This window comes from Thermomonospora sp. CIF 1, from assembly GCF_001896795.1.
In the GTDB taxonomy this organism is placed as follows: Bacteria; Actinomycetota; Actinomycetes; order Streptosporangiales; family Streptosporangiaceae; genus Thermomonospora; species Thermomonospora curvata.
Map to the genome: position 1 here is coordinate 56,805 of NZ_MOYN02000003.1, position 112,870 is coordinate 169,674.

General features: G+C 71.8%; 105 protein-coding genes, 2 pseudogenes, 1 CRISPR repeat array and 2 riboswitches (2 of these 110 only partly in view). Of the genes and pseudogenes, 55 read left to right on the forward strand and 52 right to left on the reverse strand.

Annotated features, from left to right (window positions below; translation table 11 throughout):
• Together BUE48_RS01260 and BUE48_RS01265 are read right to left on the reverse strand one after the other, a co-directional pair.
• Positions 1-1,057: the 5' portion of a fatty acid desaturase family protein gene (locus tag BUE48_RS01260; RefSeq protein ID WP_286988418.1), read on the reverse strand. The gene continues 149 nt to the left of window position 1, outside the view; 1,057 of the gene's 1,206 nt are visible here — the first part of the coding sequence; the start codon lies at positions 1,055-1,057; its stop codon lies off the left edge, out of view.
• 16 nt (positions 1,058-1,073) lie between these two features.
• The gene (locus BUE48_RS01265; RefSeq protein WP_286988420.1) at positions 1,074-2,156 is read right to left on the reverse strand and encodes a ferredoxin reductase; all 1,083 of its coding nucleotides are present in this window, start codon (positions 2,154-2,156) and stop codon (positions 1,074-1,076) included.
• 383 nt (positions 2,157-2,539) lie between these two features.
• Between BUE48_RS01265 and BUE48_RS01270 the strand changes: the two genes are divergently transcribed.
• Positions 2,540-2,833 (forward strand): hypothetical protein, encoded by a 294-nt coding sequence (locus tag BUE48_RS01270; RefSeq protein ID WP_012850642.1) that lies wholly within the window; start codon positions 2,540-2,542, stop codon positions 2,831-2,833.
• A 7-nt stretch (positions 2,834-2,840) separates the two neighbouring features.
• Here BUE48_RS01270 and BUE48_RS01275 read toward each other — a convergent pair whose 3' ends face one another.
• Positions 2,841-3,314 (reverse strand): nitroreductase family deazaflavin-dependent oxidoreductase, encoded by a 474-nt coding sequence (locus BUE48_RS01275; RefSeq protein ID WP_012850643.1) that lies wholly within the window; start codon positions 3,312-3,314, stop codon positions 2,841-2,843.
• A gap of 191 nt (positions 3,315-3,505) precedes the next feature.
• Here BUE48_RS01275 and BUE48_RS01280 point away from each other — a divergent pair, with 191 nt between their 5' ends.
• On the forward strand, positions 3,506-4,765 hold the full coding sequence (locus BUE48_RS01280; protein WP_286988423.1) for an endonuclease Q family protein: 1,260 nt from the start codon (positions 3,506-3,508) through the stop codon (positions 4,763-4,765).
• A gap of 59 nt (positions 4,766-4,824) precedes the next feature.
• Here BUE48_RS01280 and BUE48_RS01285 read toward each other — a convergent pair whose 3' ends face one another.
• Positions 4,825-6,282, reverse strand: coding sequence for a carboxylesterase/lipase family protein (locus BUE48_RS01285; RefSeq protein ID WP_217265435.1), 1,458 nt, complete (start codon positions 6,280-6,282; stop codon positions 4,825-4,827).
• A 1,313-nt stretch (positions 6,283-7,595) separates the two neighbouring features.
• Between BUE48_RS01285 and BUE48_RS01290 the strand changes: the two genes are divergently transcribed.
• The 4 genes from BUE48_RS01290 to BUE48_RS01305 all read left to right on the forward strand — a co-directional run bounded on the left by BUE48_RS01290 (position 7,596) and on the right by BUE48_RS01305 (position 11,557).
• A complete protein-coding gene (locus tag BUE48_RS01290) occupies positions 7,596-7,772 on the forward strand; it encodes a hypothetical protein (protein ID WP_012850645.1) in 177 nt (58 codons plus the stop codon).
• 80 nt (positions 7,773-7,852) lie between these two features.
• On the forward strand, positions 7,853-8,440 hold the full coding sequence (locus BUE48_RS01295; RefSeq protein ID WP_012850646.1) for a gamma-glutamylcyclotransferase family protein: 588 nt from the start codon (positions 7,853-7,855) through the stop codon (positions 8,438-8,440).
• Between the two features lie 91 nt (positions 8,441-8,531).
• Complete coding sequence (locus BUE48_RS01300) at positions 8,532-10,643, forward strand: RNA degradosome polyphosphate kinase (protein ID WP_286988428.1); 2,112 nt, start codon at positions 8,532-8,534, stop codon at positions 10,641-10,643.
• A 2-nt stretch (positions 10,644-10,645) separates the two neighbouring features.
• Positions 10,646-11,557, forward strand: coding sequence for an NUDIX hydrolase (locus BUE48_RS01305; protein ID WP_286988430.1), 912 nt, complete (start codon positions 10,646-10,648; stop codon positions 11,555-11,557).
• Positions 11,558-11,562: 5 nt separating this feature from the next.
• Here the strand turns inward: BUE48_RS01305 and BUE48_RS01310 are convergent, their stop codons facing one another.
• Entirely contained in the window at positions 11,563-13,374 is a 1,812-nt protein-coding gene (locus BUE48_RS01310; RefSeq protein WP_286988431.1) for a CYTH and CHAD domain-containing protein, read from the reverse strand.
• On the opposite strand from BUE48_RS01310, the gene BUE48_RS01315 reads away from it, so the two are divergent.
• Together BUE48_RS01315 and BUE48_RS01320 are read left to right on the forward strand one after the other, a co-directional pair.
• Complete coding sequence (locus BUE48_RS01315; RefSeq protein ID WP_286988433.1) at positions 13,258-14,328, forward strand: sigma-70 family RNA polymerase sigma factor; 1,071 nt, start codon at positions 13,258-13,260, stop codon at positions 14,326-14,328. The genes BUE48_RS01310 and BUE48_RS01315 overlap by 117 nt on opposite strands.
• A gap of 59 nt (positions 14,329-14,387) precedes the next feature.
• Positions 14,388-14,888, forward strand: a complete 501-nt coding sequence (locus BUE48_RS01320) for a GyrI-like domain-containing protein (protein WP_012850651.1) — start codon at positions 14,388-14,390, stop codon at positions 14,886-14,888.
• A gap of 241 nt (positions 14,889-15,129) precedes the next feature.
• Here BUE48_RS01320 and BUE48_RS01325 read toward each other — a convergent pair whose 3' ends face one another.
• Both BUE48_RS01325 and BUE48_RS01330 read right to left on the reverse strand, forming a co-directional pair.
• Positions 15,130-16,365 carry a helix-turn-helix domain-containing protein gene (locus BUE48_RS01325; protein ID WP_012850652.1) on the reverse strand — a complete coding sequence of 412 codons (1,236 nt, stop codon included), beginning with the start codon at positions 16,363-16,365 and terminating at the stop codon, positions 15,130-15,132.
• 149 nt (positions 16,366-16,514) lie between these two features.
• Positions 16,515-17,015 (reverse strand): GNAT family N-acetyltransferase, encoded by a 501-nt coding sequence (locus BUE48_RS01330; protein WP_041439168.1) that lies wholly within the window; start codon positions 17,013-17,015, stop codon positions 16,515-16,517.
• A 101-nt stretch (positions 17,016-17,116) separates the two neighbouring features.
• On the opposite strand from BUE48_RS01330, the gene BUE48_RS01335 reads away from it, so the two are divergent.
• From BUE48_RS01335 to BUE48_RS01345, 3 genes are all read left to right on the forward strand, one after another.
• Positions 17,117-17,425: a hypothetical protein gene (locus BUE48_RS01335; RefSeq protein WP_041439170.1), complete on the forward strand. Its 309-nt coding sequence runs from the start codon at positions 17,117-17,119 to the stop codon at positions 17,423-17,425.
• A complete protein-coding gene (locus BUE48_RS01340) occupies positions 17,419-17,700 on the forward strand; it encodes a WhiB family transcriptional regulator (protein WP_286988435.1) in 282 nt (93 codons plus the stop codon). The genes BUE48_RS01335 and BUE48_RS01340 overlap by 7 nt, the downstream gene beginning before the upstream one ends.
• A 119-nt stretch (positions 17,701-17,819) precedes the next feature.
• On the forward strand, positions 17,820-18,431 hold the full coding sequence (locus BUE48_RS01345) for a rhomboid family intramembrane serine protease (protein WP_041439173.1): 612 nt from the start codon (positions 17,820-17,822) through the stop codon (positions 18,429-18,431).
• A 16-nt stretch (positions 18,432-18,447) separates the two neighbouring features.
• Here BUE48_RS01345 and BUE48_RS01350 read toward each other — a convergent pair whose 3' ends face one another.
• From BUE48_RS01350 to BUE48_RS01360, 3 genes are all read right to left on the reverse strand, one after another.
• Positions 18,448-19,203, reverse strand: a complete 756-nt coding sequence (locus tag BUE48_RS01350; RefSeq protein WP_012850656.1) for an SDR family oxidoreductase — start codon at positions 19,201-19,203, stop codon at positions 18,448-18,450.
• Positions 19,204-19,269: 66 nt separating this feature from the next.
• Entirely contained in the window at positions 19,270-20,742 is a 1,473-nt protein-coding gene (locus tag BUE48_RS01355; RefSeq protein ID WP_286988437.1) for a hypothetical protein, read from the reverse strand.
• A gap of 163 nt (positions 20,743-20,905) precedes the next feature.
• Positions 20,906-21,694 (reverse strand): sporulation protein, encoded by a 789-nt coding sequence (locus tag BUE48_RS01360; protein ID WP_012850658.1) that lies wholly within the window; start codon positions 21,692-21,694, stop codon positions 20,906-20,908.
• A gap of 548 nt (positions 21,695-22,242) precedes the next feature.
• Here BUE48_RS01360 and BUE48_RS01365 point away from each other — a divergent pair.
• The 4 genes from BUE48_RS01365 (at position 22,243) to BUE48_RS01380 (ending at position 25,991) form a co-directional block, all read left to right on the forward strand.
• Positions 22,243-24,075 carry an acyl-CoA dehydrogenase gene (locus BUE48_RS01365; protein ID WP_012850659.1) on the forward strand — a complete coding sequence of 611 codons (1,833 nt, stop codon included), beginning with the start codon at positions 22,243-22,245 and terminating at the stop codon, positions 24,073-24,075.
• Between the two features lie 233 nt (positions 24,076-24,308).
• On the forward strand, positions 24,309-24,782 hold the full coding sequence (locus BUE48_RS01370) for a hypothetical protein (protein ID WP_286988438.1): 474 nt from the start codon (positions 24,309-24,311) through the stop codon (positions 24,780-24,782).
• On the forward strand, positions 24,766-25,491 hold the full coding sequence (locus BUE48_RS01375) for a hypothetical protein (RefSeq protein ID WP_012850661.1): 726 nt from the start codon (positions 24,766-24,768) through the stop codon (positions 25,489-25,491). Before BUE48_RS01370 ends, BUE48_RS01375 begins: the two co-directional genes overlap by 17 nt.
• Positions 25,492-25,544: 53 nt before the next feature.
• Entirely contained in the window at positions 25,545-25,991 is a 447-nt protein-coding gene (locus BUE48_RS01380; protein WP_012850662.1) for a roadblock/LC7 domain-containing protein, read from the forward strand.
• Positions 25,992-26,202: 211 nt separating this feature from the next.
• Here the strand turns inward: BUE48_RS01380 and BUE48_RS01385 are convergent, their stop codons facing one another.
• A complete protein-coding gene (locus tag BUE48_RS01385; protein WP_342610169.1) occupies positions 26,203-27,219 on the reverse strand; it encodes a DUF4388 domain-containing protein in 1,017 nt (338 codons plus the stop codon).
• Between the two features lie 252 nt (positions 27,220-27,471).
• Between BUE48_RS01385 and BUE48_RS01390 the strand changes: the two genes are divergently transcribed.
• A complete protein-coding gene (locus BUE48_RS01390; protein ID WP_012850664.1) occupies positions 27,472-27,885 on the forward strand; it encodes a roadblock/LC7 domain-containing protein in 414 nt (137 codons plus the stop codon).
• Between the two features lie 36 nt (positions 27,886-27,921).
• Here the strand turns inward: BUE48_RS01390 and BUE48_RS01395 are convergent, their stop codons facing one another.
• From BUE48_RS01395 to BUE48_RS01405, 3 genes are all read right to left on the reverse strand, one after another.
• On the reverse strand, positions 27,922-28,371 hold the full coding sequence (locus tag BUE48_RS01395) for a winged helix-turn-helix transcriptional regulator (RefSeq protein ID WP_286988440.1): 450 nt from the start codon (positions 28,369-28,371) through the stop codon (positions 27,922-27,924).
• A gap of 82 nt (positions 28,372-28,453) precedes the next feature.
• On the reverse strand, positions 28,454-29,857 hold the full coding sequence (locus BUE48_RS01400) for an MFS transporter (RefSeq protein WP_012850666.1): 1,404 nt from the start codon (positions 29,855-29,857) through the stop codon (positions 28,454-28,456).
• Between the two features lie 199 nt (positions 29,858-30,056).
• The gene (locus BUE48_RS01405; RefSeq protein ID WP_012850667.1) at positions 30,057-30,290 is read right to left on the reverse strand and encodes a hypothetical protein; all 234 of its coding nucleotides are present in this window, start codon (positions 30,288-30,290) and stop codon (positions 30,057-30,059) included.
• Between the two features lie 262 nt (positions 30,291-30,552).
• On the opposite strand from BUE48_RS01405, the gene BUE48_RS01410 reads away from it, so the two are divergent.
• Positions 30,553-30,831 (forward strand): isoamylase early set domain-containing protein, encoded by a 279-nt coding sequence (locus BUE48_RS01410; protein ID WP_012850668.1) that lies wholly within the window; start codon positions 30,553-30,555, stop codon positions 30,829-30,831.
• Between the two features lie 35 nt (positions 30,832-30,866).
• On the opposite strand, the gene BUE48_RS01415 is transcribed toward BUE48_RS01410, so the two are convergent.
• The 3 genes from BUE48_RS01415 to BUE48_RS01425 form a co-directional block, all read right to left on the reverse strand.
• Positions 30,867-31,826: a trypsin-like serine peptidase gene (locus BUE48_RS01415; RefSeq protein WP_286988442.1), complete on the reverse strand. Its 960-nt coding sequence runs from the start codon at positions 31,824-31,826 to the stop codon at positions 30,867-30,869.
• Positions 31,827-31,965: 139 nt separating this feature from the next.
• Positions 31,966-33,249: an RNA polymerase sigma factor gene (locus BUE48_RS01420; protein WP_286988444.1), complete on the reverse strand. Its 1,284-nt coding sequence runs from the start codon at positions 33,247-33,249 to the stop codon at positions 31,966-31,968.
• Between the two features lie 159 nt (positions 33,250-33,408).
• The gene (locus BUE48_RS01425; RefSeq protein ID WP_012850671.1) at positions 33,409-33,759 is read right to left on the reverse strand and encodes a YciI family protein; all 351 of its coding nucleotides are present in this window, start codon (positions 33,757-33,759) and stop codon (positions 33,409-33,411) included.
• A 317-nt stretch (positions 33,760-34,076) separates the two neighbouring features.
• On the opposite strand from BUE48_RS01425, the gene BUE48_RS01430 reads away from it, so the two are divergent.
• Together BUE48_RS01430 and BUE48_RS01435 are read left to right on the forward strand one after the other, a co-directional pair.
• Positions 34,077-35,411, forward strand: a complete 1,335-nt coding sequence (locus tag BUE48_RS01430) for a serine/threonine-protein kinase (RefSeq protein WP_286988446.1) — start codon at positions 34,077-34,079, stop codon at positions 35,409-35,411.
• A gap of 151 nt (positions 35,412-35,562) precedes the next feature.
• Positions 35,563-35,967: a DUF7144 family membrane protein gene (locus BUE48_RS01435; RefSeq protein ID WP_012850673.1), complete on the forward strand. Its 405-nt coding sequence runs from the start codon at positions 35,563-35,565 to the stop codon at positions 35,965-35,967.
• A gap of 9 nt (positions 35,968-35,976) precedes the next feature.
• Here the strand turns inward: BUE48_RS01435 and BUE48_RS01440 are convergent, their stop codons facing one another.
• A complete protein-coding gene (locus tag BUE48_RS01440) occupies positions 35,977-36,987 on the reverse strand; it encodes an Acg family FMN-binding oxidoreductase (RefSeq protein WP_012850674.1) in 1,011 nt (336 codons plus the stop codon).
• Positions 36,988-37,172: 185 nt separating this feature from the next.
• Positions 37,173-38,000, reverse strand: a complete 828-nt coding sequence (locus tag BUE48_RS01445; protein ID WP_012850675.1) for an SAM-dependent methyltransferase — start codon at positions 37,998-38,000, stop codon at positions 37,173-37,175.
• A 209-nt stretch (positions 38,001-38,209) separates the two neighbouring features.
• Here BUE48_RS01445 and BUE48_RS01450 point away from each other — a divergent pair, with 209 nt between their 5' ends.
• A complete protein-coding gene (locus BUE48_RS01450; RefSeq protein ID WP_286988450.1) occupies positions 38,210-39,295 on the forward strand; it encodes a quinone-dependent dihydroorotate dehydrogenase in 1,086 nt (361 codons plus the stop codon).
• Here the strand turns inward: BUE48_RS01450 and BUE48_RS01455 are convergent.
• The 4 genes from BUE48_RS01455 to BUE48_RS01470 form a co-directional block, all read right to left on the reverse strand.
• Positions 39,292-40,746, reverse strand: coding sequence for a DUF7059 domain-containing protein (locus BUE48_RS01455; protein ID WP_286988451.1), 1,455 nt, complete (start codon positions 40,744-40,746; stop codon positions 39,292-39,294). The two genes, BUE48_RS01450 and BUE48_RS01455, sit on opposite strands and share 4 nt — an antisense overlap.
• Positions 40,747-40,801: 55 nt before the next feature.
• Positions 40,802-41,653 carry an N-acetylmuramoyl-L-alanine amidase gene (locus tag BUE48_RS01460; protein WP_012850678.1) on the reverse strand — a complete coding sequence of 284 codons (852 nt, stop codon included), beginning with the start codon at positions 41,651-41,653 and terminating at the stop codon, positions 40,802-40,804.
• Between the two features lie 389 nt (positions 41,654-42,042).
• Positions 42,043-43,374, reverse strand: coding sequence for a hypothetical protein (locus BUE48_RS01465; protein WP_286988452.1), 1,332 nt, complete (start codon positions 43,372-43,374; stop codon positions 42,043-42,045).
• Between the two features lie 111 nt (positions 43,375-43,485).
• Positions 43,486-44,496, reverse strand: a complete 1,011-nt coding sequence (locus tag BUE48_RS01470; protein ID WP_012850680.1) for a LacI family DNA-binding transcriptional regulator — start codon at positions 44,494-44,496, stop codon at positions 43,486-43,488.
• Positions 44,497-45,213: 717 nt separating this feature from the next.
• Between BUE48_RS01470 and BUE48_RS01475 the strand changes: the two genes are divergently transcribed.
• Entirely contained in the window at positions 45,214-45,906 is a 693-nt protein-coding gene (locus BUE48_RS01475) for a TetR/AcrR family transcriptional regulator (RefSeq protein ID WP_012850681.1), read from the forward strand.
• Between the two features lie 567 nt (positions 45,907-46,473).
• On the opposite strand, the gene bldC is transcribed toward BUE48_RS01475, so the two are convergent.
• Together bldC and BUE48_RS01485 are read right to left on the reverse strand one after the other, a co-directional pair.
• A complete protein-coding gene (gene bldC, locus BUE48_RS01480; protein WP_012850682.1) occupies positions 46,474-46,677 on the reverse strand; it encodes a developmental transcriptional regulator BldC in 204 nt (67 codons plus the stop codon).
• Between the two features lie 238 nt (positions 46,678-46,915).
• Complete coding sequence (locus BUE48_RS01485) at positions 46,916-47,929, reverse strand: DUF8083 family protein (protein WP_012850683.1); 1,014 nt, start codon at positions 47,927-47,929, stop codon at positions 46,916-46,918.
• A gap of 196 nt (positions 47,930-48,125) precedes the next feature.
• On the opposite strand from BUE48_RS01485, the gene BUE48_RS01490 reads away from it, so the two are divergent.
• Both BUE48_RS01490 and BUE48_RS01495 read left to right on the forward strand, forming a co-directional pair.
• Positions 48,126-49,214 carry a Glu/Leu/Phe/Val family dehydrogenase gene (locus tag BUE48_RS01490; RefSeq protein ID WP_286988465.1) on the forward strand — a complete coding sequence of 363 codons (1,089 nt, stop codon included), beginning with the start codon at positions 48,126-48,128 and terminating at the stop codon, positions 49,212-49,214.
• 339 nt (positions 49,215-49,553) lie between these two features.
• Complete coding sequence (locus BUE48_RS01495) at positions 49,554-49,769, forward strand: DUF3073 domain-containing protein (protein WP_012850685.1); 216 nt, start codon at positions 49,554-49,556, stop codon at positions 49,767-49,769.
• Positions 49,770-49,894: 125 nt separating this feature from the next.
• On the opposite strand, the gene BUE48_RS01500 is transcribed toward BUE48_RS01495, so the two are convergent.
• The 3 genes from BUE48_RS01500 to purF form a co-directional block, all read right to left on the reverse strand.
• Positions 49,895-50,581, reverse strand: a complete 687-nt coding sequence (locus tag BUE48_RS01500; RefSeq protein ID WP_281055099.1) for a SanA/YdcF family protein — start codon at positions 50,579-50,581, stop codon at positions 49,895-49,897.
• 134 nt (positions 50,582-50,715) lie between these two features.
• Positions 50,716-51,759 carry a phosphoribosylformylglycinamidine cyclo-ligase gene (gene purM / locus BUE48_RS01505; RefSeq protein ID WP_286988466.1) on the reverse strand — a complete coding sequence of 348 codons (1,044 nt, stop codon included), beginning with the start codon at positions 51,757-51,759 and terminating at the stop codon, positions 50,716-50,718.
• Positions 51,756-53,252, reverse strand: coding sequence for an amidophosphoribosyltransferase (gene purF / locus BUE48_RS01510; protein WP_012850688.1), 1,497 nt, complete (start codon positions 53,250-53,252; stop codon positions 51,756-51,758). Before purF ends, purM begins: the two co-directional genes overlap by 4 nt.
• A gap of 200 nt (positions 53,253-53,452) precedes the next feature.
• Between purF and BUE48_RS01515 the strand changes: the two genes are divergently transcribed.
• Positions 53,453-53,830, forward strand: a complete 378-nt coding sequence (locus BUE48_RS01515; RefSeq protein WP_012850689.1) for a DUF4190 domain-containing protein — start codon at positions 53,453-53,455, stop codon at positions 53,828-53,830.
• An 11-nt stretch (positions 53,831-53,841) separates the two neighbouring features.
• On the opposite strand, the gene BUE48_RS01520 is transcribed toward BUE48_RS01515, so the two are convergent.
• Positions 53,842-54,282, reverse strand: coding sequence for a sterol carrier family protein (locus tag BUE48_RS01520; protein ID WP_012850690.1), 441 nt, complete (start codon positions 54,280-54,282; stop codon positions 53,842-53,844).
• 159 nt (positions 54,283-54,441) lie between these two features.
• On the opposite strand from BUE48_RS01520, the gene BUE48_RS01525 reads away from it, so the two are divergent.
• The 3 genes from BUE48_RS01525 to BUE48_RS01535 all read left to right on the forward strand — a co-directional run bounded on the left by BUE48_RS01525 (position 54,442) and on the right by BUE48_RS01535 (position 58,678).
• Positions 54,442-56,082 (forward strand): serine/threonine protein kinase, encoded by a 1,641-nt coding sequence (locus tag BUE48_RS01525; protein WP_286988469.1) that lies wholly within the window; start codon positions 54,442-54,444, stop codon positions 56,080-56,082.
• Between the two features lie 131 nt (positions 56,083-56,213).
• Positions 56,214-57,401 (forward strand): S8 family peptidase, encoded by a 1,188-nt coding sequence (locus BUE48_RS01530; RefSeq protein ID WP_286988471.1) that lies wholly within the window; start codon positions 56,214-56,216, stop codon positions 57,399-57,401.
• A 177-nt stretch (positions 57,402-57,578) separates the two neighbouring features.
• A riboswitch (cyclic di-AMP (ydaO/yuaA leader) is annotated at positions 57,579-57,721 on the forward strand.
• Between the two features lie 3 nt (positions 57,722-57,724).
• The gene (locus BUE48_RS01535) at positions 57,725-58,678 is read left to right on the forward strand and encodes a coiled-coil domain-containing protein (RefSeq protein ID WP_012850693.1); all 954 of its coding nucleotides are present in this window, start codon (positions 57,725-57,727) and stop codon (positions 58,676-58,678) included.
• Between the two features lie 387 nt (positions 58,679-59,065).
• On the opposite strand, the gene BUE48_RS01540 is transcribed toward BUE48_RS01535, so the two are convergent.
• From BUE48_RS01540 to BUE48_RS01550, 3 genes are all read right to left on the reverse strand, one after another.
• A complete protein-coding gene (locus BUE48_RS01540) occupies positions 59,066-59,206 on the reverse strand; it encodes a hypothetical protein (protein ID WP_286988472.1) in 141 nt (46 codons plus the stop codon).
• 120 nt (positions 59,207-59,326) lie between these two features.
• A complete protein-coding gene (locus BUE48_RS01545) occupies positions 59,327-59,503 on the reverse strand; it encodes a hypothetical protein (RefSeq protein ID WP_245536952.1) in 177 nt (58 codons plus the stop codon).
• Between the two features lie 92 nt (positions 59,504-59,595).
• The gene (locus tag BUE48_RS01550) at positions 59,596-59,919 is read right to left on the reverse strand and encodes a hypothetical protein (protein ID WP_012850696.1); all 324 of its coding nucleotides are present in this window, start codon (positions 59,917-59,919) and stop codon (positions 59,596-59,598) included.
• Between the two features lie 514 nt (positions 59,920-60,433).
• Here BUE48_RS01550 and BUE48_RS01555 point away from each other — a divergent pair.
• Positions 60,434-61,702, forward strand: a complete 1,269-nt coding sequence (locus BUE48_RS01555) for an NsdA family TPR-like regulatory protein (protein WP_041439184.1) — start codon at positions 60,434-60,436, stop codon at positions 61,700-61,702.
• On the opposite strand, the gene BUE48_RS01560 is transcribed toward BUE48_RS01555, so the two are convergent.
• Complete coding sequence (locus BUE48_RS01560) at positions 61,683-62,342, reverse strand: HAD family hydrolase (protein WP_041440545.1); 660 nt, start codon at positions 62,340-62,342, stop codon at positions 61,683-61,685. The two genes, BUE48_RS01555 and BUE48_RS01560, sit on opposite strands and share 20 nt — an antisense overlap.
• 309 nt (positions 62,343-62,651) lie before the next feature.
• On the opposite strand from BUE48_RS01560, the pseudogene BUE48_RS24430 reads away from it, so the two are divergent.
• A pseudogene (locus BUE48_RS24430) lies at positions 62,652-63,089 on the forward strand (type II toxin-antitoxin system death-on-curing family toxin); the annotation flags it as partial.
• 348 nt (positions 63,090-63,437) lie between these two features.
• Positions 63,438-63,732: a CRISPR direct-repeat array (repeat unit 31 nt; unit sequence GGTTGCGATCCCTCTGAGGGGTGATGAGGGC).
• A gap of 650 nt (positions 63,733-64,382) precedes the next feature.
• On the opposite strand, the gene purL reads toward BUE48_RS24430, so the two are convergent.
• From purL to purS, 4 genes are all read right to left on the reverse strand, one after another.
• On the reverse strand, positions 64,383-66,659 hold the full coding sequence (gene purL, locus BUE48_RS01565; protein ID WP_012850699.1) for a phosphoribosylformylglycinamidine synthase subunit PurL: 2,277 nt from the start codon (positions 66,657-66,659) through the stop codon (positions 64,383-64,385).
• Positions 66,660-67,527: 868 nt separating this feature from the next.
• Complete coding sequence (purQ, locus tag BUE48_RS01570) at positions 67,528-68,220, reverse strand: phosphoribosylformylglycinamidine synthase subunit PurQ (protein WP_286988474.1); 693 nt, start codon at positions 68,218-68,220, stop codon at positions 67,528-67,530.
• Between the two features lie 79 nt (positions 68,221-68,299).
• A complete protein-coding gene (locus BUE48_RS01575) occupies positions 68,300-68,743 on the reverse strand; it encodes an ATP-binding protein (RefSeq protein WP_012850701.1) in 444 nt (147 codons plus the stop codon).
• Between the two features lie 157 nt (positions 68,744-68,900).
• Positions 68,901-69,149: a phosphoribosylformylglycinamidine synthase subunit PurS gene (gene purS, locus BUE48_RS01580; protein ID WP_286988476.1), complete on the reverse strand. Its 249-nt coding sequence runs from the start codon at positions 69,147-69,149 to the stop codon at positions 68,901-68,903.
• A gap of 173 nt (positions 69,150-69,322) precedes the next feature.
• Here purS and BUE48_RS01585 point away from each other — a divergent pair, with 173 nt between their 5' ends.
• From BUE48_RS01585 to BUE48_RS01595, 3 genes are all read left to right on the forward strand, one after another.
• The gene (locus BUE48_RS01585; RefSeq protein ID WP_012850703.1) at positions 69,323-70,942 is read left to right on the forward strand and encodes a hypothetical protein; all 1,620 of its coding nucleotides are present in this window, start codon (positions 69,323-69,325) and stop codon (positions 70,940-70,942) included.
• Positions 70,943-71,549: 607 nt separating this feature from the next.
• Entirely contained in the window at positions 71,550-72,455 is a 906-nt protein-coding gene (locus BUE48_RS01590) for an SDR family NAD(P)-dependent oxidoreductase (RefSeq protein ID WP_286988478.1), read from the forward strand.
• On the forward strand, positions 72,452-73,012 hold the full coding sequence (locus BUE48_RS01595) for a carboxymuconolactone decarboxylase family protein (RefSeq protein ID WP_012850705.1): 561 nt from the start codon (positions 72,452-72,454) through the stop codon (positions 73,010-73,012). The genes BUE48_RS01590 and BUE48_RS01595 overlap by 4 nt, the downstream gene beginning before the upstream one ends.
• Before the next feature lie 130 nt (positions 73,013-73,142).
• On the opposite strand, the gene BUE48_RS01600 is transcribed toward BUE48_RS01595, so the two are convergent.
• Positions 73,143-73,763 carry a TetR/AcrR family transcriptional regulator gene (locus BUE48_RS01600; RefSeq protein WP_012850706.1) on the reverse strand — a complete coding sequence of 207 codons (621 nt, stop codon included), beginning with the start codon at positions 73,761-73,763 and terminating at the stop codon, positions 73,143-73,145.
• 429 nt (positions 73,764-74,192) lie between these two features.
• On the opposite strand from BUE48_RS01600, the gene BUE48_RS01605 reads away from it, so the two are divergent.
• On the forward strand, positions 74,193-75,464 hold the full coding sequence (locus BUE48_RS01605; RefSeq protein ID WP_286988481.1) for a lipase family protein: 1,272 nt from the start codon (positions 74,193-74,195) through the stop codon (positions 75,462-75,464).
• Between the two features lie 113 nt (positions 75,465-75,577).
• Positions 75,578-76,018 (forward strand): protein-tyrosine phosphatase family protein, encoded by a 441-nt coding sequence (locus BUE48_RS01610; RefSeq protein WP_286988483.1) that lies wholly within the window; start codon positions 75,578-75,580, stop codon positions 76,016-76,018.
• Between the two features lie 435 nt (positions 76,019-76,453).
• Here the strand turns inward: BUE48_RS01610 and BUE48_RS01615 are convergent, their stop codons facing one another.
• The 6 genes from BUE48_RS01615 to BUE48_RS01635 form a co-directional block, all read right to left on the reverse strand.
• Positions 76,454-76,873 (reverse strand): hypothetical protein, encoded by a 420-nt coding sequence (locus BUE48_RS01615; protein ID WP_012850709.1) that lies wholly within the window; start codon positions 76,871-76,873, stop codon positions 76,454-76,456.
• Positions 76,867-77,508: an Imm7 family immunity protein gene (locus tag BUE48_RS24435; RefSeq protein ID WP_353745265.1), complete on the reverse strand. Its 642-nt coding sequence runs from the start codon at positions 77,506-77,508 to the stop codon at positions 76,867-76,869. Before BUE48_RS24435 ends, BUE48_RS01615 begins: the two co-directional genes overlap by 7 nt.
• A gap of 161 nt (positions 77,509-77,669) precedes the next feature.
• A complete protein-coding gene (locus BUE48_RS01620; protein WP_286988486.1) occupies positions 77,670-78,512 on the reverse strand; it encodes an SDR family oxidoreductase in 843 nt (280 codons plus the stop codon).
• Positions 78,513-78,840: 328 nt separating this feature from the next.
• On the reverse strand, positions 78,841-79,323 hold the full coding sequence (locus BUE48_RS01625) for a GNAT family N-acetyltransferase (protein WP_286988488.1): 483 nt from the start codon (positions 79,321-79,323) through the stop codon (positions 78,841-78,843).
• 143 nt (positions 79,324-79,466) lie between these two features.
• Entirely contained in the window at positions 79,467-80,078 is a 612-nt protein-coding gene (locus tag BUE48_RS01630) for an SIMPL domain-containing protein (protein WP_286988489.1), read from the reverse strand.
• Between the two features lie 128 nt (positions 80,079-80,206).
• Positions 80,207-81,661, reverse strand: a complete 1,455-nt coding sequence (locus tag BUE48_RS01635; RefSeq protein ID WP_041440552.1) for an aldehyde dehydrogenase family protein — start codon at positions 81,659-81,661, stop codon at positions 80,207-80,209.
• Positions 81,662-81,891: 230 nt separating this feature from the next.
• Here BUE48_RS01635 and pdhA point away from each other — a divergent pair, with 230 nt between their 5' ends.
• The 5 genes from pdhA to BUE48_RS01660 all read left to right on the forward strand — a co-directional run bounded on the left by pdhA (position 81,892) and on the right by BUE48_RS01660 (position 87,166).
• Complete coding sequence (gene pdhA, locus BUE48_RS01640; protein ID WP_012850714.1) at positions 81,892-83,034, forward strand: pyruvate dehydrogenase (acetyl-transferring) E1 component subunit alpha; 1,143 nt, start codon at positions 81,892-81,894, stop codon at positions 83,032-83,034.
• Positions 83,031-84,038 (forward strand): alpha-ketoacid dehydrogenase subunit beta, encoded by a 1,008-nt coding sequence (locus tag BUE48_RS01645; RefSeq protein WP_012850715.1) that lies wholly within the window; start codon positions 83,031-83,033, stop codon positions 84,036-84,038. Before pdhA ends, BUE48_RS01645 begins: the two co-directional genes overlap by 4 nt.
• Positions 84,039-84,043: 5 nt before the next feature.
• Positions 84,044-85,615, forward strand: coding sequence for a dihydrolipoamide acetyltransferase family protein (locus tag BUE48_RS01650; RefSeq protein ID WP_286988493.1), 1,572 nt, complete (start codon positions 84,044-84,046; stop codon positions 85,613-85,615).
• Between the two features lie 88 nt (positions 85,616-85,703).
• On the forward strand, positions 85,704-86,333 hold the full coding sequence (locus BUE48_RS01655; RefSeq protein WP_012850717.1) for a TetR/AcrR family transcriptional regulator: 630 nt from the start codon (positions 85,704-85,706) through the stop codon (positions 86,331-86,333).
• Positions 86,330-87,166 carry an enoyl-CoA hydratase/isomerase family protein gene (locus BUE48_RS01660; RefSeq protein WP_012850718.1) on the forward strand — a complete coding sequence of 279 codons (837 nt, stop codon included), beginning with the start codon at positions 86,330-86,332 and terminating at the stop codon, positions 87,164-87,166. Before BUE48_RS01655 ends, BUE48_RS01660 begins: the two co-directional genes overlap by 4 nt.
• Before the next feature lie 17 nt (positions 87,167-87,183).
• On the opposite strand, the gene BUE48_RS01665 is transcribed toward BUE48_RS01660, so the two are convergent.
• Positions 87,184-87,684 carry a TspO/MBR family protein gene (locus BUE48_RS01665; protein WP_148232887.1) on the reverse strand — a complete coding sequence of 167 codons (501 nt, stop codon included), beginning with the start codon at positions 87,682-87,684 and terminating at the stop codon, positions 87,184-87,186.
• Positions 87,685-87,962: 278 nt separating this feature from the next.
• Between BUE48_RS01665 and BUE48_RS01670 the strand changes: the two genes are divergently transcribed.
• The 8 genes from BUE48_RS01670 to BUE48_RS01705 all read left to right on the forward strand — a co-directional run bounded on the left by BUE48_RS01670 (position 87,963) and on the right by BUE48_RS01705 (position 96,207).
• Complete coding sequence (locus BUE48_RS01670; RefSeq protein WP_012850720.1) at positions 87,963-90,185, forward strand: carbon starvation CstA family protein; 2,223 nt, start codon at positions 87,963-87,965, stop codon at positions 90,183-90,185.
• Positions 90,182-90,511 carry a YbdD/YjiX family protein gene (locus tag BUE48_RS01675; protein ID WP_286988497.1) on the forward strand — a complete coding sequence of 110 codons (330 nt, stop codon included), beginning with the start codon at positions 90,182-90,184 and terminating at the stop codon, positions 90,509-90,511. The genes BUE48_RS01670 and BUE48_RS01675 overlap by 4 nt, the downstream gene beginning before the upstream one ends.
• Positions 90,512-90,691: 180 nt before the next feature.
• Positions 90,692-91,492 carry an SAM-dependent methyltransferase gene (locus BUE48_RS01680; protein ID WP_012850722.1) on the forward strand — a complete coding sequence of 267 codons (801 nt, stop codon included), beginning with the start codon at positions 90,692-90,694 and terminating at the stop codon, positions 91,490-91,492.
• Between the two features lie 107 nt (positions 91,493-91,599).
• Entirely contained in the window at positions 91,600-92,799 is a 1,200-nt protein-coding gene (locus BUE48_RS01685; protein ID WP_286988499.1) for a helix-turn-helix domain-containing protein, read from the forward strand.
• 273 nt (positions 92,800-93,072) lie between these two features.
• The gene (locus BUE48_RS01690) at positions 93,073-94,266 is read left to right on the forward strand and encodes a helix-turn-helix domain-containing protein (protein WP_286988501.1); all 1,194 of its coding nucleotides are present in this window, start codon (positions 93,073-93,075) and stop codon (positions 94,264-94,266) included.
• Positions 94,267-94,720: 454 nt separating this feature from the next.
• Complete coding sequence (locus BUE48_RS01695; protein ID WP_286988503.1) at positions 94,721-94,996, forward strand: hypothetical protein; 276 nt, start codon at positions 94,721-94,723, stop codon at positions 94,994-94,996.
• Entirely contained in the window at positions 94,993-95,214 is a 222-nt protein-coding gene (locus tag BUE48_RS01700; RefSeq protein WP_012850726.1) for a hypothetical protein, read from the forward strand. The genes BUE48_RS01695 and BUE48_RS01700 overlap by 4 nt, the downstream gene beginning before the upstream one ends.
• Before the next feature lie 60 nt (positions 95,215-95,274).
• A complete protein-coding gene (locus tag BUE48_RS01705; RefSeq protein WP_286988504.1) occupies positions 95,275-96,207 on the forward strand; it encodes an MBL fold metallo-hydrolase in 933 nt (310 codons plus the stop codon).
• A 115-nt stretch (positions 96,208-96,322) separates the two neighbouring features.
• Here the strand turns inward: BUE48_RS01705 and BUE48_RS01710 are convergent, their stop codons facing one another.
• Genes BUE48_RS01710 through BUE48_RS01720 form a run of 3 tightly spaced genes read right to left on the reverse strand, consistent with a single transcriptional unit; the run spans position 96,323 to position 99,703 of the window.
• The gene (locus BUE48_RS01710; protein WP_012850728.1) at positions 96,323-97,321 is read right to left on the reverse strand and encodes an ABC transporter ATP-binding protein; all 999 of its coding nucleotides are present in this window, start codon (positions 97,319-97,321) and stop codon (positions 96,323-96,325) included.
• Between the two features lie 4 nt (positions 97,322-97,325).
• Positions 97,326-98,393: a FecCD family ABC transporter permease gene (locus BUE48_RS01715; RefSeq protein ID WP_012850729.1), complete on the reverse strand. Its 1,068-nt coding sequence runs from the start codon at positions 98,391-98,393 to the stop codon at positions 97,326-97,328.
• Entirely contained in the window at positions 98,390-99,703 is a 1,314-nt protein-coding gene (locus BUE48_RS01720) for an ABC transporter substrate-binding protein (RefSeq protein WP_286988505.1), read from the reverse strand. Before BUE48_RS01720 ends, BUE48_RS01715 begins: the two co-directional genes overlap by 4 nt.
• 136 nt (positions 99,704-99,839) lie before the next feature.
• Positions 99,840-100,024: riboswitch (cobalamin riboswitch) on the reverse strand.
• 262 nt (positions 100,025-100,286) lie between these two features.
• On the opposite strand from BUE48_RS01720, the gene BUE48_RS01725 reads away from it, so the two are divergent.
• Complete coding sequence (locus BUE48_RS01725; RefSeq protein WP_286988507.1) at positions 100,287-101,138, forward strand: SAM-dependent methyltransferase; 852 nt, start codon at positions 100,287-100,289, stop codon at positions 101,136-101,138.
• 93 nt (positions 101,139-101,231) lie between these two features.
• Here the strand turns inward: BUE48_RS01725 and BUE48_RS01730 are convergent, their stop codons facing one another.
• The 3 genes and pseudogenes from BUE48_RS01730 to BUE48_RS01740 form a co-directional block, all read right to left on the reverse strand.
• Positions 101,232-101,822 carry a TetR/AcrR family transcriptional regulator gene (locus BUE48_RS01730; protein ID WP_012850732.1) on the reverse strand — a complete coding sequence of 197 codons (591 nt, stop codon included), beginning with the start codon at positions 101,820-101,822 and terminating at the stop codon, positions 101,232-101,234.
• Positions 101,823-101,843: 21 nt separating this feature from the next.
• A pseudogene (locus BUE48_RS01735) lies at positions 101,844-102,555 on the reverse strand (ABC transporter ATP-binding protein).
• Complete coding sequence (locus BUE48_RS01740) at positions 102,552-103,658, reverse strand: ABC transporter permease (protein WP_286988509.1); 1,107 nt, start codon at positions 103,656-103,658, stop codon at positions 102,552-102,554. The pseudogene BUE48_RS01735 and the gene BUE48_RS01740 overlap by 4 nt, the downstream one beginning before the upstream one ends.
• A 96-nt stretch (positions 103,659-103,754) precedes the next feature.
• On the opposite strand from BUE48_RS01740, the gene BUE48_RS01745 reads away from it, so the two are divergent.
• The 6 genes from BUE48_RS01745 (at position 103,755) to cydC (ending at position 111,472) form a co-directional block, all read left to right on the forward strand.
• Positions 103,755-104,801: a DUF2804 domain-containing protein gene (locus BUE48_RS01745; RefSeq protein WP_012850735.1), complete on the forward strand. Its 1,047-nt coding sequence runs from the start codon at positions 103,755-103,757 to the stop codon at positions 104,799-104,801.
• A gap of 287 nt (positions 104,802-105,088) precedes the next feature.
• Positions 105,089-106,477, forward strand: a complete 1,389-nt coding sequence (locus BUE48_RS01750) for a cytochrome ubiquinol oxidase subunit I (RefSeq protein ID WP_012850736.1) — start codon at positions 105,089-105,091, stop codon at positions 106,475-106,477.
• Between the two features lie 18 nt (positions 106,478-106,495).
• A complete protein-coding gene (gene cydB, locus BUE48_RS01755; protein ID WP_286988512.1) occupies positions 106,496-107,587 on the forward strand; it encodes a cytochrome d ubiquinol oxidase subunit II in 1,092 nt (363 codons plus the stop codon).
• Positions 107,584-109,245: a thiol reductant ABC exporter subunit CydD gene (gene cydD / locus BUE48_RS01760; RefSeq protein WP_286988514.1), complete on the forward strand. Its 1,662-nt coding sequence runs from the start codon at positions 107,584-107,586 to the stop codon at positions 109,243-109,245. Before cydB ends, cydD begins: the two co-directional genes overlap by 4 nt.
• Positions 109,246-109,345: 100 nt before the next feature.
• Positions 109,346-109,579 (forward strand): hypothetical protein, encoded by a 234-nt coding sequence (locus tag BUE48_RS01765; RefSeq protein ID WP_286988516.1) that lies wholly within the window; start codon positions 109,346-109,348, stop codon positions 109,577-109,579.
• A 117-nt stretch (positions 109,580-109,696) separates the two neighbouring features.
• A complete protein-coding gene (cydC, locus tag BUE48_RS01770) occupies positions 109,697-111,472 on the forward strand; it encodes a thiol reductant ABC exporter subunit CydC (RefSeq protein ID WP_286988518.1) in 1,776 nt (591 codons plus the stop codon).
• 118 nt (positions 111,473-111,590) lie between these two features.
• On the opposite strand, the gene BUE48_RS01775 is transcribed toward cydC, so the two are convergent.
• Positions 111,591-112,157, reverse strand: a complete 567-nt coding sequence (locus BUE48_RS01775; protein WP_286988520.1) for a DUF6939 family protein — start codon at positions 112,155-112,157, stop codon at positions 111,591-111,593.
• 229 nt (positions 112,158-112,386) lie between these two features.
• Between BUE48_RS01775 and BUE48_RS01780 the strand changes: the two genes are divergently transcribed.
• A protein-coding gene (locus BUE48_RS01780; protein ID WP_012850742.1) for a FecCD family ABC transporter permease crosses the window boundary here: on the forward strand, positions 112,387-112,870 show its 5' end (the start). 578 nt of this gene lie beyond the right edge of the window; 484 of the gene's 1,062 nt are visible here — the first part of the coding sequence; it begins with the start codon at positions 112,387-112,389; its stop codon lies off the right edge, out of view.

Genomic DNA, 112,870 nt, shown 5'->3' on the forward strand with positions numbered 1-112,870 from the left:
AGCCGCCGGGAAGGGACAGGCGGAGGATGCGTTTCCAGACCGAGCATGTCTGCTTGATCAAGGGGCGGGAGTTGTAGGGGAGGCCGAAGCGGGCGCACAGGGCGCGGACGCGGGGGGCGATCTGGGCGTAGCGGTTGCTGGGCAGGTCGGGGAACAGGTGGTGTTCGATCTGGTGGCTCAGGTTGCCGCTCATCAGGTGCAGCAGGGGGCCGCCGTCGAAGTTGCAGGAGCCCAGCAGCTGGCGGAGGTACCACTGGGCTCTGGTCTCGTTTTCGATCTCCTCTTCGGTGAAGACCTCGGCGCCCTCGGGGAAGTGGCCGCAGAAGATGACGATGTGCGCCCACACGTTGCGGGCCATGTTCGCCGTCAGGTTGCCCAGCAGGGTGGGCAGCATGCCCGGGCCCGCCAGCAGGGGGAAGGCCACATAGTCCTTGAGGATCTGGCGGCCGGCCTTGGCGGCGACGGCGCGCAGTTGCCGCAGGGCCTCGCGGGCGTCCTTTTCTCCCTTTGCGACGCGTTCCAGCTCGGCGTCGTAGATCGCGATGCCGTACTCGAAGAAGAGGGCGAGCAGCGCGTTGTAGAACGGCTGGGCCAGGTAGATCGGGTGCCACTGCTGCGCCGGGTGGACCCGCAGGGCCGAATAACCGATGTCGCGGTCCTTGCCGAGCACGTTCGTCCAGGTGTGGTGGACGACGTTGTGGGAGTGCTTCCACTGGGCGGCGGGGGTGGCGTTGTCCCACTCCCAGGTCGTCGAGTGGATCTTCGGGTCGCGCATCCAGTCCCACTGGCCGTGCAGGACGTTGTGCCCGATCTCCATGTTCTCCAGGATCTTGGCGACGGCCAGGGCCGTGGTCCCGGCGAGCCAGGCCGGGGGCAGCCAGGAGACCAGCAGCAGCGCCCGGCCGGTCACCTCCAGCCGGCGCTGCAGGGCGATGACGCCGCGGATGTAGGCGGCGTCATCCTCCCCGAGGTCGGCGAGGACCTCCTGGCGGATCTTCTCCAGCTCCCGGCCGAACTCCTCGAGGTCGGCGCGGCTGAGCGATGCCGCGGTCGGCATGGTCGTCTCCTCGCTCTCACAGTTCGATCTCCACGGGGCCGGCGGCGGCCGACACGCAGGTTTGAATGAGATCGCCCGCTTCGCCGTGGACGCGGCCGGTGCGCAGGTCGCGCACCCGGCCGGAGGCCAGCGGCACCAGGCAGCTGCGGCAGATGCCCATCCGGCAGCCGCTGGGCATGAGCACCCCGGCGTTCTCCCCGACCGTCAGCAGCGGCGTGCCGCCGTCGGCGCGGGCCTCCCGGCCGCTTTTGGTGAAGCGGACCCGTCCGCCCTCGCCGCCTTCTGCGACCGGCTCGGGGCGGAAGCGTTCGATGTGCAGGCGCTCGGCGGGGCCGGTCCAGTGCGTCGTGACCTCTTCGAGCAGCCCGGGCGGCCCGCACGCCCACACCGCGCGTTCGGTCCAGTCCGGGCACAGCTCGGGCAGTTCCGCGAGCTTGAGGCGGCCTTCGATCCGGGTGTGCCGCTCATGCAGCCGCAGGTTCGGCAAACGCGCCGCCAGTTCCCGCAGCTCCCGCCCGAAGATGACCTCCTGCGGCGTGGGCGCCGAGTGCACCAGCATCACGTCCGGACTGTCGGGGCGGGCCAGGAGGGCGTGCAGCATCGGCCGCACCGGTGTGATCCCGCTGCCGGCCGTCAGGAACAGCACGCGCGGCGGCGGCGGTTCGGGCAGGACGAACTCGCCTTCCGGGCGGCCTAAGCCCAGGATCGTCCCGGGCGGTGTGCGCCGCACCAGATGTCCGGAGACCAGGCCGTCCGGAATCGCCTTGACGGTGATCGTGACGCACCCGCCGGGCCGTGTGGGCGGGGAGGACAGCGAGTAGGTGCGCCAGTGCCGCACCCCGTCGATGTCGACGCCGACCCTGACCCACTGGCCGGGCTTGTGCGGGACCCAGTGGCGGCCCGGGCGGATCACCAGCGTCGCCGCGTCCGCGGTCTCCGGGTGCACGGCCTCGACCCGGCCGCATGTCTCCTTGGCGGACCACAGCGGGTTCACCAGCGCCAGGTAGTCGTCGGGCGTCAGCGGCGTGGTCAGCCACCGCGCGGTGCCCGCCAGCCACCGCCGGACGTTCCAGCGGCCGGCCGTACGCGGAGTGGTCATGGAACCCCCGCCCCCCAACGACGCCTTCCGGTACGGATGACACCCGATCGATTACTTAGTGTAACTGTCTGGGGTGTTCCCGAAACGGGGTGGTCCTACCGGGGCAGTTCTGCCCGTTGTCACGGGGAGCGGAGCTGCGTATCCCGGCCTTGAGCGCCTCCTGGGGACGGAGGTTCCGGTCTGCGTCCTGGTGGGCGTCTCGATCTGGAAGGCTTTGCGTCACCTCCTGCGGCGGTGCACGCAGGCAAGAGACCCCGCCCAGGTTTCGACGCCGGAGAGTCGGGCATGCCGCGTGGTCCGACATCGGTGTGCGTGAGGGCGGGGCCTGCCCTTCGTCAGGCGGTCCGGCGGGAGACCGCGCCCTGCGAAAGGGCGGAGGAGACATGCGTGCTGCCGGTCCCGAGGTATGGATCGCGACGGCGGACGGCCGGGATGTGGTCCGGGCGGACGCGATCGTCGTCGTGCGCCTGGACGGCGGGAGGGTGACGGCTCAGCTGCGGGACGAGGCCAGGCAGGCGGTGACGCTGATCGACGGGACGACCGGGGTGCGCCCGCCGCCCGACTTCCACCGCCGGCTCGTCCGGCTGGTCGCCGAACTGGCCGACGCCAGCGGCGCCCAGCTGGTGCGGACGGTGTGCGACGAGGGCGGATGGCGGTGGGTGGCCGAGCCGCTGTGAGGCGGGATCACTGCGGGACGAGCCGGATCACCGGGTACCGCCGCTCGGACTTGCTCTGGTACTTGGCGATGCGGGGCTGGGCGGCGGCGATGCGCTCCCATGCCCGCTCGCGCTCGGCGCCCTCCAGGACGTGCGGCCGCACCGGGACGGCGTCGCGGCCGGGCAGCTCGACCGACGCCCGCTCGGGGTGCGCCATCAGGTTGACGAACCAGTCGGGGTTCAGGCTCCCGCCGCCGGAGGCGACGATCAGCCGGGCGTCCTCGCCGTCGGGGAAGTAGGCCACCGGAGTCTGGCGCGGCAGTCCGCTGCGGCGGCCCACCGTGTGCAGGATCAGCACGTCCATGCCCATGAAGTGGCCGCGGCCGCGCCGGATCTTGCGGATCATGCGGGCGTTCATCCGCTGCTGCATCCACCGTGAGAACGCCCCCGGAGTGCCCTTCTTGCGCTTTTCCCGGCCGCCGGCCTGCTGAGTCTGTGCCATGGTCGCCTCCGGTCGGTCTTGTTCGTCGTGGTCTGGTGCGGGTTCCGCGCCGACGGGGCCGGTGCGGGGAACCCCCACGACGATCACGGTAGGTGCGGCCCGGGGACCGGCGCTTCTTGATTCCTGACCGATTCGGACGCCCCGCCGGCGCTCCCGTATCCGGGCGGGCGGCGAGGGGAGGAGCCTGACAGTTGCGTTTTCACGCCGATCTGCACGTCCACTCCAAGTACTCCAGGGCGTGCAGCAAGAACAGCGACCTGGAGCCGCTGGCCTGGTGGGCGCGGCGCAAGGGCTGCACGGTGGTGGGCACCGGGGACTTCACCCATCCGGCCTGGCTCGCCCGGCTGCAAGAGTGCCTGGTGCCGGCGGAGCCCGGGCTGTTTCGGCTGCGCCCGGAGCCGGACCGGGCGGCTGCGGCCGGGCTGCCGCCGAATCTGGCCGAGGCCCCGGTGCGGTTCATGCTGTCGGCGGAGGTCTGCACCGTCTACCGGCGGGCGGGACGCACCCGCAAGATCCACCACCTGTTGTACGTGCCCGGCCTGGCGGAGGCGCGGGAGCTGGGCCGCAGGCTCGGCCGGTTCGGCGACCTGAGCTCCGACGGCCGTCCCGTGCTCGCCCTGGACTCCCGCGACCTGCTGGAGAACGTGCTGGCGTGCGGCGGTCACCTGGTGCCGGCCCACGTCTGGACGCCGTGGTTCGGGGTGTTCGGCGCCAAGTCCGGGTTCGACGCGCTCGAGGACTGCTACCTGGACCTGACCGGTCACATCGCCGCGCTGGAGACCGGGCTGTCCAGCGACCCGGAGATGAACCGGCGGGTGTCCGCGCTCGACCGCTACCGCATGGTCAGCTACTCCGACGCGCACTCCCCGCCCATGCTCTGCCGCGAGACCACGGTGTTCGACACCGAGCTGGACTACTTCGCGATCGAACGGGCGCTGCGGACCGGCGCGGGATATGCCGGGACGGTCGAGTTCTTCCCCGAGGAGGGCAAGTACCACCTGGACGGGCACCGGGCCTGCGGGGTGCGGATGACGCCGCGCGAGCGGCGCGAGCACGGCGGGATCTGCCCGGTGTGCGGCAAGCGCCTGACGGTGGGGGTGCTCAGCCGCGTCGAGGAGCTGGCCGACCGGCCCGAGGGCGTTCCACCGGAGGGGGAGGCGGGGTTCCGGCGGCTCGTCCCGCTGCCGGAGATCGTCGGCGAGATCCTGGGGGTGGGACCCAAGAGCAAACGGGTGCAGCGGGAGATCGACGGGCTGGTCGCCGCCCTGGGACCGGAACTGGCGATCTTGGAGGAGGTGCCGCTGGAGGACATCGCGGCCCGCTCGCCGCTGCTGGCCGAGGCCATCGGGCGGCTGCGGCGCGAGGAGGTGGTCCGGGAGGCCGGCTACGACGGCGAGTACGGCGTGATCCGGGTGATGGAACCCGGCGGGCCGGAGCCGGCGCTCTTTTGAAAGAACGCCCAGGCCGGGAAGAGACCCCGGCCTGGGCGTGCGGTGCGTTCAGCGGCGGATCAGCCGGTGATCTGCGCCCACAGGTCGCACTTGTGGTCCTTGGCGAAGGTGAGGGTCGGCTTGATGGCGCCCGGCGCCAGGTCCTGCACCAGCGGGAACTTCTTCCAGACCGGGGAACCCTTGCCGTTCGGGACGCCGGTGTGGGCGAAGCGGGTCCAGTAGGTGAGCATCCGGTCCGCCAGCGCCTGCTGGGCGGGCGTGCCGGTCACGCCCCCGAAGATGTAGCGGATCTCCGAGCCGTGCGGGGCGCCGAGCGGGAAGCTCACCGGCAGGTTCAGGTAGTCCATGGCGTGCGGGTCGCTGAACTCGTAGGCATAGGCCCGGGTGTGCCGCGCCAGCAGGGCGGTGGAGGCGTACGAGGGGCACGCGAACTGGGCGTCGGTGTAGATCGCGGCGAGCGCCTCGGCCGGGGTGCCGTAGTCCGACAGCCGGTAGCGGGCCAGGATCTGGTCGGCGGTGGACGGGAAGGCCCGGCGCACCGCCTGCGGGTACTCCTCGGCGGTGAGCACCCGCCCGGCCAGGTCGTAGGCGGTCGCCACGTTCAGCCGGGCCTCATCGCGGGTGGTGCCCTGGATCACCGGGACGCGCGGCAGGCGCCCGGCGCGGAACGCCTCCATGACCTGCTCGCGGACCACGTGCCCGTCCACCGACGGACCCCAGGTGATGCGGTCGAAGGCCGGGGTGCCGGCGGCGGCCAGCAGCTGCTCGGCGGGCTTGGCGCGCAGGCAGGCCACATCAAAGCAGCCCACGGCGGCGGCGAAGTTCTCGCCCGCGGCCTCGGCGGTCTGCTTGGGCGCGGCGGGGAAGGCGCAGCCGGACTGGGCGATGGCGCGGTGGAACAGGCCCTTGGCCAGGGGCGAGATCAGGTTCTGGCAGACGCTGCCGCCGCCGGCGGACTCCCCGAAGATCGTGACGTTGCGGGGGTTGCCGCCGAAGGCGGCGATGTTGCGCTGCACCCAGCGCAGCGCGGCCTGCTGGTCCAGCAGCCCGTAGTTGCCCGAGGAGCCGGTGGGCGACTCGGCCGACAGGCCCGCGTGCGCCAGGAACCCGAAGGCGCCCAGCCGGTAGTTCAGGGTCACCACGATCACGTCGCCGCGCTGGGCGAGCACACCGCCGTCATAGAACGCGCCCGAGCCGATGGTGAAGCCGCCGCCGTGGATCCAGACCATGACCGGCCGCGGCCGCAGCGAGCGCTTGGCGGGGACATGGACGTTGAGGTAGAGGCAGTCCTCGCTGGGCGTGCCGGGCCCGGCCAGGTCGCCCCAGGGCGTCTGCACCTTGCTCTGCATGCAGGGGTTGCCGGGCTTGGTGGCGTCCCGGACGCCCCGCCAGCCCTCGGGCGGCGCGGGGGGCTTCCAGCGCAGCGGGCCGACCGGCGGCTTGGCGTAGGGGATGCCGAGGTAGGAGGTCCCGTTCTCACCGGAGACACCCCGGATCAGCCCTTCGTGAATGCGCACCACGGGCGCCGTGGCCGGTGCGTTCCCGGCGGCCTGGACCGGCGTGGCGCCGAGGGCGGCCGACAGTGCGAGGCCGGTCAGGGACGCGGCCAGCGCCGCGAACGTCCTGCGGCGCCCGGGCCGTCGCGAAGATGCGTGTCTCCTCCCTGCGGCGGGTCCGGGAGGGACGGGGGATGGGTGCACCATGCGGGCTTCCTTTCCGTGAGGGAGCACGGCGGTCGGGTGGATCTGCCGCGGCAGGGCCGGTGAGCTCGTGCGGAGCCGGAGGGACGCGCCGTGGCTCGGCGGCGCGTCCACAGGCAGGCGACACATGGCGTTTCGATCGGTTTTAAAAACGTCACATATGGGTTCGGAAAAGGCAACGGGGCGATCACAGAACTGGTGTGGGAAACATTCCCCGGCCGGGTTCTTTGTGTGAGGGGCACAGCGGGTGATGTTGTCTGCCGAATGCGTGGGACTTTGTGAATCTCTTTGAATGCGGCCTCCCAAGAAAAGGGGGCCGAGATTGTGTTCGCTCTCCTATGAGCGTTCGAAAAAGCGGAGGCGCATGATTTTTGCGGCGTCCGAATTCGCCGGGGTCCTGGGGGAGGCCGCACCCGGGCGGGGAGAGGAACGACCCGCACCGCCGGGCAGGCCCAGCGGCCCGTCGCGCAGCAGTGCCCGCTGCTGCACCGGCCGGTGACCGGCGCCCTTCAGCGGGCCCTCGGCCGGCACAGCCCGGGCCGGTCGGCGGCCGATGGTGGGCGTCTCCTGAGAAGGGCGGTCGGTGTCCGCAGGCAAGGAAGGTGCGGGTCGCGCGGCCGGCGGTTCCATGGGCGAAGGCGGGGCATGGCGGTCGGGAGCGGCACCGCGCCCTGGAGTGGTATGGGGCTGGAGGTCATGGCTTTCCCGCCGCGGAGCGCCGCACACCCCGAGCGAGGGGCTGCCTCCGGTCCGCAGAGACGGCGTGTTGCGAAGGGTTCACCGCGTTCGGCCGCCCGGCCACGCCGCTACCGAGCCCTTGGCCCATGGGCGGGCCGTGCCGCCGGTGACCTCCGCCGCACCCGGGCGGACCGCGCCGGCCTGCTTACCGAAGGGGCGCCCGACCTGCTGGAGCGGACCTTCGCGCACCGGCCGCAAAGGGCGGGAGGTGCCGTGTGCCGGTGTCTCCCGTCGCGGCGTTCGGGCCGGGACGGCCACCGAAACCGCATGACAGCGTGTGACTTGGCTCACTTTTACGGAGTTTGATCACCTGAAAAGGGCTTTCGGGGACATCGTGTCTGCGCGGCGCATGCCGCAGAAGGAAGTCCAACCGGGGAAAGTTCGAGGTCGGGATGCGGAGACGGCTGGTGCGCTGGATGATCGTGGCCGCCCTGGTGGCCGCGGCGGGAGCGCTGCCGGGTGACGGGCCGCACCGGATCGAGCTTCACGACGTGCCCGAGACGCTGTCCTTCTTCACCGGCGCCGACTCCGACCGCCCCGGCGAGACCGGCTCCGACCGGCGTTCCTGACGCCTCCTCCCCCTTCGCCCCGGCTTCAGCGTGATATCGCTGACCTGGCGCGATGGGTCGAATCGGGGTCAAGATGGGGGATGGCCAGTTCCAACGGTGATGACCGGAGGGCCCGTGCCGCTGGGGCCGGCGCGGGCGATGGCGCCCGCGATGAGCGGGAGGGGCTGTTCGTCTACGGGACGCTGCGTTTCCCCGAAGTGCTGGCGGTGCTGCTGGGCAGAGTGCCCCGCCTGGAGCCGGCCAGGGCCCCCGGCTGGCGGGTACGGGCGCTGCCCGGGGTGGTCTATCCCGGGCTGGTCCCCGACCCGGCCTGCACGGCGGACGGAACGCTCATCCTCGGCCTGTCAGAGGCCGAACAGCGGCTGCTGGACGCCTTCGAAGGCGACCTGTATGAGCGGCGGCGGCTGGCGCTGGAGGACGGCCGGCACGGCTGGGCATACATATGGCGGGGTCGAACCGAGCCGCGGGACTGGGACCTGGCGGGTTTCGCCGAACGCCACCTGGCGGCCTATGTCGACGGCTGCCGCATCTGGCGCGCCCGCCACGAACGGGCCATGGGCCTGGGGCGCGAGGACCATCGCGCCGTGTTGCGGGGAGTCGCACGGGGAGGACCCGATTCGCCGGGCATCGGGGCGGAACATGAGCGCGGCATGGAACCGCGGGCGTGATCGTCGGATCTGAAGCGGTATGGGCGGTGTGTTCACATGCCGTTCATCCAGCCTGGACTTATGTTCACAAAAGTCGGGGAAGAATATGACCATGAGTGTCAATCCAGGGCACATTCCAGTGAAAGGGGACTCCCTCCCTGAGGACCGCTACCTCGACCGGGAGGAAAGCTGGCTGCGGTTCAACCAGCGTGTCCTGGAGCTGGCCGAAGACCCTGCCCTGCCGCTGCTGGAGCGCGTGCGCTTCCTGGCCATCTTCGCCAGCAACCTCGATGAGTTCTTCATGGTCCGCGTGGCCGGGCTGACCCGCCGCATGGCCACCGGGCTGGCCGTGCAGTCGGCCAGCGGGCGGCTGCCGCGCGAGGTGCTGGAGCGCACCTCCGAGGTGGCGCACGAACTGATGCTGCGGCACGCCTCGGTGTTCCGCGACGAGGTCCTGCCGGAGCTGTCCAAAGAGGGCATCGAGATCCTGCGCTGGGACGAGCTGTCGCGGACCGAGCAGGAACGGCTGCACCGATTGTTCCGGGAGCGGATCTACCCGGTGCTCACCCCTTTGGTGGTCGATTCGGCGCACCCCTTCCCCTACATCAGCGGGCAGTCGCTGAACCTGGCCGTGATCGTCCGCGACCCCGACACCGAGGCCACCATGTTCGCCCGGGTCAAGGTGCCGCCGGTGCTGCCCCGCTTCATCAGCGCCTCCCCCGACCGGTTCACCCCGCTGGAGGACGTGATCGCCGCCCACCTCGACCAGCTGTTCGCCGGCATGGAGGTGGTGGAGCACCACGTCTTCCGGGTGACCCGCAACCAGGACCTGGAGATCGACGAGGACATCAGCGAAGGGCTGCTGCAGGCCCTGGAGCGGGAGCTGCTGCGCCGCCGCTTCGGCCCGGTGGTGCGGCTGGAGGTGGAAGAGTCCATCTCCCCGGAAGTGCTGGAGCTGCTCACCGGGGAACTGGGCATCGAGGAGCGCCAGATCTACCGGCTGCCCGGCCCGCTGGACCTGGCCGGCCTGCACGCCATCGCCGACCTGGACCGCCCGGAGCTGAAGTACCCGCCGTTCGTGCCGTCCAAGGACGCGCTGCCGCTGGACACCGACATCTTCGCCGCGATCCGCGAACGCGACGTCCTCGTCCACCACCCGTATGACTCCTTCACCACCACCGTGCAGCGGCTGATCGAGGAGGCCGCCGCCGACCCGCGGGTGCTGGCGATCAAGCAGACCCTCTACCGCACCAGCGGCGACTCCCCGATCGTGGACGCCCTCATCGACGCGGCCGAGGCCGGCAAGCAGGTCGTGGTGGTGGTCGAGCTGAAGGCCCGTTTCGACGAGCGCGCCAACATCGAGTGGGCGCGCAAGCTGGAACAGGCCGGCTGCCATGTGGTCTACGGGTTCGTGGGCCTGAAGACCCACTGCAAGCTGTCGCTGGTGGTGCGCCAGGAGGCCGACGGGACGCTGCGCCGCTACTGCCACATCGGCACCGGCAACTACCACCCCAAGACCGCCCGCCAGTACGAGGACCTGGGCCTGCTGACCGCCGCCCCGGACGTCGGCGAGGACGTCAGCGAGCTGTTCAACCACCTGACCGGCTACTCCAAGCAGACCTCCTACCAGCGGCTGCTGGTGGCGCCGCGCACCTTGCGCTCGGGGCTGATCCAGCGGTTCGAACGGGAGGTGGACCACCACCTGGCCGGCCGTCCCGCCCACATCCGCATCAAGTGCAACGGGCTGGTCGACGAGGCCATCATCGACGCCCTGTACCGTGCGTCGCTGGCGGGCGTGCCGGTGGACATCTGGGTGCGCGGCATCTGCGCGCTGCGCCCGGGAGTGCCCGGCCTGTCGGAGAACATCCGGGTCCGCAGCGTGCTGGGCCGTTTCCTGGAGCATTCGCGGATCTTCGCGTTCGAAAACGGCGGCGACGCGGAGGTCTGGCTGGGCAGCGCCGACCTGATGCACCGTAACCTCGATCGTCGGGTGGAGGCGCTGGTGCGGGTCACCGACCGGGCCCAGCGCGCCGACCTGGTGCGGCTGCTGGACATGGCCATGGACGACGGCACCGCCTCCTGGTGGCTGTCCGGCGACGGCACCTGGACGCGGCACCAGTACGCCGACCCTCCGCAAGGAGGTGAGGGAGGTCGCGGCGAACCGCTGCTGGACATCCAGCGGCATCTGATGAAGACCCGGCGCTGGAGGACGGTGGAAGGCTGAAGGTGAAGTCCGAGGAAGGTCGGATCCGGGCGGCCGGGGCGGTGCTGTGGCGCCGGGCTCCGGACGGCCCTCGGGTGGCGCTGGTGCACCGGCCCAGGTACGACGACTGGTCGTTCCCCAAGGGCAAGGTCGATGCGGGCGAGCACGTGCTGGGCGCCGCGCTGCGCGAGGTGGTGGAGGAGACCGGGATCGCCGTGCGGCTGGGCCGGCGGCTGCCCTCCATCACCTACCTCAAGGACGGCCGGCCCAAGCAGGTGGACTACTGGAGCGCCACGCCCATCGACGCGGAGGCGGTCTTCGTCCCCAACGAGGAGGTCGACCGCCTGGAGTGGCTGCCGGTGGCCGAGGCCGTCGAGCGGTTGAGCTATGAGCGGGACGCGCAGGTGCTGCGCGAGTTCGCCGCCGGGCCGCTGACCACCCGCCCCGTGGTGATCTTGCGGCACGCCCTGGCGGGCAGGAAGAGCGACTGGCGCGATGACGACGCGCTGCGCCCCCTGGACGATCGCGGACGCGCCCAGGCGCGGGCGCTGGCCGCGCTGCTGGGCGTCTTCGGGCGGCTGCGGCCGGTCTCCTCGGCCACCGCCCGCTGCGTGGAGACGCTGCTGCCGTACGCGCTGGCCTCGGGCGGTGAGGTGACCACCGACCGGGCGTTCACGGTGGGCCGCACCGACGCGGGACGCGCCGGGTCACGGCTGGTGGAGCTGGCCTGCGACGGCGCGGACCCGCTGGTGGTGTGCACCCACGGCGAGATCGTCGGGGACCTGATCGCCGAACTGTGCCGCAAGTTCGGCGAGCCGGTTCCCGACGATCCCTCCCTCCGCAAGGGCGGTTTCTGGGTGGCCCACCTGGCGGTGGACGACGACGGGACGAGCGGCGTCGCCGCCTTGGAACGCCACTGGGTCCCCCCGTCCTGAGCCGGTCAGAAGGCCGGCGGGGCGGTCTGCTCCCAGGTGGCCTCCACGCGGGACAGGGATTCCAGGGCCTCGCAGCGTTCGATGCCGTAGAGGACGCCCAGCACGAACGCCTCGGCCGGGGTGGTGGAGCGTTCGGCCGCGGCGGCCCGCAGGTGCTGCATCGCGATGACGCCGTCCTGGTAGCCGCCCAGGACCTCCTGGAGGCGTTTGGCGTGGGCGGCGGTCTGCGCGGCGATCTCGGCCAGCTCCGCCGGTGACCGGGCCGGCTCGGCGGCGGCCCTGCGGGACGCCTTGCGCTTTTTGCCCTTGCCCTTGGCCGGGCGGGCGCCGTCGGCGGCCTGCGGCTTCAGCTCGCGCAGCGCGGCGGCGGCCAGCTCGGCCGCATAGCGGGCGCGTTTGGCGGCCTTGCGGGCGTCATGCCTGGCCTCTTCGGGGTCCTTGGCGGTGGCGATCGCCTCGTACTTGCGGGTCAGCCGCCGCCACTGGCGGGTGACCAGCCGGGGCAGCTCGGCGACCGCCGGCCGGAACGCCCGCTCGCTCAGCGGCGGGTCGGCCACCAGCGCGTCCAGCGCGTCCAGCAGGGCGAAGTAGCGCGGCTGGGTGAGGGTGGTGTTCATCCTGCGGTAGGCCGACTTCTCCCGCTTGCTCAGCGCCTCCAGCCACGACTGGGAGGCGGCCGGGTGCAGCCCGTAGGGCCGCTCCAGCCGGTCGGTGAAGCGCATCCGCAGCACTTCCAGGTCGCGCACCTCGCCGAGGACCTCCGCCAGCCACCGCAGCTCCGGCTCCAGCGGGGCGATGCGCACCGGGTCCAGCAGCGGCGCGTAGCTGCGCAGCGCGCTGCGGATCCGGCGGACGGCCACCCGCATCTTGTGCACCGCGTCGAACTCCGCCAGCCGGGCCTTGGGGTCGTAGGAGATCACCGCGTCCACCTGCTTGGCCAGGTAGCCGATCACCGCGGCGCCGGCCGAACCGGCCGGCAGGTCCGGCAGCGCGCGGCGGTGCTCGCCGAACGGGACCGCCATGACCGGCTCCAGCACCCTCCCCAGCTTGGCCGGGCCGCTCGCCGGGCGGGCCCCGGCCTGTTGCAGCCGCTCCCCGGCCGCCCGCAGCAGCTCGGGAGTGCCGGCCGGGCCCAGCTCGATCTCGATCTCCCGCCAGACGGTGGCGCCCGGCTGCTCGGCGCCTTCGGAGTCGATGAGCCGTCCGGTCACCGTGTCGTCGGCGACCTCCGCCAGCAGCCGCCCGCCTGCGTCCCGCAGCAGGATCACGGTGCGTTCGGTCTCCAGCACCGCCACCGGCCGCAGCTGTGCCCCCCGGACATGGACGGCCACCAGCCGGGCCAGCTTCGCCGGGACGACCTGGGGGCGGCCGAGCGAGGCGCGCAGCTCGTTCTTGCTGTCGGGGGCCACCGGTATCTTCAGGTGCCAGCCGGCGTCCGCCCCGCCGCGCCGCCGGCGCAGGGTGATGCCGCGGGCGGCCAGCCGGTGGTCACAGGTGTCGAAGTAGTTCGCGATGAGCACATGCGTGCGGGGTTCGCTCACGGACGCGACCCCGGGCAGACCGGATAGATCCGGCAGTGTGAAGTCGCGGTCGGCGTCGTATTTGCGTTCTACCTCAAGCTGGCTTTTCGGGTCGGCCACGCATGTTCTCCTCGATATCGACGTTCCCGGCGAGCGGGGTTGACCGGAGATGACGCTCCGATGACCAGCATTACACGTTCCGGTAAACAAAGTGAGACCCAGGTCTACGAAAACGACCAGGTCAGGGTGGGGAAAGACGACGCGGCGAGGCTGGAGCGCTGGTGGGAGGCGCACCATGCGGAGCTGACCGCCCACTGCTACCGGATGCTCGGCTCGGCCTTCGACGCCGACGACGCCGTCCAGGAGACCCTGGAACGCGCCTGGCGCGGCCGCGGCCGTTTCGAGGCCTCCCGGGGTTCTGCGCGCTCGTGGCTGTATGCCATCGCCACCAACGTCTGCCTCGACATGCTGCGCGGCGCCCGCCGCCGCGCCCTGGCCATGGACCTTGGCCCCGCCGCCGAGCCCGGCTCCCCCCTGGGCCGTCCGCTGCCGGAGGAGCACTGGGTGCTGCCGATCCCGGACCGGCGGGTATCGCCGGCGGGCGCCGACCCGGCCGAGGCGGCGGTGGCGCGCGAGACGATCCGGCTGGCGTTCGTGGCCGCCCTGCAGCACCTGCCGCCCCGCCAGCGCGCCGTGCTGATCCTGCGCGATGTGCTGCGCTGGCGGGCCGCGGAGGTGGCCGGGCTGCTCGGCGTCACCGTCGCCGCCGTCAACAGCGCCCTGCAGCGCGCCCGCGCCACCCTGCGCACCGTCCACCCCGACGGCACCGAAGGCGCCGCCCCGCTGGGCGAGGCGGAAGGCGACCTGCTGGACCGCTACTGCACCGCGTTCGAAAACCACGACGTCGATGCGCTGGTGGCGCTGCTGCACGAGGACGCCGCCATGTCGATGCCCCCGTTCACCTGGTGGCTGCAGGGCCGCGAGCACATCCGCCGGGCGCTGTCGGCCCCGGACGCCGGCTGCCGGGGCTCCCGCCTGGTCCCGGTCGCGGCCAACGGCTCACCGGCCTTCGCGCACTACGTCCCCACCGGCCCCGGCGGGACGTTCGAACCCCGGGCGCTGGTGCTGGTGGACGTCCGCGGCGGCCTCATCGCCGGCACGACCTCCTTCCTGGACACCGCCCGCCTGTTCCCGCTGTTCGACCTGCCTCCCACCCCGCCGCGGCGGCCGGTTTCCCCGGACGAGCGATGAGTTTCACGCCCCCCGGTCGTAGGAGAGGTGAACGACCCCGACCACGGGAGGCACCCTCGATGTCCACCGAACCGAAGATCGAAACCCGCCCCGCCCAGCCGTACGCGGCCATCCCCGTCAAGGCCCCGATGCGCGAGTGGGGCCGGGTCAACGCCCTGGTCCCGGAGGTCTACGGCCGGCTGGGCCGGCGGCGGATCGTCCCCGCGGGCCCGCTGTTCTACCGCTACCGCGTGATCGGCGGCATGGACGTCCCGTTCGAACTGGAGGTGGGCGTCCCCGTCCCCGAACCCATCGAGCCGGACGGCCGGATCATCCCCGGCTCCATCCCGCCCGGCCGCTACGCCACCTTGACCCACCACGGCCATCCGGACGGCCTGTTCGACGCCATCACCGCCTTGCAGGAGTGGGGCACCGCCCAGGGCATCACCTGGGACATCCGCCGGGAGGGCGGCACCGAGATCTGGGGCGGCCGCTTCGAGTTCTACCTGACCGACCCGGCCGTCGAGCCCGACATGACCAAGTGGTCCATCGAGCTGGCCTACCGCCTCCAGGACGCCTGATTCGCCGGATCGACAGGGCGTTCTCGTCTCGGGAAGGGCCTTTCGGGAAGCCGGCCGGGCGTCTGGTCCTCGGACGGGGCGCCGGAGAGCCGGGGCGGCTCTTCGCGGGCCGCTCCTGGTCACGGTCTCGGGTGCGGCGTGCGGGCCGGTGACGGGGTCGCCGCCGCGGGCATGGGCGACCGCGGCTTCCCGGCGGGCCCGGCCGGGCGTCCCGCTTTTCTGCGGGACCGCCGGTGCGGCGTCAGCGCAGTGCCTCGCCGAGTTCGGCGAGGCCGGGGTGCCGCGGCCAGCGCCGGATTAGCGCCCGGTGCGTTTTGACCAGCTCGGCGCGGGTCCGGCCGCCGCCGGTGCCGGTCACGATGCCGAGCGCGGTGCGCAGGCCGGTGACCGCCTCGGTGATGTCGCCGCCGCGGGCGTGAGCGGCCGCGGCCCGCACGCGGTACCAGGCCACCCACTCTGAGTTCCGCACGTCCGCGGCGAGCGCCTGGATGCCCGAGGCGATGAGACCGGCGGCGGCGCCGTGCTGTGCCGGGTCCTCGGCGAGGTAGGACAGGATCAGTCCGCGTTGCATGGTCAGGTACGCCGGGCCGTAGAAGTAGAGGCCGTCCGGGTCGTCTGCGCGGGTGCCGCCGGCCAGGATCTCTTCGGCTTCGCCGATGCTCCTCAGCGCCCCCTGCCGATCCCCCAGAACGGCCAGCGCCCGTCCGCTCTGCTGGACGGCCATGGCACGGGTGCCGGTCGCGGTGGCCATCTCGGCGGCGGCCTTCGACAACTCGGCCATGGCACCGATGTCGCCGGTCACCCACGCCAGATGCCCTTGCATGGACAACGCCGTCGCGGCGAGGTCGGTGTTGCGGCTTTGCATGCCGAGTCTCAGTGCCTGGTCGTACAGCGTGCTCGCGTCCTCGTAGGCGCCGACGGCGGTGTGCAGCCATCCGACGAATTGGGAGGCCTCGGCGGCCGTCTGGGCGAGCCGGGCGGCCGGAGCGGCACGGGCCTCTTTCAGCAGCCGCAGGATCAATTTCAGGTGCTCGGCCGCGGGCGCCAGCATGCGGCCGGAACCGGTCGAGTCTTCCAGGCGCCGCTGATGGGCGAGGGTGGCGGCCAGCCCGTCCACCACGGCCTCATCCAGCCGGGCGGGATTGCGCGCGGCGAGGGCCAGCCGCTCACGTTCGTCCGGATCGTCATGCGGTTCCGGCGGGCGCGATGAGGAGGGCTGTGGGCGGGGGCCGAACAACTCGTCTTCCGAGACGCCGAACACTTTGGCGTAAGCGGCCCGGTAGCGGGGATCGCATGGCCGGACTTCGCCGCTCTCCCAGCGTTTGACATAAGTCACAAACGAAGAGAGGTCGGGCTTTTGGTGATCATCGGTGGCGTCTCGCAGGAAACGGGCCGTCTTCCGCTGCCCCCAGCCGCGCTTTTCGCGTTCGGCTCGCAGGCGTGCGGCGATGGCGCGGGGGTCGTCGGCGGTGCTCATGGGGGGCGCACCCTTCGTCCGGCCGGTGTTCTCCGAGCTTGAGGGGCTGCTCCCCATGATGCCTATCGAGACGTGCTGTGTGCGGTCATGTGACGTTCCGTGACACACGGCGGCCCCGGGCGGGGGCGCCGGGGCGGGCGAGGCGGTGGTCAGGAATCGGGATCGATCTGGCCCGGCTTTTCGATCAAGGGGTACTTCATCCCCATGTGGCTGGGGCGGAAGCCCATTTTCTGGTAGAAGCGTATGGCGTTCGGGCGCTGGCGGTCGGTGGTGAGCTGGACGACGCGGCAGCCGCGGGCGCGGGCCTGTTCGATGACCCAGTTGATCAGGGCCTGGCCGACGCCTTTGCCGCGGTATTCGGAGGCCACCCGCACGCCTTCGATCTGAGCGCGCTCACCCCCGGTATAGGTGAGGCTGGGGATGTAGGTGAGCTGGAGGGAAGCGGCGATCTCGCCGTCGATCTCGGCGACGATGATGGCGTTGTTGGGATCTTTTTCGATCGCCTCGAACGCCCTCCAGTAGGGCTCGGGCAGTTCCTCGCCCGGCGTCTCGCGGGTGCTGCCCAATGGGTCGTCGGCCAGCAGCCGGACGATCGTGGGCAGGTCGTCGCGCACCGCCTCGCGGAAGGTCACCTTTTGATCACGAGCCACGTGGCTCAGGGTAGCCGCCCAGTTAGAGACATAAGTTACCCTCGCTTGTAGTACTACGCTTTGTAGTACTACGTTGGGTGCGAACCCACCCCGGATTCTCTATGGAGGCCGCCGACGTGGTCGTCCTCGCAGATCTTCCGCGTGCCGCCGCCAGGCCGCGCTGCGCCGCCGCCCATGTGCCGGCGCCGGGCGAGGGCCGCGCAGGCACGCCGCGGGACCACCACGCGACGGTCATCGGCGCCGAGATCGCTCGACCGAGCAGCCGGACCTCCGTCAGCAGCGAGGAACCGGCGGCCATCACCGGCATGCCGCATCGGCCGGCCGACTCACCGCCGCCGGAACGGGTACGGGCCGTCCACCGTGCGTCGCCGCTGCCTGCGGCCCTGTTCGACCTGGAGAAGACATGCTGAACCCCGACAAGCACTGGACCGATTACGCGATCTGCCGCGGCGTCGACCCCGAGCTCTTCTACCCCATCAACTACACCGTTCCGGTAATGGCCGAGCAGGTCGAGGCCGCCAAGGCCATCTGCGGCAACTGCCCGGTGAAGGCCGAGTGCCTCGACTGGGCGCTGCGCGCCGGCGAGCCCGACGGCATCTGGGGCGGCACCACCCCCGAAGAACGCCGCTACATCCGCCGCGAAATGCGCCGCGGCGAGCGCACCGGCCGCATCGTCGCCGCCTGACCGCAAACCGCCTGAAAACCCGGCGACCTGTGCAAGACGTCGCAGGACGGGCATTTATGGGCACCTTTATAAGGGCCGGAGCGTTGTCTCAACAGCGCGACCCCTATGGAGGCTGCCAGATGAACGACCCCCTCGTCCCGCGGCGGAGCCGTTCGGAAGGGCTGGCGACGCACGCCGCCCGCGCGGTCTCGGCGGCCGTGCTGGTGGGAACGGTCACCGCGGTCATGTGGGTGCTGGAGGCGCTGGACTACGCGCTGGGCGGTGCGCTCGACCGCTATGGCATCCGGTCCTATGACCTCGGTGAACTGCCGGACATCTTCACCGCGCCCTTTCTGCACGGCGGGTTCGGGCATCTGATGGCCAACACGATGCCGTTCCTGGTGCTGGGCTTTCTGGCGGCGGTGCGCGGGATCGGCCGGTTCCTGGCGGCCAGCCTGATCATCATCGTGGTGGGCGGGCTGGGCGTGTGGTTCACCGGCTCGCCCTCGGTGGAGACCCTGGGCAGCAGCATCCTGATCTTCGGCTACTTCGGCTACCTGCTGAGCCGGGGCCTGTTCGAACGCAGCCTGCTGGACCTGGCGATCGCCGTCGTGGTGGTGCTGAGCTACGGCACGATGATCTACGGCATCCTGCCCACCCACCCGATGATCTCCTGGCAGGGCCACCTGTTCGGGCTGATCGGCGGCGTCCTGGCCGCCTGGGTACTGCGCCGCCGCGACGCCTGGAGCTAGGCGGGACGGCCTCCTTTCACGGCCGGACGGACACGTCGGTGATAGTGGCGTCGCGAGGGGTCTCCAGCGCGTTCACGATCACCCGGGCCACCGTCATGGGGTCGATGAAATCCTCCGGCCGGTACGGCCGCCCTTCCTGGGCGCGCACCTTGCGCTGCATCTCGGTGGCGGTGCGGCCCGGGTAGACGCTGGTCACCCGCAGCCGCGGCTCCTCGGCGCGCAGCGCGTCGGCCAGGGCCTTCAGCCCGTGCTTGCCGGCCGCGTACGCCGACCAGCCGGGGTTGGCGCGCAGCCCCGCGCCGGAGTTGACGAAGACCACCTGCCCCTCGGCCGCGCGCAGCGCCGGCAGCAGCAGCCGGGTCAGCTCCGCCGCGGCCACCAGATTGACCATGATCTGCTCGATCCACCGGTCGGCGTCCAGTTCGGCGACCGTGCCCAGCTCCACCACGCCCGCGCTGTGCACCACGCCGTCCAGCCGGTCCGGCAGCCCGGCCGCCGCCAGCGCCGCCTCGATCCGGCGGGGCTCGGTCAGGTCCAGCACCACCGGCAGCACCGTGCCGCGCCGCCCGGCGTCCGCGGCCCGCGGCGCCCCCGCCGCGTCGCGGTAGAGCACCTGGGTGCGGGCCTGCACGCCGCCCAGCCGGGCGGTCACCTGTGCCAGCCGCTCGGGCGAACGGCCGACCAGCACCAGATCGTGCCCCCGGTCGGCCAGCAGTTCCGCGACCGCCGCGCCGATGCCGCCGGTCGCACCGGTGATCAGATAGGTCCCCATCCCGCTATTGAATCCTTCCCGAAGCGTTCACGGTATCGATGCCGCGGTGTGTCCGGTCCCGTCGCGTCAGGCGTTGGGGCGCAGCACCCGGGTGGCGCCGGCGATCAGGGCGGTGACCAGGATCCAGCCGCTGGCGATCAGCACATAGGCCACCCACTCGGTCCAGCCGACCGGGTCGAACAGCTCGCGGCGCCCGAAGGTGCCGATGGGGATCAGCAGGTCGAGGGTGTAGATGAAGGCGTTGTAGTGCGGGCGTTCCTCGGGCGGGCGGATCGACCGCGGCGGCTCCACGGAGAACACCACGGTGCCGGCGATCAGCAGCAACGCCACCCATACCGCCGCCATCCACGGCCGGTAGCCGTGGCCGATGGTCCAGTCCAGCAGGTGGCTCCAGATCCGGGCGGGCAGGGAGAGGGTGCGCCGCCGGGCCCGCATCTTGGCCAGCATCGCCTTGCGGGCCAGGTCCTCATGGCCGATCTGGCGGTACCAGCTCGCCAGCTGCTCATACGGCTGGGGGTGGTACTCCTCGCGGCCCACCCAGCGCAGCCGTTCCTCCGGCGGGCAGCCGCGCAGCGCGTCGTAGGTCAGGCCGCGCAGCCACAGCTCCCGGGGCCAGACCATGGGGCCGCCGTCCCGCAGGGTGCCGATGTGGGAGTACGACAGCGCCACCCGACCGTTCACCGGCTCGGTGGGGCGGAACAGCATCTCCTCCACCTGCATGAGGGTGGCCTGCAGCGCCCGCGGGTCGGTGCCGGCGCGCAGCGTGGCCAGGTCGAAGGAGAGGGTGCCGTGCACTTTGGCGCCGCGCAGCCGCACCATGCCCTCGGCGATGAACCCGGCGCTGAACTCGGCGGCGTCCTCCACCACGATGTTCTGGGCGTCCAGCGCCGGCCCGGAGGGGTTGCACAGCAGGGCGCCCTCCATGAACAGCCCGCCGTTCATCCGGGCGCCCACCAGGCGGACCCCGCCGTTGAACTCGGCGTCCCGGAGGAAGGCCCCGGCATCGACCACCAGGCCGCCGCCGAAGAGCGCCCACCGGTTGGGGTCGGACTGGGTGACGATCACGTCGTTCATCCGCAGCCCGCCGCTGATCTGGGCGCGCTGCAGCCGGACCTCCCCGTCGATCCGCGACCTCGACAGGCTCACATAGCCGTCGGCCTGCAGCCCGCCGGCGTCCAGGCCCGGCATGCGGCACTCGGACATGCGCAGCTGGCGGGTCCGCGCGTTCGACAGGTCGGGGACCTCGTCAAAGTGGCAGCGTTCCAGCCGCAGCTCGCACTCGATGGTGCCGCCGGACAGCCGCAGCCGCCCCCTGATATAGGCGCCGCGCAGCTTGACGGCCGGGACGTGACCGGGCCTGCCCTCCCGGGCGCCCAGCAGCAGCCGGGAGATCACCTCGGCGCGCACCGTGCGCTCGGGAAGGGGTTCGTCGGGACGGTTCTCGCCGAGAACGACCATGGTCCCGGTGGGGTAGGCCTCCCATACCCGGGTTTCGGCAGCGGTCAGTTCCAGCGTTTCCACCGAGGTGGGATCCGGCACGGGCAAGGCCTTTCCACTGTCGCGACCGATTCGGTGATCGATTGACCTTTGACAAGGTCGACCTTTACAAGTCGGACGCCGGGAAGGGAAGCCCCGGTCGGCGCGCGGCCTTGCCCCGCACTCCGCCGCATCCGCAAGACGCGGCGGAGCACGGAGCGCGGATTCAGAAGAACAGGCCGCGGCGCCGGGCTGCCTGGTTGAGGAACTGCTGCAGTTCGTGCTCCCAGTTGGTGGTGTGGACCGAGGCGTAGTCCACGGTGAAGTGGGTGAGGGAGTCGTGCCCCTCGGTGAAGAGCCCGCCGCGCTTGTCCAGCTCCAGGACCACTTCCATGGAGTGCGGGGAGGCCACGAAGGTCACTTCCAGCTCGTTGATGCCCGAGGCGTACTGCGGCGGCGGGTAGAACTCGATCTCCTGGTAGAACGGCAGCTCCTGGCGGATGCCCCGGATGTAGCCGCGCTCGCAGTCGGCGCTGCGGAAACGGAAGCCGAGGTTGGCGAAGGCGGCCAGGATGCGCTCCTGGGCGGGCAGCGGGTGCACCGCGATCGGGTCCAGGTCGGTGGCGTCCACCGCCCGCGCGACCTCCAGCTCGGTGGCGACCCCCACGGTGGTGCCGTGCAGCGGCTGGCCGTACATGTGGGTCAGCGGCGCCTCCCAGGGGATCTGCAGGGTGAACGGCAGGGAGTGCCGCGCCCCCTTCCGCAGCTGGAACGGCCCGGTGAGCTGGACCTTGGCGTACTCCATGTTGGTGTTGTATTCGCTGTCGCCGGACTCGACCTCCACGCGAGTCCGCAGCGCCACCGAGACGTACCTGATGTCGGAGTCGTGCTCGCCGCCCATCAGGTGCACGTCACCGCTGATCGTCCCGCCGGGCGTGGTGTTGGGGTTGTGCAGAACGGTTTCGACGGACGGTCCCCCGACGCCCATCGCCTTCAGCAGCTTCTTGAAGACCAACGTTTCCTCCTGTGATGCGGGCCGCCGTTTGTGGGGCAACCGTCCTTTTAGTCGCGGGCGGCGCCGGTTTCGTTCCCTTGAATCCGGTGCGCCGTAATGGAGACCACATCATGTCGTACCTGGTGAGACAGGGGAAGACGGGACGTTCTGCGGCGCTTGGGCCGAGGGAGGTTCCGTGGGCTCCTTGCGGCTCGTCCCTGCTTGCGCCGGCGCGAAGGTCCGGGGGCCCGATCCGGACGGCTCGGTGCGGCGTTCGTCACGGCGCTTCGCGGGCCGGGGCCGTCCGGCGGGGCGGCATGCCGCAGGCGTGATCGTTTCGTTGTTGTCCTCTGTGCCGCCGTTGGGGTTGTCTTTGCTCACCCTTTGCCGGCGGGGCCGCTGTGCGTCGTCCCAGGGGCTCTCGCCGGATGCTCGCCGGGCCGTGGCGTCCGGGGGCCGGATTGTGCCGGTCAACGGGTTGTCAGGTGGTTACCAGCGGGTAGCATAGGGAGAGTTACTGACCAGTATGTTGGCCGGGCGCCAACCCACCGGACCTGCCGAGGTAATCCATGGGGCACTACAAGAGCAACCTCCGTGACCTGGAGTTCAACCTCTTCGAGGTGTTCAACCGACAGGAACTGCTCGGCAAGGGGCCGTACGCGGACCTGGACGAGGAGACCGCGCGCAGCATCCTGGAGGAGGTCAACCGCCTGGCCACCGGGGTCATCGCCGACTCCTTCGAGGACGCCGACCGCAACCCGCCGGTGTTCGACCCCGAGTCCGGCACGGTCACCATGCCGGAGAGCTTCAAGAAGTCCTACCAGGCCTACATGGACGCCGAGTGGTACCGCGCCGACCTGGTTCCCGAGTTCGGCGGCACCGGCGCTCCGCGCAGCCTGACCTGGGCCATCGCCGAGCAGATCCTGGGCTCCAACCCGGCGGTGTTCATGTTCGCCTCCGGCCCCGGCTTCGCCCAGATCCTCTGGCAGATCGGCACCCCCGAGCAGAAGCGGTTCGCCGAGCTGGCGCTGGAGCGCAAGTGGGGCGCCACCATGGTGCTGACCGAGCCGGACGCCGGCTCCGACGTCGGCGCCGGCCGCACCAAGGCCATCCAGCAGCCCGACGGCACCTGGCACATCGAGGGCGTCAAGCGCTTCATCACCTCGGCCGAGCACGACATGGCCGAGAACATCTTCCACCTGGTGCTGGCGCGCCCCGAGGGCGCCGGCCCCGGCACCAAGGGCCTGTCGATGTTCCTGGTGCCCAAGTACCTGGTGAACCTGGAGACCGGCGAGCTGGGCGAGCGCAACGGCGTCTACGTCACCAACGTCGAAAAGAAGATGGGCCTGAAGGTCTCCACCACCTGTGAGTTGACCTTCGGCGAGAAGCACCCGGCCATCGGTTACCTGGTCGGCGGCGTGCACGAGGGCATCAAGCAGATGTTCCTCATCATCGAGTACGCCCGCATGATGGTCGGCACCAAGGCCATCGCCACCCTGTCCACCGGCTACCTGAACGCGCTGGAGTACGCCAAGCAGCGCGTCCAGGGCGGCGACATGACCCAGATGGCCGACAAGACCGCCCCGCGCGTCACCATCACCCACCACCCGGACGTGCGGCGCAGCCTGATGACCCAGAAGGCCTACGCCGAGGGCATGCGCGCCCTGGTGATGCTGACCGCCACCTACCAGGACGCCATCCAGGTCGCCAAGCACGAGGGCCGCGAGGACAAGCTCGCCGAGAAGCTCAACGACCTGCTGCTGCCGGTGGTCAAGGGCTTCGGCTCTGAGCGGGCCTACGCCCTGCTGGGCTCGGAGTCGCTGCAGACCCTGGGCGGCTCGGGCTTCCTGCAGGACTACCCGATCGAGCAGTACATCCGCGACTCCAAGATCGACACCCTCTACGAGGGCACCACCGCCATCCAGGGCATGGACCTGTTCTTCCGCAAGATCCTGCGGGACAACGGGGAGGCCCTCAGGCACCTGGCCGGTGAGATCAAGGCGTTCGTGGCCAGCGACGCCGGCAACGGCCGCCTCAAGACCGAGCGGGCGCTGCTGGGCAAGGCCCTGGAGGACGTGGAGGGCATCCTCAACCCGATGATCGGCTGGGCGCTGGCGTCCACCGAGAACCCCAAGGAGATCTACAAGGTCGGCCTCAACACCACCCGCCTGCTCATGGCGCTGGGCGATGTGATCGTCGCCTGGCTGCTGTGCCGCCAGGCCGAGGTCGCCCTGAACAAGCTCGCCGGGGAGGTCTCGGAGGAGGACCGCGCCTTCTACACCGGCAAGGTCGTCGCCGCCCAGTTCTTCTGCGCCAACGTGCTGCCCCGCATCGCCGCCGACCGCGCGGCCACCGAGGCCACCACGCTGGACCTGATGGAGATGCCCGAAGAGGCGTTCTGACCTCCCTGAGCTCCCTCCGCCTCCCGCGGCAGGGGTGAGCAGGCGGCCCCCGTCACCCTCCTCCCCGGTGACGGGGGCCGTTCGCTGTCTCGAAGACGGCCTCCGCGATCGGGGGCCCCTCCCCGATCGCGGAAAAATCCCAGGTAGGACGAGGGTCATGGTGGGCGGCGAAGCGGACATGCCCGTAGGATCTGGCCACGATCTCTTGGCCGCACAGCCCCGCAGGAAAGGACATGTCCGTGCCCGAGTCCTCCTTCGACGCCCTGCTCGCGCGGGCAAAGGAGATCGATGGCCTGGAGTTCGGATGCGTCCTGGACGCCGCCACCGGCATGGTCCTGGGGACGGTGCGGGCCGACAAGGCCCGCGAGAGCGGCGGCGCGGACGGGCGCATCCCGGTGGCGGCGGCGGGCGCGGCCGACGTGGCCGGGGCGGTCTCCCTGATGGCGGGGGCGCTGGCGGCCGACGAGGGCCTGGAGGACGTGATCATCACGCTGACCGGCCACTACCACCTGATCCGGCGCTTTGATCCCACGCCCAGATTGCAGTTCCTGCTGCTGGTCGTGCTGGACCGGGCCAGGGCCAATTTGGCGATGGCCCTGCGTCAGCTCCGCGACCTCCACGTCGATCCGCCGCCCGTCCCGGAACCGGCCGGCGGCCGGCATCGGGAGGCGCCGGGTCCGGGTGAGGGCGATGGCGTACTTTCATAGAGAACCGATCGCCGTCCGGCTGGGCAAGCTCGCCGACTCCGGCCGCAGCGGCGTGCTGCGCGTGTCCGGGGACTGCGGCGGGGTCATCTACCTCAGCGAAGGCGAGGTCCTGTACGCCGAATCCCAGCGCACCCCCGCGCTGGCCGCCTGGCCGGTGATCCCGCCCGACTCGACGGGACGGGGGGCGTCCTGGGCGGAGCCGGGCGCACCGGGCTCCCTGGAGTGGGAGTACTCCGTCCGGGAGGCGACCATGGACGCCGCGCTGGAGCTGATAGCCGGCTCCGGCCGCAACCCGCCCAAGCACCGTTTCCGCGAGTCGGGGACGCTGCGCATCGAGGGGACCAACGGCATTCCCGTCCCGGCGCTGCTGGCCGAGGTGGAACGGCGCCGGCGGGTGCTGGAGCAGCTGTCGGCGCTGCTGACGCCCGACACGGTGGTGGTGCGCAACCCGCGCTTCGACCCGCCCGCCCTGCAGGTGTCGGCGGCCCAGTGGACGCTGCTGCGCCACATGGGCGACCGGGCCACCCCGCGGGAGCTGGCTCTGGAGCTGGGGTGCAGCGTCTTCGGCACGACCATCGAGGTGTTCCGCCTGGTGGTGCTGCGCCTGCTGGCGGTGGCCGGCGTCCCCGCGCCGCCGGTGCCCGCCGGCGGGTCGGCCTGGCCCGACCCCAGGCGCAGCACCGTGTCCTTCCTGCGGGCCGTGCTGTGACGGACGCCCGCGGCACGTCCCATGAGACCGGCATGACCGGGGAGGGGGAAGCGATGACCGGTCCCGGCACCGAGACCGCGCCCTTGGAGGAGCGGCTGCGCGCGGAGCTGCGCCGGCTGCGCGAGCAGGTCGTCGGCGTGCACGGCAGCCTGATCGCCACCAGTGACGGCTTCCTGGTCGCCCACGACACCGACGCCGAAGAGCCGTCCCAGCTGGCCGCGCTGGTCGCCACCACGCTGGGGCTGGCCCGCCAGACCACGCAGGCGACCGGCCGGGGCCGCTTCCGCGAGGCCGTGGTCCGGGGCGAGGACGGCTACCTGGCCGTCTACGCCCTGGGCGAGACCGCGATCCTGGCGGTCATCGGCGGCGAGGACCTCAACGTCGGCATGCTCCACTACCAGACCCGGGACGCGGCCAAGCGGATGACCGTCCTGCTCGCCGGCTCCTCCTGGTCCCGCTACGGCCACAACCTGCCGTATGGCTCCTTCGGCCACCGATAGACGTCACGGTTCAGCGGGCTTTGACAGCACCTGGTCGCGGCGGGCCGGGCGGCGCCCGAAGCCGGGGCCTCGGCGGGTCGTGGCATCGTCCCCGGCGGCTGCCTGCGGGGAGGGGCGGTTTGCCGATTCGGCGCGCGCCACGGCACGTCCGAAAGCGCGGTGGGGTGCGCGTTCGCTCGTCCGGCGATCGTGAACCGCCTCGGGCGGCAGGTCACCTGCCCAGGCGTTTGAGCCCTTCCAGGACGCGCCGGAGCACGTCCGGGTGCGCCGTGAAGACCGGTTGTTCGTCGTCGTGGACGCGGGGCGCCGCGGCGAGGAGCGCGTCCGCTCCGGGCGGTGCCGACGCTCCCCGCACGCGGTGGGGCAGCGGTGGGTCGGCGGCCGGTGCTGCCGAAGACGGCGGTGCCGGGAGGGCCGGTCTCGGCGGGGGCGCCGTCTGGCCGGGAGGCCGTGCGGCGGGCTCGGGGACGTCCGGGTGGGGAACGGGCGGCAGCAGCACGCACAGGCCCGCGTGGGCCAGGGCGTCCACGGACTCGATGGTGTCGTGCAGGGCCAGCCCGCTGTGCCAGGCCAGGTCCCGGACGGTGCGCACGCCGTCGGCCCGCTGCAGCAGCGGCCAGTGCTCCCGGCGCAGCACGGCCCAGGGGCGGAGCAGCTCGCACGCTTTGGGGCGGGCCCGGGGGGAGACGCGGCGGACGGCGGGCAGCGCGGACCGTCGTTCGGCCTCGGCCAGCGCCGCGCCGGGGTTCAGGGCGAGCAGCCGGCCGGCCCAGTGCCGTTCCAGCGGCGCGAAGCGGACGTCGGCGGCCGGGGACCGGTCGGCCAGCAGCGCGATGAGCACATCCAGGACGACCGAGTGCAAAACGGCCCGCAACTCCTCTTCGCCGAGCAGGCCCCGTTCCAGCAGAAGGGCTCCGGTATCGCGCGCCGGGTTTTCCCGCGGCACCGGCCATTGGTCCTCGGAAAGGCGTCCGGAGCCGACCAGCCGGGCGGCGGGATCGGGAATGCCGGGCGATTCTGCGAAGGTGATGCGCCCGTCTTCCAAGAAGACCGTTCCCCGGAAATTTCCAACCACCGTCATCGCTCCGGTGGCGCCGTTGTTCGCCAGCGCATAAAGCTCTTTGGCGATCTTCGTTCCGCCATGGGCCGGTGCCGTCTCCGGTCGGACACGGTGACCGGCCCCGGCCGGAACGAGCGCGCCGCCGTCGCCGCCTGGAACCTCTCCCACGATGTCCCCGCCACCCCGTTCGCCCGTTGTGGTCGAAACAGAGTAGTGCGCCCGTTACCCTCGCGACTAGGGAGGATTGTGTGTCAGGATGTGACGCGCCGGGGCCGGACTCCACGCCCGTCACCGGGTGTGGCCGTGCGTGCGCGGGTTTTCGGGGTGCCCGGCCGCTGCCATGGGCGGCGCACAACAGCAGGTCCTCGGCGCGTGCTTCCCCTGCGTGGGTTTCAGCGTGCCCGAAACAGAAAGTCCTTCATGAACCTCACGCATATCGTCAACACCGCGCTCAAGTCGTTCCGGCAGGACGTCCCCGACTACGTCGCTTCCGGGATCGTCGACCTGTCCACCGGAATGCTGCTGGCGATCGACACTGTTGATCATCATCCGCGGGAAATCCTTGACGTGGTCGCGGCGGCCACCGCCGACCTTTTCCAAGGGCGGACCATCGTCCATATCGAGGAGTTGTGGAAGCAGCACCGGGGGACTCCCGACACCGGGCACTACTTCAACGAGATTCTCGTCAACAGTGAAAACCTGGTCCACCTGTTCCTGCGCAGCCGCACCAATCCCGACATCGTCGCGGTGGTGATCTGCACCCGCCAGGTCAACGTGGGCATGCTCTTCGCCCAGGCCCGCCGCGTCTTCAAGGAGCTGGAGAACGCCCGCTGAGCCGCCCCGACCCTCGCACCGGGGCGGGGGCCGGCGTCACCGGTCGGTCCGGACGCCCCGGCCGGTGGGGGAGTGGGCGCCCTGGCGGGCGGGACGCCCGCAGTGCGCGCAGGTGACCACCGGGTCGAGGACGTTGCCGCAGGAGTGCTGCCAGCGCACCGGCGGGTCGTCGGGGTTGAGGTACCGGTCGCCCCACTTCATCAGGGTCAGCAGCACATCGCCCAGATCGCGGCCGGCGGGCGTCAGGTGGTACTCGAAGCGCGGCGGGTGGTCGCTGTAGCGCTCGCGGCGCAGGATGCCGGCGGCCTCCAGCTTGCGCAGCCGGGCGGTGAGGATGTCACGGGAGGCGCCGGTGTTGCGGACGATGCCGTCGAAGCGGCGCACGCCGTGGAAGATCTCCCGGATCGCCAGCAGGCTCCAGCGCTCGCCGACCAGCTCCAGGGTGTCGGCGATGGAGCAGGGACGAGGGCTGACGTCCTTGGGCATGCCGACAGATTAGTCGGGTTTTCCAACTCGGGAGGCCGCCCCGGCCGCCCCCGCGTGACCGGGGCGGCCTCCCGCGGCCCGGTCAGGCCGGCCGGCCGCGCCGGATGAACGCCGCGGCCGCCCCGGCCGCCGCCGTCGCCGACAAGGTCAGCAGCCAGCCGCCGGCGAAGGCGGCTTCCGCTTCATCGGTGCCGCCCAGGGCGGCGACCAGCATCGCCACGCCCAGCACCATGCCGACCTGGCGGGCCATGGTGACCACCGCCGAGCCGGTGGCGAAGCCGTGCGGCGGCAGCGCGGCGACCGCGGCGCTGATCAGCGTGGGCAGGGTGAGGCCGACGCCGACGCCGGTCAGCAGCATGCCGGGCAGCATCCCGGTGAGATAACCGCCATCGGGTTCCAGGACCACCGCCCACCAGCCGATCCCGGCCGCGAACACCGCGCAGCCGGCGGCGGCGACGGCGGCCGCGCCCACCCGCCGCACGATCGGCCCGGCGCCGACCGCCAGGGCGGGCACCATCAGCGGGCCGGGCGTGATCGCCAGCCCGGTGCGCAGCGGCGACCACCGCCACACCTCCTGGCACCACAGCACCGCCGACAGCAGCATCGCGGCGAACGCCACCGCGAACAGCACGTTGGCCAGGGTCGCCGAACCGAAGGCCGGCACCCGCAGCAGCGCCGGCGGCACGATGGGATCGGGGTGGCGGGCCGACCGGACGGCGAACACCGCGGCCAGCAGGGCCGCCGCGGCCAGGCAGCCGATCACCTCCGCCGAGGCCCAGCCCCACTCGTCGCTGCGCACCAGTCCCAGGGCGAGCGCGGCGACGGCGACCGTCAGGACGCCCGCGCCCGCGGTGTCGTGGCGCCGGGCGTTGCGCACCGCCGCGGTACGGGGCAGCACGTAAAGCCCGGCGACCAGGGCGGCGGCGCCCACGGGCAGGTTGACCAGGAACACCCAGCGCCAGCCGGCCTGGCACAGCAGGCCCCCGGCGACCGGGCCGAGCGCGGCGGCCAGCCCGCTGATGGCCGTCCAGCCCCGGACCGCGGCGGTCCGCCGCTCGGGCGGCGCGGCGGCCAGCAGCAGGCTCAGCGAGGCGGGCGTCAGCATGGCCGCCCCGGCCGCCTGCACGATGCGGGCGGCGACCAGCGCCCACACCGACGGCGCCGGCGCGCACAGCGCCGAGGCGGCGGTGAAGATCGCGACCCCCGCCAGGTAGGTGCGCCGGGCGCCCACCCGGTCGGCGAGGTCGCCCAGCGGCACCAGCAGGGCGGCGAAGACCACGGCGTAGGCGTTGAGCACCCACGACAGCGCCGGCAGCGAGGAGCCGGACATCTCCTCGCCGATCTCGGGCAGGGCCACGTTGACGATGAACATGTCCAGGTTGGACATCGCCACCCCGGCGGCCACCACCGCGAAGACCGGGCCCAGCCGCCCCGTGGACGGCCTGGCCTCGGGCGGGGCGCCGGTGCGGGTGTCGGGACGGGTCACGGCCCCTCCAGTAAGTAGGAAAATCCAACTCAGTTGGCGGCCACTGTGGCATGGTCAGTTGGAAAACACAACCCTCAGGAATGTGGGATCGGGCACCGCAGGGGAAACCGTGCGGAGAACTCAGCGTGACGCGACTGGTGCGAGGCGGGGACGCCTGCCCGTGCCGCCTGCCGGCAGGGGCGAGCCGGACGGCTGAGACTCAGTCCCCGTCGCGGTCATCGCGGTCGTGGTGGTCGTCGCCGTCGTGGTCACCGCGATCGCGGTCGTCGTCGCCGTCGTCCCCGTCGTCCTCGTCCCCGGGCGAGGCGCAGCTCGCCGTGACGGCAACGGTCGTGCCGGCCGCCACGGCGAGGGCGGGGACGGAGGCGGGACTCAGCGTCGTCACCAGGGCGAGCAGGCTCCGCAGGAGAGCCAGCGGCGCTTTGGACGGCATGGGCCACCTCCGGGCGGCATCGGTCGGCACACCCCGGCCCGGGCATCCCGGGCCCGGTCGTCATGACCGGGGTACCCCCGCTTTGCGCCGTCTGACGTCCCGGACTCCCATGACAGCCCCAAAAGCACCGTCCCGCGCGTAACGTCGCAGGTCAGCATGTGAATTCTGGGTTAAGGTCGGCATTGGGACCGGCCCGGCGGCGAAGAGAACCGGGAGAATGTCGGCCTATCCGGATGTCCCTTCGCCTCCAGGGGAGTGCAGCATGCTGAGGCGTTCGCGGCTGTTCGGCCGCAAAACCCGGGTCACCTTCAGTCTCCCGGCCGACGAGCCCCCGGGGACCGTCAGCGTGGTCGGGGACTTCAACGACTGGGAGCCCGGCAGGCACGAACTGGTCAAGCGCCGCAACGGCACCCGCAGCGTCTCGGTGACGCTGGCGCCCGGCACCTACCGCTTCCGCTACCTGGGCACCGGCGGGCTGTGGTTCGACGACGACACCGCCGACGCGATCGACTCCCAGGGCAGCGTGATCACCATCGGCTGAACGTCCGCCCCGGCCCGGGGCGGACGCCGCGGACGTCAGGACTTCTGCGCCTCCTCGTACAGGGCCTTGGCGTCGTTGCCGAAGTAGGGCCCGTACATGTTGCGCCACAGGATCGGCAGGTTCAGCCGGTAGCTGTTGACCGAGGCGAGCGTCCCGGTGCCGGTCGCCTCGTTGAAGTTCACAAACCACGGGCCGCCGCTGGACCCGCCGGTCATGTTGCAGTTCATGCCGTGGGTGCCCCACAGCAGGCTGACGATGGTGGGACCGCTGCAATAGGTCAGCTTGGACCCGTCATAGGGCGCTTCGGCCGGGTACCCGAAGGCGTACATGCGCCGCCACCGGGGCTGGTTGAAGGCGATGCTCTGGCCGCCGACCACGTCGGTGAGCAGCTTGCCGTCCTGCGGGTTCAGCACGGCCGCGCCCACGTCGTAGGAGAAGTTCTCGCTGGACCCCCACTGCGGGGTGGTCAGCGTCCGGCGCGCCGTCCACACGCCGTAAGGCGCGTTGCCGTTGTGGTAGCCGGGGACGAAGACCCAGTTGGTGTGCCAGGCCCCGTTCAGCTTGACGCAGTGCCCGGCGGTGATGACCGTGCTCTTGTTCTGGCTGACCACCGCGCTGCCCGAGCAGGAGGCGGTGCGGCCCTGGTAGGTGAAGAACACCCGCCCGGTGGTCTTGACGACCTGCCCGCCGCCGGTCCAGGAGGCCCCACCGCTGGGGTAGGCGGTGGGCGCGAGCAGCCCCGCCCCGTCCACCTCCAGGAGCTTCCGCGCGGTCGCCGTCCCGGGGGTGAGCAGCCGCTCCATGGGGGTCGCCGAACGCATCCGGGCCTTGGTCCAGAACGCCTCCACCTGCTGCCGCGCCGCCTTGGTGGTGGCCTGCGCCTTGGCGGCCGGGCGGGGGGCGGCCGCCGCGGCGGTCGCCGGAACGAGCAGCGTGGACGCCAGAGTCGTCGCACTCAGCAGGGAAAGGGTGAGTATGCGAGGGGACGCTTTCATATGCACCGCTTTCGCCGGGGGGTGGTGAGGGGAAATTACCGCTTGGTCGGGATCTTCGTCTACGAAGATCCGAACTATTCCGCACATCAAGCCCCTCACATCCCGCCGGGTCTTCGCCCGCCGGCCTTGACGAGGCGGCCTAGCCGGAGCGTGCGGCCAGCTCGTCGGCCCGCCTGCGCAGCAGACGGCGTTCGGGGGTGTTGCGGGTCAGCGCCGCGGCCCGGGCGAACTCCGCGGCGGCCTCGGCGGTGCGGCCCAGCCGGGCCAGCAGGTCGCCGCGCACGCTCGGCAACAGGTGGTAGTTCCGCAAAGCCGGCTCGCCGGCCAGGGCGTCGATGATCGCCAGGCCGCGTTCGGGACCGAAGGCCATGCCCACCGCGACCGCCCGGTTCAGCTCCACCACCGGGGACGGGGCGGTGCGGGCCAGCAGCTCATACAGGCCGGCGATCTGCTTCCAGTCGGTGTCCTCGGCGGTGGCGGCCCGGGCGTGGCAGGCGGCGATGGCGGCCTGCAGCACGTACGGGCCGGGCGGGCCGCCGAGGGCGCGGGCGCGCAGCAGCGAGGCGAACCCCCGGTGGATCAGCAGCCGGTCCCATCGGCCGCGGTCCTGCTCCGCCAGCGGCACCGGCTCACCGGACGGGCCGATGCGGGCGCGGGCCCGGGACGCCTGGATCTCCATCAGCGCCACCAGGCCGTGCACCTCGGCCTCCCCGGGCATCAGCCCGGCCAGCACCCGGCCCAGCCGCAGCGCCTCCCGGCACAGGTCGGCGCGGACCCACTCGTCCCCGGCCGTGGCGGCGTAGCCCTCGTTGAAGATCAGGTAGATGACCTCCAGCACGGACGCCAGCCGGGCGGCGCGCGCTGCGCCGGCGGGGACCTCGAACGGCACGTTCGCCCGCGCCAGGGTCCGCTTGGCCCGGACGATCCGCTGCGCCACGGTCGCCTCCGAGGTCAAGAAGGCCCGCGCGATCTCGCCGGTGGTCAGCCCCCCGAGCATCCGCAGCGTCAGCGCGACCCGGGCCGGGGCCGGCGGCACCGGATGACAGGCGGTGAACACCAGCCTCAGCAGGTCGTCTTCGATCCGCTCCGGATCGAGGGCCTCTTCCGGATCGGTGCCAGGCGCCCCGGTCTCCAGCCCGTGGCCGAGCTCGGCGATCTTGCGTTCCAGCCGCCGCTCCCGGCGGATCGCATCGATGGCCCGCCGCTTGGCGACGGCCATCAGCCAGGCCCCCGGGTTGTCGGGCACCCCCGAGCCGGGCCACTGTTCCAGCGCGGCGACCAGCGCGTCCTGCGCCAGCTCCTCGGCCAGCCCGAGATCGTTGACCAGCCGCGCCACCCCCGCGATGATCCGCGGCGACTCCAGCCGCCACACCGCGTCGATGGCGCGGTGAACGCCGGACGCCTCCTGCCGCGGCTGTGTCATGACCCCGATCACAGCACCCCCGCAGATCCCCCGCAACCGGCCGTCCGCCGCGTCCCGGGCGGGGACGCGGCGGACGGAGCGGGCCGAAAGAGCCCGCTGCACCTTCTTCACACGCCGTTTCCGCAGGGCGGAACGGGTGCCCCGCAGCGGCGGGAAGGCTCACTGGCCGGGCAGGTCCTCCGGGCCGAAGACCTGCTTGATGACCCCGCGGCCGTTGCCGACGATCTTCCAGAACCGCCTGGACAGCTCGATGGCCTCCTCCCGGCTGCGCACCTCGACCAGCGCGAAACCGGCCACCGCCTCCTTGGACTCGCTGAAGGGCCCGTCGGTCACGGTGATCTCGCCGTCCCGGGCGGTGATGTGGACACCGCCGGGCTCCAGCCCGCCGGTGGCCAGCAGCACGCCCGCCCTGCTCATCTCGGCGATGAACGCGCCCATCTCGGCCTGCAGCCGCTCGCTGGGCGGGCTCTGGTCCGAACCGTCGTCGGTGGTCATCATCAGGAACCGCATGCCGTTCTCCTTGTCACGAGCGGTGCCGGCGGGTCATCCCCCGGCCTTCTCGCTGACGCGTCGAACAACGGCGCGCCCGATCGACACGACGGCCGGATTTTTCCGCGGAAATTTTTCCCGGCCGCCTCCCCGCAGCCCGATGCGCCGGGCATGGACGCCGAGTGCACGGCGCGCGCAAGGGCCATGCGAACGGCCGGCGGGCCGGCCTGCAGTACGGATCGCCGGGCGGTTCCGGTTCGATCGAGCCTGCGCCGCCCCGGCTGCGTACCAGTGGGGAGAAGCCCCATGACCTCAAGGTGGGACGGGGGACGGCCCCAGTGCGCGCAGGTGTTCTCATCGCCGCCCGGTACCGGCTGGACCGGCGCGTCGGCGCCGGCTCGGCGCCGGAGGTGTGGCGGGCCACCGACGAGATGCTCGCCCGGCGGGTCATGGTCGCCCTGGTGCCGCCCGAGCATGCGGGCGACCTCCGCTACCGCCACCGGTTCCAGCAGAGGGCGCGGGCGGCGGCCGCCTTGACGCACCCGGGCATCGTCGCCGTCTGCGACCACGGGGAGGTCGCCGACATCGACGGCAGGCCCGTCCCGTACCTGGTGATGGAGCCGGCAGAGGGGGAGACGCTCGCCGACCGGCTGGCCGCCGGGCCGCTTCCCCTGGAGGAGGCGGTGCGGATCGGCGCCCGGGTCGCCGAGGCGCTGGCCGCCGCGCACGCGGCGGGGGTGGCGCACGGCGATCTGCGGCCCGCGAACGTGATATGCGGCCCGGACGGGGCCAAGGTGCTCGGCTTCGGCCTTCCCCGCGGCCCGGGCGGGGACGAGGCCGCCCCGGCCGCCGACGTGCACGCCTTCGGGGTGCTGCTCACCGAGCTCCTGACCGGGCAGCGGGCGCTGCGGGCCCTCCGCGCCGCCCACCTCCCGCCCGAGATCGCCGAGCTGTGCTCGCGGTGCCGCGCCGGCGACCCGCGGCGGCGTCCCCCGGCCGCCGAGGCGCACGCCGTGCTCGCCGCGGCCGGCGGGCGGGCCGCTCCGCCCGCCGGGGCCCTGCCCGCCGGGCGGCGCAGGCGTTTCTCCGGCGGCGCCACGTGGACGCTCGGCCTGGCCACCACGGTGGGGCTGACCGCCGCGGCCGCCCTCACCTCGGTGGTCCTGCCGGGCGCGGACGGGGCGAGCGGGCGCTCACCGGCCCTGGCCGGGCCGTCCTCGCCCGCGGCGACCCTGGAACCGCCGCTCTTCGTCTCGCCCACCTACGCCACCCCGCCGCAGCCCTCCTCGCCCCCGCCCCGGCGCAAGTCACCGTCCGGCAAACCGCCGCAGACCCCCGGCCCGCCGCACAACCGGGTGGAGGCGCCGCCGAGCCGGCGGCCGTCGCGGGAGGAGCTGGTGCACCGGCTCAGCCGGGTCCGGGAGGTCATCGTGGCGGGCCGGGCGCGCGGCGAGATCGCCCCGGAGACCGCGGCGGAGCTGGACCACCTGGTCACCGACTTCCAGACCGAGCTGGCCGCCGGACGCCCGGTCCGGGTGGCCGAGCGGGTGGACCTGCTGCGGACCAAGGTCGGCGAGCGGCGCCGGGACGGCAAGATCGCCAAGCCCCGGGCGCAGTGGCTTTTGGCGGCCATCGACGCGGTGGATCCCACCCCGTATGCGGCCCCGGCCTGAGCAGGCGTTTCCGGGACGAGCCGGGGACATGGGACGAGTTTGGCCGAACGCAGCCCTTCAGTGGAGACGTCCCCGGCAACCACACAGGTGTGAAAGCACCTCATCCGGGCCGGCCGAGCACGGACCGGCAACGACGATCGGGGGATCGACCATGACCACGAGCGCGACCACCCGGCGCACCATCACCTCCGGATGGCTCACCTTCGCCGCCGTCGTCTTCCTGCTCACCGGCGTGTTCAACGTCATCAACGGGCTGGTCGGCATCTTCAGCAGCGACTTCTACGTCGTCGACGCCGGCCAGGTCCTGGTGTTCAACTTCACCGCCTGGGGCTGGCTGTGGCTGATCCTCGGCTTCGTCCAGATCGCCGTGGCCGCCGGCATCATGAACGGCATGACCTGGGCGCGCGCGGCCGGCATCGCGCTGGCCGCGCTGTCGATCATCGGCCACATGCTCTTCTTGGCGGCCTTCCCCTGGTGGTCGGTGCTGACGATCGCCCTGAGCGTCCTGGTCATCTATGCCCTGACCGTCCCGCCCCACGGCGCCACCGCCGCCTGAGCGGCCCGGTCAGCTCAGCCGCGGCGGCCTGATCGGGACGGGCCGGGTGAAGGTGATCACCTCGTCCACCGGGCGGCGCGGGGTGACCGGCGCGGGCGGGCCGTACCCGACGCGCAACCCCACATAGGGGGTGGTGTGGTCGCCGGGCCGGTGCAGCATCCGCCGCAGCTCCGGGTCGTCCAGCGCCTGGGTGAACACCGAGGTGGACAGGCCGCGCCGGGTGGCCTCCAGCAGGACGCGCTGCATCGCCTGCCCGGCCCGCAGCCACTGCAGCGGGCCGTCCTCGCCGGGCAGCGCCAGCACGCCCACCGTCGGCTCCGGCTCAAAACGCACCGCGGCGCGGCCGGGAACCTCCCGTTCGGGGGCCAGGTCGCGCAGCGTGGTCAGGCCGCCCTCGCTGTAGGGGCCGACCGCCGTCAGCGGGATGCCGTCCTCGCGGTAGGGGTCGTCGGTGGTCCACAGCCGCAGCTCGGCCCGGTACGCCCGGTCGCCGCGGTGCCGCTCATCGGAGGTGCGGGCCAGGCTGAGCAGGAAGTCGCGCTCGCCCGGCTCGGGGAAGCGCAGCACCGCCCCCTCCGCCTCGGCCGCCCGGGTCAGGGCCTGCAGGTCCTCCTGCGGCGGCGGGACGTCCTGGAAGGGCATCCGGTTGGTGTGCCGGCGGGCTATCGCCCCGTACAGCTCGTCCACGTCCCGGCCGGGCTCCTGCGGCTCCTCGGCCCACACCGTGGCCACGTGCCGCCGGTCCTGGGGATCGGGCAGCAGCTCGGTGCGGGTGCGCCGGCCGAAGTGCTCCAGGGCCAGCCGCAGGTTCAGCACCGCGGCGCCCAGGCTGATGTGCAGGGCGCGGCCGGCCGGGTCGATCGCCGGCAGCCGCCGGGACGGGTCGGAGTGCACCTCCACCCCGTCGGGCAGCAGCAGGAACTGCCACGGCTGGCTGTTGTGGATCGACGGGGCACGGACCGCCGCCTCGATACAGGCCAGGAGCTGGTCCTGAGCGGGCGGGGCAATCCGTCCAGCCATCTGGGACCCCCTTCTGGGTGTCGGTTCCCCTCAGATTCCACCCCCGTCATGCCCTGCACCAGACACGACAGTCCCGAATCCGGGGGACCTTGGTCCCCTTGCCATCCGGATGAGCCCACCGGGCGGGGCATCGCCGGCCGGAAAAGAACCGGCCCCGGCACCGGGCGCGGTGCCGGGGCGGAAGGTCAGGGCTTGCGGCCGACGCCGCCGTAGCCGTCCACCGGGGGCGGCTCCTTGTCGCCGACCAGGGTCGGCCGCCACTGGGTGACGCTGACCAGGCCGGGTTCCACCAGCTCCAGGCCCTCGAAGAACTGGGCGATCTGCTCGGGGCTGCGCTGGATGTAGGGGGCGGCGCCGCTTTGGTTGTACTCGTCGTGGGCCTTCTTGTTGGCCTCGCTGTGCACGTTGGTGCCGTCCTGCAGCACCAGGTAGCTGCCGGACGGCAGGGCCGCCACCAGCTTGCGCACGATCGACAGGGCCTCGTCGAAGTCGACGATGTGCCCCATGATCCCGTTGAGGGTGAGCCCGATGGGCTTGGTGAAGTCCAGCGTCTTGGCCGCGGCCTTGAGGATCTTGTCGGTCTCCCGGATGTCGGCGTCGATGTAGTCGGTCGCCCCCTCCGGGGTGCTGGTCAGCAGGGCGCGGGCGTGCACCAGCACCAGCGGGTCGTTGTCGACGTAGACGATGCGGCAGGTGGGGTCGACCCGCTGGGCCACCTCGTGGGTGTTGTCGGCGGTGGGCAGCCCGGTGCCGATGTCCAGGAACTGCCGGATGCCGGCCTCTGCGGCCAGGTAACGGACGGTGCGCACCAGGAACGCCCGCGACTGCCGGGCGGTCTCGGCCATGCCGGGGAAGACCTTCAGGAACTGGTCGCCGGCGATCCGGTCGACCTCGTAGTTGTCCTTGCCGCCCAGCCAGTAGTTCCAGATCCGCGCCGAGTGCGGGACAGAGGTATCGATCTTGGGGGTGGCGTCGGCGCTCGCGCCGCCGCTCTCCGCCGGGTTTGTGGTCATCGCCGCTCCTAGACCTGTTTTCATCCCAATCTAAGGCCGGGATGCCCAGGCCGTGCGGCTTTTATGATCATGTCGGGCGGCTTTTTGGACGAGCCGTTCACTAGCCGTGGCCATGGCCGGGCTCCTTGCGGCCGCCGGCGCACCGGGCGCCCCGGCCACGGGCCGGGTGCGATCCGGCCGGGGCGCGCCCGCCTGGAAGAATCGAGCCGATGTACCGTCTGCTCTTCTCCCTGCTCCTGGTGCGGCTCCCGGCGGAGACCGTGCACCGGATCACCCTGTGGGCGCTGCGCCGGCTCCAGGCGGTGCCGGGGGCGGTCCCCTTGCTGCGCCGTCTGCTGGCCCCCCGCGACCCCGCGCTGACGGTGCGGGCGCTGGGGCTGGAGTTCCCCGGCCCGCTCGGCCTGGCCGCCGGTTTCGACAAGGACGCCCAGGTCTACCGGGCGCTGGGCGCGTTCGGGTTCGGGCATGTGGAGGTCGGCACCGTCACCGGGCGGGGCCAGCCCGGCAACCCGGCCCCGCGGCTGTTCCGGCTGCCTGAAGACCGGGCGGTCATCAACCGGATGGGCTTCAACAACGACGGCTCCCAGGCCGCGGCGGACCGGCTGCGCGACCGCCGGCGCGACACGATCGTCGGCGTCAACATCGGCAAGACCAAGGCGGTGCCCGAGGAGCGGGCCGTCGAGGACTATGTGACCAGCGCCCGGCGCCTGGCCCCCCACGCCGACTACCTGGTCGTCAACGTCAGCTCCCCCAACACCCCCGGGCTGCGGGACCTGCAGGCCGTCGAACGGCTGCGCCCGCTGCTGCAGGCGGTGCGCCGGGCGGCCGACGAGGCCGCCGGCGGGCGGCGGGTGCCGCTGCTGGTGAAGATCGCCCCCGACCTGGCCGATCCCGACATCGACGCGGTCGCCGAGCTGGCGCTGGAGCTGGGGCTGGACGGCATCATCGCCACCAACACCACCATCGCCCGCCGGGGCCTGCGCAGCGCCCCCGAACTGGTCGCCCAGGCCGGCGGCCTGTCGGGCGCCCCGCTCAAGGAGCGCTCCCTGCAGGTTCTGCGGCGGCTGCGGGAACGGGTCGGGGACCGGCTGGTGCTGATCTCGGTGGGCGGCGTGGAGACCGCCGACGACGTCTGGGAGCGGCTGCGCGCCGGCGCCACCCTCGTCCAGGCGTACACGGGCATGATCTACGGCGGGCCGCTGTGGGCGTACCGGATCCACCGCGACCTGTCCCGCCGCCTGCGCGGCAGCGCCTTCCGTACTCTCCAGGACGCCATCGGCCCCAAGGACGCCTAGGGCATCTCGAAGAAGCCGTCGGCGATGAGCTCGGGCAGGACGGCCCCGGCGTGGTCGTGCACCTGCCGGGCGGGCATGCCGGTCAGCTCGGCGATGGCGTCCAGCAGGGGCGGCAGGGGGATCGTCCCGTCGCACACCCCGGCCAGGGCCGCCGCCACGGTGCCCACGTCGGCGGCCCGGCGCAGCCCGCCGCGCTGCCGCAGCACGATGCGTTCGGGGTCCTCGGCGCCGGGCAGGCCGATCTGTTCCTGGACGATATCCACAGCCGTCCGCAGCGGCTGTGCACAACCTGTGGAAAACCGCCGGGCGGCGGTCAGGCCGTCGAGGATCCGCGCCACGTAGGCGCCGACCGGCTGCTCGACGGCGTGCCGGAGCTCCTCGATCCGCACCGCCGGCCGGTCGGTCTCGGTTCTGCGGAGCGTGATCCAGCCGAAGCCGACCCCGGTCGCCCGCTGCCGCTCGAAGTAGTCCAGCCACGCCTCATAGCGGGCCGCGTACTCGGGGGAGCCCACCTCGCAGGAGTCGCGCAGCCACAGCTCGGCGTACTCGGCGGGATCCTGGACGTCCCGCTGCACCACCCAGGCGTCGCACCCTTGGGGAAGCCATTCGGCGAGCCGCTCCTGCCACGGCACCCCGTCGATGTGCAGCCAATTCGCCAGCATCTGGCACCAGCCGCCGGCCGTCAGGCGCTCGGCCGCGCCGCCGACCAGCCGGCGGCAGACCTCATCGCCGGGCAGGCCGGACTCCCGGTAGACCAGCCCCCCGCCCGGCGAGATCACAAACGGCGGGTTGGAGACGATCAAGTCGAACCGGCGGTCTTTCACCGGCTCATACAGGGAGCCTTCCAGCAGCTCCACGTCCTTCAGCCCCGACAGCGCGAAGCTCAGCCGCGCCAGGGCCAGGGCGCGGGGGTTCAGGTCGGTCGCGGTGATGCGGGCGGCCCGGTCGCGCAGGTGCAGCGCCTGCACTCCACAGCCCGTGCCGAGATCGAGAGCGTTGTCCACAGGCTTGTGGATAACCAGCTGCGCCAGGCTCGCCGAGGCGCCGCCCGCCCCGACCACGTGATCGGGACGCAGCGCCCTCCCCTCGCCCGGCCGCACCTTCAGGTCGGAGACCACATGGCCCAGATGGCTCCCGTCCGTCCCCTCCAGCGGCTCGATGTGCAGCAGGGCGCGCAGCTCGCCGCCCGACCGCTCGGCCAGCCCGGCGGCCACCAGCGCCTCGGCCTCGGGAAACGCCGACTCCGGCACCGGCACCTGCAGCCAGAACAGCCGCACGGCCGCCTCCAGCGGCGAATTTCCCGACGTCGCCCGCAGCGCCGGCACGATCTGCTCGCGCGCCAGCGCCCCGCCCGCCATCGGGCCGAGCAGCTCCCTGACCCCCGCCACGGTGTATCCGGCCCGTTCGAAGGCGGCACGGACCCGTTCCAGCGCATCCACCCTGTCGTTCACCGGTCCATCCTCGCGCGCCGCGGGGGACGGCGGCACCGCCTCCGGCCCGGTGCGCTCAGCCGCGCAGGTACTTTTGCAGGCCCTCGGCCAGGGACTCGGCGATGCGCTGCCGGAACTGCGCGTTCGACAGCTTGGCGGCGTCGCCCGCATGGCGCATGTTGCCGGTCTCGATGAAGACCTTCGGCACCTTCGACAGGTTCAGCCCGCCCAGGTCGTTGCGCCGGTCGATGCCCTCCCTGCCCAGGTAGTTGGAATAAGGCATGCCGGTGCCGGCGCGGTAGGCGTCCCGGATCGCCAGCGCCAGCTTGTGAGACTCCTCCACGTACTCCTCGGTGGTGACGCCCGGCACCGGCGCCGGCTCGATGATGTGGAAGCCGTGCCCGGTGGCCGAGGAGCCGTCGGCATGCACCGAGATCACCGCGTCGGCGTCGTTCTCATTGCCGATGGCGGCCCGCTCGTCGATGCACGGCCCCACGCCCTTGTCGTCGCTGCGGGTGAGGATCACCTTGGCGCCCCGCTGCTGCAGCAGCCGGCGCAGCCGCTGGGAGACGTCCCAGGTGAAGGCGTGCTCGCTGTAGCCGGCGTTGGTGGCGGTGCCGGTGGTGTCACAGGCCTTGCGGCCGTTGCCGATGTCGACCTGCCGGTTGATCCGCTCCGGGGCGCGGGCGTTGCCCCCGTTGTGCCCCGGGTCGATCACGATCGTCCGGCCGCGCAGCACATCGTCGCCGCCGCGCCGGTCCTCCTCGGGCAGCGGGGTCCTCTCCCCGTGCGGCGCATCGGCGGTCACCGTCGGGGGAAGCGCGGGACGGGCGCCCTCGCCGACGCCGCCGTCACCGCCGCCACCGCACGCGGTGAGCGCTCCGATGCTCATGGCCAGCGCCGCGATCGCCGACCCGCACCGACCCATGCCCACGATGACCCCCCGTTACGGATTCGTTATAGACCCTGCCAGTCTGCACATGCACCGGCATACGTCAAACGGGGTCACCGCTCAGACGTGAACAAAGATATCGCTGTGGCAAATATCACTTATGGCCGATATTACCCAGCGGTCCGCGCGTTCACGGCCGAGTGACGCCCTCCTCCCGGCACGGTGAGGCATCCGCACAGGCGAACGGCGCCTCCGTCCGCTCCGCGGCCATGCCCGCACCGTTCAGCGAAGCCCTCCCGGGCACTGAGCCTTTTTCACCAAGCCGCCGGGGACGGGACCCCGAGTGGTGCCCGGTGCCGCGGACGGCATCGTCCCCGACTGCGACGCCCCGTCTCGACCTGCGAAGACGGTGCGTTGAAAAGGGTTCACTGCGGTGACCCCGCGCAGCCCGGCGGCGGGCCGACTTGGATGAGCCATTCCGTGGGCCTGTCGGTGTTGCCGAGCGCGGCGTCCGCGCCGTTGCCCGGCGAGCTCACGGCGGGGCCCTGCGGCGGCTCCACCTGGAGATCGACGGGGATGAATCGCTCGGCGGGGCCGCTCGGCGGCGCATCGACGCAGGCGAGCCGTTCCACGGGCCGGACGATGCCGCCGAACAGGACCGTCGCACCGCTCGGCGGCGGGGCCGCCCGGCCCGGCGAGTCCGGTGCCTGCTCTGCGGGCGTGTTCGTGCCGTTCAGCGGTTTGCCGGTGTGGTTTTGCGGCGGCTCTGTGCGGCCCGGTGAATCCGGCCGTCCCGCGGGTGCGCCCGGGCCGTTCAGCGGGTTCTTGGCGCGGTTTTGCATCAAATCCGCGCGGCCCGGCGGGAGAGCGGCCAGGGCGGGCCGTCCGGCGGGCCGGACGATGCCGTTGAGCGGGGCCGCCGTGCCGTTCGGCGGCAGGTCCGCGCAGTTCGGCAAGGCGCCCGGAAGGCGCAGCTCCTGGGTCTGTTCTGTGGCCGTGTTCGTGCCGTTCAGCGGTTTGCCGGTGTGGTTTTGCGGCGGCTCTGCGGGGGCCGGTGAATCCGGTTGTCCCGCGGGTGCGCCCGTGCCGTTCGGTGGGTTTTCAACGCAGTTCTGCGGCGGGAAGGCGGGCCGGGCGGCGCCGTTGGGCGTGGGCGTCGTACCGCTTTGCGAGTCCGGTTCCTGCGGCCGTTCCGCGGGCGGGTGCGTGCCGTTGAGCAAGTCCTTGATGCGGTTGGGCAGGGTGTCCACCTGGCTGGAAGGGACATCCGCGGGCCCGGCCGGCGCGCCGGTGCGGGCGGCGGAGACGGCCGCCCAGCTCGGCGGGGGAGCCAGGCGCGTCAGCGGCGCGCCCACCGGGGCGAACGGGGCCTGCGCCCGGCCCTCCGGGTGGCTGGGGGCGCCCGGACGGGTCGACGGCGGCTGCGGGCGGCCTTGCGGTGGGTCGAGACGGCCGAGCAGCGCGGCCAGCGCGCGGGCCTCCTCGGCGTCCAGGCCCAGGACGACCCGGGGACGGCCCCAGGGATGATCCAGCGAGTGCGTCACGTAACTGGCCACCGATTCCGCCGGGCGCCCGGCCAGCCCGTGCGCGCGCCGCCACCGTGACCAGGCACGTTCCAGCTCGCTTGCCGCGCGCTGTGCGCACAGCGCCAACTCTGGATCACGCACGGATCCACCCCCTGATGAGCGTGACTTGCCCGACATGCGCCGGACGGCCGGACGACGGCGGGTCGCCGGCCGGGAAACGGCGGACTCCATTAACCCCTTATGGCAGGCCCGCGTCCCGCTTATTGCGCCAGGCTTGACCCGCCTCTTACCGGACTCTCACGACCAGGGGAATCTCTGGCGAAAGGCTTTGCGAGGGCAAGTTCACAACGTGGGGGCGGGGCCGGTGGTGGAGCGCACCACCAAATGCGGCACCACCAACTTCTGCTTGGGTTCGCGGTGGGGATTCCCGATCCGGGCGCACAGCATTTCGGCGGCGATCCGCCCCATGTCCCGGCGGGGCTGATCGACGCTGGTCAGCGAGATGTGCCGGATGGCGGCCAGGTGGGTGTTGTCATATCCCACGATCGACACATCGGCCGGCACCCGCAGCTCCAGCTCGTCGGCCGCCGACAGCGCCCCGGTGGCCACCAGGTCGTTCGGGGCGAAGATCGCGGTCGGCCGGTCGGGGCGGCTCAGCAGGCTGCGGGCCGCGCGGTAGCCGCCCTCCTCGGTGAAGTCGCCGGGCTCGACGACGATCTGGTCGGCCAGCCCGTGCTTGCGCATCGCGCTCTCATAGCCGGCCCGCCGGTACCGCGCGGTGGTGGAGGGCGCTCCCTCGATGTGCGCGATGCGCCGGTGCCCGAGCCGCACCAGGTGGTCCACGGCCAGGCTGGCGCCCAGCTCGTCGTCGTCCACCACGATGTCGACCCCGGCCACGTCCCGTTCGCCCACGACCACCACCGGCACGCTGGCGGCGGCCTCCTGCAGCGAGTCGGGGACGACGCTGAGCAGCACCAGCCCGTCCACCCGCATCTCCAGGAACGCCTCGACGGCCTCGGCCTCGAACAACGGGTCCCAGCGGCCGCTGCCGACCAGCATCCGCAGCCCTTCGCCGTGCAGGCTTTCCTGCAGGCCGTCCAGGAATTCGGCGAAGAAGGGGTTGTGCAGGTCGGCGACGATGGCGCCGATCAGCCGGGTGCGGCCCTCCACCAGGCTGCGCGCCACCGCGTTGGGCCGGTAGCCCAGCTCGCGGGCGGCCTTGAGCACCGCCTGGCGGCGGCGTTCACTGACGTGCGGGGAGCCGCGCATCACCAGCGACACCAGGGACTTGGACACCCCGGCGCGTTCGGCGACGTTGCGGATGGTCGGCTTGGGCGTGGTGGGGCCCGGCACAGACCCACCGCCTTTCTCACCGCCTTTGCCGCCTCCGGCGGTGGGAACACCTTTACGAGCAGACATGGCACTCCTGTCGGGGGGCCTTGCAGGACCTGCCGCCTTGACGCCCCAGCGTCGATCGGGGGTGATCTGATCCGGGACATCTCCCTCGCAAGTGGAGGAGATAGCCATGATGCCGCGCGAGCGCTCCAAATGGTCGCAACAAGGAGTAACGGTCATACGTCAATGGGGATTGTGATCTGTGGTGTTGTGGATCACAGCAACCAAAAGCGCACCCGCGGGGTGGGGTGGGCGCCCCCTCGGCTCCCGCGTTCCTCGGCTACGCTGCGCAGTGACGGGACGTGCGGCGCCCCCGCCGGGCGCCGCCGGTGGTTGCCAGCGATCGGCGGGACGCGAGGGCGAGCCGGACGGCGGAGGGCCGTCCCAGCCGGTGTCCCCGGCCGATTGACCCCGGGGCGCGGAGGTGGACCTGGCCGGTTCCGCCGTGCGCTTCCGGCGGCCGAGTGCAGATGGGGCGGTGGACGCCAGGGTGAGCGAGGCGGCAGACCTTCTTCGACACACCGCCCCCGCAGGTCGCGTGCGGGGGCGTCATGGCTGGGGAGCGGGCCGTGACCTGGGACGGCGGGCGGCCGGGCGGCGCCGGGCCCGGCAAGCGGGTGTCGGAGGGGGCCCGGCGGGCGCGCCGTCCTTCCCGCGCGGTGACCGGCGGGCGGGATGGTGAGCGGCGAGCGCTTCGCCTCCCCGGCACGGCGGCGGCGCGGGCAGGGCAGGCGCCGGCTCAGCGTCGATGAGCGGCGCGATGAGCTGATCGAGGCGGCGTTGCAGCTGTTCAGCACCCGGCCGCCCGATGAGGTCTCCATCGACGACGTGGCGGTGGCGGCGGGCGCTTCGCGGGCGCTGGTCTACCACTACTTCGGCGGCAAGCACGAGCTGTATGTGGCGGCGTTGCGCAGCGCCGCCAACCGCTTGTCGGTGCTGCTGGAGCCGCCCACCGAGGGCAAGCCGCTGGAGCGGCTGCGGGTGTCGCTGAGCCGCTACTTCGACTTCGTGGAAAGCCACGCCTCCGGCTACGGCGCGCTGCTGCGCGGCGGTCCGGCGGACCGTTCCGGCGAGGTGGGGGAGATCGTCAACGGCATCCGCAGCCTGCTGCTGGACCGCATCCTGCACGCCTTGGGCGCATCCGGGCCGAACCCGGTGCTGCGCATCACGTTGCGCTCGTGGATGGCGTGCGTGGAGACGGCGGCCATGGACTGGCTGGAACAGCGCGACCTGGATCGCCGGAAGCTGGAGCGGCTCCTGGTCGACCAGATCGTGATGCTGCTGAACGTGGCGGGCCGCCACGACCCCCAGATCGCCGCCATGCTCGACCGTCTCACCCAAGAGGAGCGGGGCAAGCCCGAAGAGTGATTTTTCTCACTCTGTGATTGCGCCGGCGGGATGCCCGGCTCCGCTCCCACCGGCCCGCGCGTCGCCCTTGCCTGCGGGGAGCCGTTCCGACGGCGGAAATCAGCGCGTTGAAGAGGGCCTGCGAACCCCGCCTCGGCAAGGCCCCGGAACCGTCCCGTTCTTGCGAGATGGAAGCCCTGATACGAGAATTCCCGCCCGTGCCCGTGGCTCGATGCGTACGGGCACGGGCGGGGACTCGCCGACCACATAGGGTCGTGCGTTCTGCCAAGCCCCGGCCATGCGTCCGGGACCTGGGTTTTTCGTCCGGGAGGCCGCTGACGGCTCCCGTCCCTGAGGGGACTCCCCCGGCCGGGGCGGACGACGGACGACCCCGCCCGCTGCGGGCGGAGGGCCCGCCGGGAAAGCGACTCCCCGCCGGGTTCACCCGGCAGCCCCCTGGCGGGTGCTGCTGGGCGCCCATCTGAGACGACGGTGTTCAGCGGCCTCCTAGCCGCCCCCCAACACGGTGCCCGTGCGGGCACCCGGTGTGTTCGGCAGTGCGTTCCGCCCTCCGGTGAGGGCGGGACGCTACTCCGAGCGCTGCTGCGGGATGCCCGCCAGCAGCGCGCGGACCTCGGCCTCCCGATACCGCCGGTGACCCCCCAGCGTGCGGATGGAGGTCAGCTTGCCCGCCTTCGCCCAGCGGGTGACGGTCTTGGGGTCGACTCGGAACATCGTCGCCACCTCTGCCGGCGTCAGCAGGGGCTCGGCCTCTGGCGTTCGTGCTGACATGTTGTGCGGCCTCTCCTCCGTGGACCGATACGATCCTGCGATCCGATACTGATCACGCGGTCACCGATGTCCTCTATGGCCCGAAAGAGCCACTATGACATCACAAGGTGTAACCCTGCCACCACAGAGCGCCACAATCAAGTCCCTGGCGACAACTGTGTGTTCGTGGTGACTGCATCACGCTGCGTGATTCTAGCGACACGTATGGTCGCATCGCCCGCGGATTTAGGAATTTTGGTCAGTTCGCGGATTCGAGCGCCCGCACCGGCCGCCAGCGGGCCCCCAGCCGCTGGTACATCGCCACCGCCAGCTCCGGCTCGCCCCGCTCCAGCGCGGCCAGCGCCACCGCCATCTCGTGCACCGACTCATCGGCCCGCAGCCGCCGGTCGTCGATCAGGTGCACCAGCCCGCCGTAGTCCAGCTCCACCAGCGCGGCCGCATGGAAGGCGGCCAGATGCCGGGCGACGGCCTCCAGCTCGGCCGGCTCCGGCCCGCCCTCGGGGCCGGTGGCGATCAGCCGCTGCGCCCGCTCCAGCCGGCGCCGCGCCTCGCGCATGGAGGTCACGTAGATCAGCGTGCGCATCGACGAGCCCGCGGCCGGGCGGTCCCGTCCGGCGCCCCCGGCGTCGGCGGCCCAGGCCCCGGCGGGTCCACGCAGCCCCACAGGATCCTCAAAGCGGGCCGGGAAGGTTCCCTCTCCCGGATGCCCCTCGGCGCCGCTGTGCCGCCCGTTCAGCCCGTTGGGGGCGCCGTTGCCTCCGCCGGGATCCCGATCGCCGAGGAGCAGGCAGCGCTCCGCCGGGTCGAACGGCACGAACCACGACAGCGGCACGTGCCAGGTGCTCGACAGGATGTGCGGCCGCAGCGAGTGCCCGCTCGCCTTCCACCGCTCGAACTCCCCCGTGATCCGCTCCGCCTGCCCCTCCGGGACGAACGCGGCCGACACCCCCGGCGGCAGCCCGGCGCGGAAGCGGGCGAAGGCCAGCCAGGAGCGCAGCCGGGTCTCCCAGGGGCAGATGTAGGTGATCCCCCCGGCCCGGCGCACGTAGGCGTGCCTGCTTTCGGAATCCGGCGCCACCACCGGCGGCACGGACACCAACCGCCGCACGGCCTCACCGTGCTCGGCCGCCAGCGCCTGCGCCCGCCGGGGGCGCCGGCCCGACTCGGCATAAGCGGCCCACAGCGACCGCAGCGGCTCGGGGAAGGCGGTCACGGGCTCATAGACCCGGAGGTAGGCGGCGTAGGGCAACACTTCCGCATCGTGTCACGCCGTCCCCGCCGAAATCCCCGCGTTGCGGAGCAACGGCGGCGTGATGTCACCGACGGCCGGCCGCGGAAAACCCCACTTGGGAACATCTCCGGCATCCGTGCGGCGAGCTCGGGCGCGGCCCTCCCCAGCCGCCCTCCGCCGCCCTAGGCTGATCCCGAGGCAGAAAGGAGTCACTACCGTGACCAATGTCTTCGGGGCGCCCCACAAGGGCACCGGATCCCCCCACGAGCAGGTCGTCTTCTGCCAGGACGAGGCCAGCGGCCTGCGCGCCATCATCGCGATCTACTCCACCGCGCTCGGCCCCGCGCTGGGCGGCACCCGCTTCTACCCGTACGCCTCCGAGGACGAGGCGCTCGCCGACGTGCTCAACCTGTCCAAGGCCATGGCCTACAAGAACGCCCTGGCCGGGCTGGACCACGGCGGCGGCAAGGCGGTCATCATCGGCGACCCGGCCACCGACAAGTCCGAGGCGCTGCTGCGCGCCTACGGCCGGTTCGTGCAGTCGCTGGGCGGCCGCTACTACACCGCCTGCGACGTCGGCACCTACAGCGAGGACATGGACGTGGTCGCCCGCGAGAGCCGCTACGTCACCGGGCGCACCGTCGCCAACGGCGGGGCCGGGGATTCTTCCGTGCTGACCGCCTTCGGGGTCTTCCAGGGCATGCGGGCGGCGGCCGAGGCGACCTGGGGCAGCCCCACCCTGCGCGGCCGGCGGGTCGGCATCGAAGGCGTGGGCAAGGTCGGCCGCCGCCTGGTGGAGCACCTGCGCGAGGACGGCGCCGAAGTGGTCATCTGCGACGTCGACCGGGCCGCGGTCGACCGGGTGCGCGGCCGCTGGCCCGAGGTCGAGGTCGTCGCCGACCGCGACGCCCTCATCCGGGCCGACCTGGACGTCTACTCGCCGTGCGCGCTGGGCGGCGCGCTGAGCGACGAGACCGTGCCCCTGCTGCGCGCCAAGGTGGTGTGCGGCGCCGCCAACAACCAGCTCGCCCATCCGGGGGTGGAAAAGCGCCTGGCCGACCGCGGCATCCTCTACGCCCCCGACTACGTGGTCAACGCCGGGGGCGTGATCCAGGTCGCCGACGAGATCACCGGCTTCGACTTCGAGCGCGCCAAGGCCAAGGCGGCGCAGATCTTCGACACCACCAAGCGGATCTTCGCGCTGGCCGCCGAGGAGGGGGTGCCCCCGGCGGTGGCGGCCGACCGGCTGGCCGAGCGCCGCATGACCGCCATCGGCCGCCTGCGCGGCATCTGGCTGGGCGGCTGAAGGCACGGCCGCCGCGGGCGCCTGCGGGCAAGGCCCGTATGCGATCCGTGTACAAGGCGCAATTGCGCGTCGTGCACGGCTCGCCTGCGGCCTGTGCGCGCTCCGCATGCGCCCGCGGCGGCCGAAGCGCCGGGACCTCGGTGGGTGCGGTTGCGGCCACTGGTTACACTGGAGGCCGCCGAGCGAGCGTGCCACCGTACAGACCACGTACCGAGCTGGGCGCAAAACGGGTACGGTTGTATCCGTAGTAGCTGACGTAAGAGTGAGGTTGCGTCAGCGCGTGTGGCGTACGCGAGCGTAGATGGGACATAAGGTCCTGACCATCGAGGGGGTCGAGCCATGGGGCGCGGCCGAGCCAAGGCCAAGCAGGTAAAGGTTGCCCGTCGGTTGAAGTACAACACCGGCGGCACGGATCTCGACCGCCTGAAGGAGGAGCTGGGAGTCTCTTCGCCGAGCCGCGACCCCTATGAAGACTCCTACGAGGACCTCGCCAAGAAATACGCCGACTACGCCGACGACGATGACGACGGCGAGGACGACAAGTCGGGGCGCTGAGCCGCCGGTCGCATGACTTCCCGCCGCTGCTCCGCCGTCAGAGCGGGGCAGCGGCGTTTGTCACATAGAGGTCCGGCTCACATCCTTCAGACGGCCATGACCCGGGGGCTTCCCGGGGACGCCCGTCACGGGCTCTGCAGTGCCCGCCGCACACCGGGCTCCTGAGGACCCAGGAACCGCGGCTGCCGTCCGGTGGCGATATCGACGACCGCCTTGAGGGACGCCAGCGTCTCGCGAAAGTAGCCATAGCAGGTCGGGAGCGCGGCGGTGGCCATGCTGTCGTGGCCCACCCCGGTGGCCTCCAGGCCCGCCGCCCGGCACAGCGCCACGGCGCGCGGCAGGTGGAACGTCTGGGTGACGACGATCGCCCGCTCCACCCCGAAGATCCGCTTGGCCCGGACGCAGGAGTCCCAGGTGTCGAAGCCCGCGTAGTCGCGGACCACCTTGTGCCCGGGGATCCCCTTGGCCGTGAGGTAGTTCCACATCACGGTGGGCTCGTCATAGCCTTCCCGGCTGTTGTCCCCGGTCACCAGGATCGCCCGGACCTTGCCCGCCCGGTACAGCTCGGCCGCCGCATCCAGCCGGCCCGCCAGGAAGGGCGACGGCGCATCCCCCCAGGCCGCCGCCCCCAGCACCAGCGCCACCGGCGCCGCCTCCACCGTCGTCACCGACGCCCGGTGCGGCGCCGTGCCGGCATAGAACCACCCGGTGGGCAGCAGCGCCGCATAACCCGCCAGCGCCAGGGCCACGGCACCCGGACCGGCCAGCCGCCGTGCCCGCACGGCCGCCCATACCCGTCGCACGATGGTCACGATCACTGGGACGACTCCCCGCCCGCCCGGGTTCTGACCTTTTGCGGCCGCCGCCGGCGCCCGCCTCGTCCCGGCCTCGGGACGGCCCAAGATTCACATGCCGGAAGACGGGACGCGGCGCGGAGCCGGGCGGGTCAGACCAGGTGAACGGCGCCGGTGCCGGTGGTGATCTCGCCCAGCACCCAGGCGGGCACGCCCCGCTCCTGCAGCAGGCGCAACGCCGCGTCGGCGGCGTCCGGGGCGACCACGGCGACCATGCCGACGCCCAGGTTGAAGGTCTTGTCCATCTCCGGCTGCGGGATCTTGCCGTGCTCCTGCAGCACCGTGAAGATCGGCGGCGGCGTCCAGGACGAGCGCCGCAGATGGGCGTCCACCCCGCCCGGCAGCGAACGGGCCAGATTGGCGGCCAGCCCGCCCCCGGTGATGTGGGCGAACGCGCGGACGCCGCCCGCGCGGGCCAGCGCCAGGCAGTCCCGGGCGTAGATGCGGGTGGGCGTCAGCAGCTCCTCGCCCAGCGGGCGTCCCAGCTCGGCCACTTCGCCGTCCAGCTCCAGGTCGCTGATCCGCAGCACGTGACGGACCAGCGAATACCCGTTGGAGTGGATGCCGGAGGAGGCCATCGCCAGCACCGCGTCCCCGGGCCGCACCCGGTCGGGGCCGAGCATCTCGTCGGCCTCCACCACCCCGGTGGCCGCCCCCGCCAGGTCGAACTCGTCCGGCTCCAGCAGCCCGGGATGCTCGGCGGTCTCCCCGCCCACCAGGGCGCACCCGGCCAGCGCGCAGCCCTCGGCGATCCCGGAGACGATCGTGGCGATCCGCTCCGGCACCACCTTGCCGCAGGCGATGTAGTCGGTCATGAACAGCGGCTCGGCCCCGCACACCGCCAGGTCGTCCACCACCATGGCGACCAGGTCGCGTCCGATGGTGTCGTAGACGCCCAGCCGGCGGGCCAGGTCCACCTTGGTGCCGACCCCGTCGGTGGAGGTCGCCAGCAGCGGACGCCGGTACCGCAGCAGCGCCGAGGCGTCGAACAGCCCGGCGAACCCGCTGGCGTCCTCGACGACCTCCGGGCGGCGCGCCTTGGCCAGGCTCGCCTTCATCAGCTCCACGGCGCGCTCGCCGGCCGCGATGTCGACCCCGGCGGCCTCGTAGCTGACCGGCCGCTGGGCCGCGGTCATTTGCCCGCCCCCTCGAGGAGGTACTTGCCGCGGGCGTCCTCCTCGACCGGGATCGGGTACTCGCCGTCGAAACAGGCCCGGCACAACCGCCGCGCGGGCAGGCGGGTGGCGGAGATCAACGCCTCCAGCGAGATGAAGCCGAGGGAGTCGGCGCCCAGCGAGGCGCGGATCTCCTCCACGTTCAGGCTCCCGGCGATCAGCTCGGCGCGGGTGGCGAAGTCGATGCCGTAAAAGCACGGCCAGGCCACCGGCGGGCTGGAGATCCGCACGTGCACCTCGGCGGCGCCGGCCTCGCGCAGCATGGACACGATCGCCCGCTGGGTGTTGCCGCGCACGATCGAATCGTCCACCACCACCAACCGCTTGCCGGCGATCGCCTCGCGCAGCGGGTTCAGCTTCAGCCGGATGCCGCGCTGGCGGATGGTCTGGGACGGCTGGATGAACGTCCGGCCGACATAGGAGTTCTTCACCAGCCCCTGGCCGTAGGGGATGCCGGAGGCCTCGGCGTACCCGATCGCCGCCGGGGTGCCCGACTCGGGGGTGGGGATCACCAGGTCGGCGTCGGCCGGGTGCTCGCGGGCCAGCAGCCGGCCCACCTCCACCCGGGTGGAGTGCACGTTGCGGCCGGCGATGGTGGTGTCGGGACGAGCCAGGTACACGTACTCGAACAGGCAGCCCTTGGGGTCGGCCTCGGCGAAGCGCTGCGAGCGCAGCCCGCCTTCGTCGATGGCCAGCAGCTCACCGGGCTCGATCTCCCGGACGAACTGGGCGCCCACGATGTCCAGCGCCGCGGTCTCCGAGGCCACCGCCCAGCCCTGGCGGATCTGGCCGCCGTGCCCGGCGTGCCCGGCCACCGGCAGCCGGCCCAGCACCAGCGGCCGGATGCCCTGCGGGTCGCGCGCCGCATACAGGGTGCGCTCGTCCATGAAGACCAGCGAGTAGGCGCCGCGCACCGTCGGCAGCACCTGCAGCGCCGCCTCGAACGTGCCGGTGCCCGGCCCGCCCCGGGAGGCCAGCAGCGCGGTGAGGACCTCGGTGTCGGAGGTGCCGGCCAACTCCCCCGGGTCCAGCTTCGCGGCCAGCTCCGGAGTGTTGATCAGGTTGCCGTTGTGGGTGAGGGCCAGGCTGCCGTCGCTGGAGGACCGGAACGTCGGCTGGGCGTTCTCCCAGGTCGGCGAGCCGGTCGTGGAGTAGCGGCAGTGCCCGACCGAAACGTGCCCGCGCAGGGTGTTCAGTACCGACTCGTCGAAGACCTGCGCCACCAGGCCCATGTCCTTGAACACCACGATGCGGGCCCCGTCGCTGACCGCGATGCCGGCCGACTCCTGCCCCCGATGCTGCAGGGCGTACAGGCCGTAGTAGGTGAGCTTGCTCACCTCCGCCCGGGTCGCCTCGTCCGCGGGGACCCACACGCCGAAGACCCCGCAGGCGTCCTGCGGGCCGCGGTCGTGGGGGTCCAGGTCGTGGCTCAGTCGTCCGTCACCTTGAGTCACGCGGCCAGTCTAGATGCCCGATTCGGCTGCTCTGTCGCCGAGGCGGCCGGCGAAGCGGCGGCGGCCCCGCCGCGCGGCGGCCGTTGTTTGCCCACCCTGGGCGTGACCTTTACCTGCGCGCGCGGCGCGCATGGCCGGGGGGCGGGAAGCTGGGATACGACGTGTGTCCGCCCACGTCGCGGCTCCTGGAGGTTCCCGCCATGACCGTCCCCGGCTACCAGCGCTCCCAGGCCCCCGCCCGGCAGAGCCGCGACGGCATGGCCATGACCTCGCTCGTCCTCGGCCTGGTGGGGCTGCCGGCGCTGCTGCTGTGCGGCAGCGGCCTGGTGATGGCGATGGCCGGGCTGGTGCTGGGCATCGTGGCGGCCCACCGCGGCGGCACCCGCGGGCTCGCCGTCGCGGGCATCGCCGTGTGCCTGGTCACCTTGCTGGTGGGGGCGCTGGGGCTGTACTGGATGCTCACCAAGGCCGCCCGCTGCGCCGACGTGGACCGCTACCCCACCGAGCTGGACCGGCAGCGCTGCATCGAGCAGGAGTTCCCCTTCGCCCGCTCCCAGTCGTCCCTAGAGGGCCGCTGAGCCCGCCGGCCTCACGGCGCGAGCACCGGCAGCAGCGCCGACAGGTCCGAACGGGGGCCGCTGGCGTGCACCCGCCCCGCCGCGACCGCCTCCTGCCAGCCCAGCCGGCCTGTGGCCAGGCACACCCAGGTGACGGCGTCCATCTCCACCACGTTGGGCGGCGTCCCACGAGTGTGCCGAGGGCCCGCCACGCACTGCACGGCGGCGTACGGTGGGACCCGGACCTCCACCGACCGGCCGGGGGCGGCCGCCGCCAGCCGGTCCAGGAGGGCGCGCACGGCGCCCCGCAGCACGGGCCGGGCGGGCTCCAGGCCGGCGTCCAAGGCGCCCAGCACCGCCTCCGGGCAGGCCAGGCGCAGCGCCGCGGGATCGTCCGGGCCCTCATACGGGGGGCGGCCGAGCGCGGCGAGCTGTTCGTTCAGCACGGCGCGGCTGAGAGGTGATCGGGACATCGACATCGACGTTACCGGCAGTACGTTCGATGCTCTGCGTCCCCGGCCGCGGGTCAGGCGGTAAAAAGGGACGGGTCGCTGGCATGGGGGAGCCAGCCGAAGCAGGGGCATGCGGGGCAGTCGCCCACATGGCGGAGAGTTATGCACGGAGGTCTACCGATGCCTCAGGCCCGGCCGCTGGACCCCAACGATCCCGAACGGATCGGCGGCCACCGCCTCCTCGGCCGGATCGGGCAGGGCGCGCAGGGCGTGGTCTTCCTGGGCCGCGGGCCGGGCGGCGGGCGGCTGGCGGTGAAACTCCTGCACGCCAGGCTCGGCGGTGACCCGTTGGCGCATGCCCGGCTGCTGCGCGAGCTGGAGGCGCTCACGCGGATCGACACCTGCTGCACCGCGGCCGTGCGGCAGGTCGGCGTCGCCGACGAGAGGCCCTACCTGGTCGGCGAGTACGTGGCCGGGCCTTCGCTGCAGGAACTGGTCGCCGCCGAGGGGCCGCGCGGCCGGGGCATGCTGGAACGGCTGGCGGTCGGCACGGCCGCCGCGCTGGCCGCCGTGCACCGGGCCGGGCTGGTGCACCTGGCCTTCAAACCCGCCGACGTGCTGCTGGGCGCCGACGGCCCCCGGGTGACCGACTACGGCATCGTGCGGGCGCTGCGGGCGGGCGGCCTGACCCCGCCCCCCGGCACCCCCGCCTACCTGGCGCCCGAGCAGCTGGACGGCGCGGAGGCCGGGCCGGCCGCGGACGTGTTCGCCTGGGGCGCGGTCATGCTGTTCGCCGCCTGCGGCCGGGCGCCGTTCGGCGAGGGCCCGGCGCCGGAGGTGATGCGGCGGATCCTGCACGAGGAACCGCCCCTGGAGGAGCTGCCGCCGTCGCTGCGCGGCATCGTGGCCGGGGCGCTGGCCAAGGACCCCGCCGCCCGTCCCACCGCCCGGCAGGTGCTCGACTGGCTGCTGGGCCAGGAGAGCATGGTGGCCGGCATGCCCCAGCCCATGATCGCCGAGGCCCGGGAGCTGGCCGCCGAACGCCCGCCGCGTCCGGGGCCGGTGGTGGCCGCCGCCGAGCCGTGGCCGCAGAACCCGGTGCCGGGCTTCGATGATCCGGTGGAGGCCCCCACGCAGATCGTGACGCCGTCCGGCGAAGCGCCCGCCCCGCGTTCCGCGCAGGCGGAGACCGCCGTCTACCCGCAGCTCGGCGCCTTCGGGGAGCGGACGGCGACCGCGCAGCAGTCCGCCCCGCCCTGGCCGGAGGAGGCCTGGCAGACCCCGGCACCGGCGCAGATGAGCCGGCCCGAGCCGCCGCCGGCCAGGTCGCCGAGCCGGGCCAACCGGCCGCTGGGCGTGCTGGTGTCGCTGGCGGTGGGGGTGCTGGCCGGGGCCGCGATCATCGTGCTGGTGCTGTGGCCGCAGCTGCGCGACTCCTCCGGCAAGACCGGCGGCTCGGCGGGGGCTAGCCGCCCGGCCGCCGACAACCGCCCGGTCACCAGCGTCCCGGAGGCCTTCGAGGGCACCTGGCAGGGCACGGCGATCAACCAGCGGCGCAACGCGACCTTCCCCATCCGGGTGACCTTCCGCGGCGGGGAGACCACGGCGCGGGCGGTCTACCCGCGCAACTGCGTCTGCACGCTGACCCTGACCCGCGGCACCGGCGTCCGCCTGGAGATGTCGCTGCGGCCCAACCCCGGCTGCAAGACGGTCACGCCGGGGGAGGTGGTGGTGACGCGCAAGCCGGGCGGCGGGCTGGACTACGCCTGGGCCAAACCCGGCACGTCGCTGAGCTACCGGGCCGACCTGACCAGGCAGTGACCGCACGGCCCACTGGGCATGTCAGGATTCGGCGCCGAAAATGCGCTTGCATCCACTACGGTTACCTTCTGTCACTCGTGCCTCTCTTCGGGCCGCGATAGGCGGCCTCCCCCCTCCCGAAGGAGTTCTCTGTGCGAGTCACCGGGCCGAAGGTGCTGCTCATCACCACACTTGCCACCGGTGTCGCAGTCGCGACGGCGGTGCCGCTGCTGGCCAAGCCGGAGCCGGTGCTGGTGCAGGTCGCCGCGAACGGCACGCCCGTCCCGGGCCAGTACATCGTGACGCTGAAGCCGGGCGCCTCCACCGCCGCCGAGGCCGGCCGGATCCGCGCCACCGGGGTGCGGCGCTTCGACGGGGTGCTCAACGGCTTTTCCGCCAAGCTCACCGCCGAGCAGCTCGACAAGCTGCGGCGCAGCGACAAGGTCGCCGCCATCGAGCAGGACCAGATCGTCAGGATCGGCGCGGTGCAGCGCGCCCCGCTGCCGTGGGGCCTGGACCGCATCGACCAGCGCGTCCCCAAGCTCTCCAAGAGCTACACCTACAAATCCACCGGCAAGGGCGTGCGCGTCTACGTCATCGACACCGGCATCAAGATCAAGCACAAGCAGTTCGGCAAGCGGGCGCGCAGCGTGTGGGCCGCCCCCCGCTTCAAGGGCAACCACCGCGACCAGAACGGGCACGGCACCCACGTGGCGGGCATCATCGGCGCCAAGCACTACGGCGTGGCCAAGGGCGTGCAGCTGCGTTCGCTGCGGGTGCTGGACCGCTACGGCCAGGGCATGATGTCGGACGTCATCGCCGCGGTGAAGTGGCTGCGCAAGAACGCCCAAAAGCCCGCGGTGGCGAACCTGTCGCTGGTCGGCAGCCGCTCCAAGGCGGCCAACGACGCGGTCGCCGCGCTGGCCCGCTCGGGCGTGCCCGTGATCGTCGCGGCGGGCAACGGCGACGGCGCCAGCCGCGGATACGACGCCTGCCGCTTCTCCCCGTCCGGCGCCCCCAACGTCATCGCGGTGGGTGCGATCGCCCCCGGCGACAAGCGGACCCCCTGGTCCAACTTCGGCAAGTGCGTGGACCTGCACGCCCCCGGCCAGGGCATCCGCTCCACCTGGCGCAACGGCTCCAGCAAGGTGCTGGACGGCACGTCCATGGCGGCCCCGTTCGCGGCCGGCACCGCGGCGCTCTACCTGTCCCGCCGCCCCCGCGCCAAGTCCGCCACGGTGTACAAGTGGCTGATCAACAACGCCAGCAAGGGCCGGGTCACCGGCCTGCCCGCCGGCAAGGGCACTCCCAACCGCCTGCTGTACAAAGGCCGTCTGTGAGCCCTCGCACGCGGACCGGTTCGGCTTTTGTGATTGAACGGATGTTCCGGGAGCGCCGTATAGGGACCATAGCCACCTCCGATGCACAAGGGGTTTAATCTTGGCGAAGCGCATGACGGCGCATTGCGGTCCGCGAGCCTTTCGGCGTGCGGCGAGCGGCCCGTGCGCCGTCGGCCGAATCCCGTGGCGCCCTCCTGCGCCCGGGAACCGGGGACCCACCTAGACCTGGGGTGAACTCACGGCCCTATCCAGGCCGCGACAGGGCCGAGCTCCCGGTCCGAACCCGTCAGCTAACCCGGTAGGCGATGAGGAGAGGAGAGGACGTGGAGACCCCTGACTCCACTCGTGGTGCTCGCGGGGTGCGCGGCGGGCTGCGCCGCGCGGCTCTGGCTCTCGCCGCGGCCGCCGGGGCGCTGGTGCTGACCTCCGCGACGGCGACGTCTCCGGCGGCGGCCGAACCGGGCAACGAGCAGAAGATCGCTGAGCTGACTCAGCAGATCAAGAACCTGGAGAAGGAGTACGGGGGCAATCTCGAGCAACTGCGCGACACCCGGCTGCAGGCCAAGAAAGCGCTGCTGAAGGTCAAACTGCTGCGCAGAGACCTGGAGACCGCCCGCGACGTGGTCGCCCAGCTGGCCGCCTCCCGCTACATGAGCAACGGCCTGGACCCGACCGTGCAGGTCCTGGCCAGCGACGACCCCAACCGGGTGCTCAGCAACGCATCCTTGGCCCACCACCTGTCGGTGACCCAGGCGGCCAAGGTCACCGAGATCAACACCCTGCTGGCCCAGCAGGAGCGGGCCCGCCGGGACGCCGAGAAGAAGATCAAGATCCTCGAGAAGGAAATCGCCGACATCGCCAAGGAACGCGAGCGGGTCCGCCAGCTGCTGCGCCGCTACAAGCCGGAATCCCCGATGGTCGGCACCGGCGGCATGACCCCCCGCATGATCAAGGTCCGGGACGAGATCGAAGAGAAGTTCGGCCCGTTCCCGGTGATCGGCTGCACCCGCCCCGGCGACCCGCTGGACCACGGCTCCGGCCGTGCCTGCGACTTCATGGAGAGCACCGCCGGGCAGATGCCCTCTCCCTCCCGCCTGGCCCACGGCGACGCGGTGGCCGCCTACGCCATCAGGAACGCCACTCGCCTGGGCATCAAGTACATCATCTGGAAGCAGCGCATCTGGGACGTCCGCAGCAGCGGCGGCTGGAAGATGATGTCCGACCGCGGCAGCATCACCCAGAACCACTACGACCACGTGCACATCTCGGTCTTCTAGGGGAGACCACCCTGACCAGGGCCGCTTCCCTGCGCGGAGGACACATCCGGGGCACTCGGCGTCCCGCGATCGTCTTCCGGTCCTTGTCCGGTCGCCTGGCGCATGCGGTCACGGTTGGGGCATCAGGTGCGGGCAGGTCCGCAGGGTGAGGCCGGGATCGGCTATGCCCGAGAAACTTCGGCCAGGGCACGGATGTCCACTCCTCCGGCCCAGCAGGCCTCTGGCGGTCCGGACGTATTGAGGGCTGAAAGCGCCGCGCCCGGCCATCAAGACCACCTGGTCACTCGCCGATAGGCGCGCCCTCGGCTACTCCGGCTCCACCACATCCGCGCTGCATCGCTCGATCGGCACCTCCCACACGGGTCTAGACGATCAGCGCCGGATGAGTCAGCGACGGCCGCGACCATGGGGAGTCAGCACGAACCCCGCTGCGACCAATGCCGTGGTGATTTCCCCAATCCGTCGCGGCCCCAGCCCGCGGACGTTTTGAAGTTCGTCGTTTTCCCACAGCCGCAGCACCTCGCCCACCGTCACCTTGCCTCTCAGGTGGGACCGCAACGGGTTGGCAGCGTGGCGGGATAGGCCCAGGCAGACCAGCGGGCACTCCCGCGTCACCGGAACCACCCCGCTGTGATCATGCACCCCTGCTCACTCCCATCCGCGCCTCGATTCCGCGCGTGGAAACCGCGCCTCCAGGTCGGCCAGGACGTCGGTGGCGTAGCGGACCCGCCGGATCGCCAGCGCCCGTTCCCGAGCGCTGATCGTCTTGGACACTGTCCACGGCCCGTACACCCGGGTCACTGCCTGCAAGTACCACTTCTGCACCGCCACGTCCTCCGCCGCCGGCTCCACCAGGCCGGAAGAACGGGCAGGGCCAACGGGAGAGGCCGGCCCACTCGCGCTTGTGGCCGCCGCAGTCATCGGGCCACCCGATCAGCCAGGACGTCGATCACTCGGTCGGCTACCGCCGCTGGATCGTCCACCGCCCCGAGTGGCTTTCCGGTGTCAGCGCAGGTGAACACCCACCCGCCGGGCTTTCCCCGGCAGTCCACCTCAACGGCCCGCAGCGCCGCACCCTCCAGCATGACTCGCAGCACCCGCAGTCCATCCCGTTCGACCAGACCGCACAACAGGCCGGGCCGCCGGCACAGCTCGGCATCCAGCGCGGCCAGGTGCACTCGGCGAGGCCCGAACGCCCCGGTCACGTTCGCCGCCTCGAATTGCTTGCGATCAAAGCCCACGACCCCTGCTCCTGACTTGTCTTTGAGCGGGACCGGTGACGCGCAGTGTGACCGCCCTCCCTTCCCTGGGCGGTGCGATCAGAGAAGGGACAATGTGCCGGCCCGGCCACCTTGCATGCCACCGACTCCGCAGTCCATCACGCCGCTGCCACCTGCCGGGTAGGCAGGCACCACGAACACGGCACACGGCAGGAGCTCGGATCCGGGTCATCACCCCTTGCACGCCGCGAGCAGGCCCCGGCTGGAGGAGACCAACTCCCGACCCCGCCCACGGCAGCTGAGACGGTCCGTGGTGGCTCGCCTGCCGTTCATCCGCCCTCGCTAGGTGCTGTCGCCCATCCGAGGTGGCGCAACCTAGCTTGGACTTCCTCAAAGGCCAGGTGAAGGACTCTAATAGGACTTAGATGGGACTTTTATGGCTTAGAATGCTGATCTAAGGGCCTAGAAAGTCCTTCAAAAGGTGCTTCTGAGGCTAATCTGAGGTCGTTAGCTACCGTCTGGAGGTTATGTCCCAATGGCTCGATCAGCAGGGAACACGCGGCTTAAAGCTGCCCGGCAGCACGCTGGATACGCCTCACAGCAAGCGTTCGCCGACGCCCTCACCCGGGCAGCGGCCACATTGGGGCTTGGCCACATCGAGGTCAGTGTCCGGCAGGTTCGACGCTGGGAGTCGGCCAACCCGCCGTGGCCCCGCGCCGACCACCAGCGGCTCATCGTTCACGTACTGCAAATGCCGATTGAGCAGCTTGGCTTCACCCCGCCATGGGGCACTCAGGCCGAAGGCACGCTCCCCACGAGTAGCTCTCAGCCGGCCCAGCATGGCAGCGGAGCCGCCTTGCCCTTGCCGAAGGCCACAGCCGCCGTTCAGCCCGACACCATCGGAGCCGACTATGCCGCCATCACCGTGGCCCACCGCCGCTTGTACTGGAGCGTCCAACCAGCCCAGATGCACCCCGCCGTGGTCGAACACACCCGCTTGGGCACACAGCTGCTGGCTGAAACCACCGGAGTAGCCCGCCGAGTCCTGGCCACTGCGCTGGCTGAGTCCCTACTGTTGGCCGGACGCATCGAGTTCTTCGACCTCCGCCAGCCCGAGGAGGCCGATCAGACCTTCGTCCGCGCCCTGCAAGCCGCAGGCGAGGCCGACGACTCCCTTCTAGGAGCCGCCATCTTGGCCCATGCCGCATTCGTCCCCGGTTGGGCAGGCCGCCGCGACGAGGCCGCCGAGCGCATGCGCGCCGCCCGCACCTACGTCCGCCGAGCCCCCGCATCCGTCGAGTTCCTCGCATGGCTGGATGCCGTAGAAGCCGAGTGCGAGACCCGCTGCGGACGCACCCGTGAGGCCTTGCGCCTGATCGCCCATGGAGAAGAGGTCATCGCCGAAGGCAACGAACACGCCTCACCGGATTGGTTCAACTGGTTCTCACCCATCCGGCTGGCCGCTTTCAAAGGCAGCACCGAACTCAAAGCCGGCCACATCCCCCAAGCCCGCGAAACTCTCACCAAGGTCTTGGAGGGCCTCCCCGCCGCAGACATCAAGCAGCGTAGTGTCATTCTCGGAGACTTGGCCGCCGTCGAGGCAGCCGCAGGCAACCCCGAGGCCGCATGCGCCCGCGCCGAAGAGGCCCTCGATCTCCTGACCCGCACCTGGTATGCCACCGGCATGGACCGCATCCTCAGCGTCCGCCGAGACCTGGAACCATGGGCCGACCGCGAATGCGTACGCCGCCTAGACGACCGCCTGTACGGGTGGCAGACCACCCTCAGCGCGCTGAAGCGTTGAACTCCGCGATTCTGCTGGGCAACTCCGTGAGGGAATCAATCCGCATCGTCGGCAACCGGTCCGCATCCGGATCGTCCTGCTGGATGATTCCCCACGGACCCCGGCGGATCAGCGCCGTCTTCAACCCCACTGCCACCGCAGGCCGGATGTCGTTGTCCAGCCGATCCCCCACATACAAGATCTCCCCCGCCTCACACGGCGCCTCCCGCACCACAGCTTTGAAGAACGCCGGATCCGGCTTGGCCACCCCCCAGTCATCGGAGGTGGCCAACATGTCACACGGCAGCTTCAGTTCCCGCAGGATGCCTCCCGCCCGCACCGTCTGATTCCCTGCGATCCCCACCCACAAGCCGGCCTCCCGCAGCGCAGCCAGCGTCGGCCGTGCATCCGGATACAGGTCATCCTCGCCAAACCACTCGGCCTGCCCCACCGCTGCCCGCTTCTCCCGCTGCTCAGTCAGGTCAAACCCAGGGACGAACACCTGGAACGTCTCCCGATAGTCCAGCCCCCGGGCGATCACCGCCCCGAACACTGCCGAGAACGTATGCCGAGGCACCCCCAGCCAGTCCGCCCAGGTCCCATACTCCCGAGTCTCATTAACCAGACACTCGCCCACATCGAAGACAACAGCCTGGATCATGTCTAACATCTTAATAGTTGGAATCTATTTAGGCATCACGCTAGGTGTCATCTAGTCAGAGAACGTAATGATTTCGTGCGTCATCTAGATCTTCGGGGGTTGCATATGGCAAGAACTAGGTATTCTGGCCCACCTTTCCATCCGCTAACAGTTCAGGAAGTTCTCCAAATTAGAAAGCGACTTGCAAACAGCGCTCTTGGCAATGAAGACTTCGGTTCCAGTAACCCTCTTGATGTGGGAAGGTTGATATCTGCGGTTGAGTGACCGAATACCGGGTTTAGTGGCAGAGAAAAATATGAGCGCCCCCGTGAAAAAGTGGCAACACTCTTCTATGGGCTCGCCATGAATCACCCATTTGATAACGGGAACAAGCGCACGGCCCTAGTAAGTAGCCTTATTCTACTAGAAAGAAATAATTACGATCTAGTAAATACCTCCGAGGACGAGCTATTTGATATGGTAACTTCCGTCGTGGCTCACAATTTTCCCCTCCTGGGAAATGTTGAACGGACAGATGATGCTGAAGTTCAAGCGCTTTCTGGCTGGTTTAGAAGCCGGATGGCGTCAAAGCAATCGGGAGATGTTCCACTAGAGTTCCGCAAACTTCGAGCAATACTAGAAAGTCATGGGTGCACCTTTGATGTACCCAATCAAAATTATATAAAGATTAGAAGGGGTGGGTTTTCTGTTAAAACCGGGTATCCTAGGGAAAATTTTATGGTTGGCATCCCGGAGGTTAAAAATTAGGCAATGTCCGAGGCTTGATGAAATTGGAAGTCGAGACTTCTACGATATAGATAACGCAGTTGATCAGTTTGTGATTTATTACCGCGATCTGCTCTGGCGTCTTGCAGACGCCTGACGAAGACTCGTGCCCATTAACCCCGCAACTCTGCCGAATTCATCCTACTGAGATCAAGAGCGGCGGCGCTGCGTGCCGCCGCCCGGCGCATGCGGCGTGAGTGCCGGTCGCCGGGTGGCGAACCGCCGGGCCGGACAGCACCCAAAGCTGACCAGGATCCCCACCACAACACGGCGGCCCTCACTGGACCGATAAGGCAATCCACGACTACATCACTCGCGCTGCCGAGGCCATGCTGTGATCCCTCTGAGGGGTGATGAGGGCATGCGTAGCTTGGCGACCATCGCTACCGGCATGAGGTTGCGATCCCTCTGAGGGGTGATGAGGGCATGTGGACGGCGTGGGTGAGCGGCCGGCCGTCCAGGTTGCGATCCCTCTGAGGGGTGATGAGGGCTGGTCATGTGTCTCCCTGTTGATTTGTCAAGACCTGGGGTTGCGATCCCTCTGAGGGGTGATGAGGGCCTGGATTCCCCTTTGGCCTGCCACTTCAGTTCTTCGGTTGCGATCCCTCTGAGGGGTGATGAGGGCTCCAGAGTAAAACCGCAGGCTACAGAGGCGGAAGCCCACCGGATACGAGCCGATTCTGCAGCGGACCGCCGGTTGTGCATCCGCCCAGGTAGAACGCACAAACCAGCGCGACGGGAGCGAGAACCATCACGAGCACGGTAGCCCGACGGCAGGCATCGTGTCGCCGACTTGAGCGAGCTCCCCTCTGGGGGAGCTGCGCCGTCCCCCAGACCCCTGCGCCCCGGAGCGCCCGTCCGCGCGATACCGTCTGTCCCACCTGCTGCCCGTCCGCGCGGACGAGCACTCCGGACCATCCCCGCCGATGGCGGTGACGGCCACCCTGGCGGCGACGCCGGGGAACGCCAGCGCGTCCGAACGGCCGTCACCAGCAGGCCAACGGCATCAGCGGGTGTCGGTGACCTTGGGGCGGAAGGGCTTGGCAAGTCCCCCGGCCCGCTAGCGGCAGGGCACAACGAGGGCACATGAGGTCATGATCCGCTGCGAGATGTTGAGAACCGTCGAGGCTTGAACGCCGGGTTATGTAGGGGGACCGGTTCCGGTACAGGTCATGATCAGGTGGTTGACAGGACTCGGTCTTTTGGGTCGAAGTGAAGGCCCCGCCGGGCGGTGGGCTCGGCGGGGCCTTCACGATGCGCTCAGGCTCGGCGTGCTCAGGCGTAGCTGGGCAGGAGGCGTTCGTGGGCCTCGCGCAGCTCGTGCAGCGGGATGGAGAACAGGCCCTCGACGATGAAGGAGTCGCCGCCGACGCGGCCCAGCTGGGTCGCCGGGACGCCGGCGGCCTCGCACAGCTTGGCCAGGCGGGCCTCGCCGCCGGGGCGGACGGCCACCACGGCGCGGGCCACGGACTCGCTGAAGAGGGTGACGAACGGGTCGCCCGGCAGCGTGATCCGGCAGCCCAGGCCGCCGCGCAGGCAGGACTCCACCAGGGCCTGGGACAGGCCGCCGTCGGAGATGTCGTGCGCCCCCGACAGCAGGCCCTCGCGGGCCGCGGCGATCAGCACCGAGGCCAGGGCCCGTTCGGCGGCCAGGTCCACCAGCGGCGGCAGGCCGCCCAGGTGGCCGTAGACCACGTGCGCCCATTCGGAGCCGCCGAACTCCTCGCGGGTCTCGCCCAGCAGTACCAGCAGGTGCCCCTCGCCGGGGAAGGCCATGCCGACCCGGCGGCGCACGTCGTCGTGCACGCCCAGCACCCCCACCACCGGGGTCGGGTTGATCGGCTGGTCGTCGGTCTGGTTGTAGAAGCTGACGTTGCCGCCGGTGACCGGCACGCCCAGCGCCTGGCAGGCGTCGGCCAGCCCTTCCACGGCCCGGGCGAACTGCCACATCACGCCCGGGTCTTCGGGGGAGCCGAAGTTCAGGCAGTTGGTCACCGCCAGCGGGCGCGCCCCGGTGGCCGCCACGTTCCGGTACGCCTCCGACAGCGCCAGCTGGGCCCCCGCGTACGGGTCCAGCCGGGTGTAGCGGCCGTTGCCGTCCAGCGAGATCGCCACGCCCAGGCCGCTTTCCTCGTCCAGGCGGATCACCCCGGCGTCCTCGGGCATGGCCAGCACCGTGTTGCCCAGCACGTACCGGTCGTACTGGGAGGTGATCCAGGTCTTGGACGACAGGTTGGGGGAGGCCGCCAGCCACAGCACGGTGTTGCGCAGGTCCTCGGCGGTGGCGGGACGGGCCAGCCGGCCGGGGGTGTCGGCCTGCAGCGAGGCCAGGTCCGCGGGCGGCTCGTACGGCCGCTCATAGACCGGCCCCTCGTCGGCGGCGGTGCCCGGCGGGATGTCCACGATCACCTCGCCGCGCCAGGTCATCACCAGCCGCCCGGTGTCGGTGACCTCGCCGATCACGGTGGCGGGGATCTCCCACTTGGCGCAGATCTGCAGGAACCGGTCGACCTTGCCGGGTTCGACCACGGCCATCATGCGTTCCTGCGATTCGCTCATCAGGATCTCCTCGGGACGCAGCGTGGCGTCCCGCAGCGGCACCGCGTCCAGCACGATGTGCATCCCGCCGGTGCCGGCCGCCGCCAGCTCGGTGGTGGCGCAGGAGACGCCGGCCGCGCCCAGGTCCTGGATGCCGACCACGAGGTCCTCGCGGTACAGCTCCATGCAGCACTCGATGAGGAGCTTTTCCATGAACGGGTCGCCGACCTGCACGCTGGGCCGCTTGGCCTGCGACTCCTCATCGAAGGTCGCCGAGGCCAGCACCGAGGCGCCGCCGATGCCGTCCGGGCCGGTGGCCGCGCCGAACAGGATCACCTTGTTGCCGGGGCCGGGGGCGTGGGCCCGTTTGATGTCCTCGTGCCGCATCACCCCCACGCACAGCGCGTTCACCAGCGGGTTCTTCTCATAGCAGGGGTCGAAGACGGTCTCCCCGCCGATGTTGGGCAGCCCCAGGGAGTTGCCGTAGCCGCTGATGCCGGCGACCACGCCGGGCAGCACCCGCTGGGTGTCGGGGGCGTCGGCGGGCCCGAACCGCAGCGAGTCCATCACCGCGATCGGCCGGGCGCCCATCGACAGGATGTCGCGGACGATCCCGCCCACTCCGGTCGCCGCGCCCTGGTAGGGCTCCACATAGGACGGGTGGTTGTGGGATTCGACCTTGAAGGTGACCGCGAGCCCGCGCCCGACGTCCACCACGCCGGCGTTCTCGCCCATGCCGACCAGCAGCGCATCGCTCTTGGGGGCTTTTTCGCCGAACTGCCGCAGGTGCACCTTGGAACTCTTGTAGGAGCAGTGCTCGCTCCACATCACCGAGTAGATCGCCAGCTCGGCGGCGGTGGGCCGGCGCCCCAGAATCTGGCGGACCCGCCGGTACTCCTCCTCGGTCATGCCCAGCTCGGCGTACGGCTGCCGCTGGTCGGGCGTCCGCTCCGCCACCGCCACCGAGTCGACCGGCGGCTCGGCCGCGGTCTGCTCTGCGGCCAGGGCCGACAACGCCTCCAGCCCCGCCTCCGGGGAGGCGACGCCCTCGCCCGGCTCCTCACCGGACCGTCCACCGTGCCCGGCCGCCTCTTGGGAGGCGGGCTCACCGGCGTCCGGAACGGGCTGGGAACCCGCTGCCGGTGGGGTGGGCGTGCCCGTGGGAGGTGTCCCCTGGATCGGCTGGGGTCCCGTGGCCGTGGCCGGTGGGACGGGTGTGCCTGCGGGAGGCGTTCCCGGTGAGGCGGGTTCGCCGGTGGGCTGGGAACCCGCGGCCGGAGGAACGGGTGTGCCCGCGGGGGGCGTCCCCGGGACCTGCTGGGGCCCCGTCGCCGTGGCCGGTGGGATGGGAGTGCCTGCGGGAGGCGTGCCCTGGACCGGCTGAGGCCCGGTTGCCGTGGCCGGCGGGACGGGCGTGTCCTGCCCGGGGAAGGCGGGGGCGCCCGCGGCCGGGCCGGTGGGCGGTGTCACGTCCGGGGTCTGTGGGTGCTCGCCGGGCGCCGCGGCCGTCTCCTGGGGGACGGGCGTGCCGGTGGGAGGCGTCGACCCCGGGCGGCCGGGCGTCGCCGGCTCACCGGTCGCCGTGGTCTCGCCGGGGCCGGGCTCCGTCGCGGCCGGTGCGGGCTCGTCGGCGGGCCTGGCGAACGGGTCGGTCTCCGGGTCGTCGTTGGCCAGTTCCGCGAACCATTCGGCGGTGGGGCCCTCGGACGGATCGTTGGACGGGCCGCGGTTGTCGGATGTGTTCTCGGTCATGCGTTCTCTCCGTTCGCCTCCGGCACTCGGCGGGGCGTGTCATGATCGACCGTGGAGGCCCTGGGCACGGCGGCGCGGGCCGTTCACTGCGGGCCGTCTTGGGCGCGGCCCGTGCGGGAGGGGGCGCCGCTCAGCCGACGCCCACCTGCTTGAGCCCGGCCTTCACGATCGAGGTGAAAAAGCCCAGCCCGTCGGTGGACGGCCCGGTCAGCGACTCGACGGCGTGCTCGGGGTGCGGCATGAGGCCGACGATGTTGCCCGCCTCGTTGCAGATCCCGGCGATGTCGTTCAGCGAGCCGTTGGGATTGAGGTCGAGGTAGCGGGCCACCACCCGGCCCTCGCCCTCCAGTTCGGCGAGGGTTTCCGGGTCGGCGAAATAGCGGCCGTCGCGGTTCTTGACCGGGATGACCACCTCTTGGCCCGTGGTGTAGTCCGCGGTCCAGGCCGTGTCGGTGTTCTCGATGCGCAGCCGCTGGTCGCGGCAGACGAAATGCAGGCCCGCGTTGGGCAGCAGCGCGCCGGGCAGCAGGTGCGCCTCGCACAGCACCTGGAAACCGTTGCAGATGCCCAGCACCGGCAGCCCGTCCCGGGCGGCCGGGATCAGCGCGTCCATCACCGGCGCGAACCGGGAGATGGCGCCGGCCCGCAGGTAGTCGCCGTAGGAGAAACCGCCGGGCAGGATGACCGCGTCCACACCCCGCAGGTCGCGGTCGGCGTGCCACAGCGCGACGGGTTCGGCGCCGGCCAGCCGGACGGCCCGCGCGGCGTCGCGATCGTCAAGAGATCCAGGGAAGGTGATGACCCCCACCCGGGCAGCGTTCATTGAGGACCCTCCGGAGCCGAGTAGTGGGTGCGAAGGCACCGGCGGCCACCGGTGATACGTGCCCCCGCGCGCGACCAATCTACCTGGCGCTGTGCACCAGATCGCCCTGGAGTCGCCGTAGCGGGGCCTCGTCTTTCCAGGTCAGCCGCTTGGACATGTGGACCGCGGTGCCGTACCCGGGGCGGGTGTCGAAAGTCACGTCGTCCATCAGGGCGTGCATGATCTTGATGCCGCGGCCGGACTCGGCCTGCTCGGGGTCGCCTGCGGCGGGCCCGCTGGTCAGCCCGCGGCCGTGATCGGTGACGGTCAGTGCGCACACGCCGTCGTTCACCCGGGCGATGACCTCGTAGTCCAGCGGGGTGCGCGAGTGCTGGACCACATTGGTACAGGCCTCGGAGGCGGCGACGAGGATGTCGCCGATGCAGTCCTCGGCGACGCCCAAGCCGCGCAGCGCGTCGCCGAGAACCCGGCGCAGTATCCGGATGCTCAGCGACTCGCGTGGCAGCGCGAGCGAGAACCCCATGTTCACCGGCCACCTCTCGCCTGTGAAATCTTCGACCGTTTGAACACTTCCCTCACCCACCCGGGGTAATCGCCATATCCCCGGGACTTTTGGTGAACTGTCGGCGGTGTCGCTCGCGGAAGTTGTGAATTTTGTGCGGCCGGACGCGCCGGGGCGGTCAATCGCCCAGCACCCGTACCTCGAAGTCCTCGATGACCGGGTTGACCAGCAGCGTCGCGGCGATCTGGCGCACCTTCTCCAGGGCGGCCTCGTCGGCGGGCCCGGCCAGCTCCAGCTCGAACCGCTTGCCCTGGCGCACCGAGGTGACGCCGTCGAAGTTCATCTGGGGCAGTTTGCGGGCGATGGCCCGTCCCTGGGGATCCAGGATCTCCGGCTTGAGCATGACGTCGACCACGACCCGTGCCACGGCCGCCCCCTTAGCTGATCGTCGTGCTGTCCGTACGGGACGCCAAGCGTACGGCACCCGCCCGGGACGGGCGCCGAGCGACCCCGTTTTCCGTGATGACCTCGGGCGTCCCCGAAGAACGCTATACATACTGGCAAGATCGGCCACAGGACCCCCCGACGCTGGAGCCGCCGATGGACATCGAGGACCTCACCCCGTCCGAACGCGCCGTGTGGCGGGCGTTCGCGACCGGCGAGTCCGTCGATCTGAGCAGCGGCAACCCGGCCATGGACGACCCCGCCCATGGGGAGCAGTGGGGGCCGGAGCGGGTGGTGCGCGCCGAGGTGCTGCGGGCCCTGCTGGTCGGCGGGGTGGAGCCCGAGCCCGGGCAGATCGCGGCGGTCCGGCTGACCGGCGCCCGGATCATCGGCACCCTCAACCTGGGCCATGCGCAGGTGTCGGTCCCGCTGGCGCTGACCGGCTGCTACTTCGATGAGGCCCCGCACCTGTACTGGGCCGGCATGAACAGCGTCCACCTGATGGGCTGCCGGCTGCCCGGCCTGGTCGCCTCCGGCGCCCGCTTCGACGGGCACCTGTGGCTGGAGGGCAGCACCGTCAGCGGAGGCCTGTGGCTGGACGGCGCCCACATCAGCGGCATCCTCAACATGTCCGGCGTCCAGCTGATCAACCCGCAGGGGGACGCGCTGCTGGGCGACCGGCTCACCGTGGACGCCAACGTCTACTGCGACAAGGGCTTCACCTCGCACGGGGAGGTCCGGCTGCCCGGCGCGCACGTGGGCGGCCAGCTGATCTTCCGGCAGGCCACGCTGAACAACCCCTCGGGGGCCGCGCTGTATGCCAGCCGCCTGAACGTGGCCGCCAACGTCTTCTGCGACGCCGGTTTCACCGCCACCGGTGAGGTGCGGCTGCGCGGCGCCCGGGTCGGCGGCTACCTGTCGCTGGTGGGCGCCAAGCTGAACCACCCCGGCCGGACGGCGCTGAACGCCGCCGACCTGGCCGTGGAGACCGACGTCTACTGCTCCGACGGGTTCGCCGCCAACGGCATGGTGAGCTTCGCCGGGGCCCGCATCACCGGCCAGCTCAGCCTGCGCGGCGCGCATCTGACCAACGAGTCGGGGGTGGCGCTGAGCCTGCAGCGGATGCAGGCCGAGGAGGTGGTGCTCCGTCCCGCCGAGCCGGTCGAGGGCATCGCCGACCTGTCGTACGCCCGGATCAACGTGCTGCGCGACGACCCGGCGACCTGGGCGTCCCGCCTGCAGCTGGACGGGCTGTCGTATGAGACCCTCGACCCGCCGCTGAGCGCCCGGGAGCGGCTGGGCTGGCTCCGTCGGGACACCGACGGCTACCAGCCCCAGCCGTATGAGCGGCTGGCCCAGGCCTACCGCGCCCTGGGCCTGGACGCCGACGGCCGCACCGTGCTGCTGGCCAAGGCCCGGGACCGCCGCAAGACCCAGAGCCTGCCCCGCAAGGTGGTGGGCTGGCTGCAGGACATCCTGGTCGGTTACGGCTACCGCCCGTTCCGCGCGGCGAGCTGGCTGGCGGGGCTGCTGGTGTTCGGCACCGTGGTGTTCACCCTGCACGAGCCGCCGCAGATCGAAGCCGAGCAGCAGCCGGCTTTCAACGCCTTCTTCTACACCCTCGACCTGCTGCTGCCGATCGGCAATCTGGGCCAGGAGCCCTACTTCGCCCCCACCGGCATCTACCAGTGGATCGCCAATTTCATCGTCATCGCCGGTTTGATTCTGGGGTTGACGGTGGCGGCGGGGGCGACCCGCGCCCTGTCCCGGGACTGATTCTTCGGCTTTACCGGACGGGCCGGACCCCGCGGGGCCCGACGGGCCGGGAGACCTGGCGTGACCTGCCCGGCTTCTTCCGGACTTTGGGCCTTGGGAGTCGGGTGGCCTGTGGGTTGGTGGCTCGTCCTGTGCCTGGCGTTTGGGGGAGGACGCCGTGACCCGGCAGCGGACCGAGGGGACGGCGGAGGCGCGTACCGGCTGTCCGGGGTGCCGGGCGCCGAGCGGATGTGGGCCGTCCTTCAGGAGCGGGGATGCGATACGAACCGGTCTGCGGCGGCCGGCCGGGTTCACGGCACTCCGGTGGACGTTTCGGCATCTCGTCTCTGCAGGTCGAGAGGGATCGCATCGCTGCCGGGGCGATGTGGTGACCTGTGGCGGCAGGGCGCCGGGACTTCCGTCTCCCGCGTCCGGCGGCCACGTGCGCACGGAGATGAGGCGGGGCCGTCGTGGGTCCCTGCGACGGGCGCCTGAGGCCGGGTGTTGCGAGAGGTGCAGTGATCACGCGGGCCGGTGCCGTGCTCTGTGGTTGCGGTCCGATTCCGCTGCCGGAAGTCTGTGCCCCGCTTAAAAGAACAAAACTGTTTTTTTGTGTTAGCGTCCGGGCATGCGCACACCGATCGCGGGCGGGCCGGGACGAGCCGGCCGGACGCCCTCCCTGGCCGGGCGGCGGGTGCTGATCACCGGGGCGGCCCGGGGGATCGGCGCGGCGCTGGCCGACCGGCTGCATGCGCGCGGTGCCCGCGTGGCGCTGGCCGGGCTGGAACCGCAACTGCTGGCCGAGGTCGCGGCGCGCTGCGGGAACGCCCCCTGGCGGGCCTGCGACGTGGCCGACCGCGAGCAGGTCGAGGCCGCCGTCGAGCACGCGGTGCAGGCCCTGGGCGGGCTGGACGTGGTGGTGGCCTGCGCGGGGGTCGCCGCGCAACTGCCGCTGGTCGGCGGGGACCCGGCGGTGATGGAACAGACGGTGCGGGTCAACCTGCTCGGCACCTACTACACGCTGCGCGCCGCAGGCCCGCACATCTCCCATCCGCGCGGCTACGCACTGGCGGTGGCGTCGCTGGCGGCGGCGGTGCACCCGCCCTTGATGGGCGCCTACAGCGCCTCCAAGGCGGCCGTCGAAGCCCTGGGCAACACCCTGCGAGCCGAGCTGCGCCCCTACGGGGCGCGCGCCGGGGTCGCCTACTTCGCCGAACTCGACACCGACATGACCCACCGGGGGTTCGGCACGCGGGCGGCGGCCGCGCTCATGGGTTCCGGACCGGCCAAGGCGCTGCTGTCGCGGGTGGCCCCGCTGCAGGTGGGCATCGACGCGCTGGAGCGGGGCATCGCCCGGCGCTCCGCCCGGATCGTGGCGCCCTGGTGGGTGGCGGCCGCCCTGCCGGCCCGCACGTTCCTGCAGCCCGTCATCGACCGCGCCGCCCAGAGCCACCTGCGCCGCGCGCTGGAGATCGCCCGGGACGAGCACGCCCCGCTGACCACCCCCCAGCCGGACTCGGGCGGCGCCTCATGACCGCCCCCGCAGCTCGTGATCGTTCCCCTCGGATCGCTCCCGGCGGGCTGCGCCAGGTCGGCCCGTTCACCTGGCTGCTGGCGCGCATTTCCGGCCGGATCGCCGGCACCGGCCCGCTCGCGCTGTTTTTGACCCTGGGACGGCACCGCCGGCTGTTCCACGCCTGGCTGTGGTTCGCCGGCCGGCTCATGCCCGGCGGCCGGCTGCCCCGCCGCGAGAGCGAACTGGTCATCTTGCGCGTGGCCCACCTGCGCGGCTGCCGCTACGAGTGGGAGCACCACGTCCGGCTCGGCCACCGCGCCGGCCTGGGCCCGGCCGACATCGACCGGGTCACCCAGGGGCCCGGCGCCGAGGGCTGGACGCCTCGGGAGCGCGCCCTGCTGACCGCCGCCGACCGGCTGCACCACCACCGGGACCTCGACGACGACACCTGGCGGCTGCTGCGCGAGCACCTCACCGAGCCCGAGTGCATCGAGCTGTGCATGCTGGCCTCCCACTACGAGATGCTCGCCACCGTCATCGCGGCCCTGCGCATCCAGCCCGACGCACCCCGCTAGGGCCCATCGTCGAAGTCCCCGAAAACACCGGGCAGAAGACCGGTCCGATCGCGTCCGGCGACGTTCCACCGGGTGATCTGCGGGCGGTGGACTCCACGCGGCCGCTTTCACGCCCTGGGGCCTGGCCCTCTCACAGGACGCCGCCGGCGCGCAGGCGGCGCACATGGGCGACGATCTCCTCGCCCACGGCGCGCAGTGCCGCCGCATCACCGGTCAGCAGCGGGCCGGTGACCAGTGTGGCGGTGGCCGCGACGACCGCCCGGCAGGCGAAACGCCCGCCCTCGGTGCGCACGTCGAGCACCTCGGCCAGCAGGTCGGTCAGCCGCTGCTGGAAGGCCAGCCGCCGCTCGATCGCCTGTGGCCCGGCGGCGTACCCCTCGATGAGGAACAGCCGGGAGTAGGCGGGCTCGGCGGCCAGCATCTCCAGGTAGGCGGTGATACCGCGCTCGAAGCGTTCCAACGGGTCGCCGGTCTTTCCCACCGCCGCGATGAGCCGTTCCTCCAGCAGCCGGGCGGCCTCGTCGAAGGCGGCCAGAAAACAGTCGAGCTTGGAGGAGAACAGCCGGTAGAAGCTCTGCCGGGACACCGCCGCGCGTTTGAGGACGTCCTCGACCGAGGTGGCGGCGAAGCCCTTGTCGCTCATCGCCTGGGCCATCGCCAGCATCAGCCGCTCGCGCTGTCTTCGGGCGACTTCCTCCGGGGCGAGCGCGTGCCGTCCCCGGGGCAGCCGCCGCGGCGGGGAGGAGACCACCGCATCACCCTCTTCTGGACGCACCGGGCGCCGAGCGCACCCGCTGCGGCCATCGTGCCAGACCGGCCCCGGCCGGGGCGGGACCGGACCGTCGGGAACCGGCCGGCCGCCGCAAGAGGCCGCGCATCCACGTCACTGTGCAACCGGAACGGGACGCAGGCGGCCGAGCCCGCGGGCATCGCCCGCACCCTCCGCTGCACAGGGCGTGACGAACCCCGGGTGCGAAAAGCTGTTTTTCGTTCCCGGCTACAACCGCGGCTCTGTAAGTACTCACTTGCCTGCGTAGCGGCGGCGGTCCGTCCTTCCTAGGTTCTGGGAGGCCATCGCGCCCGATGGCCAGGGAACCGAGTGAAGGGACGACGCTCCATGGCATCCAGCGAGGGGACCGCCGGGGCACGCAGGAACCGCCTCCCCCGCAGAGCCCGTTCGGTGAACAAGGGCCGCTCCTCGCCCGTGTCGGCGCGGACGCGGCGGGGCCTGCGCGCGCTGATGGCCACCTGCCTGGGCGTCGCGCTGACGATCACGCCCGTGGCCGCCGGCCCGGCCGCCGCCGACACCGTCCCGGCCCCGGCCGACGACCCGTTCTACAAGCCCCCGACCCCGCTGCCCGACGGCCGTCCCGGCGACATCATCCGCTCCCGGGCCTCGGTGTTCACCCTGCAGCCGATCCGCAAGACCCCGCGCGCGGACGTGAAGTCCTGGCAGGTGCTCTACCGCTCGCAATCGGCGACCGGCGAGGACATCGCGGTCTCGGGCACCGTGCTCGTCCCGACCAAGCCCTGGACCGGCACCGGCGGCCGCCCGCTGCTGTCGTACGCCGTCGGCACCCGCGGCATCGGCGACTCCTGCGCCCCGTCCTACACCCTCTCCCAGGGCACCGACTACGAGGGCCTGATCATCTCCGCCGCCCTCGACAAGGGCTGGGCCGTGGCCGTCACCGACATGCAGGGCCTGGGCACCCCCGGCATGCACACCTACGAGGTCGGACGCGCCCAGGGCAAGGCGGTGCTCGACATCGCCCGCGCCGCCCAGCGCCTGCCCGGCACCGGCCTGAACGAGCAGACCCCGGTCGGGGTGTGGGGCTACTCCCAGGGCGGCACCTCCGCCGGCTGGGCCGCCGAACTGGCCGCCTCCTACGCCCCCGAGCTCAACCTCAAGGGCGTGGTCGCCGGCGGCGTCCCCGCCGACCTGATCGCGGTGGCCGAGAACCTGGAGGGCAGCGCCACGGTGGCGCTGGCCTTCCTGGCCGCGGTGGGCTACGACGCCGCCTACCCGGAGCTGAAGCTGGAGAACTACCTCAACGACGCCGGCCGCAAGCTGCTGGCCTCCAGCCAGGACATCTGCCTGGCCAGCGTGGACGGCATCACCACCGTCATCGGCACCGCCTTCTCCAAGTTCACCGACTACGCCACCGTCAACCCGCTGACCACCGAGACCTGGCGGCGCCGCCTGAACGAGAACAAGCTCGGCTCCACCCGCCCGTCCGCCCCCGTCCTGCAGGTCCACGGCCGCATCGACGCGATCATCCCCTTCGCCCAGGCCGAGACGCTGCGCAAGAACTGGTGCGCCCTGGGCGCCGACCTGACCTGGAAGGTCTACCCGCTGGCCGGCCACGCGCCGGGCATCGTCCGCCAGGTCCCCGACGCCCTGTCCTTCCTGTCGGACCGCTTCGCCGGTCTCCCCGCGCAGAGCAACTGCTGACCGCCCCTGGTGACGGCCCCCGCCCCGGCGGGGGCCGTTGCCATGCCCCGGGAGGCGTCCGCTGCGAGCGGAACCCGGCCCGGACGCCTGCGGCGGCGACGGACAATCACCCCATGACGGCACCGCTCGCCGGCGCGATCCGGCTCCCGGACGGGGCCTGGGTCCGCGGCCGTGGCCTGCGCGGTCCCGCCCCCGGCGCCCCGGACCCCGACTTCGGGCTCTACCTGGGCTCCGCTCGCCTGCGACGCCGCTGCGACGCCGCCCTGCCGTGGCCCGCCGAGTGGATCCGCTGGCCGGACTTCCTGCTGCCCACCGACTGGGACGAGGCCGCCCGCGCCATCGCCGACCTGCACGAACGAGCCCGCTCGGGCCAGGCCGTAGAGGTCGCCTGCCATGGGGGCGTCGGCCGGACCGGCACCGTCCTGGCCTGCCTGGCCACCCGCGCGGGTCTGCCTCCCCGGCAGGCCGTCGCCTGGGCCCGCGAGCACCATCACCGCCGCGCGGTCGAGACCCCCTGGCAGCGCCGCTGGGTGGCCTGGTTCGCCGCCCGCTGACCCGCCGGGGACGAAGGAGTCGAGGGCGGGTCTTTTTTCACCACGTGGTCTCGGCCTGCCGGCGGCGGTGTCCGAGGTCATGACGTTGCAGGCCACGCTACCGGCCCCCGACTGCATCGTCTCCGTCTCAACCTGCGGGATCGGCGTGTCGAAGGGCTGGGTGAGGTTTCCTCAACGAGTCGATGCCGCCGAGAGGCGGCCTAAGGGCGGGCACGAGCACCGGTGAAGCCATGGCGGGACGGCGTGCGGGATCGATGCCGCCCTCAGCGGGCACCAGAGTGGGCCGGGCGCATCTGCCCCGGTAAGAGACGGTACGGCAGGGAAACGCAATCTTTCCCGTTGAGAAACCTCGATTCGCGACCCGTCCGGACGGCGCCTGGCACGTCTGCTTTCCGGGATCCTCCCGGCGCGTCCGTGCCGGGAAAGGACCACGGTTCAGATGCTTGGACGTGCCTCGATATATGCCGCTGCGGTGGACGAGAGAACGCTGATCCGAACGGGTCCTGAAACGTGGAACCACAGCAGCGGAGGAAGTTCCGCCGAGCGGTGGAATCCCGGCTCCAGTCCGTCCGGCCATGGCTCATCGCCCGGTTCCAGTACGGTCGTCGTGATCTGGTCCAATGGGCCTGCGGAGACGTCGGGAAGACCGCTCGCGGAGAAGTGGTGGACGTTCTGAAACGACAACGTGATATCGGGTTTCTCCGGTCCCCAGCGCAACCCGATGTCGAGGGTGCCGGAGTCTGCGATCCTGGAGAACAGCAGACGTTCGATCAGATAGCCCTCACAGGCGGCGGCCGTCTGACGGAACGAGTCGAACCCGCTATCGGCCACCTGGGGATGAACATTTTTCAACACGCCGTCTCCGCAGGTCGAAACGGGGACGTTGCAGCCGGGACGATGCCGCGACCTGGAAGGTCACGGTACCGGGCTGTTGCCTCGGCGTCTTGGGCCACAGGTAGAAAAAGGTGCAATGGCAGGCCTCCCGGCTCGGACGGGACGTTCCCGAAGGCCGGTCGCCGTGCGAGCCCGGCCTGTGCTGAGGCCGGGCTCGCACGACCGGAAGGCTCACTTGTGAAGCGGCCCGTCCCGGTCAAGGGTCCTCGATCAGCGGGACCGTGGGAGAAAGGAACGGGTCGCCGTGCACGGTGATCCGGCCTCTCCGGATCACCGTGCACTTTGAAGGCGCGGGGACCCGGCCATTCCTGTGTTTCGTCGTCCCATTCGTACACCAACCCATAGGGGCCCGGTCCCACCCGGCAGATCAGTTCCCAAATCCGGTGCAGATCGTCTGCCGCCGAACCCGGACGGTTGGTGTTCCCGGCGACCGTGACGAACGGCTCGCCGTTCATGTAACGCAGGTCGATGAAACCGTTGACCCAGGTGATTCCATCGATGAATTCCCGGACCCGGCGGACCGCTTCGGCGAGGCGGTCGCTTTCCGGCTCGTAAGTGGAATCGCAGAGCACGACCCAGCCGGTGTACTGGCACATCCCGCATCCCGCCGGTCGTCGCGTCGGGCCGGAGCCGGTCACCGTCCCCGGGCCTTCCCGGAAAACCGCCTGCGAGCAGCGCAGGCCCTCCGCAAAAGGGAGGGCGCCGCGTCCGGCGGCCGGTCCCGGACACCGGGCCGGCCGCCGGGCGAACCCGAAGGTCAGGCGGTGAAGGCGGCGGCGTTCTCCTTCACCCACTGGGCGAAGGTGCGGGCGGGTTTGCCGGTGACCTCCTGCACGGTGGGCAGGACGGTGCGGCCGGCCTCGGGCGGGTTGGTGCGCATCTGCAGGAAGAACCCGATGTCGTCATCGGAGTAGCCCTCCTGCCGCCAGCGGGCGATGACCTCCTCCTGGGTCAGTTCCACATAGCGGATGTCGCGGCCGAGGACCTGGCCGATGATCTGCACCCGTTCGGGGATGGTCAGGGCCTGGGGGCCGGTGATCCAGTACTCCTTGCCGTGGTGGCCGTCTTCGGTGAGGGCGACGGCGGCGACGGCGGCGATGTCGGCGTCGTGCACCAGGGCGCTGCGGGCGGTGGGGAAGCCTTCGCGGACCACTCCTTCGGTGCGGATGGACTCGGCCCACTCCAGGGTGTTGGACATGAACTCCACCGGGGCCAGGCGGGTCCAGTGCAGAGTGGAGGCTTGCACCGCCTGCTCCAGGGGGCTTTTGTCCACATCGCCGGCCAGCAGGGTGACGTGGCGGACGCCGGCCTTACAGGCCAGCTCCACGATTTCCGCGCCGTTGGTGAGGGGCCCGTAGGTGGCGGCGTCGAAGGTGATCAGGTGGGCGGCGGTCACGCCGTCGAAGGCGGCGACCAGGGTGTCGGTGTCGGCCAGGTTGCCGGCCACGGCTTCGGCTCCGGCGGGCAGGTCCGCTTTGGCCGGGTCGCGGGTCAGGGCGCGCACGCGGTGCCCGGCGGCCAGCAGTTGCTCCACCAGGGGACGTCCGACATTACCGGTCGCACCGGTCACCAAGATGGTCATGGGGGCTTCCTGCGTCATGCCACGACGCTAGGAACGATTACGGTCACTTTCCGTCCGCAATCGACGGGACGGCGAAAGCGGCCGTTCATCGCCATGCCGCCGGGACTTCCGGTGATGCCGCCGCGTGCAGCGCCCGTCGACCTTCTTGCGGGGCGAGGCGGCCGATGCCGCTTGAACGCCGAGATCACCCGGGCCCTGCACCCGCCGGAGACCGCCGTCGAGACCCGCTCGTCCCGCATCCTCACCGGGGGCCGGCCTGCGCGACCGCGTGGCCGTCGTCTTCGCCTGCGAACAGGGCCTTGTCCGCCCGTCCGCTTTCCGTCCACGGCCGGGTGGTGCGGCCTGCTCACCCCCGGTTCGCCGGCGGGCGGGGATCGTCGAGGTCGAGCCGGAACACGACCCGGTCGGCCGACGGGCCGTTGTAGCCGGGGACGGGACCGGTGACGGTGAACCCCAGGGCGGTGTGGAAGGCGATCGAGCCGTGGTTGTGCGGGGAGGTGATCGCCTGCACCACGGAACGGCCGTCGGAGCGGGCGAGTTCGAAGAACCTCCGGTACATGCGGCGGGCCAGCCCCCGGCCCCGGAAGCGGGGATCGACGCCGACGAAGTGGATGTAGGCGACCTCCGGAGCCGAGGGCGACAGGAACCCCACCAGAAAGCCCGCCAAGTCGCCGTCATGCTCGGCCACGATGCTCGTGCGGTGGAAGTGGTCGAGGAACAACCGGGGGAGGGCGGCCCGGACCGGACGCCCCCACCAGTCGTCCATGACGGCGACGATGGCGTCGTAGTCGGCGGGCTCGGCCGGTCGCAGCCGGACGTCGTGGACCATGACCGCCAGTGTCCCCGAGCCCCCTGACACCCGTCTGACCGGACGCCGAAGACACCGGGCCCGGCGGGGGCGGGCGACGCTCCCGAACGCAGAGCACCGGTCCCCGATAGCATGGGCCGTCCGCGCAGGCGGCGGGGGTGCGGTCAGGTGCGCGGGCCCGCCAGGGAGAAGCCGAGGACGACCGCGGCGGAGACGACGATCTGGCCGGGCGCCAGGTCCTCGTCGCTGTGACCGCCGCCCGCGCCGTGGCTCCGGTAGCGCTCGTTGGGGAGGGGATCGTCGGGGTTGACGTCCTCGATGTGCACCACCTCGCCCAGCCGGACGCCCGCCGCCTCGGCGTACAGTTCGGCCTTGGCGCGGGCCGCGCGCACGGCCGCGCGGCGGGCCTCGGCGCGCAGTTCGCCCTTGGCGGTGACGTCGAACTCGACCCCCTCCACCCGGTTGACCCCGGCGTCCACGACGTCGATGAGCAGCTGCTGCAGGCCGTCCAGGTCGCCGGTCTCGACGGTGAAGGCGGCCTCACAGGTGCAGCCGACCATCTTGTGGACGCCGTCCTGGTACTGGTAGGCGCTGCTGAGCTTGAGCCGTGAGGAGGAGACGCGGCCGTCGGGGATGCCGTGGTCGCGCAGCACCCGGCGCAGCCCCGCCACACCGGCCTGCCCCGCCTCGAACGCCTCCCTGGGGGTCTTTTCCGTCACGTTGCCGGCCAGTTTGAGACGCGCCAGGTCGGGAGCCGACTTCACGCTGGCGGTCACACCCCAGGGCTGCCGGATTCGGACGTCCTGCCACATCAAGGGCCTCTAAGGGTGTCAGGGGGCGGGGGAACGGCGGTGATCTTAGGCGGGTCCGTTCCCCTGGGGCGGGCGGCGGCCGGTGCCGGCCGTCAGGTTTGGAGGGTGACCAGGCGGGTCTCGGTCATCTCCTCGATGGCGTAGGCGGGACCCTCACGGGTGTTGCCGGAGTCGCGGACGCCCCCATAGGGCTGCTGGTCGGCCCGGCTGGTGGGCACGTCGTTGATCAGGACGCCGCCGAAGTGCAGGCTCTTGGCGGCCTTCAGCGCCTTGCCCAGCTCGTCGGTGAACACCCCCGCCTGCAGCCCGTAGCGGGAGTCGTCGGCCAGGCGCAGAGCCTCTTCGAAGTCCGCATAGCGGGTCACGGTGACGATGGGACCGAAGACCTCCTGGCACTGGACGCGCGCCTGCGGCGGCGGCCCTTCGAGCACCGTGGGCCGGAAGATGCCGTGCTCGAGGGCCTCGCCCCCGGTCAGCAGCCTGGCCCCGGCGGCCACGGCCTCGTCGGTCCACTCCTTCATCCGCTCGGTGTCGTCCCGGGTGATCAGGGACGACACGTCGGTGTGCTCGTCCAGCGGGTCGCCCAGCCGCAGGTCCTCCACCCGCGGCAGCAGCTCCTCCAGGAAGTCGTCGGCGATGTCGTGGTGCACATAGACGCGCTGGGTGGAGATGCACGACTGCCCGGCGTGGGCGTACCCGGCGGTGGAGACCTTGGAGGCGGCGGTCTGCCAGTCGGAGGGGGAATCGACGATCAGCGGCGAGTTGGAGCCCAGCTCCAGCCGCACCTTCTTGCGCGGCGCCTTGGCCGCCATCGACCAGCCCACCTCCGCCGACCCGGTGAAGGTCACATAAGCGACCTCCTCATGGGTGGCCAGGGCGTCGCCCACGGTGCCGCCCCCGCCGGTGACGACGTTGAGCCAGCCGGCCGGGACGCCCAGCCCGTCCAGCAGCTCGGCCAGCAGCAGCGCCGACACCGGCGTCTGGGAGGCGGGCTTGAGGACGACCGGGCAGCCCGCCGCGATCGCCGGGGCGACCTTGTGCGCCACCAGGTTCAGCGGGAAGTTGAACGGGGTGATCGCGGCCACCACCCCCACCGGCACGCGCAGGGTGAACCCGGTCTTGCCGGACCCCGGCGGGGTGGCGTCCATGGGGATCACCTCGCCGGCGTAGCGGCGGGCCTCGGCGGCGGCGAAGGCGAACGTCTCCACCGCCCGCGACGCCTCCACCCGGGCGGTCTTGAGCGGTTTGGCGCACTCCAGCGCGATCGCCCTGGCGAACAGCTCCCGGCGGTCGCTGAGCGCGGCGGCGGTCTGCTCCAGCACCCGCACCCGGTCAAAGCGCGGGAAGTCGTCCCGCCGCAGCGCCTCGGCCGCGGCGCGCACCGCCCGGTCCACATCGCGCGGCCCGCCCGCCGGCACCCGCGCCACCAGGGAGCCGTCATAGGGCGCGCGGACCTCCATCTGCCCGTTCTCACCGGCCGGCGTCCACTCTCCGGCGATGAGCATGCCCGGGGGCTCAAAGTGCGGTTTGGTCTCGTTCACTGTCATGACCTCGTCTTCCTGGCTCATCGGGACCGGCCTTCGGGGAGGGCGGCCGGATCGGGCGATGGTTATGCCCCCTGGGCGGGTATTGATCCGAGCGAATCGGGGCTTGCGGCCCCCGGTGTGATGTCTGCCACGATGGCGGAGGGAAAACCCCGCGCCACACCCAGGGGCGGGGTCCTGACGTCGGCCGGTCGCGGTGACCCCGTGTCCCGGCCCTGGACGAGGAGTGAGACGTGACCATCGACTCCGCACGCGGTGCGCCGGCCAGCGGCCTGCAACAGGCCCCGCCGCCCGAGCTCATCCAGTTGCTGACTCCCGAGGGCGTCCGGGTCGAGCACCCCGACTACCCCCTGGAGCTGACCCCCGAAGAAGTCCGCGCCCTCTACCGCGATCTGGTGATGGTCCGCCGCATCGACATGGAGGCGGTGGCGCTGACCCGCCAGGGCGAGCTCGGCCTGTGGGCGTCCCTGCTGGGGCAGGAGGCGGCGCAGGTCGGGTCGGGACGGGCGCTGGGCGAACGCGACATGGTGTTCCCGACCTACCGGGAGCACGGCGTGGCCTGGTGCCGGGGCGTGGACCCGATCCGGCTGCTGTCGCTGTTCCGGGGGCTGAGCAACGGCGGCTGGGACCCGGCCGAGCACAACTTCCACCTGTACACGATCGTCATCGGCAGCCAGACCCTGCACGCCACCGGCTACGCCATGGGCATTCAGCGGGACGGCGTGCTGGGCACCGACAAGGCCGCCGCCGCCATCGCCTACTTCGGGGACGGGGCGACCTCCCAGGGCGATGTCAACGAGTCGTTCGTGTTCGCCTCGGTGTTCAACGCCCCGATCGTGTTCTTCTGCCAGAACAACCAGTGGGCCATCTCCGAGCCGCTGGAGAAGCAGACCCGCATCCCCCTGTACCGCCGGGCCCAGGGCTTCGGCTTCCCCGGCCTGCGGGTGGACGGCAACGACGTGTTCGCCTGCCTGGCGGTCACGCGCCGGGCCCTGGAGGCCGCCCGCAGCGGCCAGGGCCCCACGCTGATCGAGGCCTACACCTACCGGATGGGCGCGCACACCACCACCGACGACCCCACCCGCTACCGGCTGGAGGCCGAGCTGGAGGCCTGGAAGCTCAAAGACCCCATCGAACGCGTCAAGGCGTACCTGATCAAAAACGAGCAGGCCGACGCCGAGTTCCTCGCCGGGGTCGAGGAGGAGGCCAAGCAGTACGCGGCCGACCTGCGCCGCCGCTGCCTGCAGCTGCCCGACCCCGAGCCCGGGGCGATCTTCGAGCACGTCTACGCCGAGCCCCACCCGCTGATCACCGAGGAGCAGCGCGAGTACGCCGCCTATCTGGAGTCGTTCGAGGACGAGGGGGAGCGGTCATGACGGCCGTCACGCAGCAGACCACGACCACGTTGACGATGGTCAAGGCCCTGAACGAGGGCCTGCGCCGGGCCTTGGAGGACGACCCCAAGGTGCTGGTGATGGGCGAGGACGTCGGCCGGCTCGGCGGGGTGTTCCGGGTGACCGACGGGCTGCAAAAAGACTTCGGCGAGGACCGGGTGATCGACACCCCCCTGGCCGAGTCGGGGATCGTGGGGACGGCGATCGGGCTGGCGCTGCGCGGCTACCGGCCGGTGGTGGAGATCCAGTTCGACGGGTTCGTGTTCCCGGCCGCCGACCAGATCATCACCCAGCTGGCCAAGATGCACCTGCGGTCGCTGGGGGCGGTGCGGCTGCCGGTGGTGATCCGCATCCCCTGCGGCGGCGGGATCGGCGCGGTGGAGCACCACAGCGAGTCCCCGGAGATCTACTTCACCCACACCGCCGGGCTGCGCGTGGTGGCCTGCTCCAACCCGCTGGACGCGTTCACGATGATCCAGCAGGCGGTGCGCTGCGACGACCCGGTGATCTTCTTCGAGCCCAAGCGGCGCTACTGGGACAAGGCCGCGGTCGATCTGGCCGCCCCCGCCGAGTCCTGGACGCCCCTGCACGCCGCCCGGGTGGTCCAGCCCGGCCATGACGTGACCGTGCTGGCCTACGGCCCGATGGTCAAGACCTGCCTGGAGGCGGCCGCGGCGGCCCTGGAGGAGGGCCGCTCGCTGGAGGTGATCGACCTGCGGTCGCTCAACCCGCTGGACATCGACGCCCTGACGGCCTCGGTGCAGCGCACCGGGCGGTGCGTGGTGGTGCACGAGGCGCCGGTGTTCTCCGGGTACGGGGCCGAGCTGGCGGCCCGGCTGACCGAACGCTGCTTCTACCACCTGCAGGCCCCGGTGCTGCGGGTCGGCGGGTTCTCCACCCCCTATCCGCCGTCCCGGCTGGAGGAGCACTACCTGCCCGACCTGGATCGGGTGCTGGACGCGGTCGACCGGGTCATGGAGTGGTGAGCGGCATGCCCGAGATCAAGACGTTCAAGCTGCCGGACGTGGGCGAGGGCCTGACCGAGGCCGAGATCGTCCGCTGGCATGTGCACCCGGGCGACCGGGTCGAGGTCAACCAGATCATCGTGGAGATCGAGACCGCCAAGGCCGTGGTGGAGCTGCCCTGCCCGTATGAGGGCACGGTCGCCGAGCTGCTGGTGGAGGAGGGCCGCACGGTCGAGGTGGGCACCCCCATCATCTCCGTGTCGGTCCCCACCGGGGAGGCCGGGGAGAGCGCTCCGCCGCCCGCCCCGGACGGTACGGCCGAACCCGGCCCCCGGCAGGACCCCGAGACCGGGCCGTCCGAGCCGGCCCGGCAGCCGGTGCTGGTCGGGTACGGGGTGCGGCCCGGCGCCACCCGCCGCCGCCCCCGCAAGCGGCCCGCGGCCATCCGCCACGCCCGGCCCGCCCCCGCGCCCCATGCCCTGGCCAAGCCGCCGGTCCGCAAACTGGCCAGGGATCTGGGCGTCGATCTGTCCACCGTCACCGGCACCGGCCCCCACGGCACGATCACCCGCGAGGACGTGCGCCAGGCCGCCGAACGCGCCGCGACCTCCCCGGCGCCGCCCGCCGTCGAACGCCCGGGTTTCGCCGAAGTCCCGCAGGCACCGGTGCACGAGGGGCGAGGCCCTGCCGAGATGCCGCAGGAGGCCGGCGGCGTTCCCGGCGGGGAAGCGGTACGCGGTCTCACTGAGATGCCCGGAGGTGTTCTGCCCGGACGCCAAGGGCGGGGACCTGCCGAAATGCCGGGCGGGCTCGCCGAAGTTTCGGCGCCTGGAGAAGCACGGGCCGTCCAGGAAGGCGCGGCGGGACCCGCCGTCCCCTCGGCCGGCGGCCGGGAGGAGCGCGTCCCGGTTCGCGGGGTGCGCAAGAGCACCGCCGCGGCGATGGTCGGTTCGGCGTTCACCGCGCCGCAGGTCACCGAGTTCCTGCAGGTGGACGTCACCGAGACGATGGAGACGGTGCGGCGGCTGCGGGAGCTGCCGGAGTTCGCCGAGCTGAAGGTGACCCCGCTGCTGCTGGTCGCCAAGGCGCTGCTGACGGCGGTGCGGCGGCACCCGATGATCAACTCCTCTTGGGCGGACGGCGGCGAGGCCGGCGATGAGATCGTGGTCAAGCACTACGTCAACCTCGGCATCGCCACCGCCACCTCGCGCGGCCTGCTCGTCCCCAATGTCAAGGACGCCGACCGGCTGACGCTGCCCGAGCTGGCGGCGGCGCTGGGCCGGCTGGTCGAGGAGGCCCGCGCCGGGCGGGCCCGGCCGGCCGATCTGACCGGCGGGACGATCACCATCACCAACATCGGGGTCTTCGGGGTGGACGCCGGCACTCCGATCCTGACCCCGGGCGAGGCCGCCATCTTGGCGTTCGGGCAGATCCGGGACATGCCCTGGGTGCATCAGGGCGAGCTGGCGGTCCGCAAGGTCACCACGCTGGCGCTGACGTTCGATCACCGCATCGTGGACGGCGAGCTCGGCTCGGCCGTGCTGCGCGACATCGGCGCCATGCTGGAGAACCCGCTGCGCCTGCTCGCCTGGAGCTGACCTTCCGCCGGTGTCCCCGCGGGAACCCGCCCGCGGGGACACCACGCCCGTTGCAGAATATTTTTCTAGTCCTCTAGAATTTTCTTCTGTGAACAGGCGGCGAGGGACCTCCGAGGGCGGCAGGGAGAAGATCCTGCGGGCGGCGCTCGGCTGTTTCAGCCGGGACGGGGTGGCCGGCACCCCGCTCGGCCGGCTGCTGTCGGAGAGCGGGGTGAGCGCCGGCAGCTTCTACCACCACTTCACCGGCAAGGAGGAGGTCGCCGCCGTCCTCTACGCCGAGACGCTCCGCGGCTACCAGGAGGGCTTCCTGCGGGAGCTGCGGCGGCACGCCGACCCGCAGGCCGCGGTCGCCGCCTGCGTGGCGTTCCACATCGACTGGTGCCGGCGGCACCCCGACCACGCCCGGTTCCTGTTCACCGAACGCCCGCCCGGCCGGCAGGAGCCGGGCGGACGGGAACTGGCGGACTACAACCGGGCCTTCTACACCGACGTGCTGGCCTGGTGGCGGCAGCACGAGCACCACGGCGCGCTGCGTCCCCTCGACATCGTCACCGCGTACGTGCTGTGGCTGGGGCCGGCCCAGGAGCTGTGCCGGCAGTGGCTGACCGGCCGGGCGCCGGAGCCGTCCCCCGACCAGATCGCACTGCTGGGCGAGGCGGCCTGGCAGGCCCTGCGGCAGCCGGATTCCCGGCCCTCCCAGAAAGGAAGCCGAACATGACGGCCATCTCCTACACCAAGGTCATGGAGGAGGCGCGCGGCGAGACCCGCACGCTGGTGAACGTGGAGCGCCACGGCGGGTACGCGGTGCTCACGCTCGCCGACCCCGGCAAGCTCAACGTGCTCAGCGCGGCCATGACCCTGCAGCTGCGGCAGGCCCTGGCCGGCCTGGTGGCCGACCCGCAGATCCGCGCGGTCGTCCTCACCGGCACCGACCCCGGCTTTTGCGCCGGCGGCGACCTGCGGCTGATGCGCCAGGTCACGCAGGGCCTGGCCGACCCCGCCGACGAGGACGGCGCCACCACCCCCTGGCGGTTCATCCGGCGCGAGTTCGGCGGCATCGTCCGGCTGATCGCCGGCGGCGACACCGCCGTGGTGGCCGCCGTCAACGGCCCGGCGGCCGGGGTGGGGCTGGCCCTGGCCTTCGCCTGCGACCTGATCATCGCCTCTGAGCGGGCGGTGCTGGTCCCGGCCTTCGGCAGGCTCGGGCTGCTGCCGGAGGTCGGCACCAGCTGGTTCATCACCCGCCGCCTGGGCTATCAGCGGGCCTTTGAGTACTACGTCTCCGGCGAGCACATCCCGGCCCGGCGGGCGCTGGAGCTGGGCGTGGTCAACGAGGTGGTCCCCCACGAGGAGCTGCTGGAGCGGGCGCGCCTGTGGTGCGAGCGGATGATCGCGCTGCCCGAGCACGCGCTGTCGATGACCAAGCCGCTGCTGCGCCAGGCCGCCGACACGTCCTGGGAGCAGGCGCTGACCATGGAGGAGTACGCCGAGCCCTCCTGCTTTACGACCAAGCCGTTCGCCCGTTCGGTGGAGGGCATGCTCCGCCGCTGAGCGCGGTCCCGGGCGGCTCAGGCGGCCCGCCAGATCGCGACGGTGAGGGCGGTGGCGTAGCTCACCCACGCCCAGTACGGCACCAGCAGCAGCGCCGCGGGCCGCGACAGCCGCCAGAACCAGCCGATGGTGGCGCCCAGCGCCAGCCACAGCGCCACGATGTCCGCCACCGCCCAGCCGTACGCGCCGGCGCCGAAGAAGATCGGCGTCCAGATCGCGTTCAGCACCAGCTGCAGCCCGAACACGCCCAGCGCCGGGTGCACGCCGTGCCGCCGCCACACCAGCCAGCCCGACACCGCGATCGTCGCGTACAGCACCGTCCAGACCGGTGGGAACAGCCACGACGGCGGCGCCCAGTCCGGCCGGTCCAGCCGGGCGTACTCCTGCCCGGCTCCGCTCACCGCCAGCGCGCCCACCCCGGCGGCCAGCGCGGTCACCCCCGCGAACACCGCCAGGCCGCCCCACGTGGCGGCGGTGCCGCCCGGTCTGCGGCCCGTCCGGGGGACGCCCCTTTGCATGATTCTCACCATCGGCCGAGCCCTCATCCGTGTCGCTGCGTAGACGGGGTATGTGCCCGATCTGCACAGAACATTCCAGGGCGCGGACTTTGTGATTCACATCACTCGCCGTGATTTGTAGTTCGATACAAAAGGCGCAAAACCGGTATTAAGTACATAAGTATTAAGTTTTCAATTTTTGTCAGGGAAGAGTTTGGGGATATCGGCGCCCGGGAAATCTGTCGCCCGTATCACGAAACACCCGTGACCCACTGGTCACTCCACATTTGGAGGGCGCCGTGTCCACCCCAACGGTCACTCCCCCTCCCACCGTCCCCGCCTCCCGCCGCACCGCCCTGCGGAAGATCGTCATCTGGAGCGCGGTCAGCCTGCTCGGAGCCGTCGCCTGGGCGATGATCGCCCTGGTCAGAGGCGAGGAGGTCTCCGCCGCCTGGCTGGTGTTCGCCGCCCTGGCCTCCTACGCCATCGCCTACCGCTTCTACGCCCGCTTCATCGCCTGCAAAGTGCTGCGGGTCGACGACACCCGCGCCACCCCCGCCGAACGGCTCGACGACGGCATCGACTACCACCCCACCGACCGGCGGGTGCTGTTCGGCCACCACTTCGCCGCCATCGCCGGGGCCGGGCCGCTGGTCGGGCCGGTGCTGGCCGCGCAGATGGGCTACCTGCCCGGCACCATCTGGATCATCGTCGGCGTCATCTTCGCCGGCGCCGTCCAGGACATGGTGGTGCTGTTCTTCTCCATGCGCCGCAGCGGACGCAGCCTGGGCCAGATGGCCCGCCAGGAGATCGGCCCGGTGGGCGGGGCGGCGGCGCTGGTCGCCGTGCTCGCCATCATGATCATCCTGCTGGCGGTGCTGGCGCTGGTGGTGGTCAACGCGCTCAAGGACTCCCCCTGGGGCGCCTTCTCGATCGCCATGACCGTCCCGATCGCCCTGTTCATGGGCTGCTACCTGCGCTATCTGCGGCCCGGCAGGGTGGTGGAGGCCTCCGCCATCGGGGTGGCGCTGCTGCTGGCGGCGATCGGCGCCGGCGGCTGGGTGGCCGAGTCCTCCCTGGCCGGCGCCTTCACCCTCTCCGGCGAGACGCTGGTGATCGCGCTGGTGGTCTACGGCTTCGTGGCCTCGGTGCTGCCGGTGTGGATGCTGCTGGCCCCGCGCGACTACCTGAGCGCGTTCATGAAGGTCGGCGTGGTGGTGCTGCTGGCGGGCGCGATCCTGGCGGCCCGGCCGGCACTGCGCACCGAGGCGTTCACCGAGTTCGCCTTCACCGGCCAGGGCCCGGTGTTCGCCGGCTCGCTGTTCCCCTTCGTGTTCATCATCATCGCCTGCGGCGCGCTGTCGGGGTTCCACGCCCTGGTCTCCTCCGGCACCACCCCCAAGATGATCATGAAGGAGTCCCAGGTCCGGCTGATCGGCTACGGCGGCATGCTGACCGAGTCGTTCGTGGCGATCATGGCGCTGGTGGCGGCCTGCATCATCGACCCCGGCCTGTACTTCGCCATGAACATGCCCGCCCCCGCCCTCGGCCCCACCCTGGAGACCGCCTCGGCGGCCGTGGCGAACCTGGGCTTTGTCATCACCCCCGACCAGCTGGCCGCCGCCGCCCGCTCGGTGGAGGAGGCCACGCTGGCCGGCCGCAGCGGCGGCGCCCCCACGCTGGCCATCGGGATCAGCGAGATCTTCTCCGGCGTCCTCGGCGGCGACGCCCTCAAGGCGTTCTGGTACCACTTCGCGATCATGTTCGAGGCGCTGTTCATCCTGACCACGGTGGACGCCGGCACCCGCGTCGGCCGCTTCATGCTGCAGGACACCGTCGGCAACGTCTGGAAGAAGGCCGGGGACGTCGGCTGGAGGCCCGGCGTCTATGCCGCCAGCGCCGTCATCGTCGGCGCCTGGGGCTACTTCCTGTGGGCCGGGGTGCGCGACCCCCTCGGCGGCATCAACCAGCTCTTCCCGCTGTTCGGCATCGCCAACCAGCTGCTGGCGGCCATCGCGCTGGCGGTCTGCACCACGCTGCTGATCAAAACCGGCCGGGCGAAGTGGGCGTGGGTGACGCTGATACCGCTGGCCTGGGACGCCGCGGTCACCCTCACCGCGTCCTGGCAGAAGGTCTTCTCCGCCGATCCCAAGATCGGCTTCTTCGCCCAGCGGGAGCAGTACGCCCAGGCCCTGCAGGCCGGCCAGACCTCCCTGGGCACCGCCACCACCCGCGAGCAGATGGAACAGGTCGTGGTCAACACCACCGTCGACGGCGTCCTGGCGGCCCTGTTCGCCGTCCTGGTCGTCGTCATCCTGATCGACGCCTCCCGCGTGTGGATCAAGGCGCTGCGCGCCGGCCGCCCCCTGCCCACCCACGAGGACCCGTATGTGAAGTCCGAGCTTTGGGCCCCGTCCGGCCTGATCGCCACCGCCGAGGAACGCCGCCTCATGCGGCGGCGCCCACCGGCCGCCGCCACGGCCGGAACCGGTGCGGACACCGACGCCGGAGCGCCCGCATGACCCGGCCGCCGCACCTTTTCCAACGCGCCGTCTCCGCAGGTCGCCTGCGAAGACGGCGCGGCCTGAGGCGAGGTCGTGGCCTGCGCGGAGACCGTGAGGGCTCCCGTCCCCGGCTCCTTGGACCGCGTGTTGCAAGAGGTTCACTGCCTGAGCGGCTGCGCTCAGCCTGGCGTCTGCTCCGGGAGTTCGCCGGCGAACGGGCCTATGAGATCTACCTGGAGCACCGCCGCCGGCACCACCCCGGCGAGCCGGTGATGTCCGAACGGGAGTTCTGGCGCCGCCACTTCGACTCCCGTGGCCGCAATCCCGGCACCAGGTGCTGCTGAGCTCCCGGTATGTCTCCGTAGCGGCAGGGAATGGGAATTGCATGCAATTTACGGCCGCTGCACATCGCCGGGTGGCCGATATCGGCCAGAGCACATCCGGCTCCGGTATGCGATGATCATCGGCGCCGAGGTCCATGATCGGCTACGGGCATATGGCGAGAGACAGTGGAGCCGCCACCAATGGACGAAGGCGTTCAAAATCCTGCAATCGACACCACGGTGCCGCATTCGGCGCGGATCTGGAACTACTGGCTGGGCGGCAAGGACAACTACGAGGTCGACCAGGAGGCCGCCCGGCAGACCATGGAGGTCCTGCCGGAGATCGTGGACATCGCCCGCCACTCCCGGGCGTTCCTGCGGCGCGCCGTCCGCTACCTGGTCGCCGAGGCCGGCATCCGCCAGTTCCTGGACATCGGCACCGGCCTGCCCACCGCCGACAACACCCACCAGGTGGCCCAGTCGATCGCCCCCGAATGCCGGGTGGTCTACGTCGACAACGACCCTTTGGTCCTGGTACATGCCCGGGCCCTGCTGACCAGCACCCCCGAAGGCGCCACCGACTACATCGACGCCGACGCCCGCGACCCCGACACCATCGTGCGCGAGGCCGCCCGCACCCTGGACTTCACCCGCCCCGTCGCGATCATGATGCTGGGCGTCCTGCCCTTCATCGGCGACGACGACCAGGTCCGGACGATCCTGCGCCGCCTGCTGGAGGCCGTGCCCCCCGGCAGCCACCTGGCCATCACCCACAGCACCAGCGAGGTCACCGGCGAACGGGTGATCGAGGCGGTGCGCCGCTGGAACGAAGTGGCCCCCACCCCCTACACCCTGCGCAGCCCGCAGACCATCGCCTCTTTCTTCGACGGCATGGAACTGGTCGAACCCGGCCTGGTCTCCTGCCCCCGCTGGCGCCCCGACACCCACCAGATCGGCGACCAGCCCGACATGGACGAATACTGCGCCATCGGCCGCAAGTAATTCCACCCGAACAGAACGGAAATCCCGCGTATTCGGCCGATTACGAGACGTTCGGGGTTCTGCGCCGTAGCCTGGGAAATGCGAGTCTCTCAGGACGGAGCAGGGCCATGGCTGCTGGCGATACTCCCGAACGAATCGGCGTCCGCATAGCCCGTGAGCGCAAGCGGCGTGGTCTCACGCAGCTCGGCTTGGCCCAGCGGGCGAACTATTCCCGTTCTCATATCGCCCAGGTGGAGGCCGGGCACAAAATGGCCACCCCGGCGTTCATTGCCGCCGTGGCCGCGGCCCTGGGAGTCAGCCCGGCCCGCCTGTACGGCCAGCCCTTCTACGAGAACAGCCCCGTCCGAGGCGCCGTGCACACGCACATCCCGGAAATCCGCCGGGTGCTGGCCCTCGTCGATGTTCCCCCCGACCTGGAGGGGCCGCCGCGCCGCCTGACCGAGCTGGACGCCGAGCTGGCCATGATTCGCAGACTGCAGGTGGCCTCCCGCTATTCCCGGATCGGGGAGCGGCTGCCCGCACTGCTGCAGGAGCTGTCCTGGCACACCCACCACACCGAGCAGGCGCGGGTGTGGCACATGCTGTTCCTCGCCCAGGAGGCCGCCGCGGACCTGTGCCGCAAGCTCGGCTACCACGACCTGGCCGGCACCTGCCTGGACCGGGCCGCGGAGTCGGCGCGCCGCGCCCAGGACCCGCACCTGCCGCTGCTGGTGGTCTTCCGCCGATCGCTGCTGTTGCTGGCCGTCGCCCAGTGGCGGTCGGCCCTGACCCTGCTGGACCGGGCCGCCCGGGCGGTCGACCACTCCCGTGAGGACGCCGCCGAAGTCCTGGGCACCGCGCACCTGCGAGCCGCGATCGCCGCGGCCCGCGCAGGAGACGCCGCAACCGCATGGGACCACCACGGCCAGGCCGTCGAAATCCGCAGACGCGCCGGCCGGGCGCCCGGTGACCGGCACGGAATCACCACCGGCTTCGTCACCGGAAACGTGGCGATCCACGGCGCGGCGGTCGCCGTCGAACTGGGCGACCTGGACGAGGCGGTCCGCCGGGACCGCCGAATTCACCCCCGCCTTCTGGCGGATCTGCCACCTGAACGACGAGCGCACCACGAAATCGACATGTCGCGGGCGTTGCTGGAGACCGGCGACTACGACCGCGCGCTTCAACGCTTGGAGAAGGCCGAACAGATCGCCCCGCAACTGACCTACTTCCACCCCTCGGCCCGGTCGGTGGTGGCGCACCTGGTGGATGTCCGCCGGACGCTGCCCGAACCGCTGCGCAGGCTCCAAAGCCGCATGGGCGTATAGCGGGAGTTCCTTGACATTCACAGCTCTAGAGGTGAGAACTGAACCTTTTTCAACACGCTGTCTCTGCAGGTCGGGACGGGGCATCGCAGTCCGGGCCGCTGCCGTGACCTGCAACGTCACGGCAGCGGAGACCATGAGGGCTCCCATCCCCGGTGCCTTGGACCACGTGTTGAAAAAGGTCCACTGGATGGTGGTTTTTCAGGTGATGGCGGGACGGCCGGATCCTTTCGTCATAGCCTGGGGAATGTGAATCACTGAGCATGGAGTAGGGCCATGGTCGCTGACGCCGCTCCCGAACGAATCGGCATCCGCATAGCCCGCGAGCGCAAGCGGCGTGGTCTCACGCAGCTCGGCTTGGCCCAGCGGGCGAACTATTCCCGGTCCCACATCGCCCAGGTCGAGGCCGGGCACAAGGCGGCCACCCCGGCATTCGTTGCAGCCGTGGCCGAGGCGCTCGAAGTGGATCCGGCGCTGATCTATGGGCAGCCGTACCGGGGAGTCGGCAGTGACGACAAAGCGCATGCGGCCATTCCTGAGCTTCGGCGCATCCTCGCCTGCGTCGGGGCCGGACCCGAACCGGACAGGCCGCCCCGCGGATTGGATGAGCTGGAAAGGCAGATCCGCCAGGCTCGGCGGCTGCTGCTGCAGGTGCGCCTGACCCGGCTCGGGATGATGCTGCCCGCCGTCTTGGAGGAGCTGACCTGGCACGCCTACGAGACCGACTCGCCCAAAGCGTGGGGGCTGTTGTTCCGCGCCTACTACGAGGCGGTCAGCCTCACGCGGCGGCTCGGATACACCGGGGATGCGTTGGCGCTCCTGGAGCGGGCGGCCGATGCCGCCCGGCGTTCCCAGGACCCGCATCTGCCGCTGCTGGTGAGCCTGCCCCGGGCGCTGCTGCTGATGTCCATGAATCAGAACCGGACCGCGTTGCGGCTGCTGAATGACGCCCTCAGCCGGGTCGAGGCGGACCGGCCGGACGCCGGGGAGGTCGCCGGGGCATTGGAGCTGCGCGCGGCGGTCGTGGCGGCCCGCACTCGTGACGGCGTCAGTGAAGCCTGGGAGCACCACGGACGCGCGGCCGAGCTGGCGGAGGCCGGGCGGCTCGGCGACGGCCGGCACGGGATGGAGTTCGGCATGTCCAACGTCGCCGTGCACGGCGCCGCCATAGCGGTCGAACTGGGGGATTTGGACGAGGCCGTACGGCGGGACCGGGACATCAGGCAGCGGCAGGTACTGGAGGGCATGGCGCCGGAACGCCGTGCTCATCACGAAATCGACATGTCGCGGGCACTGCTGGAACTCGGCGACTATGACCAGGCGCTGGCACGGGTGGAGAACGCTGAACGGATCGCCTCCCAGATGACTTACTTCCACCCCTCGGCCCGGTCGGTGGTGGCGCACCTGGTGGACGTCCGCCGGACGCTGCCCGAACCGCTGCGCAGGCTCCAAAGCCGCATGGGCGTATAGCGAAGTGTTCCTCGGCGTCCACCGGTTCGGGTGGGGATGCGACTGGGGGCCACCGGAGAGTCGGTCTGGCGTGTGGTGAACGCGTGCATAGGGCTTGGTGAGTGGAGCTGGGGGCGAGGCCGGGAGGTCGGCGGAACACCGATCGGGCCTTCTGGGCACCCCGGGAGTTCTGTGACTTCTTCCCAAGCTGACGTGCCGGTATCAGACGGCCGAGCCCTTTGAGGTGCTCCCAGGCATGAAGGTCGAGCACTGCGGGCGAACCGGGTAGCTCATGCCGTCCGACGTGACCGCGGAATGAATGTTCCTGCTGGGGACGTTACGCACCGCGACGGCCGTGACTCTGTGAGTCATGAGCACGACTTCTTCGCGCGACTCTCAGCAGCGGCCGGTGGCCGCTGTGCCCCGCAGGGCACGCCGCTTCCCAGGGTCTGGCCATGAGAAGACGAGGGCGTCCGTGCGTACTCGCCGGGGCGCGAGCCGGTCGCGGGTCTATGACCCCCGGCAGCGGTGGATCGCCGCGAGCATCGAGCGGGAACGCGCGCCCCGCTGGGTGGTGTGGTGGGGCGTGGCCTCCCGACGGGCGGTGCCGACCTGGCAGGGCGCCGCGGTCGCGATCGTCGAGGGCCGTGACGCCGGCGAGCTGTGGGCGGCGATGAACGCCGTCGAACGGCGCGCGCTGGGGTCCGCCGACAGGGGCAGCGGCGGCGGGTTCGGCCGGGACGTGCGGTGACCGGTGAGGTCTACCGGGTGGACGTGGCACCGGCCGGGCAGGTGTGCGAGGGGGCCGTCCACGGGCCGGTGCTGGCGCCGGCCGCGGTGGTGGCCACCGCCGATGGGTCGTTCTGGTGCGCGCTGTGCTGGTGGCCGATCGCCGTGGCGTTGCTGACCGACGGGCACCGCGTCGTCTACAGCGCGACGGCCCGGGACGTCCTTGGGATCGGCGTATAAGGGGCCATCCCCATCCCTGCGGGCGTATGCGATGATCGCGGGCGGCTTTGGGAGGTGCGCATGCGGTGGCCTTTGGGACGTCCGCGGATGGACGCGTTCGCCGGGCTGGTCGGCGTTCCGGTGGCCGAGGGGGACGGCGGGGTGTCGGGGATGTTCCTGGGGACCAGCAGCGTGCTGCTGCGGGACGGGGACACCGCGCTGCTGACCGACGGGTTCTTCACCCGGCCGGGCTGGCTGCGGGTGGGGCTGGGGCGGATCGCGCCCGACCGGGAGGTGATCGACGCCTGCCTGCGGCGGGCGGGCATCGGGCATGCCGGGTCGCTGGCGGCGGTGATCTGCGTCCACTCCCACTACGACCACGCCATGGACGCCCCGGTGATCGCCGAGCGGCTGGGGGCGAAGCTGGTGGGGTCGCACTCCAGCGCCAACATCGGGCGCGGGCACGGGCTGCCCGAGGAGGCGCTGCGCACCGTGGAGGACGGGGAGACGGTGCGCTTCGGGGATTTCGAGGTCACGTTCGTCGTCGGCGTGCACTGCCCCGGCGACCTGGCCCCCGGCGTCATCGACGCGCCGCTGTCCCCGCCCGCCCGGGCCAGGGCGTACCGGACGGGCGAGGCGTACTCGGTGTTCTTCCGCCACCCGCTGGGGACCGTGCTGGTCCACGGCAGCGCCGGTTTCGTGCCGGGACGGCTGGACGGGCACCGCGCCGACATCGTCTACCTGGGCATCGGCCAGCTCGGCAAGCAGGACGACGACTACCGCCGCCGCTACTGGGCGGAGATCGTCCGCGCCACCGGCGCCGAGGTCGTCATCCCGATCCACTGGGACGACTTCACCACCCCCTTGCTGACCGCCCCGCTGCGCCCGTTCCCCTACTTCGCCGACGACATCGCCGTCTCGATGCGCTTCCTGGTCGAGCAGAGCCGCCGCGACGGCGTCCGCCTGGTCCTGCCGGACCTTTGGCGGGAGACCACCCTTCTTCCCGTCCGCTAGACGCTCCTCCGCCGCCGTCCGGTCTGCGCGGCGGCCGCGCGTTCCGGCCCGCCGGGGCGGCACCGGGCTTGCGCGCCCGCCGAGAGCCGGGCCGGTTGCCGGTGTGCGGTGCCGGTCACCGGTTCGCCTCGTGGCGGGCCCAGTCGGTCAGGTCGGCCAGCGAGGTGAAGCGGTGGGCGGTGCCGTCGCGGACGGCCTCGTAGGCCTCGCCGGTCCAGGTCACGGCGAGGTCGGCGGGGCCTTCGGGGGACGGGTGCCAGCCGGCGCGGGTCAGGGCGCGTTCCAGCAGGGGGCGGCGGGTGCCGTCGGCGGTGACGCGGGCGGTGCCGCGGCCCTTGCCGTGCAGGACGAACACGCCCGAGGCGGCCTCGAAGGTCAGTTCCTCGCCGTCGAAGGACGCGCCGATCGTCCCGTTCAGCGTCAGTTCCTCGGGGGTGCCGCAGTGCAGCGCGCCCGCCGGGTCGATCAGCCAGATCCGGTCGGCGATCCGCAGGGCCAGCTCCAGGTCGTGGGTGGAGACCACGACGACCAGGGAGCGTTCGCGGGCCAGGCGCCGCAGCAGCCCCATCAGCGCCACCCGGGACGGCACGTCCAGGAAGGCGGTGGGCTCGTCCAGGAGGATCGCCGACGGCTCCTGGGCCAGGGCGCGGGCGGTGAGCACCCGCTGCCGCTCCCCGTCCGACAGTTCGGTCACCGGGCGGTGCGCCAGGTGCGCGGCGCCGGTCACCTGCAGGGCCCAGTCGATGACCGCTTGGTCGGCGGCGGTGAGCCGCCCGGTGAAGCCGGTGTGGGGGTGGCGGCCCAGGCCGGTCAGCTCCCGGGCGGTCAGCAGGGCGGGCAGGTCCCGTTCGGTGAGCACCACGGCGATCCGGCGGGCCCGTTCCACCTCGTCCAGGGCGGTGATGGGGGAGCCGTCCAGCAGGACCTGCCCCTCCAGCGCCGGCTGCAGCCCGGCCAGGGTGCGCAGCAGCGTGGACTTGCCGGTGCCGTTCGGGCCGATCAGCACGGTCAGGTCGCCGGGCCGCGCCACCGCCTCCAGCCCTTCCAGGACGCGCCGGGCCGGGCGGCGGCGCCGTCCGGGGTAGCCGACGCTCAGCGATCGCAGCGACAGCATGGCCTCACCCCGCCCATCCGGTCTGGGCGGCGCGGCTGCGCAGCAGGACGGCGATGACCACGGGGGCGCCCAGCACGGTGGTGACCGCGTTCAGCGGCAGCACGGCGCCGCTGCCGGGGGCCTGGGTGGCGATGCAGCAGACCAGCGAGACCGCACCGCCCAGCAGCACCGACGCCGGCATCAGCACCCGGTGGTCGGCGGTGCCCAGCAGCAGCTTGGCCATGTGCGGCACGGCCAGGCCCAGGAAGGCCACCGGGCCGCAGTAGGCGGTGACCGAACCGGCCAGCACCGACGCCGTCAGCAGCGTGGCGGTGCGGACCCGGCGCACCCGCACGCCCATGGTGCGGGCGTAGTTCTCCCCCAGCAGCATGGCGTTCAAAGGCTTGACGCCCATCAGGGCCGCCGCCAGGGCCGCGGTGCACACGGGTGTGAACAGGGCCAGGTCCCCCCAGGTGGTTCCGGAGTAGCTGCCCAGGCTCCACCCCAGGTACTGCTGGGCGCGCTGGGCGTCGGAGTAGGCCAGCAGCAAGGTGATGAGGGAGGCGGTGGTCGAGCCCACCATCACCCCGATGATCAGCAGCGTGACCACCGAGCGCACCCGCCGCGACAGCGCCAGCACCAGCCCCAGCACGGCCGCCGCCCCGGCCGAGGCGGCCACCACGATCCCGGCGCGGCCCAGCCCGGCGACGCCGCCGGTGAAGGCGGAGGCCAGCCCGCCCCACCCGGTGACCACCAGCGCCACGCCCAAACTGGCGCCCGAGCTGACCCCCAGGATGTAGGGCTCGGCCAGCGGGTTGCGAAACAGCGTCTGCATCTGCACCCCGGCCACCGACAGCGCCGCCCCGGCCAGCAGCGCGGTGATGGCCCGCGGCAGCCGCACCGTCCAGATGATGGTCTGCGCGCCGGGGTCGGCGTTCTCCAGGCGCAGCAGCGCCGCCACCGCCTGGTCGAGCGGGATCGTGGTGGATCCCAGCGCCACCGCCAGCACGAAGGAGACCGCGACCGCCGCCGCCAGCACGGCCATGACGGCCGTGCGGCGGCGGGCGGCCGGGGCGAATGCGGGCTCGGTCAACGGGCGAGCTGCTGGTAGAAGGTGAACGTGTGGCCCGGCATCAACTCCGGGTGCAAGATGGCCACCAGGTCGGCCAGGATCAGGTCGGGACGGCCCACGCCGCGTTCGTAGAAGTCGTTGCCGCCGCCGGGGCCGAGCACCTTGTTCATCGACCAGACCTTGCCGGACTTGAACGCGGCGAACTCGGCGTAGCGGGGGTCGGCCTTGCGGACGTCCTCCAGGGACTTCCAGTCGTTCATCTGGGGCAGCCAGACCTCGGCGTCGCGGGCCTTGGACAGCACGGTCTCCAGGTCCAAATTGGTGCTGCCGGTGCCCTTGGTGTCGGCCCAGGCGTAGGTGCCGCCCGCATCGGCGATCAGCTTGGCCATGAAGCTCTCCCCGTTGGGGATGGCCCACTGGCCCTGGAACATCTGGCCGGGCAGCACCGAGACCGGCTCGGCCTGCTTGGCCTTGGCGGCCAGCTCCTGGTAGGCGGCGGCGACCTTGTCGAACACCTCGGTGGCCTTGGCCTCGGTGCCGGTGAGCGCGGCCACGAACTTGATCCACTCGGCCCGGCCGAGCGCGCTGGTCTCCTGCCACTCGGCGTTGGCGACGATCTTGATGCCGGCGTTGCGCAGCGTCTGGTGGGCGGGCACGTCGTTGCCGTCGGTCATCAGCACGTCCGGACGGGCGCCGATCACCTTCTCGGTGTCGATCTCCTGCCCGGTGATGTCGGCGTACTCGATGATCTGCTTGGCCGCCACCCGCTCGCGCACCTGCGGGGAGGTGATCAGCCCGGCGGAGGCCACGCCCTTGAGCCGGTCCAGCACGCCCAGGTCGGTGATGAACGGCAGGTGCGTGGTCGAGGAGGCGAACAGCGTGCGCACCGGGGTTTCGACCACCACCGCGTCCTTGAGCTCGCCTTCGGCCTTGGGGGCGGGGGTGCCGCAGCGCACCAGCACATAGGTCTGCGGCTTGGCCCCCGGGGCGGGCTGCTTGACGGTGACGACCTGGTAGTTCTTGGCGTAGGTCAGGGTGAAGTTGGTGGCGTGCCGGATCGTCTGCTTGACCGGGAAGTAGTCCTTGGAGGCGTCGAATTCCTTGACGCAGCGGTCGCCTTGGGCCGCCTGCGACCCCTGGCCGTCCCCGCCGCACGCGCTCGCCACGAGCGACAGGGCCACCAGCGCCGTGGCCAGCGGCCATGCCCGGCGGGTGCGGAAGGTGCGCGATGAGCCCCCCTCGGCGGGACGCCCCGCCTCCGGGCGGTGGGGCAGGGACGGGTCCGGCTGCCGTTCGGCCGGGGTGCGCCCGGCTCGGTGCACAAGGTTCACTGGCGCTCCTGCGAGACTGGCCGCGGCGGCCGTTCCTCGACGGCGTCCGCGGCAGGCGGTGGGACGGACCGTTCCAGAGAGTCCCGCGGCACGCCGGAGCCCGGCGTGTCCTCTCATGGGGAGATCCGCCCCATCTGACTGAGGAGGCGACTGCGTGAGTCTCCTGGCTCTCGGGTCGTCGCTCGCCCCGGCCTTCCCACCCGCGTGCGGGCAGTGGCGTCATCGGGGTCCGCTCGCCGATCACAGTGGCGGGACCGCGCCGGACTCGCACCGGCTTCCTCGTCCGCCGTCGCCTACGGCGTGCAATCTTCGCATATGGGCTGTTCCGGTGTCCATGGGGCCGGGGGCGCGTCCGCCGCCGTTTCACAGGGCTCGTGAGGGCTCACGGGCCCGCAAGCCCTGGGGGCGCCGCCCGGAACGGGGTCATGCGTTCGTCACAAGGAGTTGCATAAAGAGACGGAACTGCATTTTCGGTCCGATTAACGAGGTCTTTTTGTTGCGGGTAATTCGCCCTTCCCGGAAGTGGATTCGGTGATATTCTGAGCCGAGTCCCCTCCACATCCTCCGAGAATCGGAGCTTTTCATGGTCTCTGCGGAGCTGCCTTTCTCAGGAGTGCGCACCGACATTCCCTCCCCGGCGCGGGGTTATGGCTGGATGCTGGGCGGCAAGGACAACTACGAGGCCGACCGGCAGTTCGTCCGGCAGATGCTGAAGAACCTGCCGGAAGCCCTGGACGCCGCCCGGGAGAACCGGCTGTTTTTGTACCGGGTGGTGCGCCACCTGGCGGCCGAGGCGGGAATCAGGCAGTTCATCGACATGGGCTGCGGGCTGCCCACCGACAACAACGTCCACCAGGTCGCCCAGCGGTTCGCCCCGGACTCCCGCGTCGTTTACGTCGACATCGACCCGATCGTGCTGGCGCACGGCCGGGCGCTGCTGGCCGACGACGACTCCACCACGGTGATCAGGGCCGACATCCGCCAGGTGGAGGAGATCCTCGACCACCCGGAGACCAAGCGGCTGATCGACTTCGATGAGCCGGTGGCGGTGCTGTTCCTGTCGGTCGGCCACATGCTGCCCGACAAGGACGACCCGCGCCGGATCCTGCAGACCGTGATCGACCGCATCGCCCCGGGCGGCTACATCGCCTTCACCCAGGCCACCTCGGACGACCCCGCGCACCGCGCCTTGATGAACTCTCAGCTCAGCGCCTACGGCCTGACCTGGCAGACCCGCAGCCCGCAGGAGGTCCAGGCCCTGCTGGCGGGACTGGAGCCGGTGGCGCCCGGCCTGGTGGACGTCAACGACTGGCGCCCCGACCCCGACCAGCCGCCGCTGCCCCCCGTCCCCGAAGAGCTGAAGCCCTACGAAGGCGCCTCCAAGCTCAACAAGGCCGGCTGCGAGTACGGCGGCCTGCTGCGCAAGCCCGCCTGATCACCGGGCCTTGGCAGGCGCACGGGGGCGCCGGACGGGCGAAAGCCCGGCGCCGCCACAGGCGGCTTGCGGAAAGAACGCGTTGGATGAGGTTCACCGCTCCGGACGGCCGCACGTCCCCGGAGGGCGGATGAACGCCAAGGTCGCGGCGGTGATCTGCGCCTTGGAATGCCCCTGGGCGATCAGGCGGGTGGCGGCGTTCAGCGTGCCGACCATCAGCTCCATGGTGATCTGCGGGGACGGGTCGCCCAGCTCGATCAGGGCCTGGCAGAGCGGCTCGGTCAGCCGCCGGTGCAGGACGCGGATCCGCGCCGCGTCCTGCGGCGGCAGGCTGGGAAAGCCGATGGCGTCGGCGATGCGGTGCTCCTCGCTCCCGGCGAACTCCAAGAACGTCCGGATGTAGGCGGTCACCCGCTCGGCGGGGCCGGCCTGGGCGGCCATCACCTCGCCGAGCCGGGCGTTCCACCGCTGGAAGATCTCCTCCAGCAGGTGCACCAGGATGTCGCGGGAGGTGGGGAAGTACTTGTAGACGCTGGAGCGGGCCAGCCCGATGCGGGCGCCGACCGCGCCCGGAGTCACCGCCTCCGGCCCATCGGCGAGCACGATCCGCCGGGCCGCCTCCAGCAGCTCGGCGTACCGGCGGGCGCGGTGCTCGGCGACGGTCGGGGCGGTGATCCTCGGCAATGCACTTCCTCTGCGCGCAGGTCAGGACAGCTTGCCGTCCCGCATGTGGACGACCCGGTCGGCGGCCTCCAGCAGGTCGGTGTCGTGGGTGACCATCACGGTGGCGGCCTTGCGCTCGTGGGCCTGGGCGGCCAGCAGCGCCACGATCTCACGGGCCCGGCGGCGGTCCAGCGCCGCGGTGGGCTCGTCGGCCAGCAGCACCGCCGGCCGGTTCAAGCAGCACCGCCGGCCGGTTCATCAGCGCGCGGGCCAGCCCGACCCGCTGCCGCTCGCCGCCGGACAGCTCGTGCGGGCGGCGGTCGGCCTTGGCGGTCAGCCCGACCGCCTCCAGCAGCTCGTCGGCGCGGGCCCGGTCCTCGGCGGTGATCCGCCCCGACAGGTGCGGCACCAGCAGCAGCTGGTCGCGGGCGGTCAGCGAGGCCAGCAGGTTGCCGCTTTGGAAGACGTAGCCGATCCGGGTGCGGCGCAGCCTCGCCAGCTCGGCGGCCTTGGCGCCGGAGACGGTCACATCGGCGATGCGCACCTGGCCCCGGGTGGGGTGGATCAGCGCGCCCGCCACGGCCAGCAGGCTGGACTTGCCCGACCCCGACGGGCCGACGACCGCGACGAACTCCCCGGGCTCCACGGTCAAGGTGACCTCATCCAGCGCGGTCACCAGCGTGTCGCCCGTCCCGTACTCCAAGGTGACCTGCTCCAGGGCCAGCCCGGTCGTGGTGGCGGTGGTGGCGGTCATCGGTTGCCTCCCAGGGCGAGCAGCGGATCGACGGAGGTGATGCGGCGCAGCGCCGCCAGCGCGCCCAGCACGCCCAGCACCACCAGCAGCGCCATGGCGGTGACGATCGGGCCGGGCGCCCAGGCGATCGGCATGCCGGGGGCGACCCGCCGCAGCAGCGCGATCATCCCCGCGCCGACCGCGGTGCCGACCGCGGTGGCGGCCACCAGCACCACCAGCACCTGGGCGAGGGCGTCGCGGACCAGGTAACCGGCCGAGCCGCCCAGCGCCCGCACCAGCGCGATCTCGTCCTTGCGCTGCACCGTCCAGACCACGAAGAAGGCGCCGACCACGAACATCGAGATCACGTACAGGAAGAACTGGATCATCTGCATCGTGGCCTGCTCGGCGGAGTACCCCGGCGACTGGCCGTAGGACTCCTCCCGGCTGAGCACCTCGGCCTTGGGGCCGCCGGCGCCGGGCTCACCGTCCAGGGCGATGGCGGTGGCCACCTTGAACGCCTCCTGCGGCGGCTCGCCGGGCAGCCCGTAGTAGATGCGCTGCCAGGTCTTCAGCGGCGCGTACGCCACCGCCACATGCCCGTAGGAGACATCGCCGATGGTGCCGATGATCGGCAGCCGCACCTCGCTGCGCTCCACGACCAGCGTGTCGCCGATCTTGAGCCCCTCGTCCACCAGCTTGCGGGAGATCAGCACCCCGTCCTCCCGGCTGCCCAGCGGATCGCCGGTCAGCGGCTCGGGCGCCATGAACGAACCGGGCTCCACGCCGAACACCGCGACGTCCACATCCTTGCCGCTGCGCTCTTCCTTGGCGTGGGTGAGCGTGTTGCCGTACGGGGTCGCCGCGCGGACGCCGGGGACCTTCGCCCACTGCTGCGCCAGCGCCGGATCGACCGTGCTGCGGGAGAACAGGTTGCCGTCCACGCCCGGCTGGAAGGCCAGGTGGGTGGCGGGGAGACTGCGCAGCCCCGACACGTTGTCGTTGACCAGGCCGTTGGCCAGGCCGGTGAGCAGGACGGCCAGCACCGCGATCAACCCGACCACGGTGCCCATCAATGTAAAACGCCCCCGGGCGAACCGGAGGTCGCGCAATGCCAGGAACACGGACCACCTCGAAGGATCGGCGACATGCCGACACGAATCTAGAAGATGGGGGCACGGTGTCGCCAAACCGGCGATCGCCGTTTCTATGCTGAGCCGATGTCCACCACCGAACGCGAGATCACCGAGCCCGTCGAGCTGTGCCTGCCGGACGGGCGGCTCAACCCCGCGGCGGCGGGCTGGACGCGCCGCCCCCTGCACACCTGCCGGCTGCGCGGCTGGGGCCGCACCAAGCGCTGGGAGTACTGGTGCGTCACCACCCCCACCCACCTGCTCGCCGTCACCGTCAGCGACCTGGACTTCCTGGCCCTCAACAGCGTCTACTTCCTGGAGTACGGCGGGTTTGAGTTCGAGCGCACCGCGCTGGTCCCGTTCGGGCGCGGGGTGTCGCTGCCGCCGGTCATCGCCGGCACCCCCGGCGACCCGTCGACCGACGTGGTGGTCGGCCCCGAGCGCCCCACCGGCGGGCAGGTCCGCGTGGAGATCACGGCGCTGCCCGGCGGCACCCGGCTGCGGGCGCGCTGCCTGACCCCCGACCGGCGGCCGCTGGAGGCCGACCTGGAGGTGGCGCTGCCCGCCGGGCACGAGACGCTGGGCGTCGTCGTCCCCTGGAGCGACCGGCGCTTTCAGTACACCGCCAAGCACACCGCCCGTCCCGCCACCGGCACCGTGCGGATCGGCTCGTCCACCTACGAGTTCGGCGAGGACGCCTGGGGCGTGCTCGACCACGGCAGGGGCCGCTGGCCGCACTCGATCACCTGGAACTGGGGCGCCGCCTCCGGCCGCAGCGGCGGCCACGTCGTCGGGTTGCAGCTGGGCGGCAAGTGGACCGAGGGCACCGGCGCCACCGAGAACGCCCTGTGCGTGGACGGCCGGCTCACCAAGATCGGCCAGGAGCTGCAGTGGCGCTACGACCCGGGCGACTTCCTGGCCCCCTGGACGATCCGCACCCCCGACGGCGAGCAGGTCGATTTGACCTTCACCCCGTTCCACGACCGGGTCGTCCGCACCAACGCGGTCCTGCTGGCCAACCGCACCGACCAGTGCTTCGGCCGCTACCACGGGCGGGTGCGCACCGACGACGGACGGGACGTGCCCATCGACGGGCTGCTCGGCTGGGCCGAGGAGGTTCGCATGCGCTGGTGAGCTCCGTCACCCGAAAGGGCCGTTGAGCTGGGAAAACGTGATTGAAAACACAGCGTGGCGAAAGCGGACTGTCCGTGGCGGCGACACGCGCGGCCACCTGCGAAAACGCGCTCTGACCAGGAGGAATGACCCCCTGGGCAGGGCCGAAGGTCCCATCGGGCGATGGACCTTCGGCCCTGAGGTGGGCGCAGGCCCGGTGATGGTCTGGAATCGCTGGATTCGTCAACGGGGGGCCGGGTTTCGACCGCGTGGCCGCATCCGTGCCCCGCCCCACCGGAGGAGAGCCCGTGAACGCCCTGGACCTAGCCCGATGGCAGTTCGGGATCACAACCGTCTATCACTTCATCTTCGTACCGCTGAGCATCGGCCTGGCCGCCCTGGTGGCGGTCATGCAGACGATCTGGTACCGCCGCAAGGACCCGCGGTACCTGCGGATGACCAAGTTCTTCGGCAAGCTGCTGCTGATCAACTTCGCCGTGGGCGTGGTCACCGGGATCGTCCAGGAATTCCAGTTCGGCATGAACTGGTCGGACTACTCGCGGTTCGTCGGTGACGTGTTCGGCGCCCCGCTGGCCATGGAAGGGCTGCTGGCGTTCTTCCTGGAGTCCACCTTCCTGGGGTTGTGGATCTTCGGGTGGGACAAGCTCAAGCCGGCGGTGCACCTGGCCACCATCTGGCTGTTCGCGATCGGCACCGCGCTGTCGGCCTACTTCATCATCGCCGCCAACTCCTGGATGCAGCACCCGGTCGGCTACCGGATCAACCCCGACACCAAGCGGGCCGAGCTGACCAGCATCTGGGAGGTGCTGACCAACCCCACCACGCTGGCGGCCTACCCGCACGTCATCTTCGCGTCGCTGATCACCGCCGGCATGCTGATCGCCGGGGTCGCCGCCTGGTACCTGTACAAGCACCGCGACACCGACGTGTTCCGCCCGGCGCTGCGGCTGGGCCTGATCGTCTCGCTGGTGGCGTCGATCGGCGTGTTCATCTCCGGCGACATCCAGGCCCGCGTGATGACCGAGCAGCAGCCGATGAAGATGGCCGCGGCCGAGGCGCTGTATGAGACCTCCGCGCCGGCGTCCTTCTCGCTGTTCACCATCGGCAGCCTGGACGGCCGCGAGGAGCTGTGGAGCCTGCGGATCCCGCACCTGCTGTCGTTCATGGCCACCGGCGACCCCAACGGCCAGGTCGAGGGCATCAACGACGTGCAGCGCGCCTACGAGGCCCTCTACGGCCCCGGCAGCTACATCCCCGTCGTCCCGATCACCTACTGGAACTTCCGGCTGATGATCGGCTTCGGGGCGCTGGCCGCCGCGATCGCGCTGTGGGGCCTGTGGCTGACCCGCGACGGCCGCACCCCGCGCAGCCGCTGGTTCACCCGCGCGGCGCTGATCGGGATCGCGCTGCCCTACCTGGCCAACACCACCGGCTGGATCTTCACCGAGATGGGCCGGCAGCCGTGGGTGGTGCACGGGATGCTGCGCACCGCCGACGGCGTCTCCCCGACGGTCGGCGGCGCCGAAGTGATCGTCTCGCTGGCGGTCTTCACCGTCCTGTACGGAGTGCTGGCCGTGGTGGCGGGCGTGCTGATGACGCGCTTCGCCAAGCAGGGGCCGCCCAAGGAAGAGGAGCTGCCGAAGGAAGACGAACCGATGCCCTCCTTCACCTACTGACGACGCGGAGAGTGAGCGATGGAACTCACCACAGTCTGGTTCCTGCTGATCGCGGTGCTGTGGGCCGGCTACTTCCTGCTGGAGGGCTTCGACTTCGGGGTCGGGGTGCTGATGCCGGTGCTGGCCCCGCGCAAGGCGGCGCACTCCGACACCGACCGCCGGGTCATGATCAACACGATCGGCCCGGTCTGGGACGGCAACGAGGTGTGGCTGCTGGTGGCCGGCGGCGCCACCTTCGCCGCCTTCCCCGAGTGGTACGCCAGCCTCTTCAGCGGCTTCTACCTGGCGCTGCTGCTGATCCTCGCGGCGCTGATCGTGCGCGGGGTGGCCTTCGAGTACCGCGGCAAGGTCGACAGCGACCGCTGGCGCCGCAACTGGGACCTGGCCATCTTCTGGGGGTCGGCGGTGCCCGCCCTGCTGTGGGGCGTGGCGTTCGCCAACATCCTGCAGGGCGTGCCGCTGGACGCCCAGCACCACTACACCGGCACCCTGCTGACCCTGCTCAACCCGTACGCGCTGCTGGGCGGGCTGACCACGCTGACGGTGTTCACCCTGCACGGCGCGGTGTTCCTGGCGCTGAAGACCCGCGGCCACGTCCGTGACCAGGCCCGGCGGGCGGTCCGGTACCTCGCCGCCCCCACCGTGGCGATCGCCGCGGCCTTCCTGGTGATCACCGGGGTGCGGTTCGGGGTGCCGTGGACCTGGGCCACCACCGCGGTGGCGGCGCTGGCGCTGGCCGGCGGCGTGGCGGCCGCGCTGCGCGGCCGGGACGGCTGGGCCTTCACCGGCACCGCGGTCGCCATCGTCGCCACCGTGGCGACCATGTTCGGCGACCTGTGGCCGGCGGTGCTGCCGTCCACCATCGACCCCGCCTACAGCCTGACCGTGGAGAACGCGGCCTCCACCCCCTACACCCTCAAGGTGATGACCTGGGTGGCGGTGATCTTCACCCCGATCGTGCTGGCCTACCAGGCCTGGACGTACTGGGTGTTCCGCAAGCGGCTCACCCGGGAGGCGATCGTGCCGCCCGCGCCCTCCGGCGGCGGCGCGCCCGCCCGTCCCGCGAAGGCGCACGAGCCCGAGCACGCCGTGGAGCGGAGCCGCGCATGAAGCCGCTCGACCCCCGGCTGCTGCGGCACGCCCGCCCGGCCCGGATCTTCCTGGCCCTCACCGTGGTGCTGGGCGCCGTCACCACCGGCCTGGTGCTGGCCCAGGCGGCGCTGCTGGCCCACGCGCTGGCGGGCGCGTTCCACGGCCGGGGGCCGGGCGAGCTGCGGTGGACCCTCGGCGCGCTGCTGGCGGTGGTGGTGGCCCGCGCCGCCGTCCACGGCCTGGGCGAGGCCGCCGCGCTGCACTACGCCGGCACGGTCCGCTCGCTGCTGCGGCGCCGCCTGATCGCGCACGCGCTGGGCCTGGGGCCGCAGTGGACGGCCGGCAAACGCGCCGGCGAGGTGGCCACCGTCGCCACCCGCGGCCTGGACGCCCTGGACGTCTACTTCGCCCGCTACCTGCCGCAGCTGGCGCTGGCGTGCATCACCCCGGTCGCGGTGCTGGCCGTGGTCGCCGGCGCGGACCTGCTGTCGGCGATGGTGATCGCGGTGACGCTGCCGCTGATCCCGGTGTTCATGGTGCTGGTGGGCCTGCACACCAAGGCCCGCACCGAACGCCAGTGGCGGCTGCTGCAGCGGCTCGGCGGCCACTTCCTGGACGTGGTCGAAGGGCTGCCGACGCTGAAGCTGTTCAACCGGGCCGACGCGCAGGCGCAGGTGATCGCCGAGGTGACCGGCGCGCACCGGCGGATCACCATGCGGGTGCTGCGGGTGGCGTTCCTGTCGGCGCTGGTGCTGGAGCTGCTGTCCACGCTGGCGGTGGCGCTGGTGGCCGTCCAGGTCGGGCTGCGGCTGCTGAACGGCGACGTGCCGTATGAGACGGCGCTGCTGGTGCTGATCCTGGCGCCGGAGGCGTACCTGCCGCTGCGCGCCGTCGGCGCCCAGTTCCACGCCGGCATGGAGGGCGTGGCGGCGGCCGAGCGGGCCTTTGAGGTGCTGGACACCCCGCTGCCGCGGCGCCCGGCCGGCGGCGGCGCCGCGGCGGACCTGCGGCGCGACCGGATCGTCCTGGACGAGGTGACCGTGCGCTACCCCGACCGCGACCGTCCCGCCCTGGAGAAGGCGTCGCTGACCATCGAGCCGGGCGAGCGGATCGTCGTCGTCGGCCCCAGCGGCGCGGGCAAGAGCACCCTGCTGAGCCTGCTGCTGCGCTTCACCGAACCCGCCTCGGGCACGGTGAGCTTCGCCGACGTGCCGGTGGAGTCCTGGCGCGAGCAGATCTCCTGGGTGCCGCAGCACCCCCACCTGTTCGACGGGACCATCGCCGACAACATCCGGCTGGGCCGCCCCGGCGCCTCGCCCGCCGACGTCCGCCGCGCCGCCGCCCAGGCCGGGCTGGCCGAGTTCATCGAAGCGCTGCCCGACGGCTACGACACCCGCGTCGGCGAACGCGGCGCCCGCCTGTCGTCGGGCCAGCGCCAGCGCGTCGCTCTGGCCCGCGCCTTCCTGCGCGACGCCCCGCTGGTCCTGCTGGACGAGCCCACCGCCCACCTGGACCCGCTCACCGCCCACGGCGTTCAGGAGGCGGTGCACCGCCTGGCCGCCGGGCGCACCGTCGTGCTGGTCACCCACGACCCGACCTGGACGCACTTCGCCGACCGCGTCGTGCACATCGAGGCGGGCCGGCTGAGGGAGTCCCGTTCGCTGGCGGTGGCGTGATGAGCGGGCTGCCTTTCCTCGGGGCGTCCCGGCGCCCACCGGGCGTTTCCCACCCCGTCCACTGCGGCCGGCGGCCGCACCGACCCCTGGAGAAGACATCATGATCGATCTGGTCCGAAGCGGCGGCCGGCTGCTGTCGGCCACCGGCCATGCCGCCACTTCCGGCGTGGTCCGCCTGGCGGGCCTGTCGTCCTTCGGCGTCGGCGTCGCGATCGCCGCCGTGCCCGTCCTGGTCCTGCACGGCCGCGGGCTGAGGCGGCCCGTGGCAGCGCCCGCCGCCGGATCCGGCCTGCCCGCCCGGCAGGACTGGCCCGCCCGGGAGCCGGTGCCGTGACCCCGGCCGTCCGGGCCTCCATCCGACCGGCACCTCGCAGCCCGGTGGGCGGCCGCCGGCCCGGGTTCGCCTCCGGGAGGGGCGCCTGGACGGGTTCTCGTCTTGGGAGATGACGTCATGACCGCTCTTGCTTCGACTTCCGTGCGCCGGCGCCGGCCGCTGATGTGGCTGTTGGCGGCGGCCGGGCCGGTGCGCGGGCGGCTGGTACTGGCGGCGGTGCTGGGCGCGGCCACCACCGCCGCCGGTATCGGGCTGCTGGGGGCCTCCGGGTTCCTCATCGCGCGGGCCGCCGAGCACCCCGGGGTCACCGCGCTGACCATCGCCGTGGTGATGGTGCGGGCGCTGGGCGTCAGCCGGGGCGTCTTCCGCTACCTGGAGCGGCTGACCGCCCACGACGTGGCGTTCCGGGTGCTGGGGGACGTGCGGGTGCGCATCTACCGGCGGCTGGCGCGGCTGGCCCCGGCCGGGCTGCGCCCGCTGCGCTCAGGGGACCTGCTCTCCCGGCTGGTCAGCGACGTCGACTCCACCCAGGACCTGTTCGTGCGCGGGGTGGTGCCGGTGGCCGCCGCCGCGCTGGCCGGCGGCGGGGCGGTCGCCGCCTGCGCGTTCCTGCTGGCCCCGGCCGCCGGGATGCTGGCGGTCGGGCTGCTGGTGGCGGGGGCGCTGCTGCCGGCGCTGTCGGCGGCCCGGGCCCGCGCCGCCGGGCGCCGCACCGCCCGGGCCCGCGGCGCCGTCTCCGCCCGGGTGGTGGACGCCCTGGCCGGGGCGGCCGAGCTGCACGCCTTCGGCGCCCAGGACCGGGCGCTGGCCGCCGTCGCCGAGGCCGACGCCGAACTGACCGCCCAAAGCCGCCGCGGCGCGCTGGTGCAGGCCGCCGGGGCGGCCCTGGCCTCGCTGGCGGCGGGCCTGACCGTGTGGGCGGTGCTGCTGCTGGGGGTCGCCGCGGTGGAGGACGGGACGCTGGGCCGGGTCCCGCTGGCGGTGCTGGCGCTGACCGCGCTGGCCGCCTTCGAGGCCACGGGCGCGCTGCCCGCCGCGGCCGCCCAGCTCGCCGAGACCCGGGCGGGCGCCGCCCGCATCCTCGACGTCCTGGACGCCCCCGACCCGGTCGCCGAGCCGCCGTCGCCGGCGCCGCCGCCCGAGCCGCCGCTGACGGTCCGGATGCGCGGCGTGCGCGCCCGCTACACCCCAGGCGGCCCGCTCGCCCTGGACGGGCTGGATCTGGACCTGACCCCCGGCAAGCGGGTCGCGCTGGTGGGTCCCAGCGGCGCGGGCAAGAGCACCGTGGCCGCCCTGCTGCTGCGTTTTCTGGACCCGGCGGGCGGTACCATCACCCTCAACGGCACCGATCTGACCGCTTTCGCCTCCGACCAGGTGCGCCGGCTGATCGGCGGCTGCCCCCAGGATCCGCACATCTTCGACGCCACCGTCCGCGACAACCTGAAACTGGCCCGCCCGCAGGCCAGTGACGCCGAACTGGCCGGCGCCGCCGCCCGCGCCCGGCTGCTGCCGTGGATCGAGTCGCTGCCCGACGGCTGGGACACCCATGTCGGCGCCCGCGGCGCCCGCATGTCCGGCGGCGAGCGTCGCCGCCTGGCGCTGGCCCGCGCCCTGCTGGCCGACCCGGCCCTGATGATCCTGGACGAGCCCACCGCCCACCTGGACCGGCCCACCGCCGCCGCGCTCACCGCCGACCTGCTGCGCGCCACGCAGGGCCGCACCACCCTGCTCATCACCCACGACCTGACCGGCCTGGAGGAGATCGACGAAATCGTCGTCCTGGACGCCGGCCACGTCGTCCAGCGCGGCACCCACGCCGAGCTGCTCGCCCGCCCCGGCCTCTACCGCACCCTGTGGCGGTGCTCCGCCCCGGACGCCTGCGCCGTGCCGTGACCCGGGACATCCGCGGCGCAGGCCCCCGGCCCTCAGGCCGGAGCGGGCCGTCCAGCGGCTCGGCCGGCGTCGGCGCCCGATGCGCCGCCCGCCGGATGACGGCCGTTCCCCGTGTCCCTCAGGGGGCGGCCGGCGATGCGGGCCAGCGGTCTTCGATGTGGCAGCGGATGAGAGCGGCGTGCGACAGCGGGGCCGACAGGTCGGTCACGTCCCCGTTGGTGGTGTAGTCCAGCAGTACGATGTCGCCGCGGGAGCTCAGCTCCTTCAGGCGGTCCATCAGGTCGGCGACGCGGTGCTCCAGCACCCAGCGGTAGGACGGCAGGTAGATCTGCCGGCGCGCCTGCTCGTACGGCAGCAGGACCTCGCCCGTCAGCCCCGCCCGGTGCCCGCGCACCGGGCCGTGCTTGCGGACGGTGCGCTTGAGCCCTTTCATCGTGGTGATTTCCAGCTTGGCCGGGTCGACATCGGCGTTGGCGAACACTTTCAGCGCCTGCCAGATGCCCTCGACCGACTGGGCGGTGACGCCGGGGGAGAATGGCACGGGAATGCCGCCGTGCGGGTAGAACGGGCTGAACCTCACCCACGGTCGTTCGGCGCGGGAGGTGACGTCCAGGATCAGCGCACCGGGATGGGCCGCCTCGATGGACGCCCTCGCCCGGCGCCGGTTCGCCACATGAATCGCCATCGGGGCACCTTCTCGCCGAGGAACCGAGCCTTTTCCGCCACGCCGCTCCCCGGGGGCCGCAAACCGTGCCCTCGTGGCCCGCGGCGCCGTCCCCGAACGCGACGTCACCCGTCCCGAACCGCGGAAACAACGTGCTGAAAAGGCTCGCCGAGCGGGGGCATTCTCTCCGGCGCCACCGACATTCCGCATGCCCTTCAAGGGTGGGGTTAGCTTAGGCTAGCCTAAGATCGTGTTGACTCCGGTGCGCGAGGCCCCCCTGCGCGACGACCCCCCGCAACCCGCCGTGGCCGGGGCGTTGCGGCGCGGCCGGGTGGCCGGGTTGTTCCTGCTGGCCGGGCTGCTGGTGCTGATCGTGATGGCGAGTTTCGCGATCGGGGCCGAACGCGTCCCCCTGAGCCGGGTGCTGCCGGGGATCTTCGAGCCGGACGGGTCGCAGAGCGCGCTGATCATCCAGGAGATGCGGCTGCCGCGCACCCTGCTGGGGCTGGCCGTGGGGGCCTCGCTGGGGCTGGCGGGCGCGCTGATGCAGGCGCTGACCCGCAACCCGCTGGCCGAGCCGGGGGTCCTGGGGGTCAACGGAGGCGCCGCGCTGGCGGTGGTGCTGCTCATCTGGCTGGCCGACGTCGACCAGGTGCTGGTGTATGTGTGGGCGGCGTTCGCCGGGGCGGCCGGTGCGGTGCTGCTGGTGTACATGATCGGCTCCTATGGGCGGG

Coding starts and splice junctions, on each gene's coding strand:
- BUE48_RS01265 (WP_286988420.1), bottom strand. CDS start 2,156: ATGACCACTCCGCGTACGGCCGGCCGCTGGAACGTCCGGCGGTGGCTG.
- BUE48_RS01270 (WP_012850642.1), top strand. CDS start 2,540: ATGCGTGCTGCCGGTCCCGAGGTATGGATCGCGACGGCGGACGGCCGG.
- BUE48_RS01275 (WP_012850643.1), bottom strand. CDS start 3,314: ATGGCACAGACTCAGCAGGCCGGCGGCCGGGAAAAGCGCAAGAAGGGC.
- BUE48_RS01290 (WP_012850645.1), top strand. CDS start 7,596: ATGCGGAGACGGCTGGTGCGCTGGATGATCGTGGCCGCCCTGGTGGCC.
- BUE48_RS01295 (WP_012850646.1), top strand. CDS start 7,853: ATGGCCAGTTCCAACGGTGATGACCGGAGGGCCCGTGCCGCTGGGGCC.
- BUE48_RS01300 (WP_286988428.1), top strand. CDS start 8,532: ATGAGTGTCAATCCAGGGCACATTCCAGTGAAAGGGGACTCCCTCCCT.
- BUE48_RS01315 (WP_286988433.1), top strand. CDS start 13,258: ATGACCAGCATTACACGTTCCGGTAAACAAAGTGAGACCCAGGTCTAC.
- BUE48_RS01310 (WP_286988431.1), bottom strand. CDS start 13,374: ATGGTGCGCCTCCCACCAGCGCTCCAGCCTCGCCGCGTCGTCTTTCCC.
- BUE48_RS01320 (WP_012850651.1), top strand. CDS start 14,388: ATGTCCACCGAACCGAAGATCGAAACCCGCCCCGCCCAGCCGTACGCG.
- BUE48_RS01325 (WP_012850652.1), bottom strand. CDS start 16,365: ATGAGCACCGCCGACGACCCCCGCGCCATCGCCGCACGCCTGCGAGCC.
- BUE48_RS01335 (WP_041439170.1), top strand. CDS start 17,117: ATGGAGGCCGCCGACGTGGTCGTCCTCGCAGATCTTCCGCGTGCCGCC.
- BUE48_RS01340 (WP_286988435.1), top strand. CDS start 17,419: ATGCTGAACCCCGACAAGCACTGGACCGATTACGCGATCTGCCGCGGC.
- BUE48_RS01345 (WP_041439173.1), top strand. CDS start 17,820: ATGAACGACCCCCTCGTCCCGCGGCGGAGCCGTTCGGAAGGGCTGGCG.
- BUE48_RS01350 (WP_012850656.1), bottom strand. CDS start 19,203: ATGGGGACCTATCTGATCACCGGTGCGACCGGCGGCATCGGCGCGGCG.
- BUE48_RS01365 (WP_012850659.1), top strand. CDS start 22,243: ATGGGGCACTACAAGAGCAACCTCCGTGACCTGGAGTTCAACCTCTTC.
- BUE48_RS01370 (WP_286988438.1), top strand. CDS start 24,309: ATGTCCGTGCCCGAGTCCTCCTTCGACGCCCTGCTCGCGCGGGCAAAG.
- BUE48_RS01375 (WP_012850661.1), top strand. CDS start 24,766: ATGGCGTACTTTCATAGAGAACCGATCGCCGTCCGGCTGGGCAAGCTC.
- BUE48_RS01380 (WP_012850662.1), top strand. CDS start 25,545: ATGACCGGTCCCGGCACCGAGACCGCGCCCTTGGAGGAGCGGCTGCGC.
- BUE48_RS01390 (WP_012850664.1), top strand. CDS start 27,472: ATGAACCTCACGCATATCGTCAACACCGCGCTCAAGTCGTTCCGGCAG.
- BUE48_RS01395 (WP_286988440.1), bottom strand. CDS start 28,371: ATGCCCAAGGACGTCAGCCCTCGTCCCTGCTCCATCGCCGACACCCTG.
- BUE48_RS01405 (WP_012850667.1), bottom strand. CDS start 30,290: ATGCCGTCCAAAGCGCCGCTGGCTCTCCTGCGGAGCCTGCTCGCCCTG.
- BUE48_RS01410 (WP_012850668.1), top strand. CDS start 30,553: ATGCTGAGGCGTTCGCGGCTGTTCGGCCGCAAAACCCGGGTCACCTTC.
- BUE48_RS01415 (WP_286988442.1), bottom strand. CDS start 31,826: ATGAAAGCGTCCCCTCGCATACTCACCCTTTCCCTGCTGAGTGCGACG.
- BUE48_RS01420 (WP_286988444.1), bottom strand. CDS start 33,249: ATGACACAGCCGCGGCAGGAGGCGTCCGGCGTTCACCGCGCCATCGAC.
- BUE48_RS01425 (WP_012850671.1), bottom strand. CDS start 33,759: ATGCGGTTCCTGATGATGACCACCGACGACGGTTCGGACCAGAGCCCG.
- BUE48_RS01435 (WP_012850673.1), top strand. CDS start 35,563: ATGACCACGAGCGCGACCACCCGGCGCACCATCACCTCCGGATGGCTC.
- BUE48_RS01440 (WP_012850674.1), bottom strand. CDS start 36,987: ATGGCTGGACGGATTGCCCCGCCCGCTCAGGACCAGCTCCTGGCCTGT.
- BUE48_RS01445 (WP_012850675.1), bottom strand. CDS start 38,000: ATGACCACAAACCCGGCGGAGAGCGGCGGCGCGAGCGCCGACGCCACC.
- BUE48_RS01450 (WP_286988450.1), top strand. CDS start 38,210: ATGTACCGTCTGCTCTTCTCCCTGCTCCTGGTGCGGCTCCCGGCGGAG.
- BUE48_RS01460 (WP_012850678.1), bottom strand. CDS start 41,653: ATGGGTCGGTGCGGGTCGGCGATCGCGGCGCTGGCCATGAGCATCGGA.
- BUE48_RS01465 (WP_286988452.1), bottom strand. CDS start 43,374: ATGGAGTCCGCCGTTTCCCGGCCGGCGACCCGCCGTCGTCCGGCCGTC.
- BUE48_RS01475 (WP_012850681.1), top strand. CDS start 45,214: ATGGTGAGCGGCGAGCGCTTCGCCTCCCCGGCACGGCGGCGGCGCGGG.
- bldC (WP_012850682.1), bottom strand. CDS start 46,677: ATGTCAGCACGAACGCCAGAGGCCGAGCCCCTGCTGACGCCGGCAGAG.
- BUE48_RS01495 (WP_012850685.1), top strand. CDS start 49,554: ATGGGGCGCGGCCGAGCCAAGGCCAAGCAGGTAAAGGTTGCCCGTCGG.
- purM (WP_286988466.1), bottom strand. CDS start 51,759: ATGACCGCGGCCCAGCGGCCGGTCAGCTACGAGGCCGCCGGGGTCGAC.
- BUE48_RS01515 (WP_012850689.1), top strand. CDS start 53,453: ATGACCGTCCCCGGCTACCAGCGCTCCCAGGCCCCCGCCCGGCAGAGC.
- BUE48_RS01520 (WP_012850690.1), bottom strand. CDS start 54,282: ATGTCCCGATCACCTCTCAGCCGCGCCGTGCTGAACGAACAGCTCGCC.
- BUE48_RS01525 (WP_286988469.1), top strand. CDS start 54,442: ATGCCTCAGGCCCGGCCGCTGGACCCCAACGATCCCGAACGGATCGGC.
- BUE48_RS01555 (WP_041439184.1), top strand. CDS start 60,434: ATGGCTCGATCAGCAGGGAACACGCGGCTTAAAGCTGCCCGGCAGCAC.
- BUE48_RS01560 (WP_041440545.1), bottom strand. CDS start 62,342: ATGATCCAGGCTGTTGTCTTCGATGTGGGCGAGTGTCTGGTTAATGAG.
- purQ (WP_286988474.1), bottom strand. CDS start 68,220: ATGAACGCTGCCCGGGTGGGGGTCATCACCTTCCCTGGATCTCTTGAC.
- BUE48_RS01575 (WP_012850701.1), bottom strand. CDS start 68,743: ATGGGGTTCTCGCTCGCGCTGCCACGCGAGTCGCTGAGCATCCGGATA.
- BUE48_RS01585 (WP_012850703.1), top strand. CDS start 69,323: ATGGACATCGAGGACCTCACCCCGTCCGAACGCGCCGTGTGGCGGGCG.
- BUE48_RS01590 (WP_286988478.1), top strand. CDS start 71,550: ATGCGCACACCGATCGCGGGCGGGCCGGGACGAGCCGGCCGGACGCCC.
- BUE48_RS01595 (WP_012850705.1), top strand. CDS start 72,452: ATGACCGCCCCCGCAGCTCGTGATCGTTCCCCTCGGATCGCTCCCGGC.
- BUE48_RS01610 (WP_286988483.1), top strand. CDS start 75,578: ATGACGGCACCGCTCGCCGGCGCGATCCGGCTCCCGGACGGGGCCTGG.
- BUE48_RS24435 (WP_353745265.1), bottom strand. CDS start 77,508: ATGTGCCAGTACACCGGCTGGGTCGTGCTCTGCGATTCCACTTACGAG.
- BUE48_RS01620 (WP_286988486.1), bottom strand. CDS start 78,512: ATGACGCAGGAAGCCCCCATGACCATCTTGGTGACCGGTGCGACCGGT.
- BUE48_RS01625 (WP_286988488.1), bottom strand. CDS start 79,323: ATGGTCCACGACGTCCGGCTGCGACCGGCCGAGCCCGCCGACTACGAC.
- BUE48_RS01635 (WP_041440552.1), bottom strand. CDS start 81,661: ATGACAGTGAACGAGACCAAACCGCACTTTGAGCCCCCGGGCATGCTC.
- BUE48_RS01645 (WP_012850715.1), top strand. CDS start 83,031: ATGACGGCCGTCACGCAGCAGACCACGACCACGTTGACGATGGTCAAG.
- BUE48_RS01650 (WP_286988493.1), top strand. CDS start 84,044: ATGCCCGAGATCAAGACGTTCAAGCTGCCGGACGTGGGCGAGGGCCTG.
- BUE48_RS01660 (WP_012850718.1), top strand. CDS start 86,330: ATGACGGCCATCTCCTACACCAAGGTCATGGAGGAGGCGCGCGGCGAG.
- BUE48_RS01665 (WP_148232887.1), bottom strand. CDS start 87,684: ATGCAAAGGGGCGTCCCCCGGACGGGCCGCAGACCGGGCGGCACCGCC.
- BUE48_RS01675 (WP_286988497.1), top strand. CDS start 90,182: ATGACCCGGCCGCCGCACCTTTTCCAACGCGCCGTCTCCGCAGGTCGC.
- BUE48_RS01680 (WP_012850722.1), top strand. CDS start 90,692: ATGGACGAAGGCGTTCAAAATCCTGCAATCGACACCACGGTGCCGCAT.
- BUE48_RS01685 (WP_286988499.1), top strand. CDS start 91,600: ATGGCTGCTGGCGATACTCCCGAACGAATCGGCGTCCGCATAGCCCGT.
- BUE48_RS01690 (WP_286988501.1), top strand. CDS start 93,073: ATGGTCGCTGACGCCGCTCCCGAACGAATCGGCATCCGCATAGCCCGC.
- BUE48_RS01705 (WP_286988504.1), top strand. CDS start 95,275: ATGCGGTGGCCTTTGGGACGTCCGCGGATGGACGCGTTCGCCGGGCTG.
- BUE48_RS01710 (WP_012850728.1), bottom strand. CDS start 97,321: ATGCTGTCGCTGCGATCGCTGAGCGTCGGCTACCCCGGACGGCGCCGC.
- BUE48_RS01725 (WP_286988507.1), top strand. CDS start 100,287: ATGGTCTCTGCGGAGCTGCCTTTCTCAGGAGTGCGCACCGACATTCCC.
- BUE48_RS01745 (WP_012850735.1), top strand. CDS start 103,755: ATGTCCACCACCGAACGCGAGATCACCGAGCCCGTCGAGCTGTGCCTG.
- cydB (WP_286988512.1), top strand. CDS start 106,496: ATGGAACTCACCACAGTCTGGTTCCTGCTGATCGCGGTGCTGTGGGCC.
- cydD (WP_286988514.1), top strand. CDS start 107,584: ATGAAGCCGCTCGACCCCCGGCTGCTGCGGCACGCCCGCCCGGCCCGG.
- BUE48_RS01765 (WP_286988516.1), top strand. CDS start 109,346: ATGATCGATCTGGTCCGAAGCGGCGGCCGGCTGCTGTCGGCCACCGGC.
- cydC (WP_286988518.1), top strand. CDS start 109,697: ATGACCGCTCTTGCTTCGACTTCCGTGCGCCGGCGCCGGCCGCTGATG.
- BUE48_RS01775 (WP_286988520.1), bottom strand. CDS start 112,157: ATGGCGATTCATGTGGCGAACCGGCGCCGGGCGAGGGCGTCCATCGAG.